Below are 97,916 nucleotides of genomic sequence, written 5' to 3'. Positions count from 1 at the left end.
CCAAACGTGCCGGAGCGTAAAAAAGTTTTTACAAACCGTTCACAGCAGTGATCACAACTCATTGAAATATAAGGAGATAAAAATAGTCCGCCCGTTGAAAGAATTCTCACGGCACGCGGCACGCGGTCTGAGCGGGCTGTGGTGAAAAATCAACACGATCTGAGGGGTTCACAGCAGAGAAGCCTTAACCCGCTGCTATCAGGTCAGTTAGCGCGATGTTGTTTCAAAGCAACACGTGGCGAATCGGCAACAGGGACGAAAAACAGTCCACCTTGATTATGAGAGTGTCCGTAAAATCCCATCAATCCGCAGAGTCAGCCGTAAACAGCAGGCTCAGAGAGGATCCGAAGAGAAAAAATGAAAAAAGTCTCTGATATCCATGATTTACTTCTTGTCGTACCCTTGACCTCAGCGGATAAGATTACATAATCTTCACACACAGCAAGCACGTGTTGCTTCTGAAAGTGATCTTCACTCTCAGTCCAATACATGCCAGCTCGCGGGTGTAGCTCAGTGGTAGAGCACCACGTTGCCAACGTGGCTGTCGAGGGTTCAAATCCCTTCACCCGCTCTTTTTTTCGCATGCAAAATCTCAGGGATTGAATCAGAGCCCCCATCTTCTTGAATGTGGGGCTTTTCATACTTTAAGTAGTATCGCTATCAGAATCAGCTCCGCAGTGTGCAACTGCCACCCTCAGATTGAGTGCAGTGATTTGGTAAATCCCCCATTGCTGTTTTCCACACAACGTAAAAGAAAAGGATTGGACCGTGTCTGACGATCTCGCAACGACAGAAGAAACCGTCTCCACCGAAGGCGAGTATAAAATGTCTGCGACCGCCGATATTAAAGAGGTGGGTCCCTGTAAAAAACATGTGACTGTATCAGTCCCCCGTTCTGACATCGAGCACTTCTACTCTGAGTCTGTCTCTGAACTGGGTGATCAGGCAACAGTTCCCGGTTTCCGCGTCGGCCACGTTCCCAAGAAGCTGATCGAAAAACGTTTCCGCCAGGAACTCAACGATCAGGTCAAACAGCGGGTCCTGATGGAAAGCCTGGAACTGATCGCAGAAGACAACGATCTGGATCCGATCAACGAGCCAACCATTGATGTCGAAAGCCTGGAAATTCCAGAAGACGGCGAATTCACCTTCGAATTTGAAGTCGAAGTTCGTCCTGACTTCAAACTGCCCGAATACAAGGGGCTGTCGCTGGAACGTCCTGTCCGCGAAATCGGCGACAAAGACATCGAAGAATACCTGAACCGCTTCCTCGGCCAGTACGGCGAAATGGAAGAACGGAAAGGTGCTGCAGAAAAAGAAGATTACCTCGAACTGTCAATCAAGTTCGAACACGACGGCAAGCCACTCAGCGAAATCGCCGAACTGGTTGTTCCGCTCCGTCCGATCCTGCGTCTACGTGATGCCGAAATCAAAGACTTCGGCGAAGTCATGGCTGACGTCAAAGCCGGCGACACTCGCGAAACCGAACTCGAAGTTTCTGCAGAAGCCGATCAGATCGAAATGCGTGGCGAAAAGGTCAAAGCGACTTTCACCGTGAAGACCGTCAAGTTCATCCAGCCTCCGGAAATCAACGAAGAGCTGCTGGAACGGATCGGTGCCGAATCGGAAGAAGAACTCCGCGAAGAAATCAAAAACATCCTGGAACGTCAGGTGACTTACGAGCAGCGTCAGTCTACCCGTACCCAGGTTCTGGAAAAGATCACCGAGTCTGCCGACTGGGATCTGCCGGAAACACTGGTTTCCAAGCAGGTTGAAAACGCACTGCGTCGGGAAATCCTCGAAATGCAGCAGGCCGGCTTCTCCCGTCAGGATATCCAGGCTCGCGAAAACGAACTGCGTCAGCAGGCGATTTCCAGCACACGTCAGGCACTCAAAGAGCACTTCGTGCTGGACAAGATTGCCACGACCGAAAACCTGATGGTCGATCCTTCTGAAATCGACATGGAAATCTACTACATGGCGATGCAGCAGGGTGAAAGCCCCCGTCGCGTTCGGGCTCGTATGGTCAAATCCGGTATGATTGAAAACCTGGAAGCTCAGCTGCGTGAGCGTAAAGCGGTTGACGTCATCCTGGAAAAAGCTGAATACAAAGAAACCGAGATGAAGAAGCCAGAGGAAAACAAAGTCTCTGCTATCGCTCGCTCGGTCTGCTCCAGCTTCGCCGGCTCCGCTGCGGAAGCTGAAGAGGAAGAAGCGGCAGAAGAAGAAGGCGAAGAATAATCGCCCCGCTGCTCATTCAGAATAGAATCAAGGCACCGTCAAATCGATGGTGCCTTTTTTTTATGCGCGAGCATTCCTCTGCTTATGAATCTGTGCGAGTGTAAATTTCTCTTTCTGAAATACCTGATCTCGCTAAAATAGAAAGATTCCATTCACATACATCACGACATCCGGGATAATCACATCCATGCCTGACTTCACTGCTCCAGATACACAGACCGCTGGACGTCCGGTGATCCTGCTGGGAGCAAGTAACCTTACCAGAGACTTTCCTTTGATTCTGCGTCTCCTGCAGCCGAGCATAGGGATGCCCTGCGACATCTATACCGCCCTCGGGCATGGACGCTCATACGGAACCTGGAGTCGTCTCCTGCACCGTGCCCTGCCCGGCATCTCCCGCTGTGATTTGTGGCAGGCATTACCCACATCGGATCGAATTTCGGAACAACCCCTCGCGCTGTTGACTGATATCGGCAATGATCTGATTTATGGTCAATCGGTTGATGCCATCTTCAGCTGGGTCAGGCTTTGCCTGGATCAATTACAGGCGATCGATGCCCGGGTGACGATCACGCTGCTGCCCGAGTTCACACTCGCAAAACTCTCAAATCTGCGTTTCGAGATGACACGCCGGCTGTTCTTCCCGAAAAATCCGGCTTCACTTCCCGATCTGATTCAGAAAGTCGGCCAGTTGAATCAGCGACTCACCGAACTGGCTGGAGATCCCCGTATCCGGATTGTTGCTCCCCAGCCTGAGTGGTATGGCTTTGATCCCATCCACTACCGTGTCTCGCAACGGGCCCGGTTATGGAAAACAATTCTGACCAGTTGGGAACTGGAGAATCTGGAACAACAGACAGTCCGCAATCGCCTGCTGGATGGCTGGTATGCCTTCACTTATCTGCCTCCCGCAGTCAGGCGTCGCTGGGGCAAAGAGATCCGGAGCAGTCAGCCGACCCGGATGTTCGCCGATGGCACCCGCATCTCCGTTTATTAAATATCATTGCCCTAATCCATTTTCTGGATTAGAGTTAAGAAATGACATCTTAATTTTTGAATGAAAATTCCAAATTGAGGAGTGATATCGCTCAAGAGAATCCGCCCGTAAAGAAGCCGAGGTAAGGCTGGATGTTTGATCTTCCGCTGCAACAGGGACCCACCCCATGGAATTCGTGCTGGTATTGATTCTTTTGACACTCTTCGCTTCCTTCATCCACGGAATCTGGGTGATTGGTCACTTTCTCGTCAAACTGTTCTCGCCGGAAGCGGCCCCAAACGACGTCCATTCCGCGCATCAACTTGACGAAGAACGAAAGACAACAGAGAGAACTCGCGAGCAGGAGCGTCAGTCAGCCGAACGCTACCTTCGCCGACTCTATCATCAGGGCGTCATCCCGGAAGATGATTTCGTCCGCCTCTTCAAATATACAGCAGCCAAGCAACCGGCGCCCGCTCCTCCTGAAGTCATACAACCGAAACCCGAGCCCAAGCCTGAACCCAAACCATCGACGCAGAAACCAGTCCCGCAAACGACGCCTGAAAAAGAACCGGTTCTCGAAATCTCCGATTTTCTGGACGAGAGTGCCTTTGAACCAGAGACCAGGACCGAACAGATTCAGCCTGTCTCTCCAGCACGCACTACCCCACGTCCTGCGATGCCCGTCGAAGAGCAGAAACGTCCGCTGGGTTCACTTCTGCAGGCCTTCATGGAAGAGAAAAACATTCGCTGGGGGGAACTGGTCAGCGGTCTGCTGATTGTCGGCAGTGCCATTGGCCTGGTGGTCAGTCTCTGGTCGACATTGAAAAATCAGATCCCCTATCTGCCTGCCCTGCTCTTCCTGCTGGCCACCGCCGCCATCCATGGAGCGGGGCTTTACACTTTCAAACGCTGGAAACTGGAAGCCACCAGTCGCGGCCTGTTACTGATTACGGTGCTACTGGTGCCTCTCAACTTCCTGGCGGCCATCCGCCTGTCCGATCACAGGCCTGTGGCCGACCCCCTCTTCATACTCGCACTCGGTGTCGGCTTTGCCGCATTCGGGTGGATGGTCCATTCCTCCAGCCGCATCCTGCTCAGTTTCGGACGCTGGCCTTTACTGGCGATCGTCCTGGGTACCTCAGCCGGGCAAATCCTGATCTCCCGGCTGGGGGACCAGGCAAACACGTTAATGCAAATTAATCTGCTGGCGCTGCTGCCGGTCGCCTGTTTTGTGATTGGCATGGGCAGTGTCTTACGAAATGCCTTTCACTGGGACGACTTTCCCGATTCTCGTGCCCGGGAACTAGTAACGCTGCTCGGGCTGGCGGTTTTTTCCGTGCTGGCTCCCTGCTGGCTGATGATCTGGAATGCCCCCGAACGCCTGGAAAACTTTGCCCGACTGACGCCGCTGTTCAGCCTGATGGAAAGCCTGCTGGTCGGATTTGGTCTGCTGCTCCATCATCGGAAAGGGAAAGACGAATCGCCGCACTGGTCCCTGACGGGTTCGTCCCTCGCGATCTTTGCTGCCATCATGCTGCTGGTCAACTTCGCGATCGCCTGGCCGCGCGTCGATATTCTGATCGCCCTGGGAATCGTCAACGCCATTAGCCTGACACTGCTCGCCTTTCGAGGACGTTTTCCTTTATGCCATTTACCGGCACTGGCATCGCTAATGATTTCAGTCCTGCTCGGATTTCACGTTCTGGGCGGCACTCTGCCTCTGGAAGGCGTCACACAGCGAATGCTCATGGAAGCGATGCTGCTGGGCCGTTCTGCCATCGTATTACTGGCATTGGCGATCGGAGCGGGAACCGGAGCGATGCTCCTCAAGAACAAATCGCACCGGGAGGCAGCGGAATACTACCTGTATGCCGCTGTTGGGCTGGCCTGCGGCTCCAGCCTGATCGCGGTCTACGCGGGCTTTTATAGCCGCACGGATGTCATGTGGACTACGGTGGCTTTACTGTTGAACTCCGTTCTGTTCCTGACAGCGAACTGGCACGTTCGTCGTCAGGTGCTTTCCAGCATCGGATCATTTCTCTGGTTCCTGACACTGCAACACGCACTCTGCCTCAACGGCCCCATCCGCGAGTTGCTGCAGAGCATGCATCTGCGTCCCGATGGTCCCTTCGCCTGGGGCTGTTTGATCCACGCTTCGACCAGCCTGCTGTTTTTACTAGCCCTGCAATTCTGGACACAAACTCGACAAAAGTTACAGAACAGCTGGTCGCTGCTGCCCGCTGAGGGAAATTCGTTTACCGGCCCTCTCACCGCTGGTTCCATGATCACGTCGGTCCTCATGATCCCTTATGCCCTGCTGCAGATCATGCCGGCCCACATGCATGCGTTTTACTCGTTCTGGCTGATGTTGATCTGGCTGGGCATTGCGTTGATCCTCCGCTCCGACATCTGGTTTCTGTGTGCCCAGTTCGCGGGGACAGCCGGCACACTCTACACCGCGACTGCGGTCGGTCAGCGTTTTGATCTCTGGACGGGTAATGGTTACCATTCTCCCCGATACTGGCTGTTCCATATCCTGGCGATTGCCCTCTGGAATGGACTAAACTCCCTGATCTGTTCCCATAAATTTTCGCGCAACATGCTGGGAGCGCTGGCCCGCGACAGCCGTCTGAATCTGCAACCGATTCTATTGGGCGGTGCCATCCTTTCTACAGGCCTCGTATTTGCATTTGCACTGTTACCCCTGGTCGGAGCCGAGTTCAACCAGGCCTACCGGATGAGTGCGGTCTGGAATTTTCTGGCTCCCGCAATGTTCGGGCTGTTCGTCTACCTGATGGGACTGACGGCCATTACCATTACGCGGGCCCGGGAACACAGCCTCTGGACACAAGGTGCCCTCTCCTGCACGCTGGTTGTACTGTTTTCCCTGTTTGTTATTTTCAATTCCGCATTGAAAGAATTCTCGGTCGGCTTTCCTTTGCAACTGGCACCAGAAGCCTTCAGTATCTGGAGCTGGCTCTGCCTGGGCCTGTTGATGCTGGGATGTCTGCCCTTCCTTAACAGTCGCCTGCAGAAACTCGCTTCGCTGGGCATGCTGTTAATCAGCTACCTGGTTCCCTTTTTGCTCGCCGGGTATTTCAACCAGACTCAGCATGTGGCGGGGGCTCTCCGCTGGTGCCTGAGCCTGTATGCCGTGGTTATATTTGTAGTAGTCTGGAAAGCAGAATCGGTGCTGCAGACTTTCCAGTCGCAGCAGGTCCGCTTGCGATACCTTTCGCGTCTGCTGGAAGACAAACCGTCGTGGCGTGACTTAAGCATACTGGGCATCAGTCTGCCTGTCCTGTTCCTGACAATGTGCCAGGTACTGGGAACGGGGCTGGGACAGGTCGCAACTCTTGATGTTGCAGACCGGTTACTCGCTTTCACACAATTTGGTCTGCCGCTGCTGATACTGCTGGGAACGATCATCTGTTATGCAGTGCTGTTCCGCTCCAACGGCTGGATGCTACTCGCATCCCATCTTCTGCTGGTGACAACGCTGGCGGGAACCATTCTGATGTTTTCGACACCCCTCGATCAATATGATACCGCCGAGTTTCTGCAGACTCTTACCTGGCTGGGACTCGCGGCTGCCGGTTTCGGGATCTTCTGGCTGGCGTGCGAACGCTGGATTCATCCCGAGTTCCAGAAATACCAGCTGCTCATGTCTTCCGAGTGGCCACCATTACGGATTCATCTGGCGACGATGCTCAGCCTGATCGTCTCTCCCTACCTGCTCCCCTTCCTGTTCAACCTGTTCGATCCCGCTGGCTCATGGGGGCCACGTTTCTCACAAGCCCCGTGGGTGACTCTGCCTGCGGTCGGAGTCTCTGCGATCTGCATTCAGTATTTTGCCCGCAGGTACTCCAGCAGTATGCAGGTCAATGGTCTGAGCTTCCTCAGTCTGTCACTGATTGGACTGGCAGCGGTCCTGGGCTGGCACCATACGGACTGGAACGCCTGGCAGGTCAACCTGCTGCTCGAAGGGGGGCTGCTTCTGGTGATTGCCTTCCACGCGTTCCGCTTTGTGCAAACCTGGCGTCGCTCCGCCAGCGATATCGAACTACAGGCTGACACACAACGACATCTCTACTGGTCTCAGTTGCTCTTTGGTCTGTTACTGCTGTTCGGACTGCGGGGGGGCTGGTCTGACCTGTATCGCCCCTGGCCGGGGCTGACGATCGCGGCGACAGGGACGGGCCTGTATTTCACGCTGGGACTCTGTCTGCGAAAACAGATCATGGCCTGGGCTTCACTGGCAACGGCATTGGTCGGCACCGTGCTGGGCTTCACAGCGTTCTGGACCGACATGAATGTGATTGTGACAACTCAAAATCAAATGGACCTCTTGAAGTGGCTGATCACAGTCGCGTCAGGTATCGCTGCCTGCTGGCTGGCGGTGGACGTCTATCGGCAGCGTGTCTCGACTGACGAAGAGCTCGGACTGTCTGAATTCAGGTTGCAGCACATCGTAACGGGGGCTCTGTCCGCAGTCGTCCTGCTCTACACGCTGACAATCACCGTTTCCCGGACAATGCTGACAGTGGAAGGACTTCCCGTCATTCGTGACAGTCAGGGGTGGATTGCCCTGGCAGCGGTGACCGTGCTGCTGACAACGCTGCTCTGGGACCGGAACAGCCGATATGGGCTGGCGCCACTGTTTATGATGGGATTATGTGCAATCGGCACCTTCCTGAGTAATGAGACAGAACTGCAGATCCTGGTACAGCGGTCGGGCATCGCGTTGTCTGTCTATGCCTGTCTGATCGGGATTCTGTGGAGACTGCGTTCACAGCTGGGCCAGGCTGGTAACCGCCTGGCGATTGCCAACGCGGACCGCATCTGGGAGCAGGCACGCAGCTGGGTCCCGCAAGCGGTTTCCGTGATGACACTCTCGACAATCCTGGCATTGCTGCACAGCGTATTGCGATTTGAAGATCAGACGCTCCGCTGGTGGTCGGTGGTGGGGACCTGCCTCACGGTTCCGGCGTTGCTGTCACTGGGTGATTTGAGTGAACTTTCCGAACGGTTCAAACACCGGGCACTTTTGGCACTGGGCGCCGCATCCATCTATTTCAGCTGGGCCCTGTTACCCGTCACAGGGAACTTTTACTGGCTCGACCATCTGATTCGTCTGCTGGAGGCGGTCTCCGTTCTAAGCCTGCTGACCACAATTGTGCTTGCGAAATGGTCGCGCCTCACCTCGGACTGGACGGAAGCGATTCGCAAAAGCGCGCGGACCTTCCTGACCGCTGCTGGCGTCGCGCTGTTATCAATCCTGGCTTCGGAGATCGGACTGCAACTGACCGGGGTCCGGCTGCAATTGAATCCAGCGAGAATTGGCGTTGTTTCAGCGGCGCTGGTGCTGCTCTCCGCGGCCCTGATCGTGATGGCTGCCATTCCCAAATATGATCCGTTCCAGCTTCCGTTGAAACGCAGAATGCTGTATGTCTATGCGTCTGAAATCGTACTGGCCCTGCTGTTCCTGCATATTTATCTGACCGTGCCGGAACTGTTCCGCGGCTACCTGCTGCCTTACTGGCCTTATATCGTCATCGCGATTGCCTTTGCCGGTGCGGGGGTCGGTGAGTACTTCGACCGCATCGGGCTGCAGGTGTTGTCTGAACCGCTCCAGCGGACGGGTGTCTTCCTCCCGCTGTTGCCTGCACTGAGCTTCTGGCTGCATGGTGCTTCGACTCAGACCTCTCCGGTGGTTGGCGAATATTCCCTGGTGCTGCTGTTGATCAGCCTGGTCTACGTGGTGATGAGCCTCTGGAGAAAGTCGTTCGTCTATACCACGCTGGCTGCTCTGGCGGGTAACGGTGCCTTGTGGGCTTTCTGGGTGGAACAGGGACAGTTACTGACGCAGCATCCTCAGCTCTGGCTGATTCCGCCGGCATTGTCGGTACTGGTCGCGACACATCTGAATCGTGAAAAACTGAGCGATTCCCAGCTGACTTCGATCCGGTACTTTTCTACGATTGCCATTTATGTCAGTTCGACCGGGGACATGTTCATCACCGGAGTGGCGGAAAGTATTGCGCTACCGATGATTCTATGTGGCCTGTCAGTCGTGGGGATCTTCGCCGGGATGCTGCTGCGAGTACGGGCCTTCCTGTATGTCGGCACCTCGTTCCTGGTGCTTTCGATTGTGAGCATGATCTGGCACGCGTCGCAGTCACTGGGACACGTGTGGCCCTGGTGGGCGTTTGGAATTGGCCTGGGGATCTGCATCCTGGCCCTGTTCGGGCTGTTCGAAAAGCGGCGCAATGAGATGCTGGATCTGGTGGGTAAATTAAAAACCTGGGACCGGTAAGCCGGCCCCAGGTTGGAAAGTCAAAATCATGGAGTACGTTCTGCTGAATTAAGCATTCGTACTGCGGTGCTGGCGTTTCCGCTCGTTTTCCGTGAGGTAGATCTTGCGGAGACGGATCAGCTTGGGAGTGATCTCCACATACTCGTCCTGTTCGATGTACTCCAAAGCAGCTTCGAGACTCATATCTCGTGCCGGCTTGAGGGCGACGTTTTCATCGGAACCGGAAGCACGCACGTTCGTCAGTTTTTTACCACGGATCGGATTGACGACTAGGTCATTTTCACGGGCGTTTTCGCCGATGATCATCCCTTCGTAGACATCATCTCCGGGAGAGACAAAGAATTCAGCCCGTTCCTGCAGTTTCCAGAGAGCATAGCCCACGGCCTGCCCTTTGGCCTGGGAGACCATCACGCCATTCGCACGCCGGGGAACTTCCCCTTCGCTGGGCTTGTAGCCTTCGAAGCGGTGGTTGATGATCGCTTCCCCTTTGGTCGCGTTGAGCAGACGGGTTCGCAGACCGATCAGCCCGCGGGCGGGAATCGAAAACTTGAGGTGCGACATTCCGGTTTCGCCAGCCGTCATGTCGATAATCTGTCCTCGACGTGCACAGACCAGTTCCATCACGGAACCGACCGAATCCGCAGGGACGTCGACAACGAGTTCTTCAAACGGTTCATGCCATTTATCGTCGATCTTCTTGCGGATCACTTCAGGCTTACCGACGGAAAGCTCATAACCTTCGCGACGCATCTGTTCGATGAGTACGGAGAGGTGCAGCACGCCACGACCGGAAACGGAGAACGAGTCTTTGTCTTCCCGTTCGGTGACTCGCAGAGCCACGTTCGATTCGAGTTCACGCATCAGACGTTCCCGCAGGTTACGGCTGGTGACGTATTTGCCATCCTGCCCTGCCAGCGGAGAACTGTTGATGGTAAACAACATCGAGAGTGTCGGCTCATCAACGTCGATACGTTCCAGGGCTTCAGGTTTCAGTGCACAGGCAACGGTGTCGCCGATTTCAGGATTGTCCAGACCAACTAAAGCGACGATATCGCCGGCGGTGGCTTCTTCAACGGGAGCCCGTCCCAGGTTATTGAACAGTTCGACCGAATCGATGGTACAATTGATATGCTTTCCGCCGGCCTTGATCAGGGTGACCTTTTCACCGCGACGGACTTTACCGGTGCTGATACGACCGGTGGCTACGCGGCCCACGTATTCGGACCATTCGAGGGTCGTGACCATCATCTTCAGCGGGGCGTCGAATTCGACTTCCGGAGCGGGTACTTTCTCGAGCACCATGTCCAGCAGCGGGTGGATGCTGTCGCCGAAGTTGTCCAGATCGTGTGTGGCGAAGCCTTCACGGGCACTGGCATAGATATAAGGGAAATCGAGCGTTTCGTCGTCTGCATCCAGATCGACGAAAAGGTCGAACATTTCGCTCAGCACGTGATCGGGGCGGCAGTCGGGGCGGTCGATCTTGTTGATCACCACGAGAGGCTTCAGATGACACTCGAGGGCCTTTTTCAATACGAAGCGGGTCTGGGGACGGGGGCCTTCAAAGGCATCCACCAGAATCAGCACACCATCGGCCATGCGGAGCACGCGCTCGACTTCGCCGCCGAAGTCGGCGTGGCCCGGGGTATCGATGATGTTGATTTTCACGCCCTTGTACATCAGGGCAATGTTCTTGGCCAGGATGGTGATTCCCCGTTCGCGTTCCAGATCGTTCGAATCCAGAATACAGTCACCTTTCAGCTGGGAATCCCGGAACTGGCCGCTCTGGTGTAGCAGGGCGTCGACCAGTGTGGTCTTCCCATGGTCCACGTGCGCAATGATAGCAATGTTCCGCACATCTTCTCGTTTCATGACTCTTCAATCTTCCCAAAATGTTTCAATCGGGAAACCTTCTTGATATTCGGACGTTCCTCACGGGGAACAGAGGGTCTCACCAGATAGCCGCCTCGCAGCGCGTCAGGCTACTATAATAAGGGGCAAAATATATCAGCAATAGATTAGTAACGCAAAGCCCAGAAACCGTCATTCTTACTGGTAGTTCGAAGCGGTTTTAGCGATACTTTGATCATGAGTACGTCAAATCTTCATAATTTGCGAGCTCGTACCGTAAACCCAATTCAATTCAGGGAGTTCCACGCATGAAACTGCTCCGTCTGCAAGTCATCCTGAGCCTGTTGTTACTGGCTCTGATGCCCTTCAGAACACTCACCGCCCAGGAACCAGCCTCATACGACCTGCTGCTCAAAGGGGGCACGATCATCGATGGAACAGGAAAAGCGGGTTTTACAGGAGATCTGGCGATCAAGGATGACCGGATCGTCAAAATTGCCCCTGAAATCAAGGCATCCGCCGATCAGGTCATTTCCTGCAAGGGACTGATCATCGCCCCGGGATTCATTGACCTGCATAATCACAGCGATCGGCAGATTGTTTCCCCCCTGACCCGGGCGAATATGAACTTTATCACCCAGGGATGCACCACCGTGGTCACGGGAAACTGCGGTAGTGGCCCGGTTGATACAGGAGAATATTATCGGCAGATTGACGCCGCGGGTAGCGGGACGAATGTGATGCACCTGATTCCGCAGGGTTCTCTGCGAGACCACGTAATGGGCTCCGGTCAGCGGGAACCGACGGAAGAAGAACTGAAGAAGATGCAGGAGCTGGCCCGCCGGGCGATGCTGGACGGTGCCTGGGGGATGTCGACTGGTTTGATCTATGTACCGAGCTCGTATGCAGATACGGATGAGCTGATTACGCTGGCCAAGATCGTCGCCGAGTATAATGGCATCTACGCGAGCCACATTCGGAATGAAAGCACGGAGCTGCTGGCAGCCGTCAATGAGGCTTTAAAGATTGGGCAGCAGGCCAGGCTGCCTGTACATATTTCTCACTTCAAATCGAGTGGTCGGGACGCCTGGGGGCTGGTTCTGCGCGCCGCAGCGATGATCGACGAAGCCCGCCAGCAGGGTCAGACGGTGACTGCCGACCAGTATCCGTATATCGCGTCCAGCACATCCCTGGGCGCCACGCTGATTCCAGCCTGGGCCCGGGCGGGAGGCAACAAGGAACTGGTGGCCCGCCTGGAAGCACCGGAGACCTCAGAGAAGATCATTAAACAGATCGAGAAGAACATTGAAAAACGGGAAGGCGGAAGTGCGGTTCGGATAGCCCGCTACGCGGATCGCCCCGACTGGGTGGGCAAGAACCTGCAGCAGATTGCGGATCAGGAGCAGAAAAGTATCCTGGAGATCGTGCTCGAGATCACCCGGCACGGGGGGGCGTCAGTCGTTAACTTCAGCATGAATGAAGAGGACGTGCGGCAGATCATGAAAATTGACTGGGTTGCGACCGCGTCGGACGGACGTGCCTATCTGCCCGGTTCAGATCGTCCGCATCCCCGTAACTACGGCACCTTTCCCCGGAAAATCGGCTATTATTCGCTGCAGGAAAAAGTAATCCCGCTGGAAAAGGCAGTTCGCAGTGCCAGTGGCCTGCCGGCTGACATCCTGGGCTTAACGGACCGGGGCTATTTGAAGGAAGGCGCTTATGCGGATATTGTAGTCTTCGATCCCGCGAAGCTGATCGATCAGGCGACGTTTGATAATCCGCATCAGTATTCCGAGGGAATCCGTTACCTGTTTGTGAATGGGACACCTGCCATCAACGGTGGCTTTCCCACAGGCAGCCTGGGGGGGAAAGCACTCCGCCGTCCGCAACCAGAAAAGTAATCGCATCAGAAACATCCAAAGCAGGCCGCCTGATGGTCTGTCTCAATCCAGGAAGGTCCTTAGTTGAATCCCCGCCGCGTCGAGTTACTGGTCAGCGTGCGTAATTGTGAAGAAATCGCCGCTGCGCTGGCCGGGGGTTGTGACCTGCTCGACTTCAAAGAGCCGGAGAACGGCGCACTTGGCATGGTCGATTCTGAATCCCTGCAGGCGATCACTGTCTACTGCGAACGCCACAGCATCACTCAGCCCCTCAGTATGGCACTGGGCGAACTGGTTGAGTGGTGTGAGCGCCCCACTATGCCTCGCATCCCCTCGGCCATGAAGTACTTGAAGCTGGGACTCTCCGAAACTCGGACGATTCCCGACTGGAAATCCTGCTGGCGGGAGGTGACCGAGCGGATCGAAACCGAACATCAACGGCAGTTCGACTGGATCGCAGTTGCCTATGCAGACTGGGAACAGGCTTCGGCGGCCCCTCCCCTCGAAGTCCTGTCAGCTGCGATTGAGAGCCGATGCGCTGGTCTGCTGATTGACACTTTCCACAAGCAGGGCCTCGGGTTAACGGACCTGCTCTCGCTGGAGCTGCTGGACGAGCTCATTCAGCGGGCGCATCGACACGGATTGAAGGTCGCGCTGGCAGGTTCCATTCGCCCGGGTGACCTGGAGACACTTTCCCCCCTGCAACCGGATATCGTTGGTATTCGGGGGGCAGCCTGTACGGGAAATCGACGCACCAGTTCGATCGAGTCGTCCGCAGTGCGTGACTTCAGAATGCAGTTGCAAGAACAGTTCCACTACTATCCTTCGGGATGAGCGGTAGTCTCAGGAAGCGCTGCCGGCAGCCACAGTCTGCTCCCTGGGATCCTTCTGGGGATTGTAAGGAGCATACTCTTTGAGCTTGAGCTTCTGAATCATGGGGATCACCTGATCGGCGGGAATCGCGAAGGATTTGGTTCTGCCAGCCCGGGCGATGTTCAAGCCAATGGCTTTGCCCTGCAGGTCGACGATAACGCCGCCACAGTCTTCGGGGCGAAGTACGGTATCGTGCTGCAGGACTTCAGAGAAACCGGTTTTACGGCGACTCAAGGCGCCTCCCATTTTCTTCTGCATTTCCCGCAGGCGATCGTAGATCAGCATCTGGGGATCGGTGAGGACCACGACCGCGTTGATTTCTTCTTCGTCTCTGAGCAACCGGACCTGGACACGATCGCCGGGGAGAAATTTCCGGATGAACCGCGAGAGTGAACTGGCACTGTCAATGTTTTCGCCGGCCACATTCAGAATCACGTCGCCTGGTTTCAGGCCCGCTTCTTCAGCACCACTTTCGCGCATCACATGTTTGACCAGGGCGCCTCCGTTGGCATCATCAATCTGCACGCCCAGGACTCCCGGGGCGGGTTTGATATCGCGTCGTGTCACGCTGAGTACGCCTACACTCACGGGAGACATGCTCAGCCCGGGAGTGACGAGCCACTGGCCGACCTTGGGATCTGTAATAGCCTGCCATTGAACAGTGGGCAGGTTCCGGGCATCAATTTTGAGCAGGGCCAGATCGAGCTTTCCGTCGACGCCGATGATTTCTGCTTCGTAGCGTTCGGCAGTAGTGAGCTCGCAGGTTACTTTTCCTTCCAGCTGACTGGCTTTCGTCAGGATCCAGCCATCAGATTCCACGATGGCTCCCAGTGAGGCTTCTTTGCCATTCACACGGACGCGGACCGTCCAGGAACGGGGAGTCGAAACGACCGACCGGAACGCGCGACGCATCTGAGAACCGCTGGTCAGCTGGCTTGGCTGCAGTTGATCGTAAGCGGAGGCACTGCCGGTCAGCCACCCTGCGGAGGTGGTGATGATCAAAGCCAGTGCGAACAGCCGGACTGTCTGCGGAATGCGGTTTTTATGATCCTGGTTCAAGAGCTTCTCCTCACATCACTTTATTATCAGATCCGAACTACGAAGCAGTCATCCGGATCGCGATCAAGTTTGTATTAATCCCGGGCGGCGAGTTGAACTTCAAACGACATGCTTTTGCCGTCACGCGTCAGTTGGACCTGCACCGTCTGCCCCGGTTTGTATTGTTGAACGACTTCCGCCAGCTGTTCGATGCCGGTAATCTTTTCATCGTTCAGCTGGTATATAATGTCGTTCTCTTTCAGGCCGGCGATTTCTGCGGGAAATCCGCGGGTGACGCCGGTCACTTTACATCCTTGATCTGTCGTTTCACCATTAACGCCGAGGACGGCATTCTGGCCGAGAGGCTTGGCCCCCCACATATCGCCGGAAACGAGTTTTTCCCAGTCGTCCTGAAATGCGGAGACGGGGATATGAAAATTCCAGCTGGTAGAGGGACCGATGCGGCTGTGAATGCCGACCACCTCGCCCTGCATATTAAATAACGGGCCACCTGAGTCTCCACCGATCAGCGTGCAATCGGTCTGGAGCAGATGTTTTTTCCGAGTCACGATCCGTCCCAGTCGTACGACAGGGGGACGCCCTGCCTGATAACCGTTCGGGTGTCCGGTGGCCATCACCCACTCACCGGTTTTGATCTGGGAGATGTCTCCCATCTTCGCGGCCGTGAGTTTGCTGATATCGACTTCGGCATCTTCAATCAGTTTCACCAGTCCTGCATCGAGACCGCGGTTCAGGCCCATGGTGCGGCCTTTCAACGTGCGGCCATCGTGGAGGATGATGGTGGCATCTTTCTGAGCGAGTCCGATGACATGCGCGGCTGTGAGGATGTAGCCGGCTTTGTTATCAATGATTACCCCACTCCCCTGAGCATCGCCGACCCGTACAGAGACCGTACTGTGAATCGCTTTTTCTGTCAGGGAAGTGACCTGCCGTTCGATCTCCTGGAGATCTTCCAGAGAATCGGGGACCGTCTTGAAAAAGACTTCGGAAAGTTTCGCTGGGGCGACAGGGGTAACAACGGGTTTACGTACCTCGACTTCCTGAGCGTTGGCGGGCGCCAGAGAAAGCAGGAAAAGGGCCATTGCACTGACGAGAGTGCGTTGCACCAAATCACCGGTTGTGGCTCTGAAGAAGATCAAGGGGCTCAAACTCATACCTCGTCAGCAGGAAACTTTGCGGGATGTATTTCTCAGGAAAGAAATACTGCATATAGAATACGCGATGTACATGAGCATTTTCAAGAAAAAACAGGAAATTCCGCATGGATGGGCGTTTTTCTAAATTCCTTAAAAAAGGTGACTTGTGTCGTGTTTAGGGGTTAAGAAAGATTTTGAGAAATCCATAACTGGACTTTCTCAATCCTTATGAAATGGTCTTGAAATCGCTATGATCCGTATGATTGTTCCCCGCAAGAAGCGGTACAGATACGCCTTTTTCACTCAGAGAGAGAAGTCACACCTCATGGAAGTAGAACAGACCGGTTTTCCCGGGTTACTGGTGATCACCCCCCGGGTCTTTTCTGACGAACGTGGTTTTTTCAAAGAAACGTACCAGCAGGAGCGGTACAAGGAGGCTGGCGTCGATGCTTCTTTTGTACAGGATAATGCATCCCGCTCCACTGCCGGCATTCTCAGGGGACTGCATTACCAGATTCAGCACCCCCAGGCCAAACTGGTGCATGTCATGGAAGGGGAAATTCTGGACGTCTGTGTCGACCTGCGGAAGAATTCCCCTACGTTCGGCCAGTCCTACTCCATCCGCCTGACGGGTGAGAATCACAAGCAACTCTATGTGCCCCCGGGTTTTGCCCACGGTTTTTATGTCATCAGCCCCCAGGTTGATTTTGTGTATAAGTGTGGCGATTATTATTATCCCGAACACGACCGGACGTTGCTCTGGAACGATCCCGAACTGGGAATTGACTGGCCGCTCTCAGGCGAGCCACTGCTCTCGGAGAAAGACCGTCGAGGGCTGCCGCTGAAAGAATGTGAAGTTTTCGAATCGCTATGAAACAGCCGCAAATCGCTCTGACAATGGGAGATGTCTCTGGCATCGGTCCCCAGTTACTGGATGCCCTGTGTGTTCAGCCGGAACTGAATGCACTCTGCTGCCCGGTCGTCTATGGCAATGCGGAAGTTCTGCGGCGTGCTGCCCGCCATTCCGGGAGTGGACTGGAAGTCATTTCCGTCGATCAACTACCAGAAGAACTCTCATCCCGGCCGGGAGCAGTCTACTGCATTGACCGTGGACGCGCGGATGTGGCTGAAGCGACACCCTGCCAGGTCGATGCCCGCGCGGGTCGCGGCGCGTACGACTACCTGGTCAGCGCCATCGATGACTGTCTGGCGGGAAAAGTGGATGCGATCACCACGGCCCCCTTAAATAAGGAATCACTGCATCGGGGCGGCATTGATTATCCGGGACATACTGAGATCCTGGCTGACCGGTGTCAGGTAGCCGACTTTGGAATGATGCTCTATCTACCGGGCAGTGATGTGATTCAACCACCGGCTGGTCTGGGAATCGTGCATGCGACCCTGCATACTTCCATCGCCAGCGTTCCCGGCCTGTTGAAAACCGACGAGATCTTTGAGAAGACGCGGCTGATCGCAGAACTGATGCAGATCATGGGCGCGGAACCTCCCCGGGTTGCCGTCTGTGCCTTGAACCCCCATGCGGGAGAACATGGTCTGTTTGGTGATGAGGAAGCGCGGATCATCGCCCCGGCCGTCGAACGGGCCCGGGCCTCTGGTCTGAATGCGACAGGTCCTCTACCGGCCGATACACTAATTCGTCGCGCCGTGCATGGGGAGTTTGACGCGGTCGTCGCCATGTATCACGACCAGGGACACATCCCCTTTAAGCTGCTCGGCTTTGATCAGGCAGTCAATATTACGCTGGGATTGCCGATCGTCCGGACCAGCCCCAGTCATGGCACCGCGTTTGACATTGCCTGGAGCAACATCAAGCCAGAGACCAGAGGCATCATGGAAGCCGTCCGGGCCGCGGTCAAACTGGCCGCACACCAGAAACAGATTCATACCGATTAAAACCTTTCCTGACACAGGACTGAACATGGAAAAGCAACACTTTATCCCCCACCCTGAACCCGATGCGACCAACCTGCTGCTGATTCGTCATGGAGCGACTCCCCCAAACGAACAGCGTCCCTATATTCTGCAGGGTTGCGGCATCAATCCCAGTCTGAGTGAATCGGGACAAAAGCAGGCTCAGGCCCTGGCGACTTTCCTGGCGGAGAACTGTTCGATCAATCATATCTACAGCAGTCCGATGATCCGTGCGAAAGAGACGGCCCAAGCGGTCTGTGCACATTTCAATCTGACTCCGCAGGCAGTCGCGGAGATTCACGAATGCGATGTGGGTCTGTGGGAAGGAAAATCCTGGGACATCATTGAGCAGGAATCGCCGGCCGCCTACAAAGCGTTCATGGATGACCCCTACCGGAACCGTTACGAAGGCGGGGAATCTTACGGTGATGTGTTCAATCGATGTGAGCCTGCACTCCGGTCACTGCTGGAACGCCATACCGGCGAGACGATCGCGGTGGTCGCGCATAACGTAATCAACCGGGTCTACCTGGCCAGCCTGCTGGGACTTCCCATCGAAAAAGCCAAGGATATCAAGCAGAACAATACCGGCATCAATATCATCCGTCATCATGCAGGGGAAACCAAAGTGGTGACGATGAATGCCATCTTCCACTTGAGTGGTGTCCCCCATTAGGTTGCTGTCTGACAGGTCTGTCGATCACTGAGACTTCAGCTGCTGGAGATACTGACTGAGTGTCTCCAGGTTGCTGCTGAAGCGATCGCTGGCGATGTAGCGTGTTTTCACCGGGAATTTCGGCTGCCCCACCAGGCGTTCGCCCGTGCTGACGCTGATCCAGCGTGCCTGATCGTCCAGGTCATAGAGAATCGCTTTCACGCGGGTCAGTAACTGCTTTGGAGTCGGTTCGGTCTGCAGTTTCCGCCCTGCGCTGACGGCTTTGAACTCCCGTTCGAGTTCTCTGACCTCAGAGGTAATCTTCCAGCCGTAGTGCCGGGGCAGATCGGAATCGTCGTAGGTCAGACTGTACTTTTTTCCGCTGCGGTTCATGTAGAGCGGGCGATTGGTCTGCAGTTCGTAATAGCGGGCGAGCTGCCCATCGGGTAACTGAGAGCGTGTTAACCAGGCGAGTGCCCGGGGAATCGGTTCCAGATATTTCTTTTCGCCACTGAAGCGGTAGATCCGCATCAGGGTGGCAATCACATCCTGGGTCTCTCCCCCGGTGATGGCCGGCGGTTCGAAGCGGCGGGCCCAGATGGGCTGCATATCGTAGTTGTACTGCTGTGCCCAGGCGGGCTGTGGTTCGGGTAACTGAGACACAATCAGGAAGTCTCCCAGTTTGAGCACCGCCTGTTTCAGACGCTCATCTTTGTAAATTTCGTAGGCTTCGAGCAACGTCGTGCAGACATAACCGGCCAGCCCGTCGTTGAGGGTATAGTAATCCCAATAGTTTTTGATACGCCCTTCCGTCCGCCAGTCGTATTGGGGAAAGCTGGCCGGCCTGGCCGGGATCGGTGGCACCGGTTCGGTCCAGACCTGAGGAAAGGCCCCCACGGGGAACTGTGCCGCCAGCAGGGCATTCAACGCGACCTGGGCAGATTCGTGGATCTGTTTGTGCTGAAACTTGTGGGCCTGATCGACGTGAATAATGAGGCGAATTGCCGACTGCGTAATTCCGTCGTCGAGGGTCGAGTTGTTCTTGCCACGCCCCTTCCCATTCCGGTACTCGGCGGTCAATTTACTGCGAGGATTGAAATCGATGGAATTCGTCCAGCCCCCCGATTTCAACTGACCATAAACGAGTGCCAGTGCGGCATCGGTAGCGGCATCGAGGTAGAACTGGTCCCCGGTCGCTTCATAAGCCGAGAGGAACGCCATCCCCACTGTCGGAGTGCCGGGAGGCTGCACCCAGATCTGATCCGGAGACGCCTTACCTTCGCCCCAGCGTTCCTTCAGATCAAGGCTGTAGTAGTAAACGTAGCCCCCGTGCAGAGCGAGCTTGTTACGATAAAATTCGCTGGCCGCCCGCATCGCTTTTGTGACGTTCTCCTTGGAAACCGGAATAGCCGCCTGGGCGGAAGCAGTCCTGAAACCGAGGAGAGAAACCATTGAAATTCCCAGCAGAATTGACACTACACGGCCCGGCTTATGCACAACGCACTCCTCTCATATCTGATTACAGAACGGTTTCAGAACAGACTCACACGTTTAACAGGGTCACTCCTTGACGGGAATCCACTGGACGGCGTCAATAATGACATAGCCGTTGGCATCGGTATTGGTCACTTCGACAGCCGCTGTTTTGTCCGGTGTGAATTCATATACTCCCAGCGACACAAACACACTTTCCAGAGGTGGTGTCTGACGCTGGTCGATGGTTTTGGAAGTGGATCCCCCCGCATGCTGCACGGTTACTTTGACCTGCGAACTGCGATTGGTGTTCGGCGGATAGGCATAGCGAACTTCGTAACGTCCCGCCTGGGGAACTTTGGTTTCAAAACGGGCGGCGGCTTTGCCATCCCGCGTATTTGACTCGTGACGGTAACCCGACGCCACATACTTCTTCGCCGAGCGGCTGGTCTGCCAGAGCCCGGTCAGTTTGGCCTGCGCATCGTCGACGACAATGCCTTTGAGTGTTTCCGGATTGATGCCGTTACTTCCGTATTTGACTTCAGGTGGGGCTTCCAGAATCTGGCCCTCTTTGATCAGCTGGGTTTTGAGCTGTTCGTAAGGCACATCCTGCACGTCCAGTTTCTGATCCAGGGCGATCGCAGCTGCTGTCGCAGCGGAGTGACCGAGAATCATGAAAACGGGTTCCATGCGGATCGAACCGAAGGCGATGTGCGAGCTGGAAACGCAGACCGGCACCAGCAGGTTGGCACATTCCCCTTTTTTCGGAACGAGGCTGCCGTAAGCAATTTCATAAGGACCACGGGTCGAAACGCCGATGTCCCCTTCGTTCTGCACATAGCCTTCCGGAGTGACATACCGCTGCACGTTGTGCGAGTCCATTGTGTAAGAGCCCATGCCGACCGAATCGGGGGTAGGCTTCTTTTTGAGCAGTTCGTTTTCGGTCATCACGAATTCGCCGATCATCCGGCGGGCTTCACGGATGTAAAGCTGATGGGGCCAGTTGCCGTTATCGCTGAACTCATCTTTCGCCAGCCCCCATTTCTGCATCTTCTGCTGCACTTCTTTGGGCACACGGGGATCGTTGGAGATGAAGTACAGCCAGCCTTTCTGGTAGGTTTCGTGCTCTTTGATAATCGCTTTACGACGTTCGTAGGATGCTTCGGGATAGTCGTAGTTATAGCCGATGTTATCGGTACTCATGGGACCGTGATTGTTGGTGTCGGTCTTAAAGTTCGGAATGGGATCAAACTTGGCAAACGTCTGGCGCCAGCCGGCATCGTAGATTCGCAGCAAGAGTTCGTACTGCGCGGAATCGTAGCCTTCCGGTTTCGGAAAGGGAACACGATTCTCGTCGTGGTTGGTCAGGCACATGCGAAAACAGTAGGCCTGAATCTTCTTGTCTCCCGAACCGTATTTGCCGGGGTCGGCACCACTGATGCGAGGCAGCAGTCCGCTGGCAGGATCGCCGGGTACTTTGTAGGGACTGATCTTTTCTTTGACCGCGTTGGGGCCAAAGTGGTGCCGGTGATGCAGTACGCCGGTCTGCACACCATTCCATTCTTCACCATAGACACTGTTGGCTTCGCGGCCCACGTGATAGCTCACGCCGGCAGTTGCCAGCAGATCACCTTCGTAAGTGGCATCGATAAATATCTTCCCCTGGAAGGTCTTGCCGCTGAGCGTTTTGATGGCGGTGATTCGATCTCCGTCTTTGGTAACTCCAGACTTGCGATCCAGCCATTCGTCACGGTAAACGGGAATTTCGTATTCTTTGACGAACTCGTCAAACACAGCCTCGGCCACGTGTGGTTCGAAAATCCACATGGTGCGCTGCTTACCATCGATGGCGGGAGTCCCCTGCCCTTTGTCGCCGTAGTCTTTTCGCTGCTGCCACTTCCAGGCGTCCGCGGTCTGATAGTGCTTCCAGACGCGATGATAGAATTCGCGTGCCAGGCCGCCGATAACGGCTTTATTGCCGGTGTCTGTCCAGCCCAGACCACCACTGGAAAGCCCTCCCAGATGTGTATCGGGGCAGACGATAACAGCGGTCTTCCCCAGTCGCTTCGCCTGAACGGCTGCGGTGACGGCCCCGGAGGTGCCACCATAGACGACGACATCATATTCCTTGCCTTGTGCCTTCGGGACAACCAGTAACAGAAACAGTCCGCAGGCGAGCAGTTGCGACATCCACTTCATTTATTCTCTCTCTTTAGTCTCTAACGATGCTGAATATTCCAAGGGTGATTAATACAGAAAGGTCATTCTAACGGCGCGAATGGGCAATACCTAGTCAGAAAACCATGCTGTCCCCGGTTCCCACCGGATTCACTGTTAACAATCATTAGTAATTCTGCGCATCCAGAAGCATTGCGTTGCCGACGTCAATTGTTGACTGGAAGCCAACCTGCTTTAATGTCAGCCAGCAAGAAAGCTATCTGATTATTCGCTTTGCCGTCTGACTGAAGGAATCGCCCTGTGACTGAAGAACTGACCGCCTACCACGAAGTGGGACATGTGCTGATGGCCGTGTATGTCGGTGCCCGCGTCTATTCGGTGACGATCGATCCCGACTGGGATGATGGTCCCGAGCGATACGGAGACGCCGAGATCGCCTGGCCGGAAGGGGTGTTCGATGAAAAGACCCTGCGTGAAAAAGCAATTCTCGTGGCACTGGCCGGTCCGGTTGCCGAGATGATTCACACGGGTGATCCCTTTCATCCGGCTCTCGTGGCAGAATGGTCGGGAGACTGGCAGCAGGCATGGGAAGCAGCTTCCGCCCTGGTTCCCCAGCGACAGGCACGCATGCAGTACCTCGAGCAGAAGACACTCAGTCTGTATCAGCTGTATCGCCAGGACAACTACTGGGCGGCGATCGGAGAACTGGTCGATCAACTGCTGGCTCACGAGACGCTCGAAGAAGAGATGATCTACGACACGATCACCAGCTGGATTTCCATCAGCGGTCAGTAAGCAGGCTGTTGTTCCGTGCCATGATCGCGGTATTCCTCGATCGTACGGAGGACCTCCTGCGCGAGGGTGATTCGTTCGGCATCGGAATCTGTCAGTCGTTCGATCAGTTGCAGCTGCGTCAGATACTCGGCAGGGAAACCGTGAAAGCGGGCCCCCTGGAGAACCAGTTCGTGGTACCAGTCAAAAGGCTGTAGAGCGGGATCGATAAACGCGGCCATCGCCTGGTAGGTAAACACACGGATCAATTTCTGCTCATGCGTCAAGACATCCAACTCGCGTATGTCATATCCGCGCCCCAGCGATTCGAAACGGTCAAGTTCCGTTTTCTGTTCTGTCGTGATCTGGTAGACGGCCCCCCAGACTCCCCCCGCAGATGCGTCATCAATCGTAATATCACATTTCCCGGACGCATCGACGCCGACTTTGTGAAAGCGGAGCTCTGCCTGCTCGAGTAAGGCGATTCCCTGAAACTGACAGCTCCCGATGCGCGCTTCGAGTCGTGCGGGGTGCAAATTTGAACCGTAGGCAAAATAGTTCAATCGCTTCTGCATGTCGTTCTTTATTTCTCATCTCGCACAACATTCCTCCTGCTCACACTTCAAGGAGGGGAATCATGCAGGCGAGTCGTGTTATCTCAAGCGTGATTCGCGTAACTGTTCTAAATGATACAGCAGGCCGGAATCCGCGTCCAAGAGGTGATCAAACCATTACATTTTTCGCAGAATCTGCCTTAATTTCAAGGCTATTTTTCACGGTGTTCATTCCAGTACGAGGTGTTTCCCTGATATTAAACAAGCCTGAATTTTCCAGCTATACGCGTGCTCCAGTTCTCTGCAAGAAAGACACAATTGTTCCTTGTTTTTGAGCGATACTAATAAGTACTCAACCCTTGCCCCTGAGAGAACTGGATTGAAATGAGTTTCATCTTCGACAGAGCAACACAACCAGACGCCGTTCAACAGCATTTCGACCTGTTCCTGCAACACACGACGGAAGGGGTCTGGGACTGGGTCGATCTAGACGCCCAGGAACAATGGTGGTCTCCCCGGTTTTATGAACTGCTGGGCTACTGCGACCAGGAAATTGAATCGAGCCTGGACACCTTCGAACGGCTACTGCATCCGGAGGATGCAGTACAGACGATGCTCGGCCTGCGATCTGCCCTGGAGAACACCATTCGTTTTGAGCACAACTTTCGCCTGCGGGTCAAAGGGGGCCTTTATCGCTGGTTTCGGGGACAGGCCCAGGTCCTGCGTGATTCCTCCGGACAGGCTGTGCGCATGACCGGATCCCTGTCAGACATTCACGAGCGAATTCTACTTCGGACAGAACTGGAAGGGACGCGTCTGCAGGCGTTTCGCGCCCGAGAATTACAACAGTCATTTCTGGCGATGATGAGTCATGAAATCAGGACTCCCCTCTCCGCGATCCTTGGCTTTGCAGAAATCCTGAGTGATTCCAGCGAAGATGAGGAAACGATCAGCGCTGCAAATACGATCCATACCAACGGTCAGTATCTGCTGGATACATTCAACGACTTCGTGGACCTCTCCCGAATTGAGGAAGGCAGGTTTGACCTGAAGCTTCAGGACTGCTGCCCACTGACGGTGATCCAAAACGTGAAGTCGGTCGCCAAACGGAAAGCGGACCACAAGGGGCTGACACTCGAAATCGACCTGGATCATAGTCTGCCGACATCCATCCAGTCCAATCCGATACGCCTCAGGCAGATACTGTTAAACCTGATAGGGGTCGTGATCAACTACACTCACGAGGGAACCATCAGCCTTTTGGTCAGAAAATCACAGACGGCTCCCTCTGATCAGCAAATGGTCTTCATGATTCGTAACAGCGGAAATGGAATGAATATCGAACCGATCAATCAGATTTTTGCCGGACGCCAACTGGCTGATCTGACATCGCTCACCTATCCCGGGGGAGTCGGGCTGAGCCTTTCGATGGCGCGACATCTGGTCCGCCTGCTGGGAGGAGAGATTACGCTTCAGCATGAAACGAATTCCGCTTCAATCGTTGAATTCACAATCAATACGGGCACCAGTTGTGAAATCAAGCCACAGCAGCTTTCGTTATCACAGCGTATCCGTGAACACAAAACATCCCGTTCCAGCTTCGGGATGCTGAGGCAGCCCTGTCGTATCCTGCTGGTGGAAGATGGAATCTACAACCAGAGGCTGATCCAGTACCTGCTGACAAAAGCCGGCGGAAGCGTCACCCTGGCTGAGAACGGGCAGCAGGCAGTCGATCAACTGGGAGCCGTCCTGCAGAGCAAAACCGACATCAACGAGCAGTTTGACCTGATCCTGATGGACATTCAGATGCCGCTCCTGGATGGGTACTCCGCGACGGAACTCATCCGCGAGATGGGATTCAATAACCCGATCATTGCACTCACCGCCAACGTCATGCCCGGCGACCGGGAAAAATGTCTGCAGGCCGGCTGTGATGAATACCTGAGCAAACCACTGGATCGCAAGCGGCTCATTCAGACGATTAACAACCTGCTCAAGTCCAGAAGAAAACGGATGCTGCAGCTGAAATAACGCCGCCAGTCGATTCTAATCTACTAAACGTCTGCTTTAATCTCCTGTCAGAATCTGTTAGGCTGAAACCGTTACAGTTATGCCAGCACAGGAGTATTTTCAGAGTGAGTGATCAACCTTCCGCCCCCGACCTGCCTCCCGCATTTGAGATTCCGGCTGCCTGGAAAGGTGCAGAACTCTTCTCCCGAGACGACTGGCTGGTTCATCTGGATCAACGGCATCTCGCTGATCTGGACTCGGCTGTGAAGATAATCTCGTCGGAAAACCTGAGCCTGTCTGAAATCACTCCCGCACGTTTCCCTCTGCCCGAACTCGGCCCCCTGCTGCGTCGGGTTCAACATCAGCTGGAACACGGATCGGGAGCCTGTCAGATCAAGCGCGTGCCGATCGAGAACTACTCTCAAGAGGAACGCGAGATTCTGTTCTGGCTCATCTCCGTGCACCTGGGAACGCCGGTCTCACAGAGCGCGACTGGGGAAAAGCTGTTCCATGTGAGGGACGAAGGTTTTAAGGTCGGACAGGCCCAGGCCCGCGGTCCGAACACACGCAAACGGCTCAGCTTCCATACCGACCGCTGTGACGTGATTGGTTTTCTGTGCATTCAACAGGCCCTCTCAGGCGGCGATAATCAACTGGTCAGTTCGGTGGCTCTCTTCAACGAGATGCGACAACGCTGGCCCGAGTTGACACAAACCTTGATGGAGCCGTTTTACTATCTCAGGCATAACGTCGATACAGCAAACCAGAAACCGTTCTGTCGGCAACCGATCTTTTCAGTGCAGGGGGGACACTTCGCCGGCAGCTTTCTGCGGGTATTGATCGAACGCGCTTATGCTTCACCCGACCTTCCCGATATGACTCCCGAGCAGAAGCAGGCTATGGATCAGCTGGAAGCACTCGCCGAAACGCCGGAAATGAGTGTCACCTTCAGCCAGGATCCGGGGGATCTGCTGTTTTTGAATAACTGGGTCACGTTTCACCGCCGGGATGAATTCACGGATGCGGAAGAGCCGGAACTGAAACGGCACCTGCTGCGGGTCTGGCTTGCGGTTCCCAACAATCGTCCACTGGATCCCCTGTTTGCTGATAATTACGGGAATACAGCCGCTGGATCTGTTCGCGGAGGCATGCCGGCGACCGCGGCCCCCTGAGCACGGACAGGCTCGATTCGCGATCCGCCTTGTCCCATTTCTCAATTGAGCTAGAATAAGGGACCGATTCGTCCTTTTACCGTACCCTTAAGAACTGAATTTCATGCTTCGCAAATCGCAGCCGCATCAGCAACAGCCTGAATCATCATCCGATTCCGGATTAAACCTGGATCGGCTGGCGTTCGATGAAATTCATCCTGCATTCCTGGATACCCTCGATGAGCAGACCGTCCCCACGGTGACGGGACTGAAAAAGGTGATCTACCTGGTTCTGGCGGGATTCTTTTTCGTGCTGGGCGTGCTCGGCGTGGCACTGCCTGTGCTCCCGACGACGCCGTTCCTGCTGCTGACCAGCTACTTTCTGATCCGCACTTCTCCCCGAATGAACCGGGCACTGCTGCGTTCTCCCGTACTGGGTCAGGTTCTTAAAGAGTGGCAACAGGATGGTGGTGTGCGGCTGAGCGTCAAAATTCAAGCGATTACAATTGTGGTCCTGATCATCGGCGCGACGCTGATCTTCTCGCCCCTCTCGGTGCTGCTGAAATCCGTACTGGTGGCTCTGGCCTGCGTGGGGATCCTGGTGGTGATTCGCCTGCCTGGTCTGAAGTAAGCATTTCCAGCAGGATGCTGTGCAACTGACGAGCGGTTTGACTTTTCTTGTCTGCGCCTCGAAGCTGGTCCTGAGAATCCGGGTGCATAACAGGTGCAACCGCCTTGCTGTTCAGCTAGAATAAAATTCCGATACAAGCACACATATAAATTCGCAACAAGGAGTCTTACATATGCAACGTCGAGAGTTTCTTAAAAGCGGGATGCTGGCAGGGGGAGCAGTTGTGTTAGGTAGTACTGCTGCCCAGGCAGCCGACAGCAAAGAGCAGAAGCCATTTAATCTGAAATACGCGCCCCACTTCGGCATGTTCAAGAATGCCGCGGGCAATGATCCCATCGACCAGTTAAAATTCGCCGCCGACCAGGGCTTTACCGCCTGGGAAGACAACGGTATGAAGAAGAAGCCCAAAGAGCTGCAGCAGAAAATCGCCGATACCATGGAAAAGCTCAACATGGAAATGGGCGTGTTCGTAGCGCATGGTTCCATCGGCAAGCTGACCTTCACCCGCAAAGACAAAGCGGTCTGGGACGAAGTCCTCAAAGACATCAAAGACTCCGTCGAAGTTGCTAAGCGGGTCAATGCGAAATGGATGACCGTCGTACCCGGCAACCTGGATGAAGGTCCCCGTGCCCGTCTGGCTGAAGGTTACCAGACCGCCAACGTGATTGAACTACTCCGCCGCTGTGCTGAGATCTTCGAACCGCATGGTATGGTCATGGTGCTTGAGCCACTCAACTGGTATGCCAATCATGGTGGTGTCTTCCTGCAGGGATCTCCTCAGGCGTATGCCCTTTGTAAAGCAGTCGACAGTCCGGCCTGTAAGATTCTGTTCGATGTCTACCATCAGCAGATTACCGAAGGCAACCTGATCGTGAACATCGATCAGTGCTGGGATGAGATCGGCTACTTCCAGTCAGGTGATAACCCGGGCCGTAAGGAACCCGGTACGGGTGAGATTAACTACCTGAATGTATTCAAGCATATCCACTCCAAGGGATTTGAAGGTATCGTGGGGATGGAACATGGTAATTCCAAGCCCGGCAAAGAAGGCGACATGGCCGTCATCGAAGCTTATCGTGAGGTCGATCAGTTTTAATTGCGGGCAAGACCTGAAATGAAACGTTGCCTGTATCAGGCTCGTTGCGTGCTGGCCTGCTCGCCTGGCGTTAATTTACTGACGATCCCCCATTGATGGACTACTTACTATGACTGAAAAGAAAGCCAAAAACGTGCTCGGCACCGAACTGGAGATCTGCTCTCTGGAACCGGTAACCGGATTTTATCGTGACGGCTGCTGCAACACCGGTGGTTCGGATCTCGGCCTGCATACGGTGTGTACCGAAGTCACGGAAGAATTCCTGGCTTTTTCCAAGGAACGGGGTAACGACCTGAGCACACCTCATCCGTTGTTCGAGTTTCCGGGACTGAAACCCGGCGATCGCTGGTGTCTGTGTGTGGAACGCTGGAAAGAAGCTTTCGAGGCGGGCATGGCCCCCAAGGTGAAGCTCGAATCGTGCCACATCTCGACACTGGAATTCGTCGATCTGGAAGATCTGCAGGCCTACGCCATCGAAGCCTGATGCACGTCAGGCGGATTCCCGCGAACTGATAAAATAAAACCACGGAACCTGCTCTGCGGGTTCCGTGGTTTTTTCATACTGACACCGAGCGACACAGTTTAACTGCTGCTGCGGGATTATCTCGCTTTCAGCATATAGATTTCGCTGAAGGACGAGGTCAGGAACATTTCCCCATTTTGATCGGTGCCGAAGGTCATCACGGGGATGCTGGGACTTTCGATCACATGGTTGGCGGTCACCTTCTTGCTGGCCTCGTCATACTTCAGAGCCCAGAATTTGCCGGAGACATAATCGCCGTAAATGTACATGCCCTCGATCGCGGGAATTGCTTTGCCGCGATAGACGGATCCGCCGGTAATTGACTTACCGACTTGGTGATCGTATTCCCAGATCGGTTCGATGAGGTGCTTGCGGGGTTCGACACCATTGGGACCGAAAGGATGTTTGCCTTCACGGACCGACCAGCCGTAGTTGCCCCCTTTGACGACGATATCGATTTCTTCCCAGATGCCCTGCCCGACATCGCCGGCCCAGAGTTTACCGGTCTTATCATCAAAGGCAATCCGCCAGGGATTACGAAAACCGTAGGCCCAGATTTCCTTGCGGATCGTGGCGAAGGTCGGTATTTTACCATCTTCAAAAGGGTTGTCTTTGGGAATCGCGTAGTTCAGTCCGGGAGATTTGTGATTGACGTCGATGCGGCAGATCGATCCGAGCATGGTGGACAGATTCTGGCCGTTATGGAAGGCATCCCCGCCGGCACCGCCATCACCAAAGACGATATACAGCATGCCATCCGGGCCAAATACGATGGTGCCCCCGTTATGGTTCCAGGCGGGCTGTTCGACTTTCATCAGAATTTCTTCCGAGTCTGCAAGGGCCTGATCCGGATTGTCCCTGGAAACCCGGAAGCGGGAAATGACGGAGGTGGCATTCGGAGTTTCGGGAGAACTGTAGTAGACGAAGAACTCGCCGTTCTTCTTGAAATCGGGGTGGAAGGCCATGCCCAGAAGGCCCATTTCGTTTTTCTTGTCGAGATAGATCACACGATCGGAGATATCGAGGAAGAGTTTGCCTTCTTCCAGATCTTCATCTTCGGGTGTATTGGGAACGATGTAAATCTTTCCCTTCTGCGAGGCGATAAACAGACGGTCCGTGCCATCGCCGGCATGGGTAATCACAATGGGGCGATCAATCTGCAGGTACGGGAACACCTTGACCAGCTTGACGGGAGCCGGAGAAGTATCCACTTTCTCTTCAGCAGAGAGTGTCGGGCAGACAGCCAGAATCAGCAGCAACGCGAGTGAGGTAATCGTTTTCATAGAGGGTCTCTGTCATGCGGGTAAACAACGGGGGAAGAAACGACGCGCTTGCGTGATCAACAGAATAGAAAAAAAAGACCGTCAATGCCACTCTGCGCCCGGTCTGCTTTCCGGCGAGACTTTAAAAAACAAATCAGGGCTTTTTAATCAGCACCGGTCGGCACCAGTTGAGATGATCTTCAATGTCCGCGTTTTTACCAAAACCGACTTTCAATACCAGCTGCTGTGCGCCGGTAAGATCGATCCGGGGCACTTTGACAATCTCTGTTGAGTGCCGCGCCACTTCGCGATGAAAAACAGGCTTGCCATCCACCAGGATCTGCACCTCGACGCTGGCCCGCTGCCCTGCGGAATCGTCCAGCCCCACACTGGTTTCGAACGCAGCATACTGCCCATCCAGTTGATAATGCAGCTCTGCAGCGCTGTGCATACCGAGACCGGAATCGAAGTACTGCCCCCCTGAAATCAGCGGTCCGTCAAGCACATTACGATTGCGCTGCCACTTCCAGTTTCGAGAGAGATAGGGGGTAAAACGGTACTCAGAGGGCTCCAGCTCCGACAGGGGAACCACGCGGCCTCTCCGAGGTGTGACGGCAGCCAGGCGATCCCGCTCACAGATCATGTCTGCTCCAAACAGGGTGCGAGCCCGCAGTCGGCTGTCGTTCAACGAGAGATTCGAGACCGTTACCCGTGAGCCATCGGTGAGTGTGACTTGATAATGCAGCTGTTCGGGCTGCGGAAACGCAATCAGCTCCGGATTGAAATAAAAATAGGCGATCCCGTTACGGGGAACCGTTGTTTCACCGGCCGCGGATTCGAACCGGAAACCGCCCTCATCGAATCCCAGAAATTCACCTTCGAGGTAGTCGCCGTTTTTGAGGTAGAACAAATCGGTCTTTTTGACCGTCTGTTCCAGCTGACGAATCAGGCGGGCGCGGGCATGTGTGGCACGGGGCCAGCTAAAATAAGCTGCCCGGATCGTTTCCAGGGGCACTTTCAATTCATCCAGCCGGGGACAGGCGGTCAGACGAATCACAAGTGCTTCCTCAGCAGCCCGTAAAATCTCGGCATGCAGACGGTCGCCGTTCGCCAGGATCAACAGGCCCCCGCTGGGAGGCAGCTTGTCGACCGGATCTAACTGCAGGCGGACAATCTCTGTTGCCGGTATTTCTTCAGTTCCTGCTTTGCTCTTAATTGTGAATCGGTTCTGCACAATCTGCAGCAGTTTGCCGGTGATAGTTTTTCCCGCCGCGGTCTGAAGTTCGTCGGCCTGCAACGGTCCCGTGACCAGAGTACAGGACAACAGAGTCAGACAGAGCACAACGAACAATCGCATCGAACAACCTCTGGGGGAATGCAGCATTCCGAATCAACGCTGGAAAATCGGGATGTTATTGCGGGGGATCTGTAGAACAATACAGGACATGGCCGTGCTGTATTCCACGCAGTTGGAACTGTCGGGACGCCAGCTGCCACTCGCCATCTGGCCGGCGACGAGCTCTTCGCGAATCGCGGTGTACCAGGTATCCCAGTACTGCTGCCCCGCCTGCCACATCGCCTGGACGGCGTAATACTGACCATAGTAATAATGACTGCCCCGGAAATAACGCTGATTGGGCAATCGGCCCATCAGGTAGGTCAACCCGTTTTCGATCTCCGGGCCTTCATAGATCCCGGCACTGTATAAAGCGACAACGCCCGCTGCCGAGCGCGGAAATTCACTCTCGGCCTGCCGGACCAGTTGATAGCGAAACCCACCATCGGGGTTCTGGCTCTTTTTGACATAATCGATGCAGCGATCGATGACCTCTTTGGAGATAAAGATGCCGCAGTTACGAGCGGCCCGCAGGGCCATGATCTGACAGACGGTGACCGAGAGATCCGCGTCCTTACTTTCCGGCGTGTAGCGCCAGCCTCCTTTAGCGTTCTGCGATTTGACGATCAGTTCCACCGCTTTTTCGAGTTTGACGCGGACATCTTTGCTGCGCGTCATCCCGTAAACTTCCGCGAGAAACAGCGTCGCGAAGCCATGCCCGTACATCGGACCGTGTGAGATGCTGTCGGGCGAAATGATATATCCGGATGGCTTGCAGGAAGCGAGAATGAAATCGACGGCTTTCTGAACCTGAACGCCGTACTTGCCCCGCCCCGGTGTGTTCCCGTCTCCCAGAAAGGCCATGCCACACAGCGCGGTGATGGCCACGTTGTTCTTAAAAGTGGAACCGGAACCAAAAGAACCATCGGGATGTTGACGCTCAGCCAGATATTGCAGACCGCGCTCTACCGCCAGTCGTGTCGGTGGTGTGTAATAGCGTTTACCCTGCGCGTCGATCGAACGGTTGATTTCCGGCTGGGCTGAAACAGGCTGGACCGCTCCGCAAAGTATCAACGTCAGCGCCAGAACCAGACCGCGGACGGAAACCGGGATTCGAGTGAAGAGGCCTGGTTGAAATCGCAGGTATCGCAAAGCAGTCACTTACCCTGAACAGAGTGAAATCGGAGTCGACTTACCCCTGTATTGTACGGGATCGAAGAGTAATGAAAAGCAGCAGCCTGGAAAAAGCCGCTCGATCGGCTGGATCAGGGCTGAATGACTTCCGGATATTTCGAATTCCGTCCCGATAACCGGGGCGTGGGCCGCATGGCTCCCCCTGGCTGAGGTTGTGCAGTGGGTTTCGTCATCATTGACTGCTCAATGGCCAACCGCGATTCGGTCCGCTGACGGCTGAAATCAGGGGGACGGACGACTTCCGGTCCCAGAGAGCTGGAGGGGAGCGGATCTTCCAGCTCCATCAGCTTCCTTTCTTCCATTTTCTGACTGCGGTTCATCGTCTGGCGGCCCGAAAACAGCCGGGGAATACGCGTATTCGTGGAGTTAATACAGCCTGCACAGGCAGGTGTAAGTAACACGATCACGCAGAGACGAAAACAGGAATTCATGAAATGACAGACTTTGGAAAAACGGGGCTGTCCTCAGCGGAAAGCAGAGGCTTCAGAACAGGGACCGGACTATAGCAGATGACCTGCCTGACGAATAGAGAGATTTTTCAGGATCGCCGCTCTGAAGAAAGCCTCTAAACCGCTCGTATTTCTTAATTTACAGCGATATAATCAGGCCCTGATGCATCAAACTGAGGAAAACCCGGTTTTTCAGAGGCTAACCCGGTGCTGACGCTGGCAGAAAACCGGTTTTCGCAATAGCATCCTCTGTAGTGGAAACAATTTTCGTCTTCCCCTGAGACTGGTATCGAAACAAAGGATTTATGCTGCTCCCATGTCAACTTCTCCCAAAGTCTGTGTGTTACGTGCCCCCGGAACGAACTGCGATATCGAAACGGCACATGCCTTTGATCTCTGTGGAGCCGAATCCACCCGCATCCATCTGCTCAAACTGCTCGAAAACCCGGCGCAACTGAACGATTACCAGATCCTCTGCCTGCCCGGTGGCTTCAGTTATGGTGATGACGTGGGCGCGGGCATCATTTTCGCCAGTCACCTGCAGGGACAGCTGGGAGAAGTGATTGGCAACTTCCTGGCCGCTGACAAACTGGTACTGGGGATCTGTAACGGATTCCAGGTGCTGCTCAAATCGGGTATCCTGCCCGGTGGTGCTGCCAGCTGGCCCCCCAAAGCCGATCAGCCCCGCGATGCCACGCTGACCTGGAACAACAATGGCAAATACACGTCGCTCTGGGTCAATCTGGGAGTGCTCGCGAAAGAGAACGTCTTCCTCAAAGACATCGACCAGATCGAACTGCCCATCGCGCACGCTGAAGGCCGCATCGCCGTCAGTGATCCGTCAGTCATCGAAAACTGGCAGGCCAATTCACAGATCGCAATGTGCTACCGGGAAACCGGTGACGCAGAAACAACGCTGCAGGAAGAGATTCTCCCCTATCCGGTGAACCCGAACGGTTCGGCCTGTAACATCGCCGCCCTGGGAGATCCTTCCGGTCGCGTCCTGGGACTGATGCCTCACCCCGAGCGTTACCTGTTCGCCACACAGCATCCGCAGTGGACGCGTCTGGGCCTGGAAGGGGAAGGCGCAGGCATCCAGTTGTTCCGCAACGCGGTCAACTACTTCGCCTGAGTCTGAGCTGCGAACGATTCAGCTCGAGAGTTTCAACAGCAGGTCATCATCGACGAGCTCCCCTTTGGGGAGTTCTTTAATGGCCTGCATCACGCGTTGCACGGTCTGCTCACTCGGCTCACGTCCCAGTTCATGCAGGCGGTGCTGAATCGCTCTCCGACCGCTGTGACGTCCGAGTACCAGTCGAACGCCCTCTGCACCGACCGTCTCTGGTCGATAAGGCAGATACGTATCGGGGTTCTTCAACAGTCCGTCCTGGTGGATACCCGCTTCAGTCGCGAAGATGTTGCTGCCGCCAATCGGCTTCATCGGAGAGAGAGGAATGCCCGTTAATTCGGAAACCAGACTGCAGAGTGGCGCGAGTTGACTGACATCCAGTTTATGCGGTCGCTCATATTCATCCTGATGCAGATGCAGGGCCATCGCGACCTCTTCCAGTGCGGCATTGCCGGCCCGCTCTCCAATGCCGTTGACGGTACACTGCACGACGTTCGCCCCCGCATCGATACAGGCCAGCGTGTTCGCGACCGCCAGTCCCAGATCGTTATGAAAGTGCACCGCCAGCAGTACGTTCTCAATGCCGGGCACCTGGTCCTGAATCTGACAGATCAGATCCTGCGCCTTGTAGGGGGTGAGGATGCCCACGGTATCGGGAAACCCGATGGTCGTCGCCCCGGCAGCGATCGCTTCCCGGTAGACTTCACAGAGGAAGTCGACTTCGGTACGACTCGCATCTTCAGGACTGAACGCCACGATGTCGAACTTTTCCGCCGCGTACTGAATGCTGTCGACGATCAGTTTGAGGACTTCGGTTTTATTCTTTTCCAGCTTGAACTCACGGTGCAGCGGACTCGTCCCGCAGAAGAGACTCACGCCCCGTTTATGTGGCGAATTGCCGGCGAGCGCCTCGTCGGCTGCGTCAATGTCGCCGGGCAGCGTGCGACAGAGGGCCGTGAGCACCGGTTTCTTGATCACACCGACCATACTTTGAATCGCTTCGATGTCCGCCTGCGACGAAGCAGGGAAACCGGCATCCAGTGAATGCACGCCGGCTGCTTCGAGGGCTTTCGCGATCTCTAGTTTCTCGACCGGATCAAGCGTGGCGCCGGGCATCTGTTCGCCGTCACGCAAAGTCGTATCGCTGAACAGGACCGCACCGGAACGTCGATGATGACGGATCACCGCCCGCTTGACTTTATTCTTTACGTGTTTTTTGGCACCAGAGAAAAACTGAAACATCCATTTGCATCCATACTAAAACTGAAAGCAGTATCTCGACTGGATCACGATTATAGCCAGCGTGCGTCGAACTGACACTGTTTTCAGAGACATTCACTCGATTTCCGGGGGATTCCCTGTGTCTGTGAAACTCATTGCGTATTACTCAATCATTGCATGCCTGCCCGATCTTCCCTCCCCGTTATGACTCGTATATGATCCCCACAGATTCAACCCGCCATAAAGGATTTTGCAGCGATGACCGTGTTCGACCTTGGAGTGTTCCCCACTCAATCTTTTCATCTCCTGGCTGCCACTGAAGGAACGATGTGGCATTCCCTGGCAGATATTCTCATCCTGCTGGCAACAGCTATTGTCCTGGGAACCCTGGCCGAACAGCTCAGGCAGAGTGCTATTCTGGGCTACATCGCCGCGGGGACCCTTGTCGGCCCCAACCTTTTGGGCTGGGTCGCGGATCGACAGAGCATTTTTGACCTCGCGGAACTGGGGGTGGCTCTGCTGCTGTTTGCCATAGGTCTTGAATTTTCGCTACCGCGACTCAAGCGACTGGGACGCATCCCGCTGGTCGCCGGCATCCTGCAGATTATTCTCACTCTGCTCGGAGGACTGTCCGTCTCACTGCTGCTGAGTTTTTCCTTTCCCGAGTCCCTGGCGATTGGAGCGATGATTGCCCTCAGCAGCACTGCATGTGTCGTACGGATGCTCAATGACCGGGCCGAACTCGATTCCCCTCACGGTCGCACCGCGTTGGGAATTCTGCTGGTTCAGGACATGGCGGTCATTCCGCTGATGCTGATCATCACCGCGCTGGTCGGCAAAGGATCGGCGGGAGAGATCGCGATTCAGCTCTCGATCTCATTCCTACTGGCGGTTGTCTTTGTGGCTGTGTTTTATGGACTGTTCAATTTCATTCTACCCCGACTGCTGGAACTGTCATCTCTCAGACGGAACCGTGATTTCCCGATTCTGCTGGCGATGGTGATGGCGGCGGGCTCTGCCTGGGCCGCGCATCGACTCGGACTCAGCCCTGCGCTGGGCGCGTTCGTCGCGGGTGTGTTGCTGGCGATCTCCCCGTTTGCCACGCAAATTCGCGCCGATGTCCAGCCGCTGAAAACCGTGCTCGTCACCCTGTTCTTCTCTGCCGTCGGCATGTTTGGTGACCTGAACTGGGCCGTCCAACACCTGGGACTCGTCCTCGCTGTCGTTGCAGCGATCATTACTGGCAAACTGTTAATCACCTTCGGAGCAGCCTGGTTCTGTGGTCAGCCCTGGCAGTTCGCCCTGGGAACCGGCCTCTGTCTGGCCCAGGTCGGGGAATTCTCCTTTGTACTCGCCACAGTGGCGCGGGGCACAGTGGACGCACCGGGGATTCTCTCGGAAACTACGTTCCGCCTGATCATTTCATCGACGATCGCCACACTGCTGCTGACTCCCTACCTGATTCAACTGGCACCGGTCGCCGCGAATCTGCTCCGCCAACTGTGGGGCCGACAACCGGCTGAAAACGAATCACACTCGCCTAATGTTGATGTTACGGATCTGGAATCCAGCCGGGAGACCGACGATGATCTGGTCCTCATCCTGGGATTCGGTCCCGCCGGTCAGCGGGTTGCCGGCGAACTGTTGCAGGTCGGTCTGAAAAAGATTGTGGTCGTCGATCTCAACCACGAGAACCTACGGATGGCGGAACAGTACGGTCTCCGTTCCCAACTGGGCGATGCGACTCAGATCGAAGTGCTGGAACATGCGGGCCTGTATCGCTCCCGCCTGGTGATTACGACCCTGCCCAGTCCCACGGTCTGCCGCCAGATCATCTACCTGGTACGTCAGATGGCACCGGCTACGACCCTGTATGTCCGCTGTCGCTACCACCTGCATCACTGGCAGCTCCTGGCGGCGGGAGCGGATGTGATTGTTGATGAAGAAGAGCACGTGGGTGAATGCCTGGCGAAACACATTCTGGATTCCCCCCTACTGCTGCAGCAGTTGTTGAAGTCGAATCAGAAACCAGAGTCGGGACAGTCCCCCGACCAGGCATAAAAAAGGCCCCCTTCACTGCCGAAGGGGGCCTGGTGATGATCGTTTCAGATTGAAACAGACTCTTACAGTTCAGCCGTTGTGGGAACCACGAACGGTTTACGGTATTCACGAGTCAGTTTCGGATTCGCAGCAGAAGCCTGTCCACCGGTGAAGGTTTCTGACTTGCTGTCGATAGTCAGTTTGGGGCCCATGCTGATGATGGTGTCATCAGTATCGAGCTTGTTGTTGCCCAGGTGCTCGCGGAAGCGGCCCAGTGTTTCCAAGGCTTCGCTATCACCCTTGAATTCACCGGCGACTTCCTTCACAGGCATGGTATTGCCCATTTCGTAGGAAATGTTACCCAGGTGACACAGGGCACTGGAGACATGACCTTCTTCGATGTCCGCATTCAGATCGCTGATCTTGCGGCTGCGAACAGCATCCACAAAGTTGGCGAAGTGATCGGCAGAACCGGAGAACTTCTTGATCAGCTTGCCGTCGTTGTTGAAGGCAGAAGCACTGTTGTAGCTTGGAATCACAACGTAACCGTCGGTACCGTAGAAGATCACCCCTACTTTGGCACCACGGTAAGGTTCGGTTTCCAGACCACGTACTTCGAAGACCAGACGCTTGTCGCCGAACTGGTGGATACTGACCTGGGTATTGGCTACGTTACCAGCATCGGTGTAACCCAGACGTCCGCCGTAAGCCTGAACGCTGTCACCGACGTTGTCAACGCCGAGTCCCCAGCGGGCTACGTCCATCTGGTGAATCCCCTGGTTACCCAGGTCGCCGTTACCGGTTGGTGTCTGCCAGTGCCAGTCGTAGTGGAAACGCTGACGTGTCAGCGGTGCCATCGGTGCTGGTCCGAGCCACAGATCGTAGTCGACGCTGGCCGGTACATCGTAGTTACCTTTAGGACCGATTGATTTACGACGCTTGTAGCAGGTACCGCGAGCCAGTTTGACTTCGCCGATGCCGCCGGCTTTCACGAATTCAATCGCATCGATCAGACCAGGTTGTGAACGGCACTGAGTACCGGTCTGAACGATCTTGTTGTGCTTGCGGGCGGCTTCTACAATCCGACGACCTTCGCTCACGTTGTGGCTGACCGGCTTTTCACAGTAAACGTCTTTACCAGCCTGGATCGCCCAGATCGCTCCCAGAGCGTGCCAGTGGTTGGGAGTCGCGATGCTGACGATATCGATATCCTGATCGTCGAAGGCTTTCCGCAGGTCTTTGTAGTAAGTTGGTTTTTTGTTGGTCTTTTTGTAGACGTTGCCCACACCTTTGGTCATCCCCACGCTTTCATCGGGATCGACGATGGCGACGATTTCGGTGTCTTTACGACCGGCGAAAGCGCCCAGGTGAGACTGACCACGGCCATTGACACCCAGCAGGGCGACACGCAGTTTTTCGTTGGGGCTGCTGGACTGCGACTCGGCTGCAGAGAGCTGAGGAATCGAAGTGCTCAGAGCTGCTGCGCCAGCGGCAGCAAACATCGATTGTTCAAGGAATTCGCGACGAGATTGTTGAGACATCTTCTTTTTTCTCCTCATTGTGGTGTCAGAAGGTAGGTGGCACTGTGCACGCTCAGGCGGGGTGGAACAACAGACAGCAAGGTGATGCAGCACACAGTCAAACCGTTCCTGTGTACTCGACCACAGCCAGTTCAGGTGCCGTCATTCCGGAATTTTGTAAATTCTGTTTAGCAAAGTCTAACCGATGAAAGGACGAACATTCAAGGTTGAACCGAAAAACAGCCCCGATTCAGGGTGATTTCCTCGCTGGAAACCTGCGGACTCCCCAGTCGGGAGAATCCGCGCAACTATGAATGCTTACGTTCATTTCGCCGCCGACAATGGCAGAAAACTTTGAATTCCGATCTCTTCACGACTGGCAAAGGGTTCACCATAGGCACGATGAATGGTCCAGCCCCAGTAACGGGCCCGGTCTTTGATGTCATCCAGCACTGTCGGATGCTCTTCGGAACGCCCCTGGATCATCTGGCTTTCATAGCAGCGAACCGCCTGCATTTTCTGCTCGATATGCGGAGATATATCAAACACGAAGCTCGGCTTGGGATGAATCCGCAGGTGAATACTCCAGAAATAATAGATCTGGGGCGGCCAGTAGCGTTCCCCCGACATATCGGTTTTGCTGAGTTTCGACCAGAACCGGGCCGCATCCACCAGATGGCTGGCGGCCACGTGGTCGGGATGCACGTCTTCCCAGTACGGGGCGAGAATCACTTTCGGCTGCTGTTCACGAAAGATTTCGGCCAGTTGTCTGCGGGCGGTCAGACTCGATTCCAGACTCCGGTTCGGCAGGTGCAGGTTCTCCCGCCAGTCCAGCTGCAGGACCTCCGTCGAGGCTGCGGTCTCTTTCGCCCGGATCTCGGGACTGCCATAAGGCGTTGGCTCACCATTGGTTAACTCCACAACCCCCACTCGCTGCCCCGCGGCTTTGCAGGCCAGAATTGTGCCTCCCACGCTGATTTCCGCATCATCGGGATGCGGGGCGACCACCAGTACATCTAATTGAGAACCCACGGATACTCCTTAAATAACAGACTCAAACGGCTCCAGACCGGTCTCACGAAAATCAGGCTAGACTTGAAAACCGAAATCCTTAAAATCCCTCGCACTCTCTCTCAATGGGACCCCCGTCCCACTCACAATTCCACATCATTACTATTGTAGACCATCAATCATAACGGTCGAGGCACGCGCTGTCCCTGCCGACGATGATTGTATGGAGGATCCTCTCATGAAATCCTTTGTCCTGGCGTTGATCGCCTGTGGCCCGGTGTTTCTCTTCACCAGCGGCTGCGCTCAGGTGATGCAGCCCATCTCAAAACTGCAGCATGAAACCATGCGTGCCTTCAAGCCCAAGCCTTTCGATTCTGACTGGAGCGGCGAAGATGAAATCGACCAGTGGGGTTATGTGGGGGAAGAAGCCCGCGGCGACCGCCCTCGGGAACGCGATCCCGACCAGTGGTATAAGAAATACGTGATGAGTTCCAAAGCACGCAGCATCGAACGGAACCTTGGTATCGACTGATTCCCCCTGGTCGGAGGCAGCCGGGGGCCGCTGTCTCCCCTGATGCGGGGCGATACTTTTTCTTGCATCTGCTCGATCCATTAATTATATTAAGTTAATACAGGCAGGGCGTTTTCGTCTTGTCTGGAGTGAATTAACTTACCTGCCGTACGCTTCAGAACCGTCGGCTACCGTCAGTCTACATACCGACTGACGGACTGGTATCACCAAACCTGAACCCGCGATGTTTGTTGTACCATTCTCTCTACCTGCGCTCAGTCTGTGAGACGCTCTCCCCGGGTACGACGGCACCGCAAATCCTACCTGAAGGTGCATACCCATGTGGAATCTCTACCTGAGAACCATTTCTCTGGCAGGAATCCTCTTGCTCAGCGCGTACGCTGCGAATGCCGCTCCCCCTGCGGATCCATCCTCGCAGCCCAACACACCCGAGATCGATTTCAACCGGGATATCCGACCGATCCTCTCCAAGAACTGCTTCCACTGTCACGGTCCCGATCCTGAAACCCGCGAAGCCGGCCTGCGTCTGGATGAACGCGCTTCCGCCGTCATGAAACTCGAAAGCGACGCCCATGCGATCGTTCCGGAAAACGCCGTGAAGAGCGAACTCTTTAAACGAATCACAGCCGACGACGAATACACGGTCATGCCGCCCCCCGATGTGGGTGAGAAACTGACCGACGCCCAGATCGCGAAGATCAAAGCCTGGATCGAACAGGGGGCCCCCTATGCCCGGCACTGGTCGTTCATTCCGCCTCAGCGCCCTGCGCTTCCCGCAGTCAAACAGCAGGACTGGCCCGCGAATGCGATAGATCGCTTCATCCTCGCGAAGCTGGAACACGCGGGACTCAAACCGAGCCCTGAAGCCGACCGCTATACACTGATTCGTCGCCTGAGCTTCGATCTGCGGGGGCTGCCTCCGACGCTGGCCGAAGTCGAACAGTTCGTGATTGACAAATCTCCCGATGCCTACGAAAAACTGGTCGACCGCTTCTTAAGCGATCCGGCTTATGGCGAGCGCTGGGCCCGCAAGTGGCTCGACCTGGCCCGCTACGCCGACTCGAAAGGCTACGGCTCCGATCCGCTGCGGATGGAGATCTGGCGTTACCGCGACTGGGTGATCAATGCCTTCAATCAGAACATGCCCTTCGATCAGTTCACCCTCGAACAACTGGCCGGCGACATGCTCCCCAACCCGACACTCGAACAGAAAGTCGCGACCGCCTTCCATCGCAACACAATGACCAACACCGAAGGGGGCACCGACGACGAAGAATTCCGCGTCGCCGCCGTGCGGGACCGTGTCGATACCACGATCCAGGTCTGGATGGGACTCACCATGGGTTGTGCGAAATGTCACACGCATAAATACGACCCCATCACGCAGAAGGAATACTATCAGCTCTACGCGATCTTCAATCAGACCGCCGACAACGATCAGCCAACCGATGCCCCGACTATTGCCGCTCCCACATCGGAGATGTTGCAACAGACCAAACGCATCGAAACCCAAATCGCAACGCTCAACCAGAAACTGAATACCCCCACCAAAGAACTCGCAGCGGCACAGCAGAAGTGGGAAAGCACGCTGCACGCGAAGCCTGACTGGCAGACATTGAAACCGACCAGCGTGACTTCAACAGCGAAGACGACGAAGTTCACGATTCAGGACGACGGTTCGATTCTGGCCTCCGGTCCCGCAGCGAAAGAAAGCTACGCCATCGAAACCGAGATCGATGCCCCCGCATTCAAAGCGCTGCGGCTCGAAGTTCTGCCGGACAAAAGCCTGGCGGCCAGCGGTCCGGGACGAGCCAAAGACGGGAACTTCGTCCTGTCTAATATCAAAGTCGAAATGCAGCCGATCAAAGGCGAAAACAAAGACGCCCCTGCGCAGGGTCAATTCCTGCGGATTGAGCACCAGGGAAAAGCGAAACAGTTTCTCTCGCTGGCCGAGGTGCAAGTCTTCCAGGGAAATAAGAACATCGCCGGCCAGGGAGTCGCCACACAGTCGAGCACCGGTTACTCCGCGCCCGCGAAGCTCGCCATCGATGGCAACACCGACGGCCACTTTTACAACGCAAAGTCCACAACTCACACCAACCAGGAAGTCAAACCCTGGTGGGAGCTCGACCTCAAGTCAGAGACGCCCGTCGAACGCATTCAGATCTGGAACCGTACCGATGGCTCGGGCGATCGGCTGGCGAACTTCAAAGTCAGCCTGCTCGATAAAGATCGCAAGGTGGTCTGGCAGACCATCGTCGCGAACGCACCGAATCCCAGTACCACACTAGCCGTTTCGGATCGGCGGGTCATTCCCCTCAAGCGGGCCCTCGCTTCTCACTCGCAGTCCGGCTTCCCGGTGAGTGCAACGCTGGATCCCAAGAGCGGCAGCAAAACCGGCTGGGGCATCGCTCCTCAGTTTGGTAAGGAGAACAGTGCCTACTTCTTCCCTGATCACGGAACCGCGCAGCCGACGGGCAAACAGCGACTGATCGTCACACTGTCACACAATTACAAAGATCCCCAGTACGCCCTGGGACACTTCCGGCTGTCGTTCACGAAAGAATCCCAGCTCGAGCCCCGGCTCAAAGTGCCCGATGACATTCTGGCGATTGTCGATACCCTCTCCGAAGCCCGTACGCCGGCACAGCGCGACAAGCTGGCCGCGTATTACCGCGGCGTCGCACCACTGCTCAAACCGACGCGGGACGAGATCGCCAAGCTGCAGAAAGCAAAACCGAAATACCCGCAGCTGCCCATCATGGAAGAGCTGCCGACCGACAAGCAGCGAAAAACACACATCATGGTCCGCGGCAGCTTCCTGCAGCCCGGCGACCTGGTCGAACCGGCGCTACTGAGTTCGTTCAACCCGGCTCCCAAAGAAACGCCCAACAACCGCATCGCGGTCGCGAAGTGGCTCACCGATCCAGCCAACCCGCTGACCGCGCGGGTCGCGGTGAACCGTTACTGGTCGCAGCTGTTTGGCGCGGGACTGGTCGTCACCGAAGAAGACTTCGGCACGCAGGGCGAACTCCCCAGTCATCCGCTGCTGCTGGACTGGCTGGCCACCGAATTCGTTGAGAACGGCTGGGACATGAAAGCCCTGCTGAAGACCATCGTGATGTCCAACACCTATCGGCAGGCTTCGACCACAGAGCCGATTCACATTCAGAAAGATCCCAAGAACCGCCTGCTCTCCCGCGGGCCGCGTTTCCGTCTGTCGGCGGAGATGATTCGCGACCAGGCACTGGCCGTCAGTGGTCTGCTGACGAAGAAGCTCGGCGGGCCGTCGGTCTATCCGGTGCAACCCGAGGGCATCTGGCGGGCCGCGTTCAACGGTCAGCGGAACTGGGCCACCAGCAAAGACGCCGATCGTTACCGCCGGGGTCTGTATACCTTCTGGCGGCGCACGGTCCCCTACCCTTCAATGGCAACCTTCGATGCCCCGAGCCGGGAGATCTGTACGATCCGTCGCATCAATACCAACACGCCGCTGCAGGCGATGATTACGATGAACGATCCCGTCTTCATCGAAATCTCGCAGGCCCTGGCTCGACGACTGTATGAAGAAGGGGGAACGACAACGGAGTCCCGCATCAGGTATGGACTCCAGCTCTGTCTGCTCCGTCCGCCGCAACCCGAGCAGGTGCAGCCGCTGCTCGAACTTTATGAATCTGAAAAGGCCTACTATGCAGCCCATCCCGAGGAAGCGAAACAGCTCCTGGAGAACCCGCTGCATCCCCTGCCCCAAGAATACAACCCCGCAGAACTCGCAGCCTGGACCGTGATCGCCAACGTGCTGCTCAACATGGATGGCGTTCTCACGAAAGGATAGACCGATGAATTTGAAACAACAGCAACTGCAGGCGGTAACCCGCCGCCACTTTCTCGCCCAGGGGTCAACCGGCATCGGTTCGATCGCACTGGGAGCGATGCTCGCCGAGAACAACCGTGCCGCCGCCAATAAACCGGATCAGCCGGAAGCGCCGCCATTCCGCCTACCCGCGAAAGCCAAGCATGTGATCTTCCTGCACATGGCCGGTTCGCCTCCACAGCAGGAACTGTTTGACTATAAGCCGGAGCTGGTCAAACGCAATATGCAGCCCTGCCCCGATTCGTTCCTGAAGGGCCGCGGTTTCGCGTTCATCAAGGGACATCCCAAGATGCTGGGAACGCCCTACAAATTCAAACAGTACGGCGAGGGTGGCACCTGGATGAGCGAGCTGCTGCCGAACTTCCAGAAGGTCGCCGACGACGTGGCCGTCATCAAGTCGATGCACACCGATCAGTTCAACCACGCGCCCGCCCAGCTGTTCCTGTATACCGGTGCCCCCCGTTTCGGCGGGGCCTCGATGGGGTCGTGGATCACCTACGGTCTCGGTTCGGAAAACAAAAACCTGCCCGGGTTCATGGTGCTGCTCAGCGGCGGCAGCGATCCGAGTGGGGGGAAGAGCCTGTGGGGAAGCGGCTTTCTGCCGTCCGTCTACCAGGGGGTGCAGTGTCGGACCAGCGGCGACCCGATTCTGTACGTCTCGAACCCGAAAGGGATCAACCGGGAGGTCCGTCGGCGGAGCCTGGATGCACTGAAGAAGCTGAATGAATTCGAGCTCAAGCAGTTCGGCAACCCGGAAACGCTGACCCGCATCAACCAGTACGAGCTCGCGTTCCGCATGCAGATGTCGGTTCCCGAAGCCGTCGATCTGACCAGCGAAACCAAAGCGACGCACGAACTCTACGGCACGACCGGCGGTGCGCCTTCGTTCGCGAACAACTGCCTGCTGGCCCGCCGGATGGTGGAACGGGGCGTGCGGTTCATCCAGCTGTTCGACTACGGCTGGGACATGCACGGCACGAGCAAGGGGAACGACCTGATCACCGCGGTGCCGAACAAGGCCAAAGACATCGACCGCCCGCTGTACGCGTTGATTACCGACCTCAAGCAGCGGGGCCTATTGGATGAAACGCTGATCGTCTGGAGCGGCGAATTCGGCCGCACCTCAATGAACGAAGCCCGCAACGGCTCGACCTTCCTGGGCCGCGACCACCACCCGCACTGCTACACCATCTGGATGGCCGGCGGCGGCATCAAAGGCGGCGTCTCCTACGGCGAAACCGACGAACTCGGCTACTTCGTCACCGAAAAGAAAGCCAGCGTCCGCGATCTGCAGTCAACGATCCTGCATCTGACGGGGTTAGACGCCCGGAAGCTGAAGGTGCCGTACCAGGGGTTAGACCAACGGTTGATTGGCCCGGCGGATGAGGATCATTTGCTGGAGGGGGTGCTGGCTTGATGACAGGGCTTCTGAATCATTCCAGACTGGGAGCTGAAATCACATAACGACGTCTATTTCCGATCAATCGAATGCCGGAGTCGAACATCAATCAAAGCGAAATGGTTTCTGCCAAATCTGGATCGGCTTTGGAAAGATCTCTCCTGCGATCCACGGCTGCCATTGCACTGATCGTGTTCGGAGCAGCCATGGGGTTCGTCTCATTCGAGTTAGTGTCGAACCGATTCGGTAATACCGATACGCTGGGCCTCTTTTTGTTCGGTCTCGCAGGATGCATTTTCGCAACCGGCGTTGCTCTATACTTTCTCCGTCTTCCCCATGCGATATTAGTGGGGATCATTGCCGCCCCTTTGTCGGTTGTACTCCTGTTTGTATTGTTCTGGGTGATGTTATTTACCACAGTATTTCAAAACCGTCATCATCAGGCTTTTGCTGCCAACGGTGTTGCACAGATTCAGCCTGCCCGGCAGATGGACGAACTATTCGATGAGTGCCATCATTACATCACATACAGTAAAGAGAGTCCGTTGTTTAATTCGGTCGCCTACTTTGGTGACCGCTATGAACTGACAATGCAGGTCCCGGTAAACATCAAATCCAAAACGTCTGGATCAGTCACAGGTGAACCGAAATTCTATCTCAATGAGATCGAATCAATCACGGTTTCCTCGTCAGGAGGGGTCAGTACATCCTATTCTCGAGATCTCCATTTCGGCTCAGCGGAATGGCAAACGGTCTTCGAAGCCAAGGGGGACTTCAGTACAATAGGATTTGATATTAATCCAACGGGTGTCGCCAACTTTCAAAAACACGTTGATGCGTCACGGCCTTAAACCAATACGCTATAGTTTTCGCTGTTCTCCATGTGTGGAACTAAGTCTTTTCCAGTTTTGAGGTAGTTCGGATTATCAGTAGGCCCGTTAGCTGGTTGCTCACTGCCGTTGGCGCCAGGCTACCTCATTTCTGAATGAAATTTTAAAGTGGAACAGAACAGTTCAAAGGGGCCAGTCCCCGAACCATCAGCAAAGACGAGAAAAATAGAGTCTCGTCTCTTTTTTCAATGAGACCTTACCTCTCTATTCTCCCAGTTCTGCCACTCAGTTCGACCAAAGGAGACCGACGATGAATCGACACCTCACCTTCGTTATTGCCGCGGTGGTCGCAGGCGCGGCTTCCGTATTCGCGAACGCTGAAGAAGAGACGCGGAAATCAGAGATTGCCTCGTTCGAATCGGTGCAGCAAAACAAGGACTATCGCGTTTCGCTGCTGGGCATCACCAAAGGGATTGCCTTTGTGGATTCGCAAGCGCTGATTGACGAAGGCGGCCGTCCTCCGGGCAACAACGCGGTGCCCTGGATGCGCGTCGTCGCGGTCATCGAAAAACGCACAGACAAAGACGAAACGTGGGGCTTCAGCGCGGAAACGGCGGATGGCAAACCACTGGTCGTCAAAGTCAGAATTGAAGCGAACGGTCGCGTCATCGGAAGTCGCAGCAATGGCATCACCGAAATGGATTGTGATTCTCCGCGGCTGCCCGCTGCCACCTTCCCCGTCGGATTGCCCCAGGATCTGAATGAGCAGCAGTCTAAGGTCTACTCCTTTACCTTATCCGGCAAGTTCCAGCCTGCGGAAACAACTGTGCTGCGTTTTTCCTTCGGCGATGCCAAACACCGTCGCGAACTGGTGTTTGATGATGTCCCACTGCCGTAGGTGGTTGTGCTTAGCTTAGGAATGATTTGCAGTCGGCGATACTTCATTTGGCCGGGTTGGACGCACGGGTGATGAAGGTGTCGTATCAGGGGTTGGATCAGAGATTAATTGGCCCGGCGGATGAAGATCATTTGCTGGAAGGTGTGATGGCTTGAGTTTTATCTATTCAACGTAATTTTGGGGACCGTTGTTCCAACAGTTGAGATCCTCGATAAGCTTTGACTGAGTCTACAGATACTTGAAGTGATTTTTCTAACCTATCTAACAGGGGAGTATACGGGGTACCAGGTGGAGCCAGATCACTAACACGTTCATCCCCATTTATAACATAAACGATGCGAATCACTTCAGGATCGTCTTCCTGGGCCCCAGCATGAATAGCTGAAAGTGATCCACGCGAGCCACCCGCATTACGCGGTCCATACCAACCATGATCTTGATCATCGTTTATCCATGCGGGGTAAGGAAGATTAACAAGATCAAGGACAGCTCTTATCCCATCTCTTAATACATTTATAGCTAATTCTGCTTCTGCTACTGGTGCAAGTAGTGTCTGGCTTGAAACACTTGGCACAACATGCACGTATGCTTTCCTCATGCTATAGACCTTCAGAACTTGCTACCAGATACCTTGTCCCCAATCAACATCTGGTAAGTTCTTATTATCTAACGCCTCCTTAAATCGATTCTTAAATTGATTTCCCAGACCTGATGCCTGTAATGCGTCAGAGCACACGTTTTCGAATGCCGACCAAGCTGTCTGTATCGCCCATCGCACATATGCTCCACGATCCCAATCGTTTTCTGTCCTCCGTGCCAATTCTCGTGCATGCAGGGCGTCAGACCAGACATGATATTGGATTGATTCAATTACTTTGATCATTTGCTAAATTCAATCGCTACCGAAAAGTTTCTATCTTGTTTAATTCATAATCTCCAAGACTCAATCATCCCTAATCGAAGAATCATATTTCTTGTCCCCACATCTTAATGGTCTTATCGTAGTGGGCCTTTGACTTGATATACCAGTCTGGTGGATTACCATGCCAGAGATCACCAACCGGTCCTTTTTCTGCCGCGAAAATAACTTCGTCCAGTGACCGGAGAATTCGATAGTCAACTCCTGCAGTAGCCACAACATAATCTTCATCATCTTGCGCTTTATCTACCGATGTTGGGTTGGACATGGTTTTACTATGCGCGACAAAAGAAGTATTAAAAACAGCCCATCCGGCATAGAAGGCAGCGTAAGAAGAACTGAAGGCGTAGATAGAAATGTGATACGCAACATAAGCAGCATACGAGTAATCTTTTTCTTCCTCATTGGTTTCGTCGTACGCAATACTGGCATATTTCTCAACTGCAGATAAAACTTGTTTCGTTGTGGAATGATATTTCAGTATTTCAACCTGATTATGAAGATTCACCACGGCTTCCTTATATCTTGCAGTGGGATTCCTATTGTTGGTTAACAATGGCTGAACCCGTAAGAAATTTCGTATTGAATACACTGAAATGGAACCATGGGGTAATTTTTCCAGTTTAGTCCACTCAGTTGGCCTGATTCTGAATACAGGTGATTTCATCAATATTTTCCGGATGACTTTGTGACAAGATTTCAGAAACAAAATCATACAACCACTTGTTGCAGATTGTCGATTGATTTTGCAGCAGATATTTGAAGAGACTAATTTTTGTCCCGAGGGTTCGCTCGAAGTTAGAAAAGGGAAATGAAAAGGAGGCAGAACCCGAAAGCACTCAATAGTCATGGGAAATATTTATGAATATCACATTTGGGGATCATGTCCGCGTTTTATCAGCGTCAGAAACTGATGAGAGAGGGCTTGCCGGTAAGTGTGGGCAGGTTTATGGTGAGACGACGCCTTCCGTGACTGGTGTGGAAGTGATTGGTGAAGCCAGAGAAGATTATGCCCTCAATGTGTTCATGGAAGACCTGGACTCTGACTTCTGGTTTGCCCCTGATCTGCTGGAACTGATTGATCATGCAGCTGGTACGGAAATCATAATTGGCAACCGGAAGGCCGTTCGTCGCGCCGATGGCAGTTGGGAAGAGTCTGATAGTTTACCCACCAGAAAGTGGTGGCAATTCTGGCGATAGACCCGCATAATGAGGCACTTCGTACACCCAGAAAGCAGAATGCTGTTTTCTTTCCAGTTAAAAAGATCGTGCCTTAATGCCATCAAATAAAGAACAGCGACGTCTAGCGGCTCAGCGTGAGCGGGAGCGGCGGGCTCAGGAAATTGAGTCACAACTACGGCAGGCGGCGGCGAATGTGAACTGGGGGTCTGCGATGACGCTCCTGGATGGTGAACTTCGCGAGCAGATTATTCGGCTCGGTGGGCTGCCGGCGAAACCGACGGGGCAATCCGCTATTGAAATTCTGACTCAACAGATCAAGTGGCCGGCGGGTACGTTTCGTTCCTCCGAAATCCGTTTCCGTGAACTGTATGCGGGGAGCGGCGCTGCTGAAATGACTGATACTCAAATTCAGGATTCTGTGCTGGTGTGGTGCCATGACTTCGAATTCGCGATGAACGGCAGCTTCTACCCTGACTGGCAAGCTGACTTCACAGCGGTCGACACTGCTCAGTTCGTCCCCTTCGGTGCGGACGCCCATTACTTCTACCTGATTGGTGAGAACCCGCAGGATCCCGCGAACCCGCTGGTTTATTCGGTCGATCATGAAACGACGTTCGAGGAACCTTACAACAGCGAGGGGACGACCGTCCTCAGCCTGCTGGAATTACTGATCGCGAATTGATGAGAGTTTGGAACGGAAAAGGGACAGATCCTGATAATATGCACTCTGCGACTTTCTTAGTGGGACCAGCCAACTGTGCCACCCGTTGCATCCAGAGCTTGAGATACCTACTCAGGATACAGGTGGAAGTTCACTTTAACTTGCCATTAGAAAAGGTCTTCAAGCTTATAAACCTGTGATGGTTTTGATGTCGCAGCAATGAGTACCTCTAAAGCGTCTGCAAGGTTATCCGCAATGTTATGTACCCCCGCATCAGAGAGACTGTAAAAAACACCCTTCTCTGAAAGAACTAAAAGAGCATTGTCTCCCCAAATACTTCCAAGACTGCAAAGTGGTTCTTCCATTTTCTTTTCCCAGGCTATTACCTCTGTCGTCCAATCTGCCATAATAGGATCAAATTCAATTTCTCCTGTCGCATAAACTCGATCAGGATTCAGAGGTGGATTGACTCTAAGACCGCCGAAATTTTCAAGAATTTCAATCGCATCAGGAAAAAATGACATACCTTCTTTTCTAAAATAACTTTGATAGATATCAGTCGAAACTTTTCGGTCAACACTCCATCCGGCGCTTCGTAGTACTTCACCTACGTACTCACTAATAGAATTTATATTCATATTTTTATTTCTTATTTATATTTGAATTTGATATCAATGACACTAAATGAAGTCCTCTGGAAACAGTGAGCGTTCTAAAGAGAGTGTAAACTATCCTGAAGAGAAACGGAAAAGGGTCAGATCCTGATACTATGCACTCTGCGACTTTCTTAGTGGGACCAGCCAACTGTGCCACCCGGATGCGGTGGAGGTTGGTGGCTTTGAACTTTATCAATCGCGGCAGCTGCGACCTCCTGCTCGCTGCGCTCGGATCGAATTGCATTCGATCCCACCCTCTTTCTCTGAAGATTTTTACTAGTCCCGTTTCACGTTTACTCTTTTTTGTTCGCTGCCAGGCGGGCCGACACATGGGTCGGCCCCTACGACTGTTGTGCCCGGATCCACGCTCCGTGCTGTGGTGATGGGCTTTGATTTCATCATAGTGGGACCAGCCCACTGTGCCACCTGTTGAGAACTGAAATGAAGTGGATTGTTCCTCGAGTTAGAAACGTGCGCAGAATTCTGCCGTACCTGTTGTATGGGGCGCTGCTGGGCGGACTCTATGGGATGCTGCATGATCAGATCAGCTATACGATCTCGCGGGAATATTTCACCGATTTCAAATTCCACCAGTTTCGGTATGCGGATTTTCATTTGCCTGAGCGGCTGTATGTGGGCATCATCGGCTTCCTGGCGACCTGGTGGGTGGGCTTATTTTCCGGCTGGTTTCTCGCGCGGATGCGTTTCAACAGTGATGATTTACAAACGGCCCGCCGCGATATTCTGCAGGGGTTCGCGATCATCGCCTGTTGTGCCATGGGTGCGGGTATTCTGGGTGGCGTCGCGGGATACCTGAATTACTATGTCTTTGATTCTCAGGAATTCCTGAGTTTTGAAAGACAGTTTTCCGGAACCACGCTCAAGCGATTTGCGATCGTGGGTACGATTCATATTTTTGGTTACGCAGGCGGACTTGTCGGATTAATTGTTGCAGTCTTCCTGCTGAAACGGAAAATGAAACAGAAGTTGTCCGAGGGTTGAGAGGTGTTGGCTTCAGGTGTGGTGCGAGGTTGGTAGCTTTACCCTGTTTCGAACGTGGCAGCTGTGACCTCCTGCTCGCTGCGCTCGGATCGAATTGCATTCGATCCCACCCTTTCTGGTTGTTTGGCGGGGGGATTTTGCTGGTCCCGCTCGTGGTTTACTCTTTTTCGTTCTCTGCCAGGCGGGCCGACACTTGGGTCGGCCCCCACGACTAATGTGGTTGGAATGGGTTTGGTGTTTGTCGCGTGTTCTGTTTGTTGGGGCTTTCAACCGGGGCTAAGGCCCTGCGGTTCATTTCCTTACTGCGAGGGAAGTGGGAATGTTGTTTGAACCGGTGACTGGAGCGATACCGCTCAAGGGGTGTTGAGGCAACTGCGTGAGTCTCTCGCTCAGATTCCGTTCCAGATGGAGACTTCCAGAAAATCGGAAAGAGTTTGGGCGTCTGCCTGGATCTTTTCGAGGTTGCCGTGATCGACGACGCTGGTGCCGACGCCGTCGCGGAAGCAGGTAAACCAGGCTAGAGATCACCACCTGGAAACGGTAATATGACACCGGGTATCGTCCATGGGCCGCTTTACTTGATACAGGATTATCATGATGGAATATCGCTTTCGAAAAGGCTTTTTATTCGGAGAAGAGACCATCATTATGACAGAGCATTCACTGCAAAGGCTCAATCATCACGGGAAGGTAACCAGGGAGATTCCTTACCAAAAGATCTCTCAAGTGAATACCTACTCTGGCCTGTCAGCTTATGATGAAGAGAAAAAATCGTTCCCGGTAAAAATGGTTCGGATTGTCCCGAACTGGGGGCTGTCCATCAACTTTCAATCCAGCTATTATCTCCGAATGGGATCGAGACAAATGCAGATGGCGAAAAATCAGCTGGAAGCATATCAGGCCTTTTTGGAAGAACTTAAGAATCGGATTCGCACCAGCAACCCAGACGCTGTGCTGCAAACCGGAAACAGAATACTCTCCGTGCTGAGTTACCTGTTCGCCTTATTCTGCCTGGTGTTGTTTTTACTGACACTGGCAGCCCCTGTCTATACTCTGTTTGTCCCCACTCGTTCCCTGCGTGATATCTGGCCTGTTTTAATCGCATTATTGTTCTTCACAGCGATGTTCGGGCGTACTGCGTTTCATATGGGACAGGACTATGCTCCAGAGCGAACGAAACTCTAAGGCTGGAACAGGAGAAAGGTCCTGAACTGGCTCCCTGGTGTGGTGTGAGGTTGGTGGCTTTTCCCTGTATTGAGCGCGGCAGCTGGGACCTCCTGCTCGCTGCGCTCGGATCGAATTGCATTCGATCCCACCCTCTTTCTCGGGAGAGTTTTATTGGCCCATTTGACGTTTACTCTTTTTCGTTCTCTGCCAGGCGGGCCGACACTTGGGTTGGCCCCTACGACTATTGTGGTTGGAATGGCTTTGATATTTGTCGCGTGCTCTGTTTGTTGGGGCTTTCAACCGGGGCTAAGGCCCTGCGGCTAGTGGTCGCTGGTTTTTGTGGGTTTGAGAGTATGGGTTTTCTTTAGCCCTGTCCGCCGGTATTCTTCTTTTTCACATCGCATTCCCGGCGATCCAGGCTGTGGTCCAGGCGTTTTGGAAGTTGAAGCCGCCTGTGATACCGTCTATGTTGAGGATTTCACCGGCGAAATAGAGGCCGGGACAGAGGAGGCTCTGCATCGTGCGGAAATCGACTTCGTTCAGGTCGACGCCGCCGCAGGTCACGAATTCTTCTTTGAAGACCCCTTTGCCCGTGACGTGGAATTCGCCGGCCGTCAGTTCTTTGACGAGGGCCTGCGATCCCTTTCTGGAAAGTTCGGCCCAGCGCACTGGTTGCGGGCCCAGGCTGTGATCGACGAGCGACTTCCATAACCGTTTGGGAAACTGCCAGGGGCTGGCGGCGTCGATGTTTTTCTTCGCCTGCGCTGACTTGAACGCGTTTAACTGTTCGCGTGCCTGGTCGGCACTCGTTCCTGCCAGCCAGTTGATGCGGAGCAAGGCGTTGTAATTCGCCTCAAAGAGTTCGCGGGCTGCCCAGGCAGAAAGTTTCAATACCGCCGGTCCGCTGAGGCCCCAGTGTGTGACGAGGATCGGTCCCGACTGGGTGAAGGTTTTGGTTTTGGTGACCAGTTGGCACTCGACCTGTTCCACCGCGACACCGGGCAGGTCTTTGATGCGCGGATCGTTGACTTTGAACGTAAACAGAGACGGAACGGGGGGCACGATTGTGTGACCGAGGCTACCGGTTAATTCAAAGCCGGCGCGGCTGCCGCCGGTTGTCATCAGGATGCGATCCGCGTTGATTGATTCGCCCGTCTGCAGTGTGACGGTGAAACTGGATTCGTGATGTTCGATCGCGGCGACGTTGGCACGCAGACGAACGACGACGCCCGCGTTTTCCGCTGCGGTCATCAGGCAGTTGACAATGGTGGCGGAATCATCGGTGGTGGGGAACATGCGGCCGTCGGCTTCGGTTTTGGTGGCGACGCCGCGCGACTCGAACCACTCGATCGTGTCGGCCGGTTGAAAGCGGGTGAAGGGACCGCGGAGTGCTTTTCCGCCACGGGGGTAGCTGTTGACCAGGTCGCGGGGTTCGAAGCAGCTGTGCGTTACGTTACAACGACCGCCGCCCGAGATGCGGACTTTCGCCAGGACGGAGGAGGCGGCTTCGAGGATCGTCACCTGGTGACCATTTTCCGCAGCCGCGATCGCCCCGAAGAATCCGGCTGCACCGCCGCCAATCACAATGACTTTCAATGTTCCTCGCCTCTACTCAACCGGGTGATATCGCACGCTTCGACCAGCATTTTCTGGTTTTACCATCAACTGAAGACAAAGAGTCTAGCAGTTCATCCCGCTGATTTCACTCGTGCGGCTTTGCTGTTTCGGGCATTCATGTTGAATCGTCGTTTTCGAGACGTGCGATACGGAACAGACATTCCATTCCCGGTTATTGTTTATCAAATCGAAGGGGGCCATTCCTGAGGATGTCCAACCGGGGCTAAGGCCCTGCGGTTCATTTTTCTTACTGCGTTGGGAAGTGGAAATCCTGTTTCAACGGGTGACTGGAGCAATGCCGCTCAAGGGGGGAAGAAGGAACTGCGTGAAACTCAGGCTTAGATTCCGTTCCGGATCGGGACTTCCAGGAACTCGGCCAGGGTTTGAGCGTCTGCCTGGATCTTTTCGAGGTTGCCGTGATCGACGACGTTGGTGCGGACGCCGTCGCGGGAGATGAGATTCATTTCGTAGCTGTGATACGAACTGTTTTTGCTGTGGATATATTCTTTGATCAACTGGATCGCGTGGATTTCCTGAAAGGGCATCAGCTGTTCGTTTGCGGTGGCGTAGATCAGTTCATCGTCGGAGATTTTGCCTCTCCAGAAACAGTTGTGCTGCTTGTCGAAGACCACCGGCAGTGTGCCGAAGTAGAGCGTCGTGCCGCCGATGATGGCGAAGGCGAGACCGACGCCACCCGGAATGAGGATCTCCGGTACGAATATTTTTTCATTACTGACGATTTGAAAAATTGAGAAAACCAGAGCGGCCATCCCGATTCCAAAGAAGATCAGGTAGAAGCAGATGGCACCCGCTGTCGCACGGAATTCGTAACGCAGCGGGGAGACCTGCACCAGTTTCCGCGTGCAGAAGTTTGCCCCGCCCCCTTTGAGCGGCGACCAGTCTGTTTTTAAAGCGATGGGATCGTCGAATGTTGCGGGATCGAAGGGCTCACTCCCATCCTCTGCCAGGCTTTTGATTTTGTCGATGAGGTTGCGAAACATGGGCAGTGGGCCTTCATGACGGGGGGATCTGATGTCGCGGGTATGATAGCAGCCGAACCTGTGTTTGCCTATGTTTGTCTCAACAGAAAGAGGAAACCAGACTTCGCACCTTTACAGCAGAGTTAACCCATGCTACTTACACAGGGCGTTGCATCTGACATACACTCAAGTAGCGCATTGCAACAGTCGTGTCTACACGCTTCGCACTGGAAAACAGTAGGTGAATTTAACCTGACAGGGGATCTCACAGTCCTTCCCGGGTCAGGCGGAGTTTGCGCCGTTGATGGTCGCCGATGGTGACCAGTTCGTCGGTATATTCCATCAGGCCGAGTGTGCTGAGATCCCGGTAGGCCTCGTCCAGGGCTTCGAGGGGAATGCCCGGGAAGCGTTGAAAGTCGGCTTCGTCGGGCGACTTTCGATGGGAGTTTAAGAGCCGGTGCATGAGGTCGGTGACCTCGGGCAGAAATTCTGTTGGATCATCGTCATTATCATCCCAGTTGTCATCCATGATATTCTCTCCTGCGCGATCGCTGGTCTTCAAGTCCGGATACCTTCTACCCGTATACTGTATCAGGAGACCATCGACACAGATAGCCTTCCTGCAGGTGACCTGAGAAAACTGTGCCCCCGCCTGCACACCCGGGCAGAGGCCTGAAAGCGGTCCTCAGCTCCAGAGCTTCCAGAGGATGGTGATGATCAAGACCACGACAAAGATCAGACAGCCGGGAATCGCGGACTGTTTTTCTGCTTCCACGGGTTTGAAACCGTAATCGACGACCTCGGGCAGGTCCGGTCCTTCTTCTGGCTCGAAGGGGACCAGGTATCCCCGTTGAACCAGTTGCTGGACTGCGCGATTTTCCAACCACTGCAGGTAAGTGAGCATGTCATCCTGGTTGTGAATGGAGACATAGGTGTCTCCCCTGCTGACGATGGTCTGCCGATGTTGTTCCAGTAACTCTTCGAACCTGCACTCGGGATAATACGTCACCACGTTTCCCGGCGTGCGATCGAATCTCTGGCGCCCGGCTTCGCTGGTGATCGTATGCTCTGCGTCGATAAAGGTGTGGAGCCCATTTTCTCCCCAATACGAGGTATCTGCATCCCCGAAAACGATGGGAGCCGCTACCACACACCGGCCGCTTTTGTGCCGGGCCAGAATGCGGACTCCCACCAGTTGTAAATGATCACGATTGCGTCCGTAAAGGTAGCTTTCCAGCAGAGGATCGACGAAGCCCTGCTCTGCAAAGTGATCGAGGATCGGCGTGATCTGAGGCCGCGTTTCTTCCGGGACCTGGTCCAGTTCAATCAGTCGCTCTCGAATGTCCCCTTTGACCATGCTGATCGATGTCTTGACGCTGGCCAGACTGATTTTGAACATGAACCAGACATAAAATGCCAGTAGTACGCGGGGAGACTGCAGCCGGAGCCATTCCCGCAAGGAAAGACGCTCCAGGTGTTCTTCGTAAAATTCCATCGTGCTGCTTTAGCTGTGGGTCTATGTGGCTGGAAAGTGATTCGCGGCTCTGTCCTGTAATAAGTGTAAGCCGTCAAGTGTATACCGTATTAATACATGAGATGAAACCGCTGAGGTGAGCTGTCTTGAGAAAACGGTGAGGTTGGTGTGCCTGCTTCACGCAAACAACATAATCCACGCATACACAAGTTCGTTGACAACAGGGATGTACTCTACTGTCGCGTGTTCTCCCTGTTTTTTCGTTTTTTCGGGAAGCGTCTCATTGTTGTTTGGGAATTTCAACGCAGGCTGCGGTATGATGGGAATCGCTTCGCGCATGCAAACGGACTGAGTATTACCAGCGACGGATTGAATCTCTGCCTGAACCAGAACAGGAAGCAGACATGTCTCTCTCCCCCTTCCTCCGTCAAATCACAGGCAGCCTGGGTACCGCCTGGCGTCCGCTGGTTGCGACCGATCTGCTCTATAAACTGCTGGCGTTTGTGATTTTAACGCCGTTACTGGCGGGGCTGTTTCATTTCCTGCTGGCGATCGCAGGTCAGAGTGTGTTGACCGACGTGGATATCGCGCTGTTTTTTGCCGGTCCGTTCGGCTGGCTGTGTGCAATTATTCTGGGTGCGGTCTGGCTGAGCATTGTCGCACTGGAACAGGCGTCGCTGCTGGCCATCCTGGCGGCCCGACATCGGGGGCAGCAACTGGGAATGCTTGATTCCCTGCGGTTTGCCGCAGGACACGCTGCCGATGTACTGAAAGTGACGGCGAAAATGATTGGCTGGACGTTGCTCAGCCTGGTGCCGTTCCTGCTGATTGCAGGAGTTGTCTACTTCGGTCTGCTGGGTGAATATGACATCAATTTTTATCTCAAAGAACGTCCGACCGAATTCCAGGTCGCCGTCGGCATCGGCGTCGTGCTGGTGCTGATTCTGGCTGTGATTCTGTTCCGACTCTATTCCGGCTGGTTCCTGGCGCTGCCCCTGATTCTGTTTGAGCAGACGCCTCCCGCCCAGGGTTTGCAGGCCAGTCAACAGCTGGTGTCCGGTCAGCGTCGCCCGATCCTGATCTGGCTGGTGACCTGGGTGATCAGCGTGTTGATTCTGAATCTGGTGCTGGTTGCGCTCGTGGGTCTCGCGGGACGGTTCCTGATTCCCACAACGGTCGGCTCCCTGCTGATGCTGGCCACGCGGGTGGGGCTGATGCTGTTTATCCTGTCGGCGAGCAGCCTGATACTGAACCTGTTTGCGACGATTGCCTTCGCGGGTCTGTTATTTCATGGTTATCTGCGCATGCATTCCGCCGCCAGTGCCGCGATCGAGGCCAGCCAGTTGGAAGTGAAGCAGCGCGAAAAACCGCTTTTGACCCCGTCCCGCCTGGCCACGGTAGGCATAATTGGTTTTCTGCTGGCGGCTTTGATCGGATATGTGTCGCTGGAGCGTTCGCTGAATCTCGAAACCGAAACACAGGTGATGGCACATCGAGGTGCCTCCAAAGCGGCTCCCGAAAATACGATGGCCGCATTTCAGGCTGCGATTGACGAGGGTGCCGACTGGATTGAGCTGGACGTGCAGGAATCGTCGGACGGCAAAGTGGTCGTGATTCACGACAGCGATTTCATGAAACTGTCACGTAATCCGCTCAAGGTCTGGGATGCGAAACAGGCTGACCTGGCAGGCATCGACATCGGCAGCTGGCTGGATCCGAAATTCAACGCAGAACGGGTGCCTCTGTTATCCGACGTGCTGCAGTTGTGCAAAGACAAGGTGGGCGTGATTATTGAGCTGAAATACTACGGCCACGATGAGCAGCTGGAGCAGCGGGTGGTGGACATTGTCGAAGCAGCGGGTATGGCCGAGCAGGTGATGATCATGTCGCTCAAGCCGGAGGGTGTGGCGAAGACCAAAGCCCTGCGACCGGACTGGAAGTGCGGTGTCCTGCTCTCCGTCTATGCAGGCAACCTGAAAGAGATTAAAGCGGACTTTCTGGCCGTGAACGCAAACTTCGCCTCACGGAATTTTGTGAAGCGGGCGCATGCAGCGGGGAAAGAGGTCTTTGTGTGGACGGTCGATGACCCGGCCATGATGTCTCAGATGATGAATCGGGGTGTGGATGGATTGCTGACGAACGTCCCCGCGGTGGCGAAGCAGGTGATCCAGGAACGGGAGTCGCTCACCCCTGCAGAACGGCTGCTGGTGGAGGTGGCGCTGTTGTTTCAACAACCGCAGGCAGAGCTGGAGCAGTGACGCTGTGAGTTGTCAAACCGATTTAGTGAAGATGATCATTCAGGAACGTCACACAGTCAGTTACCTGCTCGCTGCGCTTAGCCCGTTTTTTTTTTGCGATCCCACCTTCTGGTTGGACAAGGTAAACAGGGCTCACTTGCTGAGCATTGCTTCCAGAGCGTTGCAGGCGGTGCGTGTGCCGTTTTCCTGCTGCACCTGTGCGGCGACTTTGGCAGCCTGTTGCACACAGGTGGCGTCGTTGAGCAATTTCTGTAAGGCCGTCGCTGCGGTCTTCGCTGTGTAGCGGTGTCTGGGAAGCGTGCGGGCGATGCCGAGACGTCTGACCCGCTCCGCATTGTCCGGCTGATCCCAGGCGACGGGAACCACCAGCATCGGACATCCCGCACGCATGGCGATGCCTGTCGTGCCCACGCCGCCATGATGAACGACGGCAGCCGCGCGTGGAAACAGTCGATCAAACGAGGCATATTCGACAGCTAGCATGTCTGTGGTGAGCTGAGGCATTCGCTTCTGACGTCCTGTATCAGCAATGAATACCGCCCTGATACCGAGCCGCTGTACGCAGGCGATACTCTGTTCATAGAATGAGCCGGCATTAGTCGCAACAGCCGAACCGAGAGTAAATACGACCGGCGGCGGCCCCTGGCCCAGAAAGTGAGTCAATGCAGGGGGCAGACCGACTTTTTCATGACTGTTGAAGACCGGCTGCCCCGTCACAATCGTTTGTGGTGGCCAGTCGGCTTGCTGGTCCGCGAGAAGACGGGAGAACAGCGCCAGCACCAGGGAACGAGAATGACTGTCGACGAGCGGGTTTCCTTCGTGAGTGGGCGGCAACCCCAGTTCGGCCCGCAGTTGATACCATGGTCTGGCCAGCGGGCGGCTGATTCGTTTTCCAAGACCAAATAATGATTTCCAGAAGACCGGACCGAGATTGTGCAGTTTTCGTGAGAGGAATGGTGCGACGTCAAGAACCGGCGGGTCGCAGGCAGAGTAGAATCCCAAGGGGATATGCACCGCTGAGACCCAGGGAATCTGTTCCTGTTCCGCAACCAGTCGCGTGGCATAACAGGCCATCATCGTGACCAGGAGGTCCGCTCTCTGAGCTGCCGCCCGAAGATCCTCGCAGGAATCACGCAGTGCGGGCATGAGAATTTCGCGTCCCACGCGAAGCAGACCGAAACGAGGATGGCTGAACCGGCGCACCTGTGCCTCGTCCCGCAACCAGTCACAGTCAGGACGGACGGGATGAAAGCCGAGTTTCAGGGATTCGACCTGTTGTCTGTAACACGGACAGGTCGCCACAATCACGTCGTGTCCGCGTGACTTGAGCTCCAGAGCGATTGCCAGAAAAGGATGCAGGTCGCCCAGTGATCCCCAGGTTGTCAGAACAATTCGGCTCATCAATGAGATTCCGGCAAACTGAACAGGTCTTTTTCATTATCTCTGATGCCATCAGCTTAACCGTTTTCAGCGGATAACATCAGAGGTAATCGGGGGAAATTGCCAGTAATTATCGGGACGCTATTTTGAAAGAGATTTTACGCAGAGCCGGGCGTCCGCATGAGGCCCGGGGGGAATGCCACGAGACAACCCGAAGTGGCGAGGGTTGCATGGCTGGTGCAGTTTCACGCAGGCGGGGCTTTCCGATGAATGCTTCCGCCGTTATGTTTCCTGTTTTGCCTGCTTCGCATCCAGCATTCGCTGGAACGCAACATGAGTGTGCTGTACCAGTCTGACTTTGATGCAGTGATGGATGATAATAGGGATTCATTCAACCGAAAACCGACCTCGTGGGGCGGCGGTCTGCCGCAAACAGGCGACAGGACCAGTCTGCAAAGGGATTCTGATTTCTGGGACAGGTGGTTCAGAGTGTCGGTTTTGAATTTCTGATTGAGATTGCTGGTCAGTCAAAAGAGCAAGATATTTCTTCTGTTTCAATGTGTCAGACTGAAAAAAGTCTCTGCCTGTCCGGGCCGGCTAGCTCACTGTTTATTGTTCGCCGCATCAGGGCCGACGTCTGTGGGTTTGAGTTGTTTCATGGTGGGTTTGCCGGAGTGGCGGGTGTTTTTGATGGTGATATTTTCCGGGAGCAGCGTACGGGAGCGACTGCCCAGACCGTGGCCGCGGACGATGTCCTTGCCGGCGTTGTCGATCAGTGTGTTATTTTCGATGAGTACATTACGGACCTGGGCGTGCTGATTCAGTTTCGGATTCTCGACGCCGGCACTCAAAGCGATCGCACCGTCGATCCGGTCGCCGACGCCTGCGATGTGGTTCCCGGTGATCTGGTGCCCTTCTCCGATCACGCGAATGCCGCCGGAATGGCGGTCGCCGCTACCCAGGATGAGGTTGTCGCGGACGATGCAGTTATTGCCGTGCCGGAGGGTGAGTGCACCGGCACAGCCGACGATGGTATTGCGTTCGTAAACATTATCGCCTGACTTATTGGAAATGAGTTCGATTTCGCCATCGCAGTTTTCGAACAGATTTTCTGAGACGACACACTGGGCCGATTTCAGTGAGGTTTCACTGGTGCCGATGCGGATGGTTTCGAATCCGTTGCCGTTCCCCCGCGGGCGGTTGAGGAAGTGATTGCGTTCGATGCGGTGCCGGCCGACTTCGCCTTCCTCATCCAGCCAGACGACCAGCGTAGTGCCCGAATGGTTCTGGCCGGCGAAACGACAGTGATCCACGCGGTGATGATGCCCGTCGAGGCTGAGCCACTGATAGCGGGTGTCGATATCGTCCGGGTTATAGGCTTCGATGGTGCAGCGGGTGACCCGATTGTGTGCGCCGCGGATCAGGAGGACGTGTCCGGTCTCCAGGCTCCCGTCCCGGAAGGTCAAACCGTTAAGGATGATGTGTTCGCCATTGAGATTGAACGAGGATGCCCCCGTGAACGCGGCTTCGGAACGCACGGTAATCGGCTGCTCCGGCGTCCCCTTGAGTTTGAGTTTCAGACGGACATCGTGCCAGTCTTTGCCGCCTAGGGTGATGACGTCTCCCGGGCGGGCGGATTTTCTGGCGGAGTCCAGCTCAGCGGGAGTGGCGACGCGGAAGTCTGCGGCTTGAACCAGAGCGGGGCTGGACAGGAGGCAGAGTGTCACGAGGGTGGCTCTGAAGAATTGCGACGGTGGTACACAGAATTGTGTCAGCATGGAGTTCTTTTCGTTTCCCGGTGGTGAGTGGTCGTGAATCGCTGTTATATTATTATAGACGCTGGATGAAACTGGTGGCCAGATACTATTTCAGTAATGGTTTTCGCATGTGTTCTACGAGGCTGTGCTCCAAATCATCGTTGATGATTTGGAAGAACCGGGGCTAACGCCCTGCGGCTAATGGATGCATACAACAGCGATTATCGATCCTGCGTCATTGATGATCTGAGACGCTCAGGGGACTTCTTTTTCCTGAGTCGCTTGGACGCGTTTGAATTTCACGAAGATGTGTTGATTCTCTGCGTTCGAGCTGAAATCAGTGGGTCGGTCTTTGCCGGCAGGCGCGAAGCAGAGTTTGCGGCTTGTTTTGCCGAGTTCATAAATGCCCCGGTAGGTTTTTCCCTGGTCCTGACCGGAGGTTGGCTGAATGTCGATGGTTTTGACGCTTTGGCTGGGATCGATGCTGGTCGTCCCACGACCGACCTCGTTTCCGTCGGAACGCAGACTCCAGGTACCGTCGGCGCCGTTGACGACGGTGAGCTGTTTCACATCTTCCCCCGCTGAACGGTTGCCGTTAATCTCCAGCACCTCGATCTGCCAGGTACCCGCGATCAGATTGCGGTCCTTTTGAATTGCGGCTGCTTTGTTATCGTCGGCGGATACCACCGTGGTTAGTAAAGCAAAAGTCGCGACGGTGACGAAGGTCTTCAGTTTTAACATTGAGCGCTGCATGAGTTCTCTCCCCTGGTGAGATGTTTCTTTTTCGGGATTCCGTTCTGCTGCAACCTTTTATTTTAAATGATTTGCAGGTGAGTCACAAACATTATTAATACCAGGTGATACATTCTACTACGACAGACGCTGACACATGGTTGAAGTGAGAAATCCATGTGCTTAGGATACGGGTTGTCAGCTCGAAACATACATCTGACAGTAAATACACAACATCACGCCAAGCTGAAACCGCATTCAGGACGGGATAACGAAAATGGAAGTGCCTTCCGACAAGATTTATGAGCTGTTCAATTACTGCTACGACCAGGCCAAATCGATGCTGCAGGAGGCGGGTGGGTTCAATCCGTTTGGGGCCCTCCTGACGCCCGCACTCGAATTGAACGCGGTCAGAGCAGACCTGGGAGGAGCGCAGCCTGACCAGAAAGATATCTACCAGGCTTTGGACAAGGCGCTGCAGGAACAGACGCAGAACAACGACATCGTGGCTTCTGCCCTGGCCTGTGATGTAAATATTCCCGAGAAACATGAGCCGCCGTCCAGCGATGGTCTCCGCGTGCATGTGGTCAGCCAGGGGTTATCGCGCTACATCTACGTTCCGTATCGCATGGAGTCTGGTGAGGATGGGAATGACGTGACCTTCTTTGAGCCGTTCACGGTCGACCTGCATCCGCATATCCTGGGAGATCTCACCCAGAATTGAAGACCGGTTGTCATTGGTGTTGCCCGCTCAGGCGCTGATTCTTTCGGGGATCTGTTCGAACGTGTTGCGAATTGCGGCTCTGACCTCTGCCGAGAGACTCTGATCGGAGGCTGCGAGGATCTCCCTGAGGTTTTTGATTTTCGTCGTGCCGAATACGCAGCTTGAGATATCCTGATTGGCGAGCACGTAGGCAAATGCGGCCTGGGCCGGGGTCAGGTTTTCTACTGTGGCGAGGGCTTCCCGCATTGGTTGGGCGTTGCGAGAGAACTGGCGGCCCGTCGATTTGAGCAGTGCCCGGGCCAGGTACCAGAGGTCGGCGGTGCTTTTGAAGGAGCCGATCTTGCCTGCCACGAAGTGCCCCTGGGCAAGCACGGTTCCCGCGACAACCCCGATACCTGCTTCGGCCAGCTTGCGGATGACGGGTTCCCGGTCGAGCTGCAGGACGTTGAAGTCGAGCAGGACCATGTCGAACAGATCGGGATGATCGGCGATATAAAGCAGGTCAGCCGCGGAATGACTGTTCACGCCCAGGCAGCGAAACATGCCCCGTTCTTTCATGGAGCTCAGTCGGTCGATCAGTGCTGGCGTAATCTGGTCCTGAGTGATGCCGTGCAGCTGGAAGATATCGAGGTAATCACAGTTCAGGTTCTGAATCGATTTCGCGCAGGTGGCTTCAATGTAATCGGGTGAGAAATCTTTGCAGGGACGATTGCGGAAAACCAGGGGGGCGGACGGGACGATGGTGCCGGCCTTGGTGGAGAGTACGAACTGAGAGCGGTCGTGCTGCGCGAACAGCGGCTTCAGAATGCGTCCCAGTCGGGGTTCGGCGTGGAAGTGGCAGTAGTTGTGCCCCGTATCAAAGAAGTTGACGCCTGCGTCAAACGCGGTGTGAATGATGTCCGCAGCCTGTCGCTCCGGAAAGCGGGCATTGCCCCAGAATCCGGAACATCCGAGGGAGATTTCCGAAACCGTTAAGTCCGTATTTCCAAGCTTCCTGAATTTCATCATCGACATCCTGATTCGATTGGATTTTTCCGGGACGGGTCACTCAAAAGACTTACGTCCCTGCCCTGCTCTTACACGAACCTGACATGCGGGGAGTTTAGCAGTTTTGTGCAGGTAGTGTGAGAGCGATTTACGGGGAATCTGGCTCTGAATGTTTACCTCGCCGCGCAGGAGCCACTGCGTATGATGAGTGCGTTTTCGAAGGCGGAGAACGTCTAACCGCTGCTGAAAGATTGTTAATTCTGTTTCCCCGGGAGACTTACATGGTATCTGCTTTATCAGGACTCAAAACACACGTGGCTTGCTCGGCGTTGTTGTTAGTTACTTTCACTCTGCGTGACGGGGCTGATCATCGCGATCGGCGTGGGGGTGTCAAGCAGAATTTCCGGCCTGAGTTTCTGGTGAGTTGCCGCTCAGTTTCGCTGAAATGGCTCCGAAACGCTTTGAAATTGTACGAGACAACGGGAACCGGTGCTGAGTGTTCCGGTGAAAAACAGCAAAATTCGACGGCGATTCAGGTGAACCTGGGGTACTTGTGTCGCAGATTCCAGTGCACGCATCATCCGCCTCGCGCGCGTAGCACAATTGCAAAACTTTATAGATCGGAAAGTGCGAATCAAGTTCAGTTTATTCAGTTCTACGCGCAGACCGGGAGAGATATTTGCAGTGTGTATTGCACAGCAAATATTTTATTTTCGGCGACTGGTCATTCGCTGGAGGGGACTTCAGCGTGTTCCGGGGTTGATTCCAAAATGGTGAGCGCTCTTTCCGTGAGCGCCAGCATGGCTTTGCCCCGTTTGAGATACAGGATGAGCGAGATCAGAAAGATGACCAGGGAGACCAGCATCGCGGTGGCCCCGGCACTCAGGGCGGCCAGGGAGTTATTGAGAATGTCCACAATGAATTCGAACGGCTGCTGCTGGTCTGTCTCTTCCCAGCGTTGCGAGATGCTGGTGATGATATTCAGGACCGCGTTGATGCTGAGAAACGGAGAGAGAATGGAGGAAATGAGCGACAGGCAAACCGTCCAGCCCCAGAATCGTCTTGATTTTTTCAGGTATAAGAATTCTTCCATCATTACCTCGGACGATTTCAAAAACGACAGGGATGTGAATTACAGTATTCGGATAGAGTTTAACTCATTTTTGCATCTAATTGCTTGTCTCCAGACATTGAGCTCCCAGTCAGGTGGCAAACAGCTGGGATTCGATATCTTTGAAGGCTTTGAATTCCAGTGCGTTGCCGCTGGGGTCGAGGAAGAACATGGTAGCCTGTTCGCCCGGCTGCCCCTGGAAGCGGATGTAGGGTTCGATAATGAACTCGATCTGTCGTTCGCGCAGGCGATCAGCCAGGGTCTGCCAGCGATCCATGGTGAGAACGACACCGAAGTGGGGGACAGGGACACCGTGACCGTCGACAGGATTCACGTGCGCCGCAATGCTGCCGTCGGGGCCGATATCCGGGTTCAGATGGCAGACGACCTGGTGGCCGAAGAAATTGAAGTCGACCCAGGTCTCGGCGCTGCGACCTTCGCTGCAGCCGAGCAGGTCACCATAAAAGGCGCGGGCTTCGGCAATGTCACGCACCTGAAACGCGAGATGAAAGGGATCGAGCTGCATGAGAGGCCTCGGCTGTCAAAGTGTTCCAGGAGACAAATACAATGATCATACACCAGCATGCCGGTATTGTCCCGGCAAGAGACGTTACTTCAGAGGCTTTCAGTGCCGTTACTTCTGCCGGCCTTGATATATTGTTTCAACAGGGCGTGCATCTGCTGCACCTGCTGCGGATGCTGTTTCGCAATGTCGGTAGTTTCTTCGATATCCTGATCCAGATTATACAGGGTATACGCAACGGGGATGCTGTCATCCAGAACTTGCTCGACCGTTTTGGGGCCGCTGATCGTCAGCTTGAATGGCCCCTGACGGATGGCGAAGGTGCCGTTATGATGATTATGGACAATCGCCTTGTGGAAGGAGACGGGGCGGGATTCGCCTTGCAGCGCCTGGTAGAAACTGACGCCATCTTCTGCGGTGCTGCTCTCGAGCGGGACGTCCAGCATTTCTGCCAGCGTAGGCAGGACGTCGTTGAAGACGATGGTGGTCGAACAGGTTTCGCCTGGCTTGATGATGGCAGGCCAGCGTACGAGAAACGGAACGCGGTGTCCCCCTTCTTCGAGGCCCCCTTTCCAGCCGGTACAGGGACCGTTGCTGTCGTGACCGTAGATCATGGTATCGCCGCGAACCCAGCGCTGGGAATAGCCTTTGGTGCGGTTCACGGGGCCGTTGTCGCTGGTGAAGATGACGAGGGTGTTGTCGGCGATGCCCAGTTCTTCCAGCTTCCGGAGCAGCTTACCGACGTGGTGATCGAGCTCGACGACGAAATCGCCATAGGTGCCGGCTTTGCTTTTGCCCATGAACTCCTTGTGGGGAACGATCGGGTTATGGGGCGTGGTCATCGCGTAATAGAGGAAGAAGGGCTGGTCGGGTTTCGTGCGGATCGCGGTCTCGACGAACTCGCAGGCCTTGTTCGACAGCGTGGGAACGAGTCGATCCATGGTATAGCCGGCGGCGACAATATTATCGTCCCGGCCAAACCATTCGCCGTGCTGTGCTTTGGCCTGGGCGGAAGTCATTGTAGGAATGACGGTGACGCGGTTGTTCTCAATAAAGGCGGCGGGATTCATCTCCGCGGAACCGGCGGTGCCAAACGAGTAATCGAATCCGAAGTCTCGCGGACCTTTCAACGCGGGAGAAGCGAAGTCGATATTTTTAAAGTTCTGATAGTTGGGGTCAACGCGGATCTGTGCCCGTTCGTTTTCGTCGTGCAGCTTCCAGTCGATGCCCTGGTGCCATTTACCGACGAGTCCGGTCTGGTAGCCAGCGTCCTGCATCAGGTTCGCGATCGTTTTGCGGCCCGGTTCGATCAGGGTGCCTGCGAAATTCGCGAGGTTCCCCCCCGAACCCAGGCGGGTGCGCCACATGTAGCGGCCGGTGAGCAGACCGTAACGGGAAGGCACACAATAGGAGCCCGCGGCGTGGGCATCGGTGAAGGTCAGGCTCTGACGGGCGAGTTGATCGAGATGGGGTGTCGGGATCCGGCTGTCGGCGTTGAGGGCGGTGACGTCACCGTAGCCCATGTCATCGGCGAGAATAATCACCACATGTGGTTGACGCTGCTGCGCTGCTGCCGATACTGCGGACGTTGCAGAAAGCAGAAGCAGCGTGAGACAACAGATCAAAGTGACAGAATGCCTGCGCATGGGGTTCCTCAGGAATACGTCTCTAAAAAAGTGGGAAGGCGTTAATGAGTTCTATTAATAAACTACCCGATCAACTGACTAAAGGGAATGGCCGTTTGATCGAAGTCCCCTGTCAGCCATTACGGATTGTTCGTGAGAAGCTGTTTCACCCCGGATTTGTCCAAGTAGATTGCAGTCTTTTTTCTATATCAAAGAGCTTTCGCTGTTTTTAAATATCAATCGTTGACTTAGTGTCTTCTTAACACTACCATATGTGTATATTCAACACTATCTGTTTGTCAGATATCCGGGACAGCTGTTCGAGACACTTTTTCAATCACAGTGTTCAGCAGGGGAGACGTATCATGATCGGTATCAAAACGGTGCGACAGGGCGAGCGGGTTGCGGTCTGGGATTTTAAGGGACGGGTGGAGTACATTGACGGTCCGCGGCGGATGATCCTGTTTCGCAAGACGATTGAGTCGCTGAGGCAGTACAGTGCGGGAGCGGACGAATATCTCTCGATTGAATTTGTCGACGGGCATTGTGAACACCAGCGCGGGCCGACGTCGGTCTGGTACGATGCGGTCGAACACCTGGCGATCAAGGTGATGGATTCGCTGGAACTTGATTCTCACGAAGCGATCGTGGTCTATCGCAGGTCCGGGGAGGCCGTTCAGCGACGTGTGGAACGGGGCCCAATGCTGTTTGTCCCGCAGGAAAATGAATGGTTGCATGAGTTTCGCTGGCACGGAGCCGATCCCCAGACGCCGACGCATAAGGTGCCCCGGGCACTCAGCTTTCACAAGCTGCGGGTGATTCCCGATCAGACCTATTACCTGGTCGACGATGTGCGGACTTCCGATGATGCCTTGCTGACCGTCAAGCTGATGATCTTCTTTGAGCTGTCCGACATCGAAAGGATGCTGGACCAGACTCATGATCCGATTGCTGACTTCATCAATGCGGTGACAGCCGACGTCGTTGATTTCGCCGGAACGCGTTCCTTTGAAGCGTTCAAACAGGATACCGAGCAGTTAAATGAACTGGAGTCGTACCAGAATCTACTGTCACGGGCGGTCCGCATTGGTTACCAGATCAATAAGGTCGTCTACCGCGGATATACAGCCGGCGAAACGCTGCAGGCGATGCACGACAGTGCGATCGAAGCCCGGACACGGCTCAAGCTGGATGCAGAGACGGAAATCCAGGCCCAGGAACTGGCGGATGTGCAACTGGCCCGCGAAGCGATTCGGGCGGAAAAGCGTCAGGAAATGGAAGCCCGGCAAACCGAACATGACATTTACCTGCAGCGTCTGCAACACGACGAGGAGATTCATCAGCAACAGGAAATACAGCACGTTGAAGAAGAGACCCGACGCCGGGTTAACCAGATTGAACTGGAACACCAGCAGGCAAAGAACTCGGAACAGAGCCGGTACCTGGGAACGATGCGTGAAATGCAGATCGACCTCACGCGATACCTGGTGGCTCAGTATCAGAATCCGGATCGCTTGATTCGGATCAGTGGTGATAAGGACCCCAGCCTGCATTTACATGAGGAGTCGTAGCTCTCAAAGAATAAGGGGCAGGTCCCGGATTTTCGAGACCTGCCCCGTTGATATTAATCAACCTCGATCACTCTTCCTCACCCGATGTCAAATCTGGTGGCGGGGGAAGAATTTCCTGTTCCGGAGGTGCGTCCTTACGGAAGGTCAGCCAGGCCGGCTCGGGGAGCCAGCGGGCTTTGTGGGCACTGATCAGGAAGGCGAGGATCAGGGCGGCGGCTGACCAGATGAAGGCGATGACCGCTTCGCGACTGAGGTATTGGATCGCCAGACGAAACGCGAAAGTCGCACTGGTATAGAGCAGGATGCCGACCGTGGCGGCGAAGGAGAACTTGAACCAGCGACTGGACCAGAGCCGGGCGATCAACAGGCACCCCACGGCCCAGGAGCCGACATAGGAGAGACGCCAGATCAACGGTATTTCCGCAGCACGTTCATTTAAGATGACCACGACGGAAACCAGGGGAATCAACAATGCGCTGGCACATTGCAGGACGCGACTGAAATCGTCTTTCATGGTCAGCCCCAGGACCAGCATTGAGAGCCAGAGCAGATGGAAACAGGCCGTGAAACGATACTCGGCGAGAATCGAATCGGGAATCAGATACCAGATTCCCAGCGTCGCAGCGATGACGCCTGCGGTGCAGATCCCCGAAGAACGTCGGCGGAGACCCAGCCCCAGCATCAGGGCACCGTCCAAAAGGAGCGGCCAGGGAGTCGGTTCGATCAAGGTCCGCGTCCCCAGGGTCTGCGGACCGACAATGGTAAACAGGGCCAGAACTCCGACTCCGCCCCAGATCGCATCCGGGACGCGCCGCACGATGGCCCAGAGATAGAAGCCGATGAGCATCCACGCTGCCAGCCAGATCGGAGAGCCAATCGCGTCAGTGACTTTGAAGAGAAATCCGGTGTGTACCGGTCCTCCCGACATCGGCATGGCCAGCAAAAGCAGCAACGGTGCCAGGCGAACCAGTCCCGCCTGAAAGACTTTGTTACGGGTCGAAATCGCCCCTTCGAGCAGCAGTACGAGCAGTACGAATCCCAGCGGAATCAGGAAGTAAAACCCCCACAGGGTATCAAAGGAGATCAGGCGGGGGCCACTGATCGGTTTGATCCACATCGGCCCGGCAGGTCCGAATGTCAGGCAGAGGATGAACGAACGAAAGGCGACGCAGGCAGCGATCATGCCGAAAGCGATCCAGGGAAACCAGGGCCAGCCCCAGGGGGTGCCGTTGGACTTCACATAAGAAACGCCTCCGCGGATGGCGGGCCACAGACAGAGAAAGAGAACCGACGCGACGACCGGGAACAGAAACAGGGTCCATTCCAGTTCGGCGGGCGAACGGGGATGCATTTCGGGAGAACACCACCAGGGTGCCGCATAGAACAGCGCCAGGAAGAGGTGATACGGAATCCGGTAACGGACTCCCAGGCGAATGCCGGCGCCCCAGAGAACGGCTTCGGAAAGCAGTGCCGAGAACAGAAAGCCGCCGCACATCAGCAGCAGGCCCTGATCCTGGGAAACGCGGGAGAACAGGTCATCCATGCTGACCGAGACCCCGAGAAACAACAGCAGCAGGAGCAGCAAAATCGAACGGGCGTCCTCCCAGACTTTGCCCCAGCGTACGATCAGCACTCCAATCCCCGCCAGCAACAGGGTATACCCGGCCAGCACGCCCATCATAATCCAGCAGTTGATGGAACCGATCTCAATGGTTCCGTAAGCAGACCGCACGGCGAACAACATCAGCACGGCACTAATCACGTAGAACGGATTGTGGTTGTAGATGTAACGCAGGACCGAGCGGTGAGAAGCAGACGCAGACATAACAGCCTCCTCTCATCAAGAAATGAAGAAAGATAAAGCCCCAGAACTGGGGATAAAAAGACAGGTTCGCTGTTAAAGAGACTGCATTGTAACATATTTATTTGAACAGTTATAGAAAATTCTGAGGTGGGTCATGAAATCTGAATTTTGTGAGACTTCTCTCTGAACGATCTTCGTTGGGCCGAAATGTTCGCGGTGGAAATCCGTGCTTGACCCCGCGGGGAATTGCGATATTAATAGGGGACACGAACCATTCCAGGAGCGGGCCTTACGAACGGAGAGTGAATGACTACAGTCAACCAGAGGCTCCCCTGCTCTTTAGAGATTGCGAAAACGCGGCAGCGCCCCGATCAGCGAAGAGCATTACATCCCGACCTGGAACGCATCCTCTCGTTCTGCCGAAAACGCACTGGCTCCACCACATCAGAAACAGCATCACTGCCGCTGACATCGACGCTCACACAACTCGGCGAACAGGCCATCCAGTCTGCGATGGAAGTGCTTAATCCTCAGCTGAAAGCGCTGGCCAAAGAGTATGCGGACGGTTCTGGCTCCCGTCAAAACGTGATCTGTGAGGAACTATTTCGCCAGTTATTAACTCAAACGGAACCGGTGCGAACGCAAGACGAACTGGTAAAGCATGTCTGTGAAGATCTGACGAACCAGTCCTGTAACCGGATATTTCCCCGTCAGTTTCACAAGCATGGGAATCCGAATTGCCTGGGTCGTGCGTTGATCCTGCTCGCTTTCGCCCGGCTGGCGGGAGCACCCGTACTGGGAGCGACGCCTCTGATCTCCGGATCTGAAATCGCGATCCGCCATGATGCGCGGGTGGCCCGCGGGATTCTCAGGCGGGCAGATCGACAGCAAGTGAAACTCAAACCCGAACTGAAAACGTTTCTGGAATTCATGACGGCCCGTCCTGGCATCGATCGACTGCGACCGCCGATGTTTCACATGGGGATTCTGATGCAGACCAGCGCCAAGCGTTGGACGCTGATCGATCCTCACGCTAAGGTCACGGGCACTTATCGGAACCAGCGGCTGATCTGTGAGTTGCAAGATCAAAGCCTCTTCCAACCTGAGCAGGTATTTGATGCCGATTTTCGTGTCGAAGCCAATCTCAAGTGCAGACAGCAACTGTGGCGACTGAAGCCTGTCACTGCCTTTGTCGGGGAATTACAAACTCTCAGCGAATCCGATCAACTCGATGTGGGTGAAGTTCTGGTCTTCCTGGCCGAATCGAATCTGCTGGAATATCTGCTCAGCGATGCCTGGAGCCTCCCCCGTGAAGAGAAAGCGAATATCACGGCCCAGATGCGGGGCAGCGCGTCCCCGGTCGTTGCCCACCGGTTGCTGGAAACACTGTCCCTCGGGAATTGTGCAGAGCCCCTGAGGAGTCGCATGCAGGCATTGCTGAGCTGGTTTCTGCTGCTGGACAGTGGAAAAGAACTGGTTGGGTTGCTGGCGTTTGCTGTTTCTGAGGGTTCAGAGTCCTTACGCCGGGAGATGCTGGCGCAGTCGTTAAAGGAACTGCTGGAGGAATTGATCGCCCGCCTGCATGGATTCCTGTTCAACACAGCATCACTCAGCAACGAACGCGGCTTGTTACATCCGGTGCTGGAACTGTATCAACCGGAATTCCGCGTGGGCGTGGAACTGGTTTCGCATGTGAATGCGGTCACCCTGCGTTCCGAAGCGATCCCCGAAGCGTTGTCCCGCGTCTGTCCGGGGCAGACAATCCAGATTTCACGGGCGACGGAGATTCTCCGCAATCAGGAACACTGCCTTGCCCCTTCGTCACATCGGGCTTTTCAAACGTTAACCGCTGCCGAATTCCAGTCGGAACGACTTCACGATATTTTGCAGCGGATCTCTCAGAAACTTTTCCTCACTTCCGAAAGCAGGAGCACTCATGATTCAGAATAAAAACGATTTTCTGGAAAGCGAAGCACGACAGGTCCGGACCAGACTAAACAAAACAAACGGCGATATTCCGGGATGCAGAAATTATTATCTGCTGGAAGCAATTCCGGGCATGCAGCCCGTTGTGGAACAGGTGATCCGGGAATTTATTGACGAAACCAGAAACAGCGTGGAATACGCCCATGCTCAACAGGAACTGGAACTCATCCAGTATGAAGCAGATGGATTCAACCGACTCATCGAACAATATGCAGACCAGCCCCGCATGCAGACCGCTTTGAACGTGGCTTTTGAGATCTGGAATAATTCGCCCGGTCCCGAGGAACGTTTGCGTCAGATCGTGGATCACGCCGACAGTATCGCTCCGTCGGGCAGCGAATCGTTTACCACTTGTCAGGCCCCGACTTAACGGATTTCCCGGAGATTTGTGTTGCAACGCGCGTCAAACTGGTATAATTCACACATCAAACCCGGCTTATATTTTATTTGATGAGACTGAGTATGGATGAATTCCAGATGAACCGTCGGCAGGCCATGATTGCGAGTGGTCTGGGAACACTGAGTCTCGGCATGCCGGGCGTGGTAATGGGGAGCGATAAGCTGGATGCGGCGGGGAAAGCGGTCGCGGCAGAGAAGTCGTGTATCTTCATCCTGCTGTGTGGCGGACCGAGCCACATTGATACCTGGGATATGAAGCCGGATGCCCCCCTCGATTATCGTGGGCCTTATATGCCCATCGAAACCAAAGTGCCGGGCATGCGGATCAACGAGATGCACACCGAGCTGGCCAAAGTGACCGACCAGTTCACCCTGATTAATTCGATGTCGCATCCGGGCGCGATCAGCAATCATTTTGACGCGATGCACAACCTGCTCAGTGGACAGTCGGAAAAACGGGTACAACAGGGAGCCGCGAACGAGCAGCCTTACCTCGGTTCCTTCGTCGCCAAGTTCAAGCCGAGCAAACGCAACTTCGTTTCCAATGCATGGCTCATCAAATGTGTGGGACCGCCTGTATTCTGTGCGCCGAACATCGGCATCGGTGGTTACCTGGGTTCGGCTTATGCCCCGGTGTTCGTCGGTTCGGCGAACAATCATCCGGCAATGAAAGACTTCAAGCCGCCCGAAATTTACAATCCGTATGACGAGCAGCGGTTTGAGGAGCGGAAGATACTGCTCCGCGGCCTGGAATCGAAGCGACTCGATAAAGATCAGAAAGTCAAAGACTGGTCGGACCTGAGAGAAAAGACTTACGATGCCTTAACGCGGGCCGAGGGCCGACGTGCGTTTAACATGCATGAGGAACCGGACAAAGTTCGCGAGCAGTACGGCATGCATCCCCTGGGACAGAACCTGCTGCTGGCCCGTCGGATGGTGGAATCGGGAGTCCGCTTCGTCACCGTTAATGGCTGGGCCGGTCAAGCCGACCATGACAAGCAGGGACCGCCCAGCAGCAGTTGGGACATGCATGGCGGAAACATGGGCATGGGGAATGCGTTCGGCAACGGTTCCTACGGCATGGGCTTCTGTCTGCCCCGACTGGACCAGGCGCTGGCCGCGTTGCTCACGGACCTCAAGGAACGGGGCATGCTGGATAACACGCTGGTCGTCGTCACCGGCGAATTCGGCCGTACGCCCTACGTATTGAAACAGGATCCCCCGGGACGCCAGCACTGGCCGAAGTGCTTCTCCTCGATCCTGGCAGGTGCCGGCATTAAAGGGGGACAGGTCTATGGAAAGACAAACAAGTATGGTGAATATCCCACCCACAAACCGGTCCGCCCCGAAGAACTCGCGGCGACGATCTATCACGCACTGGACATCCCGATCAACAACCCACAGGATCCGACAGGGTTGTTGCGGACCCTGACCACGGGGAAGCCGATCATGGAACTGTTCGGGTAAGCTGAGGAGTCACTGAATGCGTGCCCGCATCAATGGTACGGAACTCTATTTTGATGTCGACGGGATGGGACTGGTGCCTGGTGAAGACCGGATGGTCGAGCGTCCGGTGCTGTTTCTGCTGCATGGCGGGCCGGGCAGCGATCATTCCAGTTTCAAATTGAATTCGGCAGCGCTGGGTGATACCGCGCAACTGGTGTTTGTCGACCATCGTGGTTCCGGACGAAGTGCTCCGGCTGATCCCAGGACCTACACGCTCGACCAGAACATCGATGACCTGGACGCGCTGCGTGAACACCTGGGTCTGGAGCGGATCTCCGTGCTGGGTTCGTCGTATGGAGGGATGGTCGCGCAGGGCTATGCCATTCGATATCCGGAGCGTGTCGCGAACCTGATTCTTGTCGCCACAGCCCCCAGTTTTCGCTTTATGGAAGATGCCCGGCAGATCGTCAATGAGCGAGGTACTGCGGATCAGCAACGTGTCTGCCAGTGGTTGTGGGAGGGCACATTCGAATCACAGGAACAGGTCTACGAGTATTACAAAACGATGGGCCCCCTGTATTCCACCCGTTTCGACGCCGAGAAGCTGGACAAAGGCTGGCCGCGCAGTATCCGTAACTTCGAACAGCTGAATCTCGGCTTCACCATGTTCCTGAAAACATTCGACTTGATTGAGCAGTTACCTTCTATAAAGTGTCCCACTCTGGTGCTGGGAGGCGCCCACGACTGGATCTGTCCACCGCGGCATTCGGAGCTGATCGCGGAGAGAATTCCCCGTGCGCATTTGAAGATTTTCACGAACAGTTCCCATGCGATTGCTGATGATGAACCGGAAGCCTATCTGGCGGCAGTGCGTGGCTTTTTGACCTACTGCAATAAATAGCAGGCCGCCACATTACATGCATTTACTTTTATGTGTTAATCTGTGAGAATAACAGGAACTGATTCTGATCTGAGTCTGACTCGCTGACTGAAACCTGTTGTACACGGGAATGTGGGGGGCTGATTTGGCAAATCTTCTTGATTTATCGCGACTGCTGAACCGCAGGGAACACCATCCGGGCCGGCGCAAAATACTTCGCTCGATCTCCACGGGAATGATGGGAGCCGGGCTTGCGGACATGCTGGCTCTGGAAGCGATTGCCAAAAATACAGGGCATCGTCCCGGTCAGGCGAAACGGGTGCTGGTGATTTACGAGGAAGGGGGAATCAGCCAGATGGATACCTGGGATCCCAAGCCCCAGGCTCCCTATGATCATCGTACGCCCTACCAGCCGATCGACACCAATGTCCCCGGGATTCAGTTCTCGTCATTGATGCCCATGACGGCCCGGCAGGCGGATAAGCTCTCCGTCATTCGCTCCATGACTACCGCCCGGGTCGCAGGTCACAAGGAAGGCTGCCAGGAATTCTTCAAAGGGTACCGTTTCGATTCTTCGTTTGACTTCCCCGATATCGGCTCGGTCGTCACCGATCAGATCGGAACCGACTGCCCACAACTGCCGGGGTATATCTTCTGTCCCGGAATTAACATGCCCAATCACGTCACCAGCACCGGTTTCCTGCCTGCCAGCCGGGCGCCGTGGAAGCTGGGAACCAGAAACCTGGGGGAGAACCTGTCTGATCCCAGCTGGGAAGTGAAGTCACTCCAACTGAATTCCAAACTCAGTCGCGAACGGTTTCAGCAACGACGCGAACTATTGACGCAACTGGACCGGTCTGCGGTCGCAAAAACGGAAACGGCGGAGACGTTACAGGCTTACTACGAAAACGCCGTCGATCTGCTGACGAGCCCCCGGGTGCAGGCTTCGCTGAATCTATCTACGGAAAGCGATCAAACCCGTGACCGTTATGGTCGCGATCATCGTGGCTGCTGTTACCTCCTGGGTCGAAAGCTGATCGAAACGGGCGTGAGATTCGTCAGCGTGACTGTGATTCAGCCTCCCGAGCATGTGAAACGCCCCGGCTATGGTCAACCCAAAGGGGTGTTCCTGAACTGGGATCACCATGAGGGAATTTATCAGAACGGTCCCTGTGGTGGGCCGCAGGGAATGAGTAATCAGGAACGATTTGGTTTGCCTCACCCTGTCATGATGCCCAGCCTCGACCGGAGTTTCAGCGCTTTGATTGAAGACATGCATGCACGAGGACTGCTGGCAGACACGCTGGTCTGTTTCATCACGGAGATGGGACGCACCCCCCGCGTGAATAAATGGGGCGGCCGCGACCACTGGGGGCGGGCGATGTCGGTCGCGCTGGCTGGTGCAGGCGTTCCGGGAGGACAGGTGATTGGTGCAACCAACAAGGAAGGAGGCGATGTCACCGATCGACTTTATACACCCTACGACTATGCAGAGACGATCTATCGCAAACTGGGTATCGATACGGCAGCACGCATTCGCAGACCGGATGGCCTGCCTGTCGAATTTACAGATGGTGGTCACCCCATCCGGGAAGTCTTTTAAACCGCGCTTATTTTTCCCGCAGGAGTTTCTGCAGACGTTTACCGCCGATTTCCGCGATGAAAAGATTTCCGGCGGTGTCCGTGGTCAGCATGTGAGGCAGATTGAATTCGCCCGGTCCGGCTCCCTTGCGGCCCCAGCTCTGAGCGACTTTTCCACTGGAATTCAACAACAACACTTTGTTGGCACGTCCATCGGCGACGAACAGGTTTCCCTGGGCATCGAATTCCATCCCGTAGGGAGCGAAGCCGGTCCAGATCTCCAGCAGCTTGCCTTCCGAGTTAAAGGCCTGCACGCGATCATTTTCGCGGTCTCCGACCAGAATGCGTCCCTGGCGATCGAGGATAATCGAATGGGGGAGATTGAACTGCCCTGGTCCTTCCCCCGGCTCGCCCCACTGTCCCAGGTATTTTCCATTCGCGGCGAACTTCATAACGCGGCTGTTACCGTAGCCATCGGAGATATAGATTTCATCGTGACGCCCGAAAGCGATATCGGTTGGTTTATTAAACTGGTTCTCGCCGGCCCCCGGTTTGCCAGGCTGACCGATGGCCAGCAGAATTTTTCCCCGGGAATCGAACTGGTAAACCATGTGATTTCCGATATCGGTAACCCAGACATGATCGTGCTGATCGACACGGAGTCCATGTGCCTGACCGATCAGGTTATCTCCCCACGAACGGAGGAATCGGCCTTCACGATCAAAACAGAGAATCGGCTGCTTGCCGCGATGAAACAGATACATCCGCCCCTCACTGTCGAAGTCAACTGCCGAACAGGGGCCAAGAGTCAGTCCTTCCGGAAGTTGAATGCCATTGTCGGCGGCTGGAACGAAGATCACCGGGTCAGCCGCATGTGAGTCTCCCATCGTCAACATCAGGCAGAATATCGAAAAGCAGAGCAGACTTAATAATCGAGGCAGTTTCATGCGGAGCACTCCAGGGCCGTTTCAGATAAAAGACAGATAGAAGCCGGTTGATGATAGCGTCAGTGTACGCCTCTTTCCCGGCGGTGTCGAGTCTTTTAAAGTGATCGCTTCAGCACTCCATTGACAACATTGGGGTAACCATTTAATGATAAGCATCCCGGAATGGCACGTTGAGTTCCGCGAACGCCCACCACATCAGGTTTTACAATGGATCCCCGTCTTAAACTGATCTTCAGCGGGCTGGCAATCGTCATCACCTTCATGGCGTTCATCCCCTATATTCGAGGTATTCTCCAAGGGAGAATCAAGCCACACCTGTTTTCCTGGTTGATCTGGGGGATGACCACGCTGATTGTGTTCTTCGCCCAGCTTGATGCGGACGGGGGAACCGGTGCCTGGCCTATCGGCGTTTCAGGAGTGATTACGATCTACATCGCATTTCTCTCCTACGTGAAACGGGGAGACATTTCGATTACCCGCCTCGACCGGCTGTTCTTCAGCGCGGCACTGCTTTCGATCCCCTGCTGGTATTTCACAGCGAATCCCATGTGGGCGGTGATACTGCTGACAACAATCGACCTGCTGGGGTTCGGTCCTACCATCCGCAAAGCCTATGATCATCCCTACGAAGAAAGTCTGCTCTTCATCTTTATGTTCTTCCTCAGGAACACCTTCGCACTCCTGGCCCTGGAATCGTATTCACTGACGACGGTGCTGTTCCCACTATCGATCTGTGTGGTCTGTCTGTTTTTATGCACGCTCATCTCCTATCGTCGTCGCGTGGTCGTGGCGGAGCAGACGCGTTAATGACCGCGGCAGCTCAATCAGACAGTTGAGTCTGGCTGAGAGTGCAGCAGCAGACGTTGCCCCACCAGATAACCCAGTATGCTCGCCAGCAGACCTGTTAACTCGGGAGGGATCGAGAGCAACAGAGCAGACACTGAATCGAGCTGTTCCTCGTCAGTGACCAGTAGTGACGCTGCGATCTGATGGGCTGTCCAGAACAGAGCACCACAACCGATGGAGAGTAGTCCCGGCCATTCGCCACGTGGCTTGAGATAGACGCCGGCTACAAAGGGAACCAGCAGTGCCACCAGTCCCACCGCGAGAGCACTTTCGAGCAGCTCCAGAATCTCTTCGGTCACCAGCGCCAGAGGGAGACTGGCCAGGGCAACGATGACGACACTCAAGCGACTGGTCAGCAGGCGTCGCTGATCGAACCAGTCGATGCGATGCAACAGATTATGCGAGAGCAACGCAGCGGGAGAAAGCATCGCGCTGGTGCAGGTAGACACGACAATCGCCAGCAGCGTGATGACCAGCAGGCAGATTCCCAAGGGGGACAGCAGCAGTTCAGCCAGTGCCAGCAGGACCTGACCGTCACTCCCCTGGGGCAGTTCATCGGGCCAGAGTTGTCGCGAAGCCAGCCCTAGTCCGACGGGCAACAGACCAAACAGAATATACACACAGCCCGCCAGGATGCAGGCCCGCGAGGCGACCGTCCCGCTGCGACTGGCGAATATCCGTTGCATCAGATCCTGTCCTGGCAGATTTCCGAAGATGCCGTTGATCCAGGTTGTCGACCAGCCCAGCAGAGCCAGCAGTCCCGCTTCGGGAAGCAGGGTCCGCAGTTCTGGTGGCGTCCGCTCCCAGGTCGTTTCAATTCCGACCACCACGGAACCCTCACCTACCGAAGCTGCGAAGTTGACGCCCAGCATCACCAGGCTGATCAGCACTACGCAGATCTGGACGGTATCGGTCAGGGTTACCGACCACATTCCCCCGATCATTGTCAGGAAAGTGACAAACAAGGCGGAGATCAGAATTGCGACAGTGGGGTCGACTCCGAAAAAATGAGTGAGGATCGCCGACTGAGCCAGGTACTGAGCCGCGATCCAGGGCAGGTAGCCCAGGGCCTGAACGATACTGGAGATCAGTTCCGTTTTCGGGCCGTACTTCTGCGCGAAGAGATCCCCCACGGTCAGCAGTTTCATCTCCCAGACCCGCCGGGCGAAGAACAAACCAGCCACGATCAGAGCCAGCCCCGAGGCGAACGGATCGAGTATCGTCCCCTGCACGCCCTCCGTTCGTGCCGCTTCACTGGCCCCCAGAACCGTGGCGGCCCCGAACCAGGTTGCCAGCAGCGTCCCCCATGCCAGCCAGAGCGGCAAGCGCCGTCCTGCGACGAGATAATCTTCTTCCGTTTGTACCCTGCCCCCGGCATACAGGCCGAGACCGACCATCAGCAGTACATACAGTGTCAGCAGAATACCAAGCCAGAACGTCATTCAGAGCATTTCCTCAGCAACTGTGATACTTCCAGTAAAACAGATAACTCGCTTGTACTCAGCCCTTTGCTAAATACGAACACCGCATGTTACCGACATTGGCATGAATCTGCGCATGTTGCATTGGGGCAACATGGAATTTTCTGAGAAATGATTCTGAGCATAATCAGGTTAAGGCAGGGTTAATCCACGAAAATACTCCCCCGTCTGCGGACAGCTTTTTCTGGCTTCTTCCGAAACGCTGGATTACCATATATTGCAGCGATTTGAGTGTGCTGTTGCTCTTCTTCAAAACAGTCTGCTCTCTAAGACTTCCTCTAACTCTGTGAGTGCTCCACATGGGTATCTGGAACTTCTTAACCAAGCCGATCAAACTCACTTCTGATAAATTTTACTGGCAGGAACCGCTGGGCATGCGCCTCAGCCTGCGGGGGGATCTCTTGATTCGCCTGGGTGTCGCCTTGACGGTCTGGGCGGCTGTCAGTGGTCTGTTCTGGATTTTATTTGCCTTCAACGTCAAGCCTCCCGAGCTTGGGGTGGCGATGTTTGTCTCGATCTTTATCGGGCTGGGCCCCGCCTGTCTGGCGCTGTTTATGCGCCGGGAGCATGTCTCTGCTTCGATCTGGATCTATGACGATCATCTGATCCGTCAGCGGTCTTATGTCTCACTGGCTCTGATCAGTTCGTGGAAAGAAATCTCTGAATGGCCCAATCCAGCCATCACCCGCGTCATTTTCATCCCGGCCGAGGATCTGGGAAAATCCTTCTCCGTCATGCTGCTCTCGATCGATAAAGAGGTCGAACTGGTCGGCATTCCCTCGAAGATCAGGCTGAAGGAGCTGGCCCGTCACTTCACCGAAGCCGGGATTCCGGTAGAAAAAAGAGATGCGATACCCGCGCGGTATACTCAAGGATTCAGCCCCAGAGTCTTCGCTGCGATGGCAGTATTGGGTGTGCTGCTTTTCAGTGGGGGACTGGCGTTTAATCTCACCAGGGTTCCACGGGCGGGACAACGCATCGCTGTCCGCGAGAACCGGAGACCGCAGATCCCCCGCCCCGAATTCGAACGCCCTGCGATCCCAATACCAGTTCAAGGGAATCCCATCCAGCGAAATCCCAATCCATCATCCCCGCATTCGGAAACAGGCCTGTCCCGGAATCAACCGGTGCTCACGCAGCCCGGGAGTTTCCCGAATCCGATTCCACAAAACATGCCGGAACCGATTGTAAGACGATTCCCTGTCAGACCAGGCGGCCCCCGTTCTCAAGCTGATCCAGTCATTTCCCAAGAATCTCCCAACCCGAATCCGCCACGATCCGTTACCCGCTCAACGCCTGCGACCACGAAAGGGACCGCATCGAAACTGATTGGGAATGCTGAAGGGGGCGGCCCATTCCAGTCAGTGATCCCCGAGGGAAAAACACTGCTCGGATTTGAATGTTCGCTGGGAAGCTGGGCGGGTGAACCGGCTATCCGTAGTCTGACGCCACTATCAGAACCCAAGCCAGCCCGGAGGCGAAATATTACTGTCATGGCGAAAGAGGGCTACGCCGTCGGAGGGATGAAGATCGATGCTCCCAAATATGTGAGCGCCGTTCAAGTCGTCTTCTATCGTCTTACAGATAACGGCCAGCTCGATCCAAACGACAGTTACACCAGCGAGTGGCTGGGTACCCCCTCAGGCAAAGAGGTACCTGTGATCGAGGGAGCAGGCAAACAAGTCATCGGCATCCATGGTCGACGCGGTGCGGTTCTGGATGCATTGGGGCTCGTGTTTGAGTGAGAGCGATGTACTGGTTCTCGAAGTCATAACCAGACCCAAGAATACCAACAGTCTCTGTATTTCCGCCTCCTGTGATTTTGACGGGCTCATGGAATAGCCTACAAACCTGTTCCACATCAGACTTTTCGATCTTACCATGGCCCCCTCGTGTTTGAGGTCATCTTGACAATTCATTTCCGACTCACGATAAACAAGCTGGAATTGTGATACGATTCCCAATTGTCTTTCACGGATGACTAACAAGGTGACTGCCATGAAACCATTTATCGTCTGCTGCATACTCTGTGCACTTCCGATGACCGCCCGGGCGACGGATCGCTATTACTTCGACATTCATGTCCAGTCCCCCTCCGGACACTATCAGGTGGATGCGACTTCCCCCGACAATCAGGGCCCCAATCTGAAAGCCTTTCAGGCTAATTTCACCTACAAATGTGTCGACACGCGAACCGGGAAAACAATTTGGACGCGCAAGCAGCCGATGCGGGAGCCACAACGATTTAACTTCGGCGATTCCTCGTTTGAGATCGCAGTCCCCAATGAGGGCTCTCCCAGAATCATCATCGTCTCTAACCTGGGCGCGGCGGCGATCCTTGCTGCGAATGATAACCTCATTACCATATCTCCACAGGGTCAAAAAACGGGGGAGATTGATTTAGTGAAAGATGCCCTGCAGAAAGAGGAGAGCGAGCGGCTGATGTATCACTCGTGGGGTGGCAGCAACTGGTCCCGTCTGGCTGCCTGGTACTTTTTCGAGCTGCCTGAAGGTGAAATCTTTGTGATTCGTCCCGCCTGGGGACCTCGCATTCTGGTGGATGTTAACAAAGGAAAACTCGTTTCAGGCGATGTCGGTCTGATCGGTCCTGCATTAGAAGCGGAAAAGCAACTGGTGCTGGCCGCCTCTCGTACAAAAATAGAACTTGAAGATCACGAACGGTCGATGCTGGAGGCTGCTTACCTGGCAGGGAGCTTAAATCTGCACGAAGCCATTCCGTTTCTGAAATCACTGGAAACATCCACTTACTCTGAGACCAATTCTGCGCGAGGTCATCCGGATGGCGTGAACTTCAATAATGAAGTTGATCCCTTCCGCTATTGTACGTATGACCTGCGACAGACGGCACAACTCTCACTTCGACGGTTGGGAGTTGCTCCCCGGAATCTGCCTTGTCATGGGTTTATGATCGAAAGAGGAGACGAGGCATTCCCTTTCACCCCGAAAAAGCAGACACAACCACGCCATAAAAACGCAACGCAGGTCAAAACAGGTATGTCTGCCAAAGAAGTGCTCAACACAATCGGCGCCCCCGACTACATAGATGATGACAGCTGGAGCTATGACATGGATGCCGAGGTACCATTCAGCCTGACCCTGACCTTCGATACTTATAACGTGACGGCCATCAAAAAAGAGGCTCCTCTCTGGAAAACCGGACTGGCCCGGGACAAAGCTTTGGCGTTCTAAGTGAGATCAGTTTTTCAGTTTCTGATCGAAGTGGTTTCCATGATGAAATGCATTATTTTACTGGCTGGTTTATTGCTGCTCACTGGATGCTCTTCTGATGAGATGTCATCAAAGATGGCGGCGACAAAGCCGTCTGTTTCTTCTCAAGACTATAGCGTTCTCAGCGAGCCCCCGAACCGCTGCTCGACAAGATGGCTCTGCTGTATGCTCCAGATGATGCAGCCTGGCCTGGCATGGTGGATGAGTTTGTCGAAAACGGACATCCCATCCTGCCTTACGCGATAAAGCAACTTCAGGAAGATGAAAAGATTACGCCGGACTCAGCAAATCAGCTTCTGGACCGGGTCCGTCAATCCCCGGAAGTTCCCGTTGATGCACAACGCATCATCACGCTGCTGGAAGTCGCCTGCTACGCTGATGTCACATGTCACCGTGTCGAATACCCACTCCGAGTCGCGACGCTGGACTACGTCAAATCAAATCTCGATGCACCGGGGACCCAAAACGCCCTGGCCTGGATCCGCGAGTCATACCAGAGCGGCCTCCCTCTGGATGCTCCCGATGATAAAACCGGCGAATTCCACGGGATGCTCGTTAAAGCAATGCGAGGCAGGCTCGTCGCATATGCCAATCAAGTGACAGAAGGGACGAAGGCAGAGCCTGAAAGCAACTAAAAAACGCAGCCACAATGCGGCACAGGTGCTCCTGCACCGCAAAGTGTCTGTTGATTAGCCTTAAGATTTGGGAGTCAAACCGAAGACGCGATCCATGTTGGCTGAGATTTCTTTCAGCCGTGCCAGATCACCGCCGGCAACTTCAGCGGCAGCCCAGCCAGCGTACTTGATTTCCGCCAGGGCTTTGCGGACATCGGCCCAGTCCAGATCGCCTTCGCCGATCTTGGTGAACTTGCCCATTTCGCGGGAGAACCCTTTGAGGTCCAGCTTGATGATCCGTTTGTTTAGCTGACGAATCCAGTCGCCCATGCTGCCGTATTTCCAGTGATTGCCGATATCAAACTGCATACCGACCCAGGGGGAATCGAACTCGTCGATGTACTTCACGAACTTCTCAGCGGTCTGCTTGTGATCGCCTTCGTGGTCGTAGCAGAACTGGTTCCAGACATTCTCAACTGCAATAGGAACTCCCAGCTCTGCAGCCAGCGGGATCGCCTTAGAAATATTGTCAATCGAACGTTTCCAGATTTCTTCTTCCGGACCATCGCTCCCCTTGCCGACGACCAGCAGAACCGTGTTTCCGCCGACGGCATGTGTCTGGCGGAGTGCTTCTTTCAGGCTGTCGAGTGCCTTGGCACGTACTTTGGGATCGGGATCGGTGTGCCGTACATTCCAGTGACCGGCGTTGACAGATCCATCGACGGGCAGTCCGGTCGCTTTGATAGCTGCGTTGACTTCTTTGACATCGATGCCTGGGGTATTTAATTCAATACCATCGAAGCCCGCTTCTTTGGCGAGAGCGAATTTTTCTTCGAGACTGTCCCCGGCCCGAACCATTCCGATCTTCAAGGTTTTATAGAGACGACCGTTGAGATAGCCTTCCTCACTTTTGGCACCTTGCGCCAGCAGAGGATGGGAAGCTGCGGCAGCAGCGGCTAACAGGACAAACTGACGGCGGGAAAGAAAATCGGATGTAGGCATGACAACCCCTTCGGTTATTGCTGTATGATCATGTTGCAGATATTTTCGGCCCCAAAGGCTCCATTTCAAAAGGTGTCTGAGTCCACCTTAATCAATATTGTAACATTCTTTACGAAAACATGGCACTAAGAAAGTGACTGCTTTTCAATGCAGATTGCAAAATTCCTGAGTACTCCTGGTGCCCGGTGGATCTCACGAGGAAACTATTGCCAGCCTGAATTATCTTTATCATGAGAACGTGGTATCCCCTCATACAACTCCAGGGATCTCTTAATCTCTGGTAGTGTATTCGGGAAGCGGTGCACAACTAAACCCTACAGCCCGAAACAGTAGTATTACAAGGTGACCAGTGCCGACGATCATCACGAACGCGTTGCCAAACTGACGTTTGCTGCCGTGTATCCACACTACGTAACCAAAGTGGAGAAGAAAGGTCGGACCAGGGAAGAACTGCACCAGGTAATCCGCTGGTTGACAGGTTTCACTGATAAGGCTTTGCAGAAACACATCAGCGACCAGATCACGTTCAAAGAATTCTTTCAACGCGCGAAGTTAAACCCCAACGCACATCTTATCACAGGTGTGATCTGCGGCTATCGGGTGGAAGAGATAGATAACCCGTTAACGCAGCAGGTCAGGTACCTGGATAAGCTGGTCGATGAACTGGCCAAAGGGAAGAAGATGGAAAAAATCCTGCGATCAGCATGATCGGGGACTCAGCCACTACTCTTCCAGCATGGTGACAGTGCCGGTATCCATGTTATAGATTCCGCCAACGATTTTGATGTCCCCCTGCAGTTCCATTTCTTTAAGAATCGGGCTGTTGGTCCGAATGCGATCAATTGTAGCCAGCACATTCTGTTTGGTGACCATCTTCACGAACTCAGGGTTCTGCCCCGTCTGCTCTCCCTCGTAATCTTTAAAGTGCTCGACGGCTGGTTTGATGTTGGCCAGCATCGAAGTGATATTCCCCAGTTCGACACCGTCAATCGCCCCGCGGATCGCGCCACAACTCTCGTGTCCCAGCACAAAGACGAGTTTGGAACCTGAGACCTTACAGGCGAACTCCATACTGCCCAGGATGTCGGTATTTTCGAAGTTCCCTGCCACTCGCGCCACAAAAATATCGCCGATGCCCCGATCGAAAACGTCTTCCACGGGAATACGCGAATCGAGACAGGAAAGAATCACCGCTTTGGGATACTGCCCCAGAGCCGCCTCACGAACCAGTTTGGAATGATCGCGGGCAGTAAGTGTCCCAGCCACGAAGCGCTGATTTCCCTCTTTGAGCATAGTGAGTACCTGCTCCGGCGTCAGTTGCGCCTGTTCTTCCTGAGTCAGCACCCGGTTCACCAGCGGTTTGACATCGCCGATGGTTTCGGCACCATTTTCTGATGCGTTGCCGGCAGTTGGCTGTTCTTTTGCGCAAGAGGTAAGCAAGACAGTCAAAAGACAACAGGTCAGCAACGGGTTCAGACTCATTCTGAGCATGGGTGTATTCCTGGCAGATAGATAATATGAAATGGTTCGTCTCTGCTTCCCAAAGACAGAGAGATCTTAACAAACTGTAGCAGGAATGAAAGAGCGGTTTCTGAGTCTCAAGCAAGACTTGACATCTCGATCTCGACAGCCACACTATAAACCACGATCCATAGTCAATGTCCGCTAGCCACGATCAGAAAGTTTCTTATGCAACCAACCGTCTATGCCCTGGCGACGATGGACACCAAAGGCGAGGAACTCTGCTTCGTTGCGGATGCAATTCGTCGTGCCGGTGTCGATGTGGTTCTGGTCGATGTCAGCACGCAGGGTCGATCAGAGCGGGCAGATATCTCTGCTGAAACGATTACCGGCTCTCACCCGGGTGGGCCGAAACAGGTACTGGGACACACAGACCGGGGCGCAGCGATTACGGTGATGGCGACGGCACTTGAGCACTGGTTACCCGCCGAAGTCAGTGCAGGCAGGGTTGACGGGGTCATCGCTTTGGGTGGCAGCGGAGGTACGGCGTTGGTTGCTCCGGCGTTTCAGACGCTGCCGGTTGGCTTTCCCAAGCTGATCGTTTCGACGGTGGCCAGTGGAAATACACGACCCTACGTCGGCTTCAGCGATATTACGCTGATGTATTCCGTGGTCGATGTCGCCGGCTTGAATTCCGTTTCACGGCGGGTCTTGAGCAATGCGGCTCACGCGATCGCGGGAATGGTGTCACACCGCACTGAATTCCCGGCAGACCGCCCTGCCCTGGGTCTGACCATGTTCGGTGTGACAACCCCCTGTGTGGACATGGTCCGCGAACTGTTGGAGGCACGCGGCTTTGATCCGCTGGTCTTCCATGCAACGGGCACTGGAGGCCAGGCGATGGAGAAACTCGTGGCCGACGGTTTGATCGAGGGTGTTCTCGATATCACCACTACCGAAGTCGCCGATGAACTTGTAGGAGGCATCATGCCTGGCGGACCACGCCGGTTTGAGGTAATCCTCGAACGGGGGCTCCCCTATGTGCTGAGCCTGGGCGCGCTGGACATGGTCAATTTTGGTGCCCGCGAGACCGTTCCCGCCTCATTTGCCGACCGTCTGTTTCTGATTCATAATCCCCAGGTCACCCTGATGCGAACGACGGCGGAAGAGAACCGGCAATTCGCCCGCTGGATCGCAGAAAAAATCAATCGCTCTACGTCTCCTGTCGAAATCCTGATTCCTGAACAGGGAATTTCGATGCTGGATAAAACAGGCGAAGCGTTCTATGATCCCCAGGCAGACCAGTGTCTGTTCGAGACGCTGGAGCAGGAAATTCAGCAGACCGCAGATCGACGGGTGACGCGGCACGACTGTCACATCAACGACGCCGCGTTTGCCGATGCGCTGGTCTCGGCCTTTGCACGCGTGAGCGGGAATCGCTTTCAATAAAATTGATCATACGAGGAAGTCATCCATGCCGGAATCCAGAACAGCCATCCTGAAACGCCTGCGGGAGAAAGTAGCTGCAGGACTGCCCATCATCGGCGGAGGTGCGGGGACGGGGCTGAGTGCCAAGTGCGAAGAAGCGGGCGGGATCGACCTGATTGTGATCTACAACTCGGGCCGCTATCGGATGGCCGGACGAGGTTCGCTGGCAGGACTGATGCCTTACGGTAATGCCAATGAAATCGTCAAGGATCTGGGGCGGGAAGTTCTGCCTGTCGTCAGTGACACACCGGTGCTGGCGGGAGTGTGTGGTACTGATCCCTTTCTGCTGCGTGACCTGTTCCTTCAGGAACTGCAGGCGATGGGGTTTGCGGGCATTCAGAATTTTCCGACCGTGGGACTGATTGATGGTCAGTTCCGAGCCAATCTCGAAGAGACCGGCATGGGCTTTGACCTGGAGATCGAGTGCATCCGTGCCGCCCACGACCTGGATCTGCTTACCACGCCTTACGCCTTCGATGCCGAGCAGGCACAACAGCTGACCGCCTCCGGGGCCGATATTGTGGTGGCACACATGGGGCTGACCAGTGGTGGTTCGATTGGCGCCACGACGGGAAAAACCCTGGATGACTCGGTCGAATCAATCCGCACGATGGTCGATGCGGCCAAAAGCGAACGCGACGACGTGCTGCTGCTCTGTCACGGTGGGCCAATCGCGATGCCCGACGATGCGCAGTATATCTTTGACCGAGTCGCGGGCATTGACGGATTTTATGGCGCCAGTTCCATGGAACGGCTCCCGACCGAGGTCGCGCTGACTGCACAGGTCCGCCAGTTTGGGGAACTGCGTTTGACTCCCCGATAAACGTCTTATTTCTCTCTCACCTGACCAGAGGATTTGAATATGTATCGCCTGACAGTAATGTATGGACACCCGGAAGACCCTGCGGAATTTGATCGCTATTATCGCGAAGTACACATCCCCCTGGCCAGACAGATCAAAGGGCTCACCGGCTGGACGATCGGCAAATGCCAGTCAGCCGAGGCGGGTAACCCGCCCCCTTACTATCTGATTGTCAGCCTGTATGCGGAATCTGCGACCGCGATGCAGCAGATTCTGGAAAGCCCCGAAGGTCAGGCAACGATCGCTGACGTCCCGAACTTTGCGACCGGCGGTGTGATGTTCATGTATGATGAGGAAGAAGTACTCATTCCTGTGGAGCTCAGTTAATTTGGTTCCAGTAGTTTGAAATAGCGAGAAGACAGGATTCGTGCATGATGACTGCTTTTGAAGATGTGATGTTCAACATTCATGGTGGATTTCGTTGCATTCAGTGCCAGAAGTTTCATTCTATTCGCGATTACAAGCCTTTCTGTTGCTTCTGCGGGGCTAAACAACCTGCAGAAGAGGACATCGAGAAATTGAAGCTTTCCATAGGTCCCTGCTCGGACAAACGACTGACTTACGATCTCGAGGAGATCAAAACGATTCTCCATAAATATCAGGGATTCTCTGTCCGAGTTAATGAATATGGTCTTTCACACAAAACATTGTTACTGGAAATCAAGCTCTCGGATGAGGCATTTGATTCCCTCTATCTGAGTTGTATCGGCACTGATTTTATCAAGACCCCCACAGACTCGTGGAATTCGGAACTAGAGATCGCATGGAGCTCTTATCGAGACAAAACAAAGGTTGTACTTACTGACAAAATCGAGAATTTTCGCATCGAATGCGGCGCAGTCTGGCTTTTCGTTGACAAGGATCTGGACTTATCTGGATCCTCCTGAAGTCGTTTCAATACGATTCTCTTCTCATCTGTTCTGGTTAAGTCGTAAAGTCTGATTCACGCGGCTTGCATTGATTTCCCCTCGTCCCCACACGTATAGTAAAGAGATCATTCACTCCCGGTTTCCACTTGTGAAGGTCTCACCTGATGAACGTCGTATCGCACTTCTTCCGTACACAGTTTCTGCTGCCGCTGCTGCTCCTGAGTCTGTTTCTGCCGACCACGGTTCAGGCAGATCAGTTGCCGAACATCGTTTATATTCTGGCAGATGATCTCGGTTATGGCGATGTGAGCTGTTACAACCCGGAATCGAAGATTACTACCCCACACATCGATCGGCTGGCCACGGAAGGCATGAAATTCACCGACGCCCATACGCCGTCAGCCGTCTGTACGCCAACGCGGTACGGAATTCTGACTGGCCGCTACTGCTGGCGGACGCGGTTGAAATACCGTGTGCTGGATGGCTTTGATCCGCCCCTCATCGAACAGGACCAGACCACGGTCCCGTCCCTGCTCAAAAAAGCGGGATACGACACGGCCTGTGTCGGCAAGTGGCACCTGGGCATGCAGTGGACTGACAAAAACGGTCAGCCGGTGCCTGCGGTTCCCATTGACCGACGTCAGCGTCCCCGTGTGGGAGATGATGTGGATTACACCCAGCCGATTCTCGGCGGACCTTTGGCCAACGGCTTCGACTATTACTTCGGTATCTCGGCATCCCTGAATATGTCTCCTTTCTGTTTCATCAGAAACGATCGCCCCGTGATTCTGCCTACGATTCCTTCGGAACGGATACAGACCGAGTTTCTGTCCGTCGACCAGGGCATGCGCTCACCCGATTTTACAATCCGCAGTGTGATGCCCACCCTGACCGGTGAAGCGGTGCAGTTTATCGAGCGACAGGCGAAGCACTCGCCCGAGCGACCTTTCTTTCTGTATTTCCCGCTGACAGCTCCACACCTGCCACTGGTACCCAACGACGAATTCATAGGCAAAAGTGCTGCGGGCGAATATGGGGATTTTGTGCTTGAGGTGGATGCGACTGTCGGCGCAATTATGGAAGCCCTGCAGCGAAGCGGTAAGGCGGACAACACCCTGTTCATTTTCACTTCAGATAACGGCGGTCTCTATCACTGGTGGACTCCGCAGGAGACCGACGACCTCAAGTACTATAAGCCCAATCATCGGGGGCAGTACGTCAAAGATCGTGGCCATCAGGGAAATGCCCACCTCCGGGGTACGAAGGCTGACATCTGGGAAGGCGGCCACCGCGTTCCCTTCATCGTCCGCTGGCCCGGGCAGACACCTGCCGGGACATCGAATGCCGAACTGGTGGAACTGACCGACCTGCTGGCGACCTGTGCGGCGATCACGGATCAAAAGCTGCCGGCCGGTGAGGGAGAAGACAGCGTCAACATTCTGCCCGCCCTGCTGGGTAAAGAGCTTAAGCAGCCGCTACGCGATTACGCGATTCATCACTCACTGTGGGGCCATTTTTCGGTTCGCCAGGGTCCCTGGAAAATGGTTCCCAAACGGGGCTCCGGCGGCTTCACCCGCGCCCGCGAAGTCGAGCCCCAACCGGGCGAACCAACGGGGCAACTCTACAATCTGAAACAGGATCCCTCAGAGACAAAGAATGTCTGGCAGGAACACCCCGAAGTCGTTGAGCGGCTCTCAAAGATCCTGAAACAGGTTCAGGGAGATGACAAGTAACGTTTTCTGACTTTTTTCTCAGCTAATGTCGAAACGTCTGTGTCCCGTTCGACTACCTGATAGAACGGGGCGAGGGCGTCCCGTCTGAGCCAACAATCTTAACCGGGAGATTCTGAGATGTCAGACAACTCTGTCAGACTGCACCGTGTTTTGCGTACCACACCAGAGAAACTGTACCGCTCCTTTCTGGAGCCGGAAGCCTTTGCCCGCTGGCTGCCACCAAACGGTTTCACTGCCAGAGTTTACGAAATGACTCCGGAAGAAGGGGGCAACTTCAGGATGTCGTTCACCAATTTCACTACCGGTAACGGACACAGCTTTAGCGGCACTTATCTTGAGCTGAAACCCCATTCCAGAATCTGCTACACGACGAAGTTTGACGATCCCGGACTCCCCGGTGAGATGAAAAACACCATCGATATCCAACAGGTCTCCTGCGGCACCGAAATCCGGATTCTGCAGGAAGGAATTCCCGAAGTGATTCCCACTGAAGGCTGCTACCTGGGCTGGCAGGAATCACTGTGCCACCTGGCCCGACTGGTGGAGCCGGAGATCCCGGAGTAATCCGGGCCCCTGTCCTAATCAGTTTCCGGTTTCAGACGCAGATTGAAGGTCAGGTTGTCCGGGTATATCCAGGATTTGTCCGGGGGAATCAGTTTCACTTTCCCGTGCAGTGTCTGAAACCCCGGGTAGGAAACGGTGAGGTCATATGTGCCCGGGTCTCCCACAAAACTCTGGCGTTCAAACTGTTCGATGTGGCGAGAGATCGTACCTGAGCTACTTTTCAGTTGGATCTGACAACCGGGTAACGGGACTCCTGCCTGAGTAAAGACATTGATGGTTCGAAACCCGAGATTTGACTCTGATTTTTTGAATAGTTCGGAAGTCAGAGTCACGGTTTTCTGTTCATTCTCCTTAAGAGTGAACTGCAGCAGTTTTTTCGATTCGCGAATGTCGACCCGCGTCAGATAGTAGTCTCCTGCAGGCAGGTGCCTGGCGACATATTCTCCTGCTTCAAAGGAGGAGATCCTTGTCAGCAACCGCTGGTCTTTGCTCCACAGTTTGAGTCGTAACGGTTCATTGGCCTGCATCAGTTCCTGATCCAGCTTGAAATGAATTGTCGCCGTCCCCTCGGGAATGGGCAGCGTGAGCTGACTATTCAGATTCTCCTTCGTGACATGCACCTTCTGGTAAACAGAGGGGTACCCGGAACGAGATGCGATAATGACATAATCTCGCGTTGTCACCTGTTTGAAGACAAATGGTGCACTGCTGTTTGTCCGCGGCACCAGATTACCTGCCCTCAAGCTTGCGGTCCACACAGGATGATAATTAAACAACCCCAGTCGCATGTCATCCAGTGTTTCTGGCTGACAATTCACTGTCAGTTGACCAACCTGCGTCTCCAGAGTCCCCAGATCCTGATCGTCTGAAATTAATTCTAACGATCTGACCGGCACCCAATCATTATTCACATTGGGTACTTCATAATACAGAGTTCGCTGACCAGGCCCCGCGCCGAAGAAGTGAAACATCCCTTCGCTGTCGGTGTTGGTATAGGCCCGAAATATGCCAAAATTCGGATTCTCACCAGCCAGGAGGATGCGTGTATTCGCTAAAGGTTTTCCGTTGACTATCAGTCGGCCCGTCAATTCGGGTCTTCCCCCCAGGTTGAGTGTGCTGGTTTTGCCATTTTGAGGCAGAACGGCCTGACGCACGACGCCTAGAGAGTTCCATTCATATTTCCTAACGACATAACAGATCTGATTGGGGAGATGAGAAACCGAATAGCGACCTTCTTCATCCGTGATCACGGTGGCCAGTAGCCCGGCTTTGCGGGCGGCATCACCGTTATAGCCATATCGGTCATGGAAGAAGAGCGTGACATTCGGTTGTGGTTTTCCGTTATCGCCTGTGACGAGTCCCTGCACGGTTCCGCCTTCTGTGAGAGTGACTTCCACGTTCGGGAGCGGACTGGCTGCCAGATCGATGTCTTTCAGAATCGCATAGTCGTAGTCCGGATGAGTCACTTTCAGCGATTCCTTCCCCGGAGCCAGATGCGGGATCGAAAACTTCCCGTCAACGGTTTTCACGGCGTCACTGTCGGTTGTGAATTGATCCAGCGTGTTCCACATGACGCCCCGGGACAGAGACAGCGGAATCACGGTCGCCCCATCGACGGGCTGCCCCTGTGCATTGACAACGGTTCCGGTCAGCGTGACTCCCCTGGTTAGTTTGATCTGAATCGGCTTTCCCTGAATTTGATCGGTATTCACAGACTCACTGAGCGCACGGGCATAGCCGTCTGCAGCGACTTCGATCCGGTAGATACCCGGACCATTGACTGCGACTTTAAATTCCCCGCTGCTCTGATCCACATCCTGCCAGCGCGGTTCCTGCCCATAATGCGCACCGCGAAGCGTCTTCAGTTTAATGGCCCGTACCCGGAATTTGCTGATCGGCTGATTTGTATCGTCGGCCAGAACCGTACCACTGATCTGCGGTTTGCCGGTCACGACGACATTCAGTTGAAAATCATTGGCGGGGGCAAATACCGTGTAGTCGCCTTTCAATTGAATCTCTGTTGAAAGGAGACTGAGTTCATATTTTCCTCGCTGAATGGGATCGAACTTAAACTCTGTCTGGCCAGGTTGGATCTCGGCAGACGCTTCGTTGTACCCATCAGTGGAATATGCAATGAGCAGGAAGGGCCTGGAAGCCTTTTTCAGATCGCCGGTATAGCTGATCTTTCCTGAGAGTGTGACCATCGAAGCGGGAGAAGGGAGATTCAGTTTCAGATCAAGTGGCTGTTCCCGATTGAGCAGATAAGTACCGGTGAGGACAGGTTTCCCCCCCACTCCGGGAACCGCGACCATTACGTTATAAACGCCGGCTACAATATGGGGGAGTGTGAATCTTCCCGCCTCACTGATTCGATAACCGGGGGGATGTCCGCTGAATTCCCACCACTGAGGCAGCGCATTGATTTTTAATCCGACCGGAATTTTCCCGTCCGCATAGACTATTTTGCCGTCAACTGCTTCTCCCTCCCTGAGCACAATCTTCCGTGTGACGATTTGATCCGGATCGTCCACTTGAAGCGTCAGTTTCTCCAAAGCGTGGTCGGGTGAAGCGATTCCTATCAGATATTTTTCCCGGGAAGGCTTCAGACCGAGTGTCACCTCTCCCGACTGATCGGTTGTGACAGCCCGAGCAGTGAACCCTCGCGAATCATTCATCAATTTACGGTATACGATGGCCCCGGGAACAGGTTTGCCTTGTTCATTGACGGTTTGAATGCGTAACTGACAGGCGCGTTCGAGTGTGATATTTTTCACCAGCCGTTGATCTGCCGCCAGGTCGACCCGCGGACGATCCGCGAGACGCTCAAGTCCCACCCAACGCTGCGACAAAATCATGATGCGGTGTGGTCCAGGTTTTGTGATTTCGGAAAAGTGATAGTTTCCCTCTTTGTCCGTGCTCGTTTTTAACACATGTCCGCCAGACTTGGGTATCAGAAGAACTTGCGCATCGGTGACGGGCGCACCGGCTTGATCGGTCACTCGTCCACTTAACACATATTGTGATGAGGATTTCTCCTCTCGTGGTTTTGTCTGTCTGGCCGGTGGACTCTGATTAAGAAATTGAGCTTTATCCGACAGTTGCTGCTCGGATTCATGATCCGCACTCTCTTGCCTGTCGACTGCTGCGTGTGTTTCTTTCAGTCGAGACATCGGCAGGAGAAGCACTCCGGCAAATAGAATCAGCAGTAAACTGACCAGCCCCAGCCGGGCAGACCGCGGGATGGGCCGGGTGATCATGCGTCGAATCCGCTGCGTCAGCGATTTACGGGATTCGAGGATCCCCAGCAGCTGCAGCCGTGGGCTCTCGACAGCAGGCGTCAGAGCAGCGATGTCGAGCAGTGTTGCGGAATAGTGTGACGGCTGCTCATTCAGTGTGACAAGCACTGTTTCATCCACGGCCTGCTCCCGCAGACGCTTGAGCATTACGTGCGTCAGCCAGACCAGAGGATGATAAAAATACAGAATCAACAGCAGAGTCTGCAGACAGTTGACCTGTAAGTCAAAGCGTTTCCAGTGAGCCAGCTCGTGGATAAAGATCTGGCGATACTGTTCCGGGGTGAGCTTTTCGAGTAGATGCCGAGGAAGAATGATCGTCGCCCGCCAGAATCCGCAGATCGCCGGACTTCCTGTTTCCTCCGATACTTTTAACTTCACTGAATCTGGTTTCATTCCCAGCAGTAAGACACACTCATTCAACCGGGATACCAGCCCTGCACCAGCGGATTCAGCCTGAAGCGTGAGTTTTCTAACGCGTCCCGTACGCCAGAGCACACTGGCAGAGAGCATCGTTACCGCTGAGAGCCAGATCAACAGCAGGATCGCAGACGCTTGCAGAGCAGGCAGAGCTGCTGGCTCTGCAGGCGACTCAACTTCCGAATCAGGCACAGCCAACATTGAGTCAGAGGGGAGACCAGTTGGAGGCAGTTGGGGCGACTGTGGATGAGATTGCAGGAATGGCTCTGTCAAAGATGGCTGTACAAGGGGATCTGTTCCTGTCTGTATGCCCTCTGGCGTATTGGCTGCAAGGGGCATCGCCAGCTCAGATTCAGTGTTCTGCACGACGGCTTCCGTGGGAATCCAGTCAGCAAACCAGCTGGCGATACTGACAGGAGAATAGAGGCTGACCGGTAAGATCAGTTTGAGCAGAACCAGCGACCAGAGCCAGTAGCGGGTCACAGCGCGGGCATGATACCGGAGAAACAGATCGAGGAGCAGAATCACGAGTACCAGCAGACTGGCCTGGAGGAACATGCTCCTGCTGAAATTCCAGAACATTTCGCCGGACTGATTGAGAAGTTCGATTACTCCGTTCCCTGAGACAGCCATGCTCCGCCCTCCCCATTAGAATAAGTTACTT

General features: G+C 54.7%; 78 protein-coding genes and 1 tRNA gene (1 of these 79 cut by a window edge). 45 read left to right on the top strand and 34 right to left on the bottom strand.

Annotated elements, in window-relative coordinates; all coding sequences use genetic code 11:
• Nucleotides 1-499 precede the first annotated feature (499 nt).
• The 4 genes from RID21_RS29695 (at nt 500) to RID21_RS29680 (ending at nt 9,536) form a co-directional block, all read left to right on the top strand.
• Nucleotides 500-571 (top strand) — tRNA-Gly (locus tag RID21_RS29695).
• 197 nt (nt 572-768) lie between these two features.
• Nucleotides 769-2,241: a trigger factor gene (gene tig, locus RID21_RS29690; protein WP_350195318.1), complete on the top strand. Its 1,473-nt coding sequence runs from the start codon at nt 769-771 to the stop codon at nt 2,239-2,241.
• Between the two features lie 187 nt (nt 2,242-2,428).
• A complete protein-coding gene (locus tag RID21_RS29685; RefSeq protein WP_350195316.1) occupies nt 2,429-3,238 on the top strand; it encodes a hypothetical protein in 810 nt (269 codons plus the stop codon).
• 166 nt (nt 3,239-3,404) lie between these two features.
• Nucleotides 3,405-9,536: a hypothetical protein gene (locus RID21_RS29680; protein WP_350195314.1), complete on the top strand. Its 6,132-nt coding sequence runs from the start codon at nt 3,405-3,407 to the stop codon at nt 9,534-9,536.
• Nucleotides 9,537-9,584: 48 nt separating this feature from the next.
• Here the strand turns inward: RID21_RS29680 and typA are convergent, their stop codons facing one another.
• Nucleotides 9,585-11,405: a translational GTPase TypA gene (gene typA, locus RID21_RS29675; RefSeq protein WP_155366787.1), complete on the bottom strand. Its 1,821-nt coding sequence runs from the start codon at nt 11,403-11,405 to the stop codon at nt 9,585-9,587.
• A 287-nt stretch (nt 11,406-11,692) separates the two neighbouring features.
• Between typA and RID21_RS29670 the strand changes: the two genes are divergently transcribed.
• The gene (locus tag RID21_RS29670) at nt 11,693-13,285 is read left to right on the top strand and encodes an N-acyl-D-amino-acid deacylase family protein (RefSeq protein WP_350195313.1); all 1,593 of its coding nucleotides are present in this window, start codon (nt 11,693-11,695) and stop codon (nt 13,283-13,285) included.
• A 63-nt stretch (nt 13,286-13,348) separates the two neighbouring features.
• On the top strand, nt 13,349-14,098 hold the full coding sequence (locus RID21_RS29665) for a (5-formylfuran-3-yl)methyl phosphate synthase (RefSeq protein ID WP_350195311.1): 750 nt from the start codon (nt 13,349-13,351) through the stop codon (nt 14,096-14,098).
• Nucleotides 14,099-14,107: 9 nt separating this feature from the next.
• Here RID21_RS29665 and RID21_RS29660 read toward each other — a convergent pair whose 3' ends face one another.
• Both RID21_RS29660 and RID21_RS29655 read right to left on the bottom strand, forming a co-directional pair.
• The gene (locus RID21_RS29660) at nt 14,108-15,196 is read right to left on the bottom strand and encodes a S1C family serine protease (protein ID WP_350195309.1); all 1,089 of its coding nucleotides are present in this window, start codon (nt 15,194-15,196) and stop codon (nt 14,108-14,110) included.
• Nucleotides 15,197-15,270: 74 nt separating this feature from the next.
• Nucleotides 15,271-16,302, bottom strand: a complete 1,032-nt coding sequence (locus tag RID21_RS29655) for a S1C family serine protease (RefSeq protein WP_350195307.1) — start codon at nt 16,300-16,302, stop codon at nt 15,271-15,273.
• Between the two features lie 355 nt (nt 16,303-16,657).
• Between RID21_RS29655 and rfbC the strand changes: the two genes are divergently transcribed.
• The 3 genes from rfbC to RID21_RS29640 are packed head-to-tail and all read left to right on the top strand — an operon-like array spanning nt 16,658 to nt 18,940.
• Nucleotides 16,658-17,206, top strand: coding sequence for a dTDP-4-dehydrorhamnose 3,5-epimerase (gene rfbC / locus RID21_RS29650; RefSeq protein WP_350195305.1), 549 nt, complete (start codon nt 16,658-16,660; stop codon nt 17,204-17,206).
• Nucleotides 17,203-18,246 carry a 4-hydroxythreonine-4-phosphate dehydrogenase PdxA gene (gene pdxA, locus RID21_RS29645; RefSeq protein ID WP_350195303.1) on the top strand — a complete coding sequence of 348 codons (1,044 nt, stop codon included), beginning with the start codon at nt 17,203-17,205 and terminating at the stop codon, nt 18,244-18,246. Before rfbC ends, pdxA begins: the two co-directional genes overlap by 4 nt.
• 25 nt (nt 18,247-18,271) lie before the next feature.
• On the top strand, nt 18,272-18,940 hold the full coding sequence (locus RID21_RS29640; RefSeq protein WP_350195302.1) for a histidine phosphatase family protein: 669 nt from the start codon (nt 18,272-18,274) through the stop codon (nt 18,938-18,940).
• Nucleotides 18,941-18,964: 24 nt separating this feature from the next.
• Here the strand turns inward: RID21_RS29640 and RID21_RS29635 are convergent, their stop codons facing one another.
• Both RID21_RS29635 and RID21_RS29630 read right to left on the bottom strand, forming a co-directional pair.
• Nucleotides 18,965-20,371 carry a pectate lyase gene (locus tag RID21_RS29635; protein WP_350195300.1) on the bottom strand — a complete coding sequence of 469 codons (1,407 nt, stop codon included), beginning with the start codon at nt 20,369-20,371 and terminating at the stop codon, nt 18,965-18,967.
• Nucleotides 20,372-20,479: 108 nt separating this feature from the next.
• The gene (locus tag RID21_RS29630; RefSeq protein ID WP_350195320.1) at nt 20,480-22,582 is read right to left on the bottom strand and encodes an FAD-dependent oxidoreductase; all 2,103 of its coding nucleotides are present in this window, start codon (nt 22,580-22,582) and stop codon (nt 20,480-20,482) included.
• Nucleotides 22,583-22,870: 288 nt separating this feature from the next.
• On the opposite strand from RID21_RS29630, the gene RID21_RS29625 reads away from it, so the two are divergent.
• Nucleotides 22,871-23,365 (top strand): M41 family metallopeptidase, encoded by a 495-nt coding sequence (locus RID21_RS29625; protein WP_350195298.1) that lies wholly within the window; start codon nt 22,871-22,873, stop codon nt 23,363-23,365.
• Here the strand turns inward: RID21_RS29625 and RID21_RS29620 are convergent.
• A complete protein-coding gene (locus RID21_RS29620; protein ID WP_350195296.1) occupies nt 23,359-23,916 on the bottom strand; it encodes a gamma-glutamylcyclotransferase family protein in 558 nt (185 codons plus the stop codon). The two genes, RID21_RS29625 and RID21_RS29620, sit on opposite strands and share 7 nt — an antisense overlap.
• A gap of 363 nt (nt 23,917-24,279) precedes the next feature.
• On the opposite strand from RID21_RS29620, the gene RID21_RS29615 reads away from it, so the two are divergent.
• The 5 genes from RID21_RS29615 to RID21_RS29595 all read left to right on the top strand — a co-directional run bounded on the left by RID21_RS29615 (nt 24,280) and on the right by RID21_RS29595 (nt 29,267).
• On the top strand, nt 24,280-25,926 hold the full coding sequence (locus tag RID21_RS29615) for a PAS domain-containing hybrid sensor histidine kinase/response regulator (protein ID WP_350195294.1): 1,647 nt from the start codon (nt 24,280-24,282) through the stop codon (nt 25,924-25,926).
• A gap of 104 nt (nt 25,927-26,030) precedes the next feature.
• Nucleotides 26,031-27,077, top strand: a complete 1,047-nt coding sequence (locus tag RID21_RS29610) for a TauD/TfdA family dioxygenase (RefSeq protein WP_350195292.1) — start codon at nt 26,031-26,033, stop codon at nt 27,075-27,077.
• A 103-nt stretch (nt 27,078-27,180) separates the two neighbouring features.
• Complete coding sequence (locus tag RID21_RS29605) at nt 27,181-27,687, top strand: YbaN family protein (protein WP_350195290.1); 507 nt, start codon at nt 27,181-27,183, stop codon at nt 27,685-27,687.
• 172 nt (nt 27,688-27,859) lie between these two features.
• Nucleotides 27,860-28,783 carry a TIM barrel protein gene (locus RID21_RS29600; RefSeq protein WP_350195288.1) on the top strand — a complete coding sequence of 308 codons (924 nt, stop codon included), beginning with the start codon at nt 27,860-27,862 and terminating at the stop codon, nt 28,781-28,783.
• A 109-nt stretch (nt 28,784-28,892) separates the two neighbouring features.
• A complete protein-coding gene (locus RID21_RS29595; RefSeq protein ID WP_145041809.1) occupies nt 28,893-29,267 on the top strand; it encodes a DUF2237 family protein in 375 nt (124 codons plus the stop codon).
• A 116-nt stretch (nt 29,268-29,383) separates the two neighbouring features.
• Here RID21_RS29595 and RID21_RS29590 read toward each other — a convergent pair whose 3' ends face one another.
• From RID21_RS29590 to RID21_RS29575, 4 genes are all read right to left on the bottom strand, one after another.
• On the bottom strand, nt 29,384-30,589 hold the full coding sequence (locus RID21_RS29590; RefSeq protein WP_350195286.1) for a PQQ-dependent sugar dehydrogenase: 1,206 nt from the start codon (nt 30,587-30,589) through the stop codon (nt 29,384-29,386).
• 133 nt (nt 30,590-30,722) lie between these two features.
• Nucleotides 30,723-31,925 (bottom strand): NPCBM/NEW2 domain-containing protein, encoded by a 1,203-nt coding sequence (locus RID21_RS29585; RefSeq protein WP_350195284.1) that lies wholly within the window; start codon nt 31,923-31,925, stop codon nt 30,723-30,725.
• Between the two features lie 33 nt (nt 31,926-31,958).
• Nucleotides 31,959-33,056, bottom strand: coding sequence for a prenyltransferase/squalene oxidase repeat-containing protein (locus RID21_RS29580; protein ID WP_350195282.1), 1,098 nt, complete (start codon nt 33,054-33,056; stop codon nt 31,959-31,961).
• Between the two features lie 113 nt (nt 33,057-33,169).
• A complete protein-coding gene (locus tag RID21_RS29575) occupies nt 33,170-33,529 on the bottom strand; it encodes a hypothetical protein (protein ID WP_350195280.1) in 360 nt (119 codons plus the stop codon).
• A gap of 334 nt (nt 33,530-33,863) precedes the next feature.
• On the opposite strand from RID21_RS29575, the gene RID21_RS29570 reads away from it, so the two are divergent.
• A complete protein-coding gene (locus RID21_RS29570; RefSeq protein ID WP_145041813.1) occupies nt 33,864-34,679 on the top strand; it encodes a phosphoribosylformylglycinamidine synthase subunit PurQ in 816 nt (271 codons plus the stop codon).
• An 18-nt stretch (nt 34,680-34,697) separates the two neighbouring features.
• Here the strand turns inward: RID21_RS29570 and RID21_RS29565 are convergent, their stop codons facing one another.
• Nucleotides 34,698-35,918, bottom strand: coding sequence for a 2-isopropylmalate synthase (locus RID21_RS29565; protein ID WP_350195278.1), 1,221 nt, complete (start codon nt 35,916-35,918; stop codon nt 34,698-34,700).
• 237 nt (nt 35,919-36,155) lie between these two features.
• Between RID21_RS29565 and RID21_RS29560 the strand changes: the two genes are divergently transcribed.
• Complete coding sequence (locus RID21_RS29560; protein ID WP_350195276.1) at nt 36,156-37,958, top strand: cation:proton antiporter; 1,803 nt, start codon at nt 36,156-36,158, stop codon at nt 37,956-37,958.
• A gap of 62 nt (nt 37,959-38,020) precedes the next feature.
• Here RID21_RS29560 and RID21_RS29555 read toward each other — a convergent pair whose 3' ends face one another.
• Both RID21_RS29555 and bshB1 read right to left on the bottom strand, forming a co-directional pair.
• Nucleotides 38,021-39,478 carry a Gfo/Idh/MocA family protein gene (locus RID21_RS29555; RefSeq protein ID WP_350195274.1) on the bottom strand — a complete coding sequence of 486 codons (1,458 nt, stop codon included), beginning with the start codon at nt 39,476-39,478 and terminating at the stop codon, nt 38,021-38,023.
• A 303-nt stretch (nt 39,479-39,781) separates the two neighbouring features.
• A complete protein-coding gene (gene bshB1 / locus RID21_RS29550) occupies nt 39,782-40,489 on the bottom strand; it encodes a bacillithiol biosynthesis deacetylase BshB1 (protein WP_350195272.1) in 708 nt (235 codons plus the stop codon).
• Nucleotides 40,490-40,706: 217 nt separating this feature from the next.
• Between bshB1 and RID21_RS29545 the strand changes: the two genes are divergently transcribed.
• The 5 genes from RID21_RS29545 (at nt 40,707) to RID21_RS29525 (ending at nt 48,001) form a co-directional block, all read left to right on the top strand.
• On the top strand, nt 40,707-41,000 hold the full coding sequence (locus tag RID21_RS29545) for a hypothetical protein (RefSeq protein ID WP_145441231.1): 294 nt from the start codon (nt 40,707-40,709) through the stop codon (nt 40,998-41,000).
• 319 nt (nt 41,001-41,319) lie between these two features.
• Complete coding sequence (locus RID21_RS29540; protein ID WP_350195270.1) at nt 41,320-44,835, top strand: DUF1553 domain-containing protein; 3,516 nt, start codon at nt 41,320-41,322, stop codon at nt 44,833-44,835.
• A 4-nt stretch (nt 44,836-44,839) separates the two neighbouring features.
• Entirely contained in the window at nt 44,840-46,291 is a 1,452-nt protein-coding gene (locus tag RID21_RS29535; RefSeq protein WP_350195268.1) for a DUF1501 domain-containing protein, read from the top strand.
• A 71-nt stretch (nt 46,292-46,362) separates the two neighbouring features.
• Nucleotides 46,363-47,124 (top strand): hypothetical protein, encoded by a 762-nt coding sequence (locus RID21_RS29530; protein WP_350195266.1) that lies wholly within the window; start codon nt 46,363-46,365, stop codon nt 47,122-47,124.
• Nucleotides 47,125-47,413: 289 nt separating this feature from the next.
• A complete protein-coding gene (locus tag RID21_RS29525; RefSeq protein WP_350195264.1) occupies nt 47,414-48,001 on the top strand; it encodes a hypothetical protein in 588 nt (195 codons plus the stop codon).
• A gap of 166 nt (nt 48,002-48,167) precedes the next feature.
• On the opposite strand, the gene RID21_RS29520 is transcribed toward RID21_RS29525, so the two are convergent.
• A complete protein-coding gene (locus RID21_RS29520; RefSeq protein WP_350195262.1) occupies nt 48,168-48,584 on the bottom strand; it encodes a hypothetical protein in 417 nt (138 codons plus the stop codon).
• Nucleotides 48,585-48,966: 382 nt separating this feature from the next.
• Entirely contained in the window at nt 48,967-49,587 is a 621-nt protein-coding gene (locus RID21_RS29515; protein WP_350195260.1) for a hypothetical protein, read from the bottom strand.
• Nucleotides 49,588-49,781: 194 nt separating this feature from the next.
• Between RID21_RS29515 and RID21_RS29510 the strand changes: the two genes are divergently transcribed.
• Together RID21_RS29510 and RID21_RS29505 are read left to right on the top strand one after the other, a co-directional pair.
• A complete protein-coding gene (locus tag RID21_RS29510; protein ID WP_350195258.1) occupies nt 49,782-50,120 on the top strand; it encodes a hypothetical protein in 339 nt (112 codons plus the stop codon).
• A 76-nt stretch (nt 50,121-50,196) separates the two neighbouring features.
• Nucleotides 50,197-50,784: a hypothetical protein gene (locus tag RID21_RS29505; protein WP_350195256.1), complete on the top strand. Its 588-nt coding sequence runs from the start codon at nt 50,197-50,199 to the stop codon at nt 50,782-50,784.
• A 146-nt stretch (nt 50,785-50,930) separates the two neighbouring features.
• On the opposite strand, the gene RID21_RS29500 is transcribed toward RID21_RS29505, so the two are convergent.
• On the bottom strand, nt 50,931-51,401 hold the full coding sequence (locus RID21_RS29500) for an SUKH-3 domain-containing protein (protein ID WP_350195254.1): 471 nt from the start codon (nt 51,399-51,401) through the stop codon (nt 50,931-50,933).
• A gap of 489 nt (nt 51,402-51,890) precedes the next feature.
• Between RID21_RS29500 and RID21_RS29495 the strand changes: the two genes are divergently transcribed.
• On the top strand, nt 51,891-52,421 hold the full coding sequence (locus RID21_RS29495; RefSeq protein WP_350195252.1) for a hypothetical protein: 531 nt from the start codon (nt 51,891-51,893) through the stop codon (nt 52,419-52,421).
• A gap of 597 nt (nt 52,422-53,018) precedes the next feature.
• Nucleotides 53,019-53,606 carry a hypothetical protein gene (locus tag RID21_RS29490; protein ID WP_350195250.1) on the top strand — a complete coding sequence of 196 codons (588 nt, stop codon included), beginning with the start codon at nt 53,019-53,021 and terminating at the stop codon, nt 53,604-53,606.
• A gap of 375 nt (nt 53,607-53,981) precedes the next feature.
• On the opposite strand, the gene RID21_RS29485 is transcribed toward RID21_RS29490, so the two are convergent.
• From RID21_RS29485 to RID21_RS29470, 4 genes are all read right to left on the bottom strand, one after another.
• On the bottom strand, nt 53,982-55,184 hold the full coding sequence (locus RID21_RS29485) for a BaiN/RdsA family NAD(P)/FAD-dependent oxidoreductase (RefSeq protein ID WP_350195248.1): 1,203 nt from the start codon (nt 55,182-55,184) through the stop codon (nt 53,982-53,984).
• 359 nt (nt 55,185-55,543) lie between these two features.
• Nucleotides 55,544-56,206 (bottom strand): hypothetical protein, encoded by a 663-nt coding sequence (locus RID21_RS29480; protein WP_350195246.1) that lies wholly within the window; start codon nt 56,204-56,206, stop codon nt 55,544-55,546.
• A 244-nt stretch (nt 56,207-56,450) separates the two neighbouring features.
• Nucleotides 56,451-56,714, bottom strand: coding sequence for a hypothetical protein (locus RID21_RS29475; RefSeq protein WP_350195244.1), 264 nt, complete (start codon nt 56,712-56,714; stop codon nt 56,451-56,453).
• Nucleotides 56,715-56,870: 156 nt separating this feature from the next.
• Entirely contained in the window at nt 56,871-57,680 is an 810-nt protein-coding gene (locus tag RID21_RS29470) for a hypothetical protein (protein ID WP_350195242.1), read from the bottom strand.
• Between the two features lie 383 nt (nt 57,681-58,063).
• Here RID21_RS29470 and RID21_RS29465 point away from each other — a divergent pair, with 383 nt between their 5' ends.
• Nucleotides 58,064-59,917 carry a glycerophosphodiester phosphodiesterase family protein gene (locus RID21_RS29465; protein WP_350195240.1) on the top strand — a complete coding sequence of 618 codons (1,854 nt, stop codon included), beginning with the start codon at nt 58,064-58,066 and terminating at the stop codon, nt 59,915-59,917.
• Nucleotides 59,918-60,049: 132 nt separating this feature from the next.
• Here the strand turns inward: RID21_RS29465 and RID21_RS29460 are convergent, their stop codons facing one another.
• The 3 genes from RID21_RS29460 to RID21_RS29450 form a co-directional block, all read right to left on the bottom strand.
• Nucleotides 60,050-61,318 carry a glycosyltransferase gene (locus RID21_RS29460; RefSeq protein ID WP_350195238.1) on the bottom strand — a complete coding sequence of 423 codons (1,269 nt, stop codon included), beginning with the start codon at nt 61,316-61,318 and terminating at the stop codon, nt 60,050-60,052.
• Between the two features lie 581 nt (nt 61,319-61,899).
• Nucleotides 61,900-63,075, bottom strand: coding sequence for a polysaccharide lyase 6 family protein (locus RID21_RS29455; RefSeq protein ID WP_350195236.1), 1,176 nt, complete (start codon nt 63,073-63,075; stop codon nt 61,900-61,902).
• Between the two features lie 234 nt (nt 63,076-63,309).
• On the bottom strand, nt 63,310-63,807 hold the full coding sequence (locus RID21_RS29450) for a TIGR03067 domain-containing protein (protein WP_350195234.1): 498 nt from the start codon (nt 63,805-63,807) through the stop codon (nt 63,310-63,312).
• 256 nt (nt 63,808-64,063) lie between these two features.
• On the opposite strand from RID21_RS29450, the gene RID21_RS29445 reads away from it, so the two are divergent.
• Entirely contained in the window at nt 64,064-64,510 is a 447-nt protein-coding gene (locus RID21_RS29445) for a hypothetical protein (RefSeq protein WP_350195232.1), read from the top strand.
• Between the two features lie 27 nt (nt 64,511-64,537).
• On the opposite strand, the gene RID21_RS29440 is transcribed toward RID21_RS29445, so the two are convergent.
• The 4 genes from RID21_RS29440 to RID21_RS29425 form a co-directional block, all read right to left on the bottom strand.
• The gene (locus tag RID21_RS29440; RefSeq protein WP_350195230.1) at nt 64,538-65,515 is read right to left on the bottom strand and encodes an aldo/keto reductase; all 978 of its coding nucleotides are present in this window, start codon (nt 65,513-65,515) and stop codon (nt 64,538-64,540) included.
• A gap of 706 nt (nt 65,516-66,221) precedes the next feature.
• Nucleotides 66,222-66,590 (bottom strand): hypothetical protein, encoded by a 369-nt coding sequence (locus RID21_RS29435; RefSeq protein WP_350195228.1) that lies wholly within the window; start codon nt 66,588-66,590, stop codon nt 66,222-66,224.
• A gap of 109 nt (nt 66,591-66,699) precedes the next feature.
• Complete coding sequence (locus tag RID21_RS29430) at nt 66,700-67,134, bottom strand: VOC family protein (RefSeq protein WP_350195226.1); 435 nt, start codon at nt 67,132-67,134, stop codon at nt 66,700-66,702.
• An 89-nt stretch (nt 67,135-67,223) separates the two neighbouring features.
• Nucleotides 67,224-68,777 carry a sulfatase family protein gene (locus RID21_RS29425; RefSeq protein WP_350195224.1) on the bottom strand — a complete coding sequence of 518 codons (1,554 nt, stop codon included), beginning with the start codon at nt 68,775-68,777 and terminating at the stop codon, nt 67,224-67,226.
• 344 nt (nt 68,778-69,121) lie between these two features.
• Here RID21_RS29425 and RID21_RS29420 point away from each other — a divergent pair, with 344 nt between their 5' ends.
• Nucleotides 69,122-70,327: a hypothetical protein gene (locus RID21_RS29420; protein ID WP_350195222.1), complete on the top strand. Its 1,206-nt coding sequence runs from the start codon at nt 69,122-69,124 to the stop codon at nt 70,325-70,327.
• A gap of 67 nt (nt 70,328-70,394) precedes the next feature.
• On the opposite strand, the gene RID21_RS29415 is transcribed toward RID21_RS29420, so the two are convergent.
• On the bottom strand, nt 70,395-72,152 hold the full coding sequence (locus RID21_RS29415; protein WP_350195220.1) for a hypothetical protein: 1,758 nt from the start codon (nt 72,150-72,152) through the stop codon (nt 70,395-70,397).
• A 285-nt stretch (nt 72,153-72,437) separates the two neighbouring features.
• Between RID21_RS29415 and RID21_RS29410 the strand changes: the two genes are divergently transcribed.
• The 5 genes from RID21_RS29410 (at nt 72,438) to RID21_RS29390 (ending at nt 78,445) form a co-directional block, all read left to right on the top strand.
• Nucleotides 72,438-74,081 (top strand): hypothetical protein, encoded by a 1,644-nt coding sequence (locus RID21_RS29410; protein ID WP_350195218.1) that lies wholly within the window; start codon nt 72,438-72,440, stop codon nt 74,079-74,081.
• Entirely contained in the window at nt 74,068-74,487 is a 420-nt protein-coding gene (locus tag RID21_RS29405; protein WP_350195216.1) for a hypothetical protein, read from the top strand. The genes RID21_RS29410 and RID21_RS29405 overlap by 14 nt, the downstream gene beginning before the upstream one ends.
• 92 nt (nt 74,488-74,579) lie before the next feature.
• Nucleotides 74,580-75,983 (top strand): DUF1501 domain-containing protein, encoded by a 1,404-nt coding sequence (locus RID21_RS29400; RefSeq protein ID WP_350195214.1) that lies wholly within the window; start codon nt 74,580-74,582, stop codon nt 75,981-75,983.
• A 16-nt stretch (nt 75,984-75,999) separates the two neighbouring features.
• Nucleotides 76,000-76,863: an alpha/beta fold hydrolase gene (locus RID21_RS29395; protein WP_350195212.1), complete on the top strand. Its 864-nt coding sequence runs from the start codon at nt 76,000-76,002 to the stop codon at nt 76,861-76,863.
• 124 nt (nt 76,864-76,987) lie between these two features.
• Nucleotides 76,988-78,445 carry a DUF1501 domain-containing protein gene (locus RID21_RS29390; RefSeq protein ID WP_350195210.1) on the top strand — a complete coding sequence of 486 codons (1,458 nt, stop codon included), beginning with the start codon at nt 76,988-76,990 and terminating at the stop codon, nt 78,443-78,445.
• 7 nt (nt 78,446-78,452) lie between these two features.
• On the opposite strand, the gene RID21_RS29385 is transcribed toward RID21_RS29390, so the two are convergent.
• The gene (locus RID21_RS29385) at nt 78,453-79,370 is read right to left on the bottom strand and encodes a peptidyl-alpha-hydroxyglycine alpha-amidating lyase family protein (RefSeq protein WP_350195208.1); all 918 of its coding nucleotides are present in this window, start codon (nt 79,368-79,370) and stop codon (nt 78,453-78,455) included.
• Between the two features lie 207 nt (nt 79,371-79,577).
• Here RID21_RS29385 and RID21_RS29380 point away from each other — a divergent pair, with 207 nt between their 5' ends.
• A complete protein-coding gene (locus RID21_RS29380) occupies nt 79,578-80,177 on the top strand; it encodes a hypothetical protein (RefSeq protein WP_350195206.1) in 600 nt (199 codons plus the stop codon).
• 17 nt (nt 80,178-80,194) lie between these two features.
• On the opposite strand, the gene RID21_RS29375 is transcribed toward RID21_RS29380, so the two are convergent.
• Nucleotides 80,195-81,658 carry a high affinity choline transporter 1 gene (locus tag RID21_RS29375; RefSeq protein WP_350195204.1) on the bottom strand — a complete coding sequence of 488 codons (1,464 nt, stop codon included), beginning with the start codon at nt 81,656-81,658 and terminating at the stop codon, nt 80,195-80,197.
• Nucleotides 81,659-81,996: 338 nt separating this feature from the next.
• Between RID21_RS29375 and RID21_RS29370 the strand changes: the two genes are divergently transcribed.
• The 3 genes from RID21_RS29370 to RID21_RS29360 all read left to right on the top strand — a co-directional run bounded on the left by RID21_RS29370 (nt 81,997) and on the right by RID21_RS29360 (nt 85,581).
• Nucleotides 81,997-83,442, top strand: a complete 1,446-nt coding sequence (locus RID21_RS29370) for a jacalin family lectin (RefSeq protein ID WP_350195202.1) — start codon at nt 81,997-81,999, stop codon at nt 83,440-83,442.
• 253 nt (nt 83,443-83,695) lie between these two features.
• The gene (locus tag RID21_RS29365; RefSeq protein WP_350195200.1) at nt 83,696-84,907 is read left to right on the top strand and encodes a hypothetical protein; all 1,212 of its coding nucleotides are present in this window, start codon (nt 83,696-83,698) and stop codon (nt 84,905-84,907) included.
• Between the two features lie 191 nt (nt 84,908-85,098).
• Nucleotides 85,099-85,581, top strand: coding sequence for a hypothetical protein (locus RID21_RS29360; protein ID WP_350195198.1), 483 nt, complete (start codon nt 85,099-85,101; stop codon nt 85,579-85,581).
• A 60-nt stretch (nt 85,582-85,641) separates the two neighbouring features.
• Here RID21_RS29360 and RID21_RS29355 read toward each other — a convergent pair whose 3' ends face one another.
• Nucleotides 85,642-86,562: a sugar phosphate isomerase/epimerase family protein gene (locus RID21_RS29355; RefSeq protein WP_145441321.1), complete on the bottom strand. Its 921-nt coding sequence runs from the start codon at nt 86,560-86,562 to the stop codon at nt 85,642-85,644.
• A gap of 342 nt (nt 86,563-86,904) precedes the next feature.
• Between RID21_RS29355 and RID21_RS29350 the strand changes: the two genes are divergently transcribed.
• Entirely contained in the window at nt 86,905-87,270 is a 366-nt protein-coding gene (locus tag RID21_RS29350; RefSeq protein ID WP_350195196.1) for a DUF2200 domain-containing protein, read from the top strand.
• 15 nt (nt 87,271-87,285) lie between these two features.
• On the opposite strand, the gene RID21_RS29345 is transcribed toward RID21_RS29350, so the two are convergent.
• A complete protein-coding gene (locus tag RID21_RS29345; protein ID WP_350195194.1) occupies nt 87,286-88,053 on the bottom strand; it encodes a carbonic anhydrase family protein in 768 nt (255 codons plus the stop codon).
• 198 nt (nt 88,054-88,251) lie between these two features.
• Here RID21_RS29345 and RID21_RS29340 point away from each other — a divergent pair, with 198 nt between their 5' ends.
• From RID21_RS29340 to RID21_RS29315, 6 genes are all read left to right on the top strand, one after another.
• Nucleotides 88,252-89,472, top strand: coding sequence for a Tm-1-like ATP-binding domain-containing protein (locus tag RID21_RS29340; RefSeq protein WP_350195192.1), 1,221 nt, complete (start codon nt 88,252-88,254; stop codon nt 89,470-89,472).
• A gap of 25 nt (nt 89,473-89,497) precedes the next feature.
• The gene (locus tag RID21_RS29335) at nt 89,498-90,334 is read left to right on the top strand and encodes a phosphoenolpyruvate hydrolase family protein (protein ID WP_350195190.1); all 837 of its coding nucleotides are present in this window, start codon (nt 89,498-89,500) and stop codon (nt 90,332-90,334) included.
• A gap of 39 nt (nt 90,335-90,373) precedes the next feature.
• Nucleotides 90,374-90,700, top strand: a complete 327-nt coding sequence (locus RID21_RS29330) for an EthD family reductase (RefSeq protein WP_350195188.1) — start codon at nt 90,374-90,376, stop codon at nt 90,698-90,700.
• Between the two features lie 44 nt (nt 90,701-90,744).
• Nucleotides 90,745-91,260, top strand: a complete 516-nt coding sequence (locus tag RID21_RS29325) for a hypothetical protein (RefSeq protein WP_350195186.1) — start codon at nt 90,745-90,747, stop codon at nt 91,258-91,260.
• 146 nt (nt 91,261-91,406) lie between these two features.
• Nucleotides 91,407-92,975, top strand: coding sequence for a sulfatase family protein (locus RID21_RS29320; protein WP_350195184.1), 1,569 nt, complete (start codon nt 91,407-91,409; stop codon nt 92,973-92,975).
• Between the two features lie 117 nt (nt 92,976-93,092).
• The gene (locus RID21_RS29315) at nt 93,093-93,539 is read left to right on the top strand and encodes an SRPBCC family protein (RefSeq protein ID WP_350195182.1); all 447 of its coding nucleotides are present in this window, start codon (nt 93,093-93,095) and stop codon (nt 93,537-93,539) included.
• A 14-nt stretch (nt 93,540-93,553) separates the two neighbouring features.
• Here the strand turns inward: RID21_RS29315 and RID21_RS29310 are convergent, their stop codons facing one another.
• Both RID21_RS29310 and RID21_RS29305 read right to left on the bottom strand, forming a co-directional pair.
• Nucleotides 93,554-97,885, bottom strand: coding sequence for a carboxypeptidase regulatory-like domain-containing protein (locus RID21_RS29310; protein WP_350195180.1), 4,332 nt, complete (start codon nt 97,883-97,885; stop codon nt 93,554-93,556).
• 29 nt (nt 97,886-97,914) lie between these two features.
• Nucleotides 97,915-97,916 carry a 2-nt sliver of a BlaI/MecI/CopY family transcriptional regulator gene (locus RID21_RS29305; RefSeq protein WP_350195178.1) on the bottom strand. The gene runs 403 nt beyond the window's last position, so a 2-nt sliver of its 405-nt coding sequence is all that appears in the window; its start codon lies beyond the right edge, outside the window — the gene reads right to left on this strand; its stop codon straddles the right edge of the window (only 2 of its three bases are visible, at nt 97,915-97,916).

Source organism: Gimesia sp. (genome assembly GCF_040219335.1).
In the GTDB taxonomy this organism is placed as follows: domain Bacteria; phylum Planctomycetota; class Planctomycetia; order Planctomycetales; family Planctomycetaceae; genus Gimesia.
Note: the sequence above shows the minus strand (reverse complement) of the source record. Positions and strands in the feature narration are given on the sequence as shown.

What these genes read in the sequence shown, in the direction of transcription:
- RID21_RS29685 (WP_350195316.1), top strand. Translation starts at nt 2,429, where the DNA reads ATGCCTGACTTCACTGCTCCAGATACACAGACCGCTGGACGTCCGGTG.
- RID21_RS29680 (WP_350195314.1), top strand. Translation starts at nt 3,405, where the DNA reads ATGGAATTCGTGCTGGTATTGATTCTTTTGACACTCTTCGCTTCCTTC.
- typA (WP_155366787.1), bottom strand. Translation starts at nt 11,405, where the DNA reads ATGAAACGAGAAGATGTGCGGAACATTGCTATCATTGCGCACGTGGAC.
- RID21_RS29670 (WP_350195313.1), top strand. Translation starts at nt 11,693, where the DNA reads ATGAAACTGCTCCGTCTGCAAGTCATCCTGAGCCTGTTGTTACTGGCT.
- rfbC (WP_350195305.1), top strand. Translation starts at nt 16,658, where the DNA reads ATGGAAGTAGAACAGACCGGTTTTCCCGGGTTACTGGTGATCACCCCC.
- pdxA (WP_350195303.1), top strand. Translation starts at nt 17,203, where the DNA reads ATGAAACAGCCGCAAATCGCTCTGACAATGGGAGATGTCTCTGGCATC.
- RID21_RS29640 (WP_350195302.1), top strand. Translation starts at nt 18,272, where the DNA reads ATGGAAAAGCAACACTTTATCCCCCACCCTGAACCCGATGCGACCAAC.
- RID21_RS29635 (WP_350195300.1), bottom strand. Translation starts at nt 20,371, where the DNA reads ATGGTTTCTCTCCTCGGTTTCAGGACTGCTTCCGCCCAGGCGGCTATT.
- RID21_RS29630 (WP_350195320.1), bottom strand. Translation starts at nt 22,582, where the DNA reads ATGTCGCAACTGCTCGCCTGCGGACTGTTTCTGTTACTGGTTGTCCCG.
- RID21_RS29620 (WP_350195296.1), bottom strand. Translation starts at nt 23,916, where the DNA reads ATGCAGAAGCGATTGAACTATTTTGCCTACGGTTCAAATTTGCACCCC.
- RID21_RS29615 (WP_350195294.1), top strand. Translation starts at nt 24,280, where the DNA reads ATGAGTTTCATCTTCGACAGAGCAACACAACCAGACGCCGTTCAACAG.
- RID21_RS29605 (WP_350195290.1), top strand. Translation starts at nt 27,181, where the DNA reads ATGCTTCGCAAATCGCAGCCGCATCAGCAACAGCCTGAATCATCATCC.
- RID21_RS29600 (WP_350195288.1), top strand. Translation starts at nt 27,860, where the DNA reads ATGCAACGTCGAGAGTTTCTTAAAAGCGGGATGCTGGCAGGGGGAGCA.
- RID21_RS29595 (WP_145041809.1), top strand. Translation starts at nt 28,893, where the DNA reads ATGACTGAAAAGAAAGCCAAAAACGTGCTCGGCACCGAACTGGAGATC.
- RID21_RS29590 (WP_350195286.1), bottom strand. Translation starts at nt 30,589, where the DNA reads ATGAAAACGATTACCTCACTCGCGTTGCTGCTGATTCTGGCTGTCTGC.
- RID21_RS29585 (WP_350195284.1), bottom strand. Translation starts at nt 31,925, where the DNA reads ATGCGATTGTTCGTTGTGCTCTGTCTGACTCTGTTGTCCTGTACTCTG.
- RID21_RS29575 (WP_350195280.1), bottom strand. Translation starts at nt 33,529, where the DNA reads ATGAATTCCTGTTTTCGTCTCTGCGTGATCGTGTTACTTACACCTGCC.
- RID21_RS29570 (WP_145041813.1), top strand. Translation starts at nt 33,864, where the DNA reads ATGTCAACTTCTCCCAAAGTCTGTGTGTTACGTGCCCCCGGAACGAAC.
- RID21_RS29565 (WP_350195278.1), bottom strand. Translation starts at nt 35,918, where the DNA reads ATGTTTCAGTTTTTCTCTGGTGCCAAAAAACACGTAAAGAATAAAGTC.
- RID21_RS29560 (WP_350195276.1), top strand. Translation starts at nt 36,156, where the DNA reads ATGACCGTGTTCGACCTTGGAGTGTTCCCCACTCAATCTTTTCATCTC.
- RID21_RS29555 (WP_350195274.1), bottom strand. Translation starts at nt 39,478, where the DNA reads ATGTCTCAACAATCTCGTCGCGAATTCCTTGAACAATCGATGTTTGCT.
- RID21_RS29545 (WP_145441231.1), top strand. Translation starts at nt 40,707, where the DNA reads ATGAAATCCTTTGTCCTGGCGTTGATCGCCTGTGGCCCGGTGTTTCTC.
- RID21_RS29540 (WP_350195270.1), top strand. Translation starts at nt 41,320, where the DNA reads ATGTGGAATCTCTACCTGAGAACCATTTCTCTGGCAGGAATCCTCTTG.
- RID21_RS29535 (WP_350195268.1), top strand. Translation starts at nt 44,840, where the DNA reads ATGAATTTGAAACAACAGCAACTGCAGGCGGTAACCCGCCGCCACTTT.
- RID21_RS29530 (WP_350195266.1), top strand. Translation starts at nt 46,363, where the DNA reads ATGCCGGAGTCGAACATCAATCAAAGCGAAATGGTTTCTGCCAAATCT.
- RID21_RS29525 (WP_350195264.1), top strand. Translation starts at nt 47,414, where the DNA reads ATGAATCGACACCTCACCTTCGTTATTGCCGCGGTGGTCGCAGGCGCG.
- RID21_RS29515 (WP_350195260.1), bottom strand. Translation starts at nt 49,587, where the DNA reads ATGAAATCACCTGTATTCAGAATCAGGCCAACTGAGTGGACTAAACTG.
- RID21_RS29510 (WP_350195258.1), top strand. Translation starts at nt 49,782, where the DNA reads ATGAATATCACATTTGGGGATCATGTCCGCGTTTTATCAGCGTCAGAA.
- RID21_RS29505 (WP_350195256.1), top strand. Translation starts at nt 50,197, where the DNA reads ATGCCATCAAATAAAGAACAGCGACGTCTAGCGGCTCAGCGTGAGCGG.
- RID21_RS29500 (WP_350195254.1), bottom strand. Translation starts at nt 51,401, where the DNA reads ATGAATATAAATTCTATTAGTGAGTACGTAGGTGAAGTACTACGAAGC.
- RID21_RS29490 (WP_350195250.1), top strand. Translation starts at nt 53,019, where the DNA reads ATGGAATATCGCTTTCGAAAAGGCTTTTTATTCGGAGAAGAGACCATC.
- RID21_RS29480 (WP_350195246.1), bottom strand. Translation starts at nt 56,206, where the DNA reads ATGTTTCGCAACCTCATCGACAAAATCAAAAGCCTGGCAGAGGATGGG.
- RID21_RS29475 (WP_350195244.1), bottom strand. Translation starts at nt 56,714, where the DNA reads ATGGATGACAACTGGGATGATAATGACGATGATCCAACAGAATTTCTG.
- RID21_RS29470 (WP_350195242.1), bottom strand. Translation starts at nt 57,680, where the DNA reads ATGGAATTTTACGAAGAACACCTGGAGCGTCTTTCCTTGCGGGAATGG.
- RID21_RS29465 (WP_350195240.1), top strand. Translation starts at nt 58,064, where the DNA reads ATGTCTCTCTCCCCCTTCCTCCGTCAAATCACAGGCAGCCTGGGTACC.
- RID21_RS29460 (WP_350195238.1), bottom strand. Translation starts at nt 61,318, where the DNA reads ATGAGCCGAATTGTTCTGACAACCTGGGGATCACTGGGCGACCTGCAT.
- RID21_RS29455 (WP_350195236.1), bottom strand. Translation starts at nt 63,075, where the DNA reads ATGCTGACACAATTCTGTGTACCACCGTCGCAATTCTTCAGAGCCACC.
- RID21_RS29450 (WP_350195234.1), bottom strand. Translation starts at nt 63,807, where the DNA reads ATGCAGCGCTCAATGTTAAAACTGAAGACCTTCGTCACCGTCGCGACT.
- RID21_RS29445 (WP_350195232.1), top strand. Translation starts at nt 64,064, where the DNA reads ATGGAAGTGCCTTCCGACAAGATTTATGAGCTGTTCAATTACTGCTAC.
- RID21_RS29440 (WP_350195230.1), bottom strand. Translation starts at nt 65,515, where the DNA reads ATGAAATTCAGGAAGCTTGGAAATACGGACTTAACGGTTTCGGAAATC.
- RID21_RS29435 (WP_350195228.1), bottom strand. Translation starts at nt 66,590, where the DNA reads ATGGAAGAATTCTTATACCTGAAAAAATCAAGACGATTCTGGGGCTGG.
- RID21_RS29430 (WP_350195226.1), bottom strand. Translation starts at nt 67,134, where the DNA reads ATGCAGCTCGATCCCTTTCATCTCGCGTTTCAGGTGCGTGACATTGCC.
- RID21_RS29425 (WP_350195224.1), bottom strand. Translation starts at nt 68,777, where the DNA reads ATGCGCAGGCATTCTGTCACTTTGATCTGTTGTCTCACGCTGCTTCTG.
- RID21_RS29420 (WP_350195222.1), top strand. Translation starts at nt 69,122, where the DNA reads ATGATCGGTATCAAAACGGTGCGACAGGGCGAGCGGGTTGCGGTCTGG.
- RID21_RS29415 (WP_350195220.1), bottom strand. Translation starts at nt 72,152, where the DNA reads ATGTCTGCGTCTGCTTCTCACCGCTCGGTCCTGCGTTACATCTACAAC.
- RID21_RS29410 (WP_350195218.1), top strand. Translation starts at nt 72,438, where the DNA reads ATGACTACAGTCAACCAGAGGCTCCCCTGCTCTTTAGAGATTGCGAAA.
- RID21_RS29405 (WP_350195216.1), top strand. Translation starts at nt 74,068, where the DNA reads ATGATTCAGAATAAAAACGATTTTCTGGAAAGCGAAGCACGACAGGTC.
- RID21_RS29400 (WP_350195214.1), top strand. Translation starts at nt 74,580, where the DNA reads ATGGATGAATTCCAGATGAACCGTCGGCAGGCCATGATTGCGAGTGGT.
- RID21_RS29395 (WP_350195212.1), top strand. Translation starts at nt 76,000, where the DNA reads ATGCGTGCCCGCATCAATGGTACGGAACTCTATTTTGATGTCGACGGG.
- RID21_RS29385 (WP_350195208.1), bottom strand. Translation starts at nt 79,370, where the DNA reads ATGAAACTGCCTCGATTATTAAGTCTGCTCTGCTTTTCGATATTCTGC.
- RID21_RS29380 (WP_350195206.1), top strand. Translation starts at nt 79,578, where the DNA reads ATGGATCCCCGTCTTAAACTGATCTTCAGCGGGCTGGCAATCGTCATC.
- RID21_RS29375 (WP_350195204.1), bottom strand. Translation starts at nt 81,658, where the DNA reads ATGACGTTCTGGCTTGGTATTCTGCTGACACTGTATGTACTGCTGATG.
- RID21_RS29370 (WP_350195202.1), top strand. Translation starts at nt 81,997, where the DNA reads ATGGGTATCTGGAACTTCTTAACCAAGCCGATCAAACTCACTTCTGAT.
- RID21_RS29365 (WP_350195200.1), top strand. Translation starts at nt 83,696, where the DNA reads ATGAAACCATTTATCGTCTGCTGCATACTCTGTGCACTTCCGATGACC.
- RID21_RS29360 (WP_350195198.1), top strand. Translation starts at nt 85,099, where the DNA reads ATGGCTCTGCTGTATGCTCCAGATGATGCAGCCTGGCCTGGCATGGTG.
- RID21_RS29355 (WP_145441321.1), bottom strand. Translation starts at nt 86,562, where the DNA reads ATGCCTACATCCGATTTTCTTTCCCGCCGTCAGTTTGTCCTGTTAGCC.
- RID21_RS29345 (WP_350195194.1), bottom strand. Translation starts at nt 88,053, where the DNA reads ATGCTCAGAATGAGTCTGAACCCGTTGCTGACCTGTTGTCTTTTGACT.
- RID21_RS29340 (WP_350195192.1), top strand. Translation starts at nt 88,252, where the DNA reads ATGCAACCAACCGTCTATGCCCTGGCGACGATGGACACCAAAGGCGAG.
- RID21_RS29335 (WP_350195190.1), top strand. Translation starts at nt 89,498, where the DNA reads ATGCCGGAATCCAGAACAGCCATCCTGAAACGCCTGCGGGAGAAAGTA.
- RID21_RS29330 (WP_350195188.1), top strand. Translation starts at nt 90,374, where the DNA reads ATGTATCGCCTGACAGTAATGTATGGACACCCGGAAGACCCTGCGGAA.
- RID21_RS29325 (WP_350195186.1), top strand. Translation starts at nt 90,745, where the DNA reads ATGATGACTGCTTTTGAAGATGTGATGTTCAACATTCATGGTGGATTT.
- RID21_RS29320 (WP_350195184.1), top strand. Translation starts at nt 91,407, where the DNA reads ATGAACGTCGTATCGCACTTCTTCCGTACACAGTTTCTGCTGCCGCTG.
- RID21_RS29315 (WP_350195182.1), top strand. Translation starts at nt 93,093, where the DNA reads ATGTCAGACAACTCTGTCAGACTGCACCGTGTTTTGCGTACCACACCA.
- RID21_RS29310 (WP_350195180.1), bottom strand. Translation starts at nt 97,885, where the DNA reads ATGGCTGTCTCAGGGAACGGAGTAATCGAACTTCTCAATCAGTCCGGC.